This window comes from Haloarcula terrestris (assembly GCF_031624315.1).
Lineage (GTDB): Archaea > Halobacteriota > Halobacteria > Halobacteriales > Haloarculaceae > Haloarcula > Haloarcula terrestris.
In genome coordinates, this window is sequence record NZ_JAMQOM010000001.1 from 440,298 (window position 1) to 550,788 (window position 110,491).

Annotated in this window: 117 protein-coding genes and 2 tRNA genes (2 of these 119 only partly in view); 54 read left to right on the forward strand and 65 right to left on the reverse strand. The window is 65.0% G+C overall.

What is annotated here, in order from left to right; genetic code table 11:
- Nucleotides 1-656 carry the beginning of an isoleucine--tRNA ligase gene (gene ileS, locus NDI54_RS02380; protein WP_310894881.1) on the reverse strand. The gene continues 2,641 nt to the left of window position 1, outside the view, so 656 of the gene's 3,297 nt are visible here — the first part of the coding sequence; it begins with the start codon at nt 654-656; the stop codon falls past the left edge of the window.
- A gap of 87 nt (nt 657-743) precedes the next feature.
- Entirely contained in the window at nt 744-914 is a 171-nt protein-coding gene (locus NDI54_RS02385) for a DUF4177 domain-containing protein (RefSeq protein WP_008307242.1), read from the reverse strand.
- A gap of 104 nt (nt 915-1,018) precedes the next feature.
- Here NDI54_RS02385 and NDI54_RS02390 point away from each other — a divergent pair, with 104 nt between their 5' ends.
- From NDI54_RS02390 to NDI54_RS02400, 3 genes are read left to right on the forward strand one after another with little or no spacing between them, the layout of a single operon-like run.
- Nucleotides 1,019-1,642, forward strand: a complete 624-nt coding sequence (locus NDI54_RS02390; protein ID WP_310894882.1) for a uracil-DNA glycosylase — start codon at nt 1,019-1,021, stop codon at nt 1,640-1,642.
- 34 nt (nt 1,643-1,676) lie between these two features.
- Nucleotides 1,677-2,105, forward strand: coding sequence for an HIT family protein (locus NDI54_RS02395; RefSeq protein WP_310894883.1), 429 nt, complete (start codon nt 1,677-1,679; stop codon nt 2,103-2,105).
- Between the two features lie 42 nt (nt 2,106-2,147).
- Complete coding sequence (locus NDI54_RS02400) at nt 2,148-2,876, forward strand: ParA family protein (RefSeq protein ID WP_310894884.1); 729 nt, start codon at nt 2,148-2,150, stop codon at nt 2,874-2,876.
- Here the strand turns inward: NDI54_RS02400 and NDI54_RS02405 are convergent.
- Complete coding sequence (locus NDI54_RS02405; protein ID WP_310894885.1) at nt 2,873-3,247, reverse strand: universal stress protein; 375 nt, start codon at nt 3,245-3,247, stop codon at nt 2,873-2,875. The two genes, NDI54_RS02400 and NDI54_RS02405, sit on opposite strands and share 4 nt — an antisense overlap.
- Nucleotides 3,248-3,635: 388 nt before the next feature.
- Between NDI54_RS02405 and NDI54_RS02410 the strand changes: the two genes are divergently transcribed.
- Nucleotides 3,636-4,373 carry a ribonuclease H-like domain-containing protein gene (locus tag NDI54_RS02410; protein WP_310894886.1) on the forward strand — a complete coding sequence of 246 codons (738 nt, stop codon included), beginning with the start codon at nt 3,636-3,638 and terminating at the stop codon, nt 4,371-4,373.
- Between the two features lie 100 nt (nt 4,374-4,473).
- Here NDI54_RS02410 and NDI54_RS02415 read toward each other — a convergent pair whose 3' ends face one another.
- The 5 genes from NDI54_RS02415 to NDI54_RS02435 all read right to left on the reverse strand — a co-directional run bounded on the left by NDI54_RS02415 (nt 4,474) and on the right by NDI54_RS02435 (nt 7,620).
- Nucleotides 4,474-4,779: a hypothetical protein gene (locus NDI54_RS02415; RefSeq protein ID WP_310894887.1), complete on the reverse strand. Its 306-nt coding sequence runs from the start codon at nt 4,777-4,779 to the stop codon at nt 4,474-4,476.
- 149 nt (nt 4,780-4,928) lie between these two features.
- Nucleotides 4,929-5,096 carry a DUF7837 family putative zinc-binding protein gene (locus NDI54_RS02420; RefSeq protein WP_310894888.1) on the reverse strand — a complete coding sequence of 56 codons (168 nt, stop codon included), beginning with the start codon at nt 5,094-5,096 and terminating at the stop codon, nt 4,929-4,931.
- Between the two features lie 60 nt (nt 5,097-5,156).
- Nucleotides 5,157-5,444 carry a DUF3006 domain-containing protein gene (locus tag NDI54_RS02425; RefSeq protein ID WP_310894889.1) on the reverse strand — a complete coding sequence of 96 codons (288 nt, stop codon included), beginning with the start codon at nt 5,442-5,444 and terminating at the stop codon, nt 5,157-5,159.
- Nucleotides 5,444-6,892, reverse strand: coding sequence for a lamin tail domain-containing protein (locus NDI54_RS02430; protein ID WP_310894890.1), 1,449 nt, complete (start codon nt 6,890-6,892; stop codon nt 5,444-5,446). Before NDI54_RS02430 ends, NDI54_RS02425 begins: the two co-directional genes overlap by 1 nt.
- A 95-nt stretch (nt 6,893-6,987) precedes the next feature.
- Complete coding sequence (locus NDI54_RS02435) at nt 6,988-7,620, reverse strand: rhomboid family intramembrane serine protease (protein ID WP_310894891.1); 633 nt, start codon at nt 7,618-7,620, stop codon at nt 6,988-6,990.
- Nucleotides 7,621-7,711: 91 nt separating this feature from the next.
- On the opposite strand from NDI54_RS02435, the gene NDI54_RS02440 reads away from it, so the two are divergent.
- Nucleotides 7,712-8,002, forward strand: coding sequence for a hypothetical protein (locus NDI54_RS02440; protein WP_310894892.1), 291 nt, complete (start codon nt 7,712-7,714; stop codon nt 8,000-8,002).
- An 8-nt stretch (nt 8,003-8,010) separates the two neighbouring features.
- Entirely contained in the window at nt 8,011-8,457 is a 447-nt protein-coding gene (locus tag NDI54_RS02445; protein WP_310894893.1) for a GIY-YIG nuclease family protein, read from the forward strand.
- On the opposite strand, the gene leuS is transcribed toward NDI54_RS02445, so the two are convergent.
- From leuS to NDI54_RS02470, 5 genes are all read right to left on the reverse strand, one after another.
- Nucleotides 8,458-11,124 (reverse strand): leucine--tRNA ligase, encoded by a 2,667-nt coding sequence (gene leuS / locus NDI54_RS02450; RefSeq protein WP_310894894.1) that lies wholly within the window; start codon nt 11,122-11,124, stop codon nt 8,458-8,460.
- A gap of 145 nt (nt 11,125-11,269) precedes the next feature.
- Nucleotides 11,270-12,316, reverse strand: a complete 1,047-nt coding sequence (locus tag NDI54_RS02455) for an ABC transporter permease (RefSeq protein WP_310895141.1) — start codon at nt 12,314-12,316, stop codon at nt 11,270-11,272.
- 10 nt (nt 12,317-12,326) lie between these two features.
- Nucleotides 12,327-13,607 carry an ABC transporter permease gene (locus NDI54_RS02460; protein ID WP_310894895.1) on the reverse strand — a complete coding sequence of 427 codons (1,281 nt, stop codon included), beginning with the start codon at nt 13,605-13,607 and terminating at the stop codon, nt 12,327-12,329.
- On the reverse strand, nt 13,604-15,160 hold the full coding sequence (locus NDI54_RS02465; RefSeq protein WP_310894896.1) for an ABC transporter ATP-binding protein: 1,557 nt from the start codon (nt 15,158-15,160) through the stop codon (nt 13,604-13,606). Before NDI54_RS02465 ends, NDI54_RS02460 begins: the two co-directional genes overlap by 4 nt.
- Before the next feature lie 87 nt (nt 15,161-15,247).
- Complete coding sequence (locus NDI54_RS02470; protein WP_310894897.1) at nt 15,248-16,363, reverse strand: BMP family lipoprotein; 1,116 nt, start codon at nt 16,361-16,363, stop codon at nt 15,248-15,250.
- A gap of 204 nt (nt 16,364-16,567) precedes the next feature.
- Here NDI54_RS02470 and NDI54_RS02475 point away from each other — a divergent pair, with 204 nt between their 5' ends.
- The gene (locus NDI54_RS02475) at nt 16,568-17,761 is read left to right on the forward strand and encodes an inorganic phosphate transporter (protein WP_310894898.1); all 1,194 of its coding nucleotides are present in this window, start codon (nt 16,568-16,570) and stop codon (nt 17,759-17,761) included.
- Between the two features lie 4 nt (nt 17,762-17,765).
- On the opposite strand, the gene NDI54_RS02480 is transcribed toward NDI54_RS02475, so the two are convergent.
- Nucleotides 17,766-18,197, reverse strand: coding sequence for a universal stress protein (locus NDI54_RS02480; RefSeq protein ID WP_310894899.1), 432 nt, complete (start codon nt 18,195-18,197; stop codon nt 17,766-17,768).
- A gap of 171 nt (nt 18,198-18,368) precedes the next feature.
- Nucleotides 18,369-18,441 (reverse strand) — tRNA-Gln (locus NDI54_RS02485).
- A gap of 160 nt (nt 18,442-18,601) precedes the next feature.
- Here NDI54_RS02485 and NDI54_RS02490 point away from each other — a divergent pair.
- The 3 genes from NDI54_RS02490 to fer all read left to right on the forward strand — a co-directional run bounded on the left by NDI54_RS02490 (nt 18,602) and on the right by fer (nt 20,745).
- The gene (locus tag NDI54_RS02490; protein ID WP_310894900.1) at nt 18,602-19,210 is read left to right on the forward strand and encodes an IMP cyclohydrolase; all 609 of its coding nucleotides are present in this window, start codon (nt 18,602-18,604) and stop codon (nt 19,208-19,210) included.
- 82 nt (nt 19,211-19,292) lie between these two features.
- Complete coding sequence (locus NDI54_RS02495) at nt 19,293-19,991, forward strand: metallophosphoesterase family protein (protein WP_310894901.1); 699 nt, start codon at nt 19,293-19,295, stop codon at nt 19,989-19,991.
- An 85-nt stretch (nt 19,992-20,076) separates the two neighbouring features.
- Nucleotides 20,077-20,745, forward strand: a complete 669-nt coding sequence (fer, locus tag NDI54_RS02500) for a ferredoxin Fer (RefSeq protein ID WP_310894902.1) — start codon at nt 20,077-20,079, stop codon at nt 20,743-20,745.
- A gap of 9 nt (nt 20,746-20,754) precedes the next feature.
- Here the strand turns inward: fer and NDI54_RS02505 are convergent, their stop codons facing one another.
- A complete protein-coding gene (locus NDI54_RS02505; RefSeq protein ID WP_310894903.1) occupies nt 20,755-21,930 on the reverse strand; it encodes an aspartate kinase in 1,176 nt (391 codons plus the stop codon).
- Nucleotides 21,931-22,141: 211 nt separating this feature from the next.
- On the opposite strand from NDI54_RS02505, the gene NDI54_RS02510 reads away from it, so the two are divergent.
- On the forward strand, nt 22,142-22,540 hold the full coding sequence (locus NDI54_RS02510) for a GNAT family N-acetyltransferase (RefSeq protein ID WP_310894904.1): 399 nt from the start codon (nt 22,142-22,144) through the stop codon (nt 22,538-22,540).
- A gap of 6 nt (nt 22,541-22,546) precedes the next feature.
- Here NDI54_RS02510 and NDI54_RS02515 read toward each other — a convergent pair whose 3' ends face one another.
- The 4 genes from NDI54_RS02515 to NDI54_RS02530 all read right to left on the reverse strand — a co-directional run bounded on the left by NDI54_RS02515 (nt 22,547) and on the right by NDI54_RS02530 (nt 26,258).
- Nucleotides 22,547-23,521, reverse strand: a complete 975-nt coding sequence (locus NDI54_RS02515; RefSeq protein WP_310894905.1) for a YndJ family protein — start codon at nt 23,519-23,521, stop codon at nt 22,547-22,549.
- On the reverse strand, nt 23,518-24,192 hold the full coding sequence (locus NDI54_RS02520; RefSeq protein ID WP_310894906.1) for a DUF4166 domain-containing protein: 675 nt from the start codon (nt 24,190-24,192) through the stop codon (nt 23,518-23,520). The genes NDI54_RS02515 and NDI54_RS02520 overlap by 4 nt, the downstream gene beginning before the upstream one ends.
- 234 nt (nt 24,193-24,426) lie before the next feature.
- Nucleotides 24,427-25,806: a threonine synthase gene (gene thrC, locus NDI54_RS02525; RefSeq protein ID WP_406600162.1), complete on the reverse strand. Its 1,380-nt coding sequence runs from the start codon at nt 25,804-25,806 to the stop codon at nt 24,427-24,429.
- 62 nt (nt 25,807-25,868) lie between these two features.
- A complete protein-coding gene (locus NDI54_RS02530; RefSeq protein ID WP_310894908.1) occupies nt 25,869-26,258 on the reverse strand; it encodes a helix-turn-helix domain-containing protein in 390 nt (129 codons plus the stop codon).
- Nucleotides 26,259-26,703: 445 nt separating this feature from the next.
- On the opposite strand from NDI54_RS02530, the gene NDI54_RS02535 reads away from it, so the two are divergent.
- Entirely contained in the window at nt 26,704-27,681 is a 978-nt protein-coding gene (locus tag NDI54_RS02535; RefSeq protein WP_310894909.1) for a phosphoribosyltransferase family protein, read from the forward strand.
- Between the two features lie 109 nt (nt 27,682-27,790).
- On the opposite strand, the gene argF is transcribed toward NDI54_RS02535, so the two are convergent.
- The 11 genes from argF to NDI54_RS02590 all read right to left on the reverse strand — a co-directional run bounded on the left by argF (nt 27,791) and on the right by NDI54_RS02590 (nt 39,366).
- Complete coding sequence (gene argF / locus NDI54_RS02540; RefSeq protein WP_310894910.1) at nt 27,791-28,687, reverse strand: ornithine carbamoyltransferase; 897 nt, start codon at nt 28,685-28,687, stop codon at nt 27,791-27,793.
- Between the two features lies 1 nt (nt 28,688).
- The gene (locus tag NDI54_RS02545) at nt 28,689-29,750 is read right to left on the reverse strand and encodes a [LysW]-lysine hydrolase (RefSeq protein WP_310894911.1); all 1,062 of its coding nucleotides are present in this window, start codon (nt 29,748-29,750) and stop codon (nt 28,689-28,691) included.
- Nucleotides 29,747-30,874, reverse strand: coding sequence for an aspartate aminotransferase family protein (locus NDI54_RS02550; protein ID WP_310894912.1), 1,128 nt, complete (start codon nt 30,872-30,874; stop codon nt 29,747-29,749). Before NDI54_RS02550 ends, NDI54_RS02545 begins: the two co-directional genes overlap by 4 nt.
- Nucleotides 30,871-31,782 carry an acetylglutamate/acetylaminoadipate kinase gene (locus tag NDI54_RS02555; protein WP_310894913.1) on the reverse strand — a complete coding sequence of 304 codons (912 nt, stop codon included), beginning with the start codon at nt 31,780-31,782 and terminating at the stop codon, nt 30,871-30,873. The genes NDI54_RS02550 and NDI54_RS02555 overlap by 4 nt, the downstream gene beginning before the upstream one ends.
- 18 nt (nt 31,783-31,800) lie before the next feature.
- Nucleotides 31,801-32,838 (reverse strand): N-acetyl-gamma-glutamyl-phosphate reductase, encoded by a 1,038-nt coding sequence (gene argC / locus NDI54_RS02560; protein ID WP_310894914.1) that lies wholly within the window; start codon nt 32,836-32,838, stop codon nt 31,801-31,803.
- On the reverse strand, nt 32,835-33,743 hold the full coding sequence (lysX, locus tag NDI54_RS02565; protein WP_310894915.1) for a lysine biosynthesis protein LysX: 909 nt from the start codon (nt 33,741-33,743) through the stop codon (nt 32,835-32,837). The genes argC and lysX overlap by 4 nt, the downstream gene beginning before the upstream one ends.
- Before the next feature lie 84 nt (nt 33,744-33,827).
- A complete protein-coding gene (gene lysW, locus NDI54_RS02570) occupies nt 33,828-33,992 on the reverse strand; it encodes a lysine biosynthesis protein LysW (RefSeq protein ID WP_004959888.1) in 165 nt (54 codons plus the stop codon).
- Between the two features lie 165 nt (nt 33,993-34,157).
- Complete coding sequence (argH, locus tag NDI54_RS02575) at nt 34,158-35,690, reverse strand: argininosuccinate lyase (RefSeq protein ID WP_310894916.1); 1,533 nt, start codon at nt 35,688-35,690, stop codon at nt 34,158-34,160.
- Nucleotides 35,691-35,694: 4 nt separating this feature from the next.
- Nucleotides 35,695-36,954, reverse strand: a complete 1,260-nt coding sequence (locus NDI54_RS02580; protein WP_310894917.1) for an argininosuccinate synthase — start codon at nt 36,952-36,954, stop codon at nt 35,695-35,697.
- A 385-nt stretch (nt 36,955-37,339) separates the two neighbouring features.
- Nucleotides 37,340-38,137 (reverse strand): hypothetical protein, encoded by a 798-nt coding sequence (locus NDI54_RS02585; RefSeq protein ID WP_310894918.1) that lies wholly within the window; start codon nt 38,135-38,137, stop codon nt 37,340-37,342.
- 140 nt (nt 38,138-38,277) lie between these two features.
- A complete protein-coding gene (locus NDI54_RS02590; protein ID WP_310894919.1) occupies nt 38,278-39,366 on the reverse strand; it encodes a helix-turn-helix transcriptional regulator in 1,089 nt (362 codons plus the stop codon).
- Nucleotides 39,367-39,523: 157 nt separating this feature from the next.
- Between NDI54_RS02590 and NDI54_RS02595 the strand changes: the two genes are divergently transcribed.
- The 5 genes from NDI54_RS02595 to NDI54_RS02615 all read left to right on the forward strand — a co-directional run bounded on the left by NDI54_RS02595 (nt 39,524) and on the right by NDI54_RS02615 (nt 44,820).
- Nucleotides 39,524-39,712, forward strand: coding sequence for a DUF7554 family protein (locus NDI54_RS02595; protein ID WP_310894920.1), 189 nt, complete (start codon nt 39,524-39,526; stop codon nt 39,710-39,712).
- 39 nt (nt 39,713-39,751) lie between these two features.
- Complete coding sequence (locus tag NDI54_RS02600; RefSeq protein WP_310894921.1) at nt 39,752-40,261, forward strand: 2'-5' RNA ligase family protein; 510 nt, start codon at nt 39,752-39,754, stop codon at nt 40,259-40,261.
- 188 nt (nt 40,262-40,449) lie between these two features.
- Nucleotides 40,450-40,872 (forward strand): PPC domain-containing DNA-binding protein, encoded by a 423-nt coding sequence (locus NDI54_RS02605; RefSeq protein ID WP_310894922.1) that lies wholly within the window; start codon nt 40,450-40,452, stop codon nt 40,870-40,872.
- A gap of 1 nt (nt 40,873) precedes the next feature.
- Nucleotides 40,874-44,521 carry a DNA polymerase II large subunit gene (locus NDI54_RS02610; protein WP_310894923.1) on the forward strand — a complete coding sequence of 1,216 codons (3,648 nt, stop codon included), beginning with the start codon at nt 40,874-40,876 and terminating at the stop codon, nt 44,519-44,521.
- A gap of 83 nt (nt 44,522-44,604) precedes the next feature.
- On the forward strand, nt 44,605-44,820 hold the full coding sequence (locus tag NDI54_RS02615) for a hypothetical protein (protein WP_310894924.1): 216 nt from the start codon (nt 44,605-44,607) through the stop codon (nt 44,818-44,820).
- A gap of 34 nt (nt 44,821-44,854) precedes the next feature.
- Here the strand turns inward: NDI54_RS02615 and serA are convergent, their stop codons facing one another.
- The 3 genes from serA to NDI54_RS02630 all read right to left on the reverse strand — a co-directional run bounded on the left by serA (nt 44,855) and on the right by NDI54_RS02630 (nt 47,493).
- Nucleotides 44,855-46,441: a phosphoglycerate dehydrogenase gene (serA, locus tag NDI54_RS02620; protein WP_310894925.1), complete on the reverse strand. Its 1,587-nt coding sequence runs from the start codon at nt 46,439-46,441 to the stop codon at nt 44,855-44,857.
- Between the two features lie 114 nt (nt 46,442-46,555).
- Entirely contained in the window at nt 46,556-47,185 is a 630-nt protein-coding gene (locus tag NDI54_RS02625) for an amphi-Trp domain-containing protein (RefSeq protein ID WP_310894926.1), read from the reverse strand.
- A gap of 140 nt (nt 47,186-47,325) precedes the next feature.
- Entirely contained in the window at nt 47,326-47,493 is a 168-nt protein-coding gene (locus NDI54_RS02630; protein WP_310894927.1) for a DUF7556 family protein, read from the reverse strand.
- A 371-nt stretch (nt 47,494-47,864) separates the two neighbouring features.
- Between NDI54_RS02630 and NDI54_RS02635 the strand changes: the two genes are divergently transcribed.
- From NDI54_RS02635 to NDI54_RS02650, 4 genes are all read left to right on the forward strand, one after another.
- Entirely contained in the window at nt 47,865-48,710 is an 846-nt protein-coding gene (locus tag NDI54_RS02635) for a CBS domain-containing protein (RefSeq protein WP_310894928.1), read from the forward strand.
- Nucleotides 48,707-50,494, forward strand: a complete 1,788-nt coding sequence (glyS, locus tag NDI54_RS02640) for a glycine--tRNA ligase (RefSeq protein ID WP_310894929.1) — start codon at nt 48,707-48,709, stop codon at nt 50,492-50,494. Before NDI54_RS02635 ends, glyS begins: the two co-directional genes overlap by 4 nt.
- Nucleotides 50,495-51,094, forward strand: coding sequence for a dolichol kinase (locus tag NDI54_RS02645; protein WP_310894930.1), 600 nt, complete (start codon nt 50,495-50,497; stop codon nt 51,092-51,094).
- Nucleotides 51,095-51,160: 66 nt separating this feature from the next.
- Nucleotides 51,161-53,692: a DEAD/DEAH box helicase gene (locus NDI54_RS02650; RefSeq protein ID WP_310894931.1), complete on the forward strand. Its 2,532-nt coding sequence runs from the start codon at nt 51,161-51,163 to the stop codon at nt 53,690-53,692.
- Between the two features lie 6 nt (nt 53,693-53,698).
- Here NDI54_RS02650 and NDI54_RS02655 read toward each other — a convergent pair whose 3' ends face one another.
- Nucleotides 53,699-54,514: an Sjogren's syndrome/scleroderma autoantigen 1 family protein gene (locus tag NDI54_RS02655; protein WP_310894932.1), complete on the reverse strand. Its 816-nt coding sequence runs from the start codon at nt 54,512-54,514 to the stop codon at nt 53,699-53,701.
- A gap of 127 nt (nt 54,515-54,641) precedes the next feature.
- On the opposite strand from NDI54_RS02655, the gene mdh reads away from it, so the two are divergent.
- Nucleotides 54,642-55,556, forward strand: a complete 915-nt coding sequence (gene mdh, locus NDI54_RS02660; RefSeq protein ID WP_310894933.1) for a malate dehydrogenase — start codon at nt 54,642-54,644, stop codon at nt 55,554-55,556.
- A gap of 115 nt (nt 55,557-55,671) precedes the next feature.
- On the opposite strand, the gene NDI54_RS02665 is transcribed toward mdh, so the two are convergent.
- From NDI54_RS02665 to NDI54_RS02680, 4 genes are all read right to left on the reverse strand, one after another.
- Nucleotides 55,672-55,797: a hypothetical protein gene (locus NDI54_RS02665; RefSeq protein ID WP_310894934.1), complete on the reverse strand. Its 126-nt coding sequence runs from the start codon at nt 55,795-55,797 to the stop codon at nt 55,672-55,674.
- A 133-nt stretch (nt 55,798-55,930) separates the two neighbouring features.
- A complete protein-coding gene (locus tag NDI54_RS02670) occupies nt 55,931-56,617 on the reverse strand; it encodes an OapC/ArvC family zinc-ribbon domain-containing protein (protein WP_310894935.1) in 687 nt (228 codons plus the stop codon).
- A complete protein-coding gene (locus NDI54_RS02675; RefSeq protein WP_004517591.1) occupies nt 56,617-57,000 on the reverse strand; it encodes a DUF2073 domain-containing protein in 384 nt (127 codons plus the stop codon). The genes NDI54_RS02670 and NDI54_RS02675 overlap by 1 nt, the downstream gene beginning before the upstream one ends.
- 4 nt (nt 57,001-57,004) lie before the next feature.
- Nucleotides 57,005-57,646: an Era-like GTP-binding protein gene (locus tag NDI54_RS02680; RefSeq protein ID WP_004590329.1), complete on the reverse strand. Its 642-nt coding sequence runs from the start codon at nt 57,644-57,646 to the stop codon at nt 57,005-57,007.
- A 909-nt stretch (nt 57,647-58,555) separates the two neighbouring features.
- Here NDI54_RS02680 and NDI54_RS02685 point away from each other — a divergent pair.
- Nucleotides 58,556-60,127 (forward strand): Cdc6/Cdc18 family protein, encoded by a 1,572-nt coding sequence (locus tag NDI54_RS02685; protein WP_310894936.1) that lies wholly within the window; start codon nt 58,556-58,558, stop codon nt 60,125-60,127.
- Between the two features lie 86 nt (nt 60,128-60,213).
- Here the strand turns inward: NDI54_RS02685 and NDI54_RS02690 are convergent, their stop codons facing one another.
- On the reverse strand, nt 60,214-60,888 hold the full coding sequence (locus NDI54_RS02690) for a S26 family signal peptidase (protein ID WP_310895142.1): 675 nt from the start codon (nt 60,886-60,888) through the stop codon (nt 60,214-60,216).
- A 122-nt stretch (nt 60,889-61,010) separates the two neighbouring features.
- Complete coding sequence (locus tag NDI54_RS02695) at nt 61,011-61,763, reverse strand: S26 family signal peptidase (RefSeq protein WP_310894937.1); 753 nt, start codon at nt 61,761-61,763, stop codon at nt 61,011-61,013.
- A gap of 88 nt (nt 61,764-61,851) precedes the next feature.
- Here NDI54_RS02695 and NDI54_RS02700 point away from each other — a divergent pair, with 88 nt between their 5' ends.
- Nucleotides 61,852-63,420, forward strand: a complete 1,569-nt coding sequence (locus NDI54_RS02700; RefSeq protein WP_310894938.1) for a DNA-directed DNA polymerase II small subunit — start codon at nt 61,852-61,854, stop codon at nt 63,418-63,420.
- A gap of 368 nt (nt 63,421-63,788) precedes the next feature.
- Nucleotides 63,789-65,087: an O-acetylhomoserine aminocarboxypropyltransferase/cysteine synthase family protein gene (locus NDI54_RS02705; protein ID WP_310894939.1), complete on the forward strand. Its 1,299-nt coding sequence runs from the start codon at nt 63,789-63,791 to the stop codon at nt 65,085-65,087.
- Between the two features lie 286 nt (nt 65,088-65,373).
- Here NDI54_RS02705 and serB read toward each other — a convergent pair whose 3' ends face one another.
- The gene (serB, locus tag NDI54_RS02710) at nt 65,374-66,006 is read right to left on the reverse strand and encodes a phosphoserine phosphatase SerB (protein ID WP_310894940.1); all 633 of its coding nucleotides are present in this window, start codon (nt 66,004-66,006) and stop codon (nt 65,374-65,376) included.
- Nucleotides 66,007-66,225: 219 nt separating this feature from the next.
- Nucleotides 66,226-68,403, reverse strand: coding sequence for an ATP-dependent DNA helicase (locus NDI54_RS02715; protein ID WP_310894941.1), 2,178 nt, complete (start codon nt 68,401-68,403; stop codon nt 66,226-66,228).
- A gap of 76 nt (nt 68,404-68,479) precedes the next feature.
- On the opposite strand from NDI54_RS02715, the gene NDI54_RS02720 reads away from it, so the two are divergent.
- Nucleotides 68,480-69,235, forward strand: a complete 756-nt coding sequence (locus NDI54_RS02720; protein WP_310894942.1) for a hypothetical protein — start codon at nt 68,480-68,482, stop codon at nt 69,233-69,235.
- Here NDI54_RS02720 and NDI54_RS02725 read toward each other — a convergent pair.
- Complete coding sequence (locus NDI54_RS02725; RefSeq protein WP_310894943.1) at nt 69,214-70,185, reverse strand: cation diffusion facilitator family transporter; 972 nt, start codon at nt 70,183-70,185, stop codon at nt 69,214-69,216. The two genes, NDI54_RS02720 and NDI54_RS02725, sit on opposite strands and share 22 nt — an antisense overlap.
- Before the next feature lie 67 nt (nt 70,186-70,252).
- Here NDI54_RS02725 and NDI54_RS02730 point away from each other — a divergent pair, with 67 nt between their 5' ends.
- On the forward strand, nt 70,253-70,762 hold the full coding sequence (locus tag NDI54_RS02730) for a metallophosphoesterase (RefSeq protein WP_310894944.1): 510 nt from the start codon (nt 70,253-70,255) through the stop codon (nt 70,760-70,762).
- 71 nt (nt 70,763-70,833) lie between these two features.
- On the opposite strand, the gene NDI54_RS02735 is transcribed toward NDI54_RS02730, so the two are convergent.
- The gene (locus tag NDI54_RS02735; RefSeq protein ID WP_310894945.1) at nt 70,834-71,517 is read right to left on the reverse strand and encodes an ArsR/SmtB family transcription factor; all 684 of its coding nucleotides are present in this window, start codon (nt 71,515-71,517) and stop codon (nt 70,834-70,836) included.
- A gap of 159 nt (nt 71,518-71,676) precedes the next feature.
- On the opposite strand from NDI54_RS02735, the gene NDI54_RS02740 reads away from it, so the two are divergent.
- The 3 genes from NDI54_RS02740 to NDI54_RS02750 all read left to right on the forward strand — a co-directional run bounded on the left by NDI54_RS02740 (nt 71,677) and on the right by NDI54_RS02750 (nt 73,399).
- Nucleotides 71,677-71,802 (forward strand): DUF7859 family protein, encoded by a 126-nt coding sequence (locus NDI54_RS02740; protein ID WP_310894946.1) that lies wholly within the window; start codon nt 71,677-71,679, stop codon nt 71,800-71,802.
- A gap of 43 nt (nt 71,803-71,845) precedes the next feature.
- Complete coding sequence (locus tag NDI54_RS02745; protein WP_310894947.1) at nt 71,846-72,937, forward strand: aminopeptidase; 1,092 nt, start codon at nt 71,846-71,848, stop codon at nt 72,935-72,937.
- An 87-nt stretch (nt 72,938-73,024) separates the two neighbouring features.
- On the forward strand, nt 73,025-73,399 hold the full coding sequence (locus NDI54_RS02750; RefSeq protein ID WP_310894948.1) for a YccF domain-containing protein: 375 nt from the start codon (nt 73,025-73,027) through the stop codon (nt 73,397-73,399).
- 11 nt (nt 73,400-73,410) lie between these two features.
- On the opposite strand, the gene NDI54_RS02755 is transcribed toward NDI54_RS02750, so the two are convergent.
- Complete coding sequence (locus NDI54_RS02755; protein WP_310895143.1) at nt 73,411-73,926, reverse strand: DUF21 domain-containing protein; 516 nt, start codon at nt 73,924-73,926, stop codon at nt 73,411-73,413.
- Between the two features lie 104 nt (nt 73,927-74,030).
- Here NDI54_RS02755 and NDI54_RS02760 point away from each other — a divergent pair, with 104 nt between their 5' ends.
- Nucleotides 74,031-74,360 (forward strand): DUF7577 domain-containing protein, encoded by a 330-nt coding sequence (locus NDI54_RS02760; RefSeq protein ID WP_310894949.1) that lies wholly within the window; start codon nt 74,031-74,033, stop codon nt 74,358-74,360.
- Here NDI54_RS02760 and NDI54_RS02765 read toward each other — a convergent pair whose 3' ends face one another.
- Both NDI54_RS02765 and NDI54_RS02770 read right to left on the reverse strand, forming a co-directional pair.
- On the reverse strand, nt 74,361-75,200 hold the full coding sequence (locus tag NDI54_RS02765; RefSeq protein ID WP_310894950.1) for a DUF1109 domain-containing protein: 840 nt from the start codon (nt 75,198-75,200) through the stop codon (nt 74,361-74,363). It abuts the gene before it with no gap.
- Between the two features lie 109 nt (nt 75,201-75,309).
- Nucleotides 75,310-76,338: a radical SAM protein gene (locus tag NDI54_RS02770; protein WP_310894951.1), complete on the reverse strand. Its 1,029-nt coding sequence runs from the start codon at nt 76,336-76,338 to the stop codon at nt 75,310-75,312.
- 133 nt (nt 76,339-76,471) lie between these two features.
- Between NDI54_RS02770 and NDI54_RS02775 the strand changes: the two genes are divergently transcribed.
- The 5 genes from NDI54_RS02775 (at nt 76,472) to NDI54_RS02795 (ending at nt 79,949) form a co-directional block, all read left to right on the forward strand.
- A complete protein-coding gene (locus NDI54_RS02775) occupies nt 76,472-77,815 on the forward strand; it encodes an MFS transporter (protein ID WP_310894952.1) in 1,344 nt (447 codons plus the stop codon).
- Between the two features lie 37 nt (nt 77,816-77,852).
- The gene (locus tag NDI54_RS02780; RefSeq protein WP_310894953.1) at nt 77,853-78,350 is read left to right on the forward strand and encodes a phosphate-starvation-inducible PsiE family protein; all 498 of its coding nucleotides are present in this window, start codon (nt 77,853-77,855) and stop codon (nt 78,348-78,350) included.
- Nucleotides 78,351-78,396: 46 nt separating this feature from the next.
- Entirely contained in the window at nt 78,397-79,494 is a 1,098-nt protein-coding gene (locus NDI54_RS02785) for a DUF373 family protein (RefSeq protein ID WP_310894954.1), read from the forward strand.
- Nucleotides 79,494-79,790, forward strand: coding sequence for a hypothetical protein (locus tag NDI54_RS02790; protein WP_310894955.1), 297 nt, complete (start codon nt 79,494-79,496; stop codon nt 79,788-79,790). The genes NDI54_RS02785 and NDI54_RS02790 overlap by 1 nt, the downstream gene beginning before the upstream one ends.
- A 54-nt stretch (nt 79,791-79,844) precedes the next feature.
- Nucleotides 79,845-79,949 (forward strand) — tRNA-Arg (locus NDI54_RS02795).
- 645 nt (nt 79,950-80,594) lie between these two features.
- Here the strand turns inward: NDI54_RS02795 and NDI54_RS02800 are convergent.
- Both NDI54_RS02800 and NDI54_RS02805 read right to left on the reverse strand, forming a co-directional pair.
- The gene (locus tag NDI54_RS02800) at nt 80,595-80,957 is read right to left on the reverse strand and encodes a group I truncated hemoglobin (RefSeq protein ID WP_310894956.1); all 363 of its coding nucleotides are present in this window, start codon (nt 80,955-80,957) and stop codon (nt 80,595-80,597) included.
- Between the two features lie 83 nt (nt 80,958-81,040).
- Nucleotides 81,041-82,495: a M61 metallopeptidase family protein gene (locus tag NDI54_RS02805; RefSeq protein ID WP_310894957.1), complete on the reverse strand. Its 1,455-nt coding sequence runs from the start codon at nt 82,493-82,495 to the stop codon at nt 81,041-81,043.
- 146 nt (nt 82,496-82,641) lie between these two features.
- Between NDI54_RS02805 and NDI54_RS02810 the strand changes: the two genes are divergently transcribed.
- Together NDI54_RS02810 and NDI54_RS02815 are read left to right on the forward strand one after the other, a co-directional pair.
- Nucleotides 82,642-83,100, forward strand: a complete 459-nt coding sequence (locus NDI54_RS02810) for a TRAM domain-containing protein (RefSeq protein WP_310894958.1) — start codon at nt 82,642-82,644, stop codon at nt 83,098-83,100.
- Nucleotides 83,101-83,174: 74 nt separating this feature from the next.
- Nucleotides 83,175-83,957 carry an SDR family oxidoreductase gene (locus NDI54_RS02815; RefSeq protein WP_310894959.1) on the forward strand — a complete coding sequence of 261 codons (783 nt, stop codon included), beginning with the start codon at nt 83,175-83,177 and terminating at the stop codon, nt 83,955-83,957.
- A gap of 18 nt (nt 83,958-83,975) precedes the next feature.
- Here the strand turns inward: NDI54_RS02815 and NDI54_RS02820 are convergent, their stop codons facing one another.
- Both NDI54_RS02820 and NDI54_RS02825 read right to left on the reverse strand, forming a co-directional pair.
- Complete coding sequence (locus NDI54_RS02820) at nt 83,976-84,968, reverse strand: mannose-1-phosphate guanylyltransferase (protein WP_310894960.1); 993 nt, start codon at nt 84,966-84,968, stop codon at nt 83,976-83,978.
- 85 nt (nt 84,969-85,053) lie between these two features.
- Nucleotides 85,054-85,338 carry a DUF7091 family protein gene (locus NDI54_RS02825; RefSeq protein WP_310894961.1) on the reverse strand — a complete coding sequence of 95 codons (285 nt, stop codon included), beginning with the start codon at nt 85,336-85,338 and terminating at the stop codon, nt 85,054-85,056.
- A 178-nt stretch (nt 85,339-85,516) separates the two neighbouring features.
- Between NDI54_RS02825 and NDI54_RS02830 the strand changes: the two genes are divergently transcribed.
- The gene (locus NDI54_RS02830; RefSeq protein WP_310894962.1) at nt 85,517-86,461 is read left to right on the forward strand and encodes a replication factor A; all 945 of its coding nucleotides are present in this window, start codon (nt 85,517-85,519) and stop codon (nt 86,459-86,461) included.
- Complete coding sequence (locus NDI54_RS02835) at nt 86,462-87,076, forward strand: RPA family protein (protein ID WP_310894963.1); 615 nt, start codon at nt 86,462-86,464, stop codon at nt 87,074-87,076.
- A 48-nt stretch (nt 87,077-87,124) separates the two neighbouring features.
- Here the strand turns inward: NDI54_RS02835 and NDI54_RS02840 are convergent, their stop codons facing one another.
- Nucleotides 87,125-87,553 carry a VOC family protein gene (locus NDI54_RS02840; RefSeq protein WP_310894964.1) on the reverse strand — a complete coding sequence of 143 codons (429 nt, stop codon included), beginning with the start codon at nt 87,551-87,553 and terminating at the stop codon, nt 87,125-87,127.
- A 134-nt stretch (nt 87,554-87,687) separates the two neighbouring features.
- On the opposite strand from NDI54_RS02840, the gene NDI54_RS02845 reads away from it, so the two are divergent.
- From NDI54_RS02845 to dpsA (NDI54_RS02855), 3 genes are all read left to right on the forward strand, one after another.
- The gene (locus NDI54_RS02845) at nt 87,688-88,119 is read left to right on the forward strand and encodes a CopG family transcriptional regulator (protein WP_310894965.1); all 432 of its coding nucleotides are present in this window, start codon (nt 87,688-87,690) and stop codon (nt 88,117-88,119) included.
- Between the two features lie 294 nt (nt 88,120-88,413).
- Complete coding sequence (dpsA, locus tag NDI54_RS02850; RefSeq protein WP_310894966.1) at nt 88,414-88,980, forward strand: DNA starvation/stationary phase protection protein DpsA; 567 nt, start codon at nt 88,414-88,416, stop codon at nt 88,978-88,980.
- Nucleotides 88,981-88,982: 2 nt separating this feature from the next.
- Nucleotides 88,983-89,543: a DNA starvation/stationary phase protection protein DpsA gene (dpsA, locus tag NDI54_RS02855; protein WP_310894967.1), complete on the forward strand. Its 561-nt coding sequence runs from the start codon at nt 88,983-88,985 to the stop codon at nt 89,541-89,543.
- A 54-nt stretch (nt 89,544-89,597) separates the two neighbouring features.
- Here the strand turns inward: dpsA (NDI54_RS02855) and NDI54_RS02860 are convergent, their stop codons facing one another.
- Nucleotides 89,598-90,050, reverse strand: a complete 453-nt coding sequence (locus NDI54_RS02860; RefSeq protein WP_310894968.1) for a DUF5814 domain-containing protein — start codon at nt 90,048-90,050, stop codon at nt 89,598-89,600.
- Nucleotides 90,051-90,393: 343 nt separating this feature from the next.
- Here NDI54_RS02860 and NDI54_RS02865 point away from each other — a divergent pair, with 343 nt between their 5' ends.
- Nucleotides 90,394-91,242: an HNH endonuclease gene (locus NDI54_RS02865; RefSeq protein WP_310894969.1), complete on the forward strand. Its 849-nt coding sequence runs from the start codon at nt 90,394-90,396 to the stop codon at nt 91,240-91,242.
- Between the two features lie 43 nt (nt 91,243-91,285).
- Nucleotides 91,286-91,564 (forward strand): hypothetical protein, encoded by a 279-nt coding sequence (locus NDI54_RS02870; RefSeq protein ID WP_310894970.1) that lies wholly within the window; start codon nt 91,286-91,288, stop codon nt 91,562-91,564.
- Nucleotides 91,565-91,694: 130 nt separating this feature from the next.
- On the opposite strand, the gene NDI54_RS02875 is transcribed toward NDI54_RS02870, so the two are convergent.
- Nucleotides 91,695-92,900, reverse strand: coding sequence for a CBS domain-containing protein (locus tag NDI54_RS02875; protein ID WP_310894971.1), 1,206 nt, complete (start codon nt 92,898-92,900; stop codon nt 91,695-91,697).
- A 95-nt stretch (nt 92,901-92,995) separates the two neighbouring features.
- On the opposite strand from NDI54_RS02875, the gene NDI54_RS02880 reads away from it, so the two are divergent.
- Nucleotides 92,996-94,099, forward strand: coding sequence for a tRNA (guanine(26)-N(2))-dimethyltransferase (locus NDI54_RS02880; protein WP_310894972.1), 1,104 nt, complete (start codon nt 92,996-92,998; stop codon nt 94,097-94,099).
- A gap of 62 nt (nt 94,100-94,161) precedes the next feature.
- Here NDI54_RS02880 and NDI54_RS02885 read toward each other — a convergent pair whose 3' ends face one another.
- Complete coding sequence (locus NDI54_RS02885; RefSeq protein WP_310894973.1) at nt 94,162-94,578, reverse strand: hypothetical protein; 417 nt, start codon at nt 94,576-94,578, stop codon at nt 94,162-94,164.
- A 366-nt stretch (nt 94,579-94,944) separates the two neighbouring features.
- Between NDI54_RS02885 and NDI54_RS02890 the strand changes: the two genes are divergently transcribed.
- From NDI54_RS02890 to NDI54_RS02900, 3 genes are all read left to right on the forward strand, one after another.
- Nucleotides 94,945-96,381, forward strand: a complete 1,437-nt coding sequence (locus NDI54_RS02890) for an MATE family efflux transporter (protein WP_310894974.1) — start codon at nt 94,945-94,947, stop codon at nt 96,379-96,381.
- An 80-nt stretch (nt 96,382-96,461) separates the two neighbouring features.
- Entirely contained in the window at nt 96,462-97,697 is a 1,236-nt protein-coding gene (locus NDI54_RS02895; RefSeq protein ID WP_310894975.1) for a YihY/virulence factor BrkB family protein, read from the forward strand.
- On the forward strand, nt 97,694-98,587 hold the full coding sequence (locus tag NDI54_RS02900) for a phosphatase PAP2 family protein (protein ID WP_310894976.1): 894 nt from the start codon (nt 97,694-97,696) through the stop codon (nt 98,585-98,587). Before NDI54_RS02895 ends, NDI54_RS02900 begins: the two co-directional genes overlap by 4 nt.
- Nucleotides 98,588-98,599: 12 nt before the next feature.
- Here the strand turns inward: NDI54_RS02900 and glnA are convergent, their stop codons facing one another.
- Nucleotides 98,600-99,955 carry a type I glutamate--ammonia ligase gene (gene glnA / locus NDI54_RS02905; protein ID WP_310894977.1) on the reverse strand — a complete coding sequence of 452 codons (1,356 nt, stop codon included), beginning with the start codon at nt 99,953-99,955 and terminating at the stop codon, nt 98,600-98,602.
- Nucleotides 99,956-100,081: 126 nt separating this feature from the next.
- Here glnA and lrp point away from each other — a divergent pair, with 126 nt between their 5' ends.
- The 3 genes from lrp to NDI54_RS02920 all read left to right on the forward strand — a co-directional run bounded on the left by lrp (nt 100,082) and on the right by NDI54_RS02920 (nt 102,739).
- The gene (lrp, locus tag NDI54_RS02910; RefSeq protein WP_310894978.1) at nt 100,082-100,540 is read left to right on the forward strand and encodes an HTH-type transcriptional regulator Lrp; all 459 of its coding nucleotides are present in this window, start codon (nt 100,082-100,084) and stop codon (nt 100,538-100,540) included.
- A 118-nt stretch (nt 100,541-100,658) separates the two neighbouring features.
- The gene (locus NDI54_RS02915) at nt 100,659-101,255 is read left to right on the forward strand and encodes a TetR/AcrR family transcriptional regulator (protein ID WP_310894979.1); all 597 of its coding nucleotides are present in this window, start codon (nt 100,659-100,661) and stop codon (nt 101,253-101,255) included.
- Nucleotides 101,252-102,739, forward strand: coding sequence for an MATE family efflux transporter (locus tag NDI54_RS02920; protein ID WP_310894980.1), 1,488 nt, complete (start codon nt 101,252-101,254; stop codon nt 102,737-102,739). Before NDI54_RS02915 ends, NDI54_RS02920 begins: the two co-directional genes overlap by 4 nt.
- Nucleotides 102,740-102,787: 48 nt before the next feature.
- On the opposite strand, the gene NDI54_RS02925 is transcribed toward NDI54_RS02920, so the two are convergent.
- Entirely contained in the window at nt 102,788-103,342 is a 555-nt protein-coding gene (locus tag NDI54_RS02925) for a Rieske (2Fe-2S) protein (RefSeq protein WP_310894981.1), read from the reverse strand.
- A gap of 97 nt (nt 103,343-103,439) precedes the next feature.
- On the opposite strand from NDI54_RS02925, the gene NDI54_RS02930 reads away from it, so the two are divergent.
- Complete coding sequence (locus tag NDI54_RS02930) at nt 103,440-103,640, forward strand: hypothetical protein (protein WP_310894982.1); 201 nt, start codon at nt 103,440-103,442, stop codon at nt 103,638-103,640.
- A 2-nt stretch (nt 103,641-103,642) separates the two neighbouring features.
- On the opposite strand, the gene NDI54_RS02935 is transcribed toward NDI54_RS02930, so the two are convergent.
- The 3 genes from NDI54_RS02935 to NDI54_RS02945 form a co-directional block, all read right to left on the reverse strand.
- Nucleotides 103,643-104,599, reverse strand: a complete 957-nt coding sequence (locus NDI54_RS02935) for a hypothetical protein (RefSeq protein WP_310894983.1) — start codon at nt 104,597-104,599, stop codon at nt 103,643-103,645.
- 83 nt (nt 104,600-104,682) lie between these two features.
- Nucleotides 104,683-106,203 (reverse strand): hypothetical protein, encoded by a 1,521-nt coding sequence (locus NDI54_RS02940; protein ID WP_310894984.1) that lies wholly within the window; start codon nt 106,201-106,203, stop codon nt 104,683-104,685.
- Between the two features lie 139 nt (nt 106,204-106,342).
- Nucleotides 106,343-106,837, reverse strand: a complete 495-nt coding sequence (locus NDI54_RS02945; RefSeq protein WP_310894985.1) for a DUF7858 family protein — start codon at nt 106,835-106,837, stop codon at nt 106,343-106,345.
- A 170-nt stretch (nt 106,838-107,007) separates the two neighbouring features.
- On the opposite strand from NDI54_RS02945, the gene NDI54_RS02950 reads away from it, so the two are divergent.
- A complete protein-coding gene (locus tag NDI54_RS02950; RefSeq protein WP_310894986.1) occupies nt 107,008-107,868 on the forward strand; it encodes a transcription initiation factor IIB in 861 nt (286 codons plus the stop codon).
- Here the strand turns inward: NDI54_RS02950 and NDI54_RS02955 are convergent.
- The 4 genes in view from NDI54_RS02955 to NDI54_RS02970 are tightly spaced (at most 32 nt apart) and all read right to left on the reverse strand, a layout consistent with a single transcriptional unit that may run on beyond the window.
- Nucleotides 107,847-108,563 (reverse strand): MinD/ParA family ATP-binding protein, encoded by a 717-nt coding sequence (locus NDI54_RS02955; RefSeq protein WP_310894987.1) that lies wholly within the window; start codon nt 108,561-108,563, stop codon nt 107,847-107,849. The genes NDI54_RS02950 and NDI54_RS02955 overlap by 22 nt on opposite strands.
- On the reverse strand, nt 108,560-109,336 hold the full coding sequence (locus NDI54_RS02960) for a DUF7857 domain-containing protein (protein WP_310894988.1): 777 nt from the start codon (nt 109,334-109,336) through the stop codon (nt 108,560-108,562). Before NDI54_RS02960 ends, NDI54_RS02955 begins: the two co-directional genes overlap by 4 nt.
- Nucleotides 109,337-109,368: 32 nt before the next feature.
- Nucleotides 109,369-110,178 (reverse strand): DUF7856 family protein, encoded by an 810-nt coding sequence (locus NDI54_RS02965; RefSeq protein ID WP_310894989.1) that lies wholly within the window; start codon nt 110,176-110,178, stop codon nt 109,369-109,371.
- Nucleotides 110,175-110,491: the 3' portion of a DUF7855 family protein gene (locus NDI54_RS02970; protein ID WP_310894990.1), read on the reverse strand. 16 nt of this gene lie beyond the right edge of the window; 317 of the gene's 333 nt are visible here — the last part of the coding sequence; its start codon lies beyond the right edge, outside the window — the gene reads right to left on this strand; its stop codon occupies nt 110,175-110,177. The genes NDI54_RS02965 and NDI54_RS02970 overlap by 4 nt, the downstream gene beginning before the upstream one ends.

Here is a 110,491-nt window from a genome sequence, read left to right on the forward strand (position 1 = left end):
TCCCCGTGGTCGGACTCGCTAAGCGGGAACTTCACGTAAATCGACGGCTTGCCAACGTCGTGGTACTCGACCTCGTTGTTGGCGATACCGGTCTCACACCGCGGGCACTGATTGATGGAGCGCTGGCCCTGCTCGACCAGCCCTCGCTCGTGGGCCTGCTGGAACCCCCACCAGGCGGCCTCCATGTACTCGGGATTCACTGTTTTATACGGGTCGTCCCAGTCCATCCAGACGCCGAAGTCCTGGAAGTCCGTCTGGAGGCCTTCGAGTTGCTCCTCGGCGAATTGCTTGCACTCCTCGATGAAGTTCTCCTCGCCGAAGCGCTCGATGTCCTTCTTGTTCTCGAAGTCGAGTCGCTCCTCGACCTTGGTCTCGATAGGGAGGCCGTGCATGTCGTAGCCCGGCCGGTCGGTGACGTTGTACCCCTGCATCCGCAGATAGCGGATGTAACAGTCCTTCAGGGTCTTGTTCCACGTCGTCCCCATGTGGGCCGCGCCGGAGGTGTAGGGCGGTCCGTCGACGAAGAAGTAGTCCTCGCCGTCGGCCCGGTGGGCCTTCGTCTGCTCGTAGGCGTCGACATCGTCCCAGTACTCGAAGACCCCGTCCTCGACGGCGTCGGGGTCGTACTGGTCGTCGACAGCGGCGAAACGTTCCATACCCGTTCCATCCGCCGCCGGCAATAAAGGACAATCGATTGTGTGCGTGCCGTTCAGACGGTACGACCGGCAACGCCGTGGCGGCGATCAGCGCTCGCGCTGGAGAAGTAGGCCGGCGGTCTGCCCGCTGTTTTCCGTGATCGGCGCGACGACTTCCCAGCCGTCCGCGCCGAGGTCGTTCAGTTCGTCGGTTGGAACGCTGCTGCTACCGAACATCCCGGTGTCGACATCGAGCGTCTTGTATTCGTAGGAGGGCATACACGCGAGGACGTGGCCACCAGCGGCAAACGTCTTGTGGTGAGCGGCGTCTGAATCGCGCGCTGACCGCCACCGATTTGCCACCCACAGCCCTCACGTCGCATGTGCCATCGTTCCCGGACGACGGGCAGCGAAACGCCCTCGCAGATGAGTGCCGGCGCTGCCCGGAACTCGCCGAGAGCCGGACCTGCATCTCGTGGGGCAACGGCCCGCTGTCTGCCGACCTCGTGGTAATTGGCGAGGCTCCGGCCGAGGGCAACCCCGAGGCCGACCAGTGGCGGGGCGGCAACCTGACCGGGATGGCCTACACCTCGCAACGGTCCGGCCGGAAAATCCGGCAGGTACTCGCCGACGCCGGATTCGGTGACGACGACTGCTACTACACCAACGCCGTGAAGTGCCACCCGTCAGAGAACCGCGACCCGACCGACGAGGAACTGGCGAACTGCCGGCCCTACCTCGTCACGGAGGTCGAGGCGGTCGAGCCGACGGCGGTACTGACCACCGGCAAGCACGCGACGAAAACCGTGCTGGCGCTGGACGACGCCAGCCTCGACGGCTTCCTCGACAGCGTGCTCGACCCGCGGCGGAGCGAAGCGCTCGGTGTACCTGTCCTGCCACTGCTGCACCCGTCGTATCAGGAGGTCTGGCTCGCCCGGTTAGGCTACGTCTACGACGAGTACGTGGCGGCCATCGCCGAGACGGTGGCCGGCGTCGGCGACACCTAGAACCTTCTTGTGACCGCCGGACGCAGGGACGACTATGAGCGAGGACTGCATCTTCTGCCAGATCGTCGCTGGGGATATCCCCGGTCGGACCGTCTACGAGGACGAAACCGTGCTGGCGTTTCTGGACGCCAACCCCCTCTCGCCGGGCCACACGCTCGTCATCCCGAAGGCCCACCACGAGCGGCTAAACGACACGCCCGCCGACGTTGCCGGCGAGGTGCTGTCGGTACTGTACGAACTCGTCCCCGCCGTCGAGGAAGCCGTCGACGCCCCCGCCAGCACAGTGGCGTTCAACAACGGTGAGGAAGCCGGCCAGGAGGTCCCACACGTCCACGGCCACATCGTCCCGCGGTTCGAGGACGACGGCGGCCGTCCGATTCACGCGCTTGTCAACGACCGTCCCGACCTCTCCGACGACGAACTGGACGCCATCGAGGACGACATCGTGGCCGAACAGAAATAAAATTCCGTATCTTTTTATCGAAAGATAATCGAACAGCGACGCATGGGGGTTTCGACGCTCGCGTTCGTGGGATGTACCGGTGGGGCTGGAACGACACGGCTGACAGTCGAGACGGCGGCGACGCTGGCCCGGGGTGGGCGGTCCGTCGCCGTCGTCGACGCAGCCTTCGGCACACAGGGGCTGGCGACCTATATCGGGGGACAACTCGACACCGACGTGACCGCGGTGGCCGTCGGTGACGCGCCGGTCGACGACGCGCTGTTCGAGTGGGACATCGACGCCGACGGCCGGGTCGCGCTCTGTCCGGCCCACGCGCCGTTTGAGCGCCTGGCGCGGGCGAAGACAGCCGAGAGCGCACAGACGCTGGAGCGGGCCATCGAGGACGTGGCCGGACGGTTCGACCACGTCCTCCTCGATGTGCCACCGGTCGCAGCGAATCAGGCCGTCGCGGCCGTCACGGCCGCACAGCGGCGGGCACACGTAGTGCCGGCCAGCCGGCGCGGCAGCGACCTGCTCCCGAGACAGCAGGGGCGACTGCGGGACATCGGCGCGCCGGCGTCAGCCGTCATCGCAACACGTGTCCACGGTGAGAACGGCGAGTCTATCGAAGACGCCGCACACACGGTCCCGCACATCGGTCCGGACGCGCCCAGACCGCTTGCGACGGATCCCGATACCGATGTCGCGCCGACCGTCGCAACGATAGCCGAGGACCTGCTCGATGTCGATCTCGGTCTGCCCTTCGAGGACGACGGCCTGTTCTCCCGCTAGGGGAGCGGAAGGACGACGACGGGGCGGTCAACTCGTGTCAACAGTTCGCGGGCCGTCGACCCGACGCCGCTGCTGTCGTCGATCCCGCGGTGCGGGCCGATGAGGAGTTCGTTCGGGTCGTGCTCGTCGACGGCCGCCAGTATCTCTGTCACGGGGTCGCCCGCTTTCGTTTCTGTCGTAGGCATGAAGGCGGCGAGTCGAGAGCGGGCGACGTTGACGGCGTCACCGGCGTCGCGTGACGGGGCATCCGGATCGCGGACGGCGACTACGACGATATCGTCGTCACCTGCCGGGTCGAGCCGGGTCTGCAGGTAGTCAGCGGCCGCGGCGGTGACGTGAACGGAACTGGTGGCGAGTAGAAACGTCGTCATGACCTACAGTGTGGCGGCGCTCGGTTTCGTGTTTTCGCTCGATACGAAGCACCACAGCGAGGGAGCAGCTATACAAATAGCAACAGAATCGCAGGCAAAGCATACACCTAGCGGCTGACTACTCATATACGGGCCACCTTGGGAAGCCATGTCTCTATCCGAAACCCCGGACCCGGCGCGGTTCGTCTGTCCGTTCTGTGAGCGGACGTTCGACCAGCCCCAGTCGGTGTGTGATAGCTGCGACAGCACAGTTGTCGTACCCATAGAAAGTCAGTCAGCGTACGACAGCATCCTTCCGATGTGTGGACGGTAGGCCAGGACAGGACGCCCCGACCGCTTGTCACCCGCACCGACGGCCTTACATACAGCCCAGCCTGTACCCGAGAGCGTGCGCGTCGAGAACAGTTTCATCGGTACCGACGGCGTCGGGGAGAAGACCGAGCGGTCCATCTGGGAGCAGGGCGTGACCCACTGGGACGAGTTCGAACCGTCCGTCGTCGGCGGCCAGCGCGGCGACCGGATCCAGCAGTTCATCGACGAGGGACGGGACCGGGTCGCCGAGACCGACGTGACCTACTTCGATCACGCGTTTCCCAGCAGCGAGCGCTGGCGGCTGTACGAGACCTTCCGCGAGCGGGCCTGCTTTTTCGATATCGAGACTACGGGACTTGACCAGGACCGAAACCAGGTAACGACGGTTAGCCTCCATCAGGACGGGGAGACACAGACGCTCGTCGCCGGCGACGACCTGACTGCTGAGAACCTCCGGGCCGCCTTTAACGGGGCGGACCTGCTAGTGACGTTCAACGGCAAGCGCTTCGACGTGCCTTTCCTCGAATCGAACTTCGACATCGATCTCGACCGGCCGCATCTCGACCTGATGTACACCTGCAAGAAAATCGGGCTCTCCGGCGGCCTCAAGCAGGTCGAGAAAGACATCGGTATCGAGCGGGACCGGCCGGACATCTCGGGCCGGGACGCGGTGCGGCTCTGGCGGGAACACGAACAGGGCCGCGACGGTGCACTCGAAACACTGGTGTCGTACAACCGCGAGGACACAGTAAACCTCAAAACGTTGGCCGATACTGCGACAGAGCGTCTCGACGAACGTGTTTTCGTCGGCTGATACCGACCGCGACAACCATCATCACACCCCCTTTGTTTCAAGTGGAACGTGAGAGTGTGACAGTGTCACGTCGTGACCCAGCAAGGTCGGGACTGTCGAGCTATCGACTCCAAAAGGGCGTATGTCCATGCCCGAGAACGATTGAGGCGACGTGCCAGACGGCGAGTTCGACAAACAGCGCCGTGTCCTGTCCCGTTCCGACACCGTAGAGCGACGGAAGATACACCAGTGGTAGTAACACAGCCCCCCAGAACGCGAACGGTCGGATGCCAGCGAGTGTCAGGGTCCAGAGCCCGCGGCCCGCAAACGCAAGTATATCGAGATATCGGCCGGTGTTCGTCGGTCGCAGCCTGTCGGCGTCGCCCCGGTGGGGTATCTGGGGGTTATCGCCGCTCGATGACCCCACCGTCTCTCACCCTATCTGGTCTCGGTATCATTGGCTGAAACAACAGTATACCACGCCTAATCGGTGGTTACTACACATATAGGCGCCTGCTCCGGGGCATCTATGTGTATTCACACCTCCTCGGACTGTCAGATCGTTTCGGCGAGATATCACACCGGATTCACGGCGTCCGTACAGTCCGGACATTCGGCGATCATCCGCGGCCAATCACCGTCTGTGTCGTACGCGACGACGAGGTTCGCCGCGGGAATCGTCACGTCGCATACCGGACACTTCCCGAGCGGTGGATCGGTCGTCTGTATGTCACTGTCCCACATGTGCCAAGCTACGCGTTCAATCCATATTGTTACCAAGCACCTACGAAGTCGTGGACGACCTTACGTGTCGTCGTCGCCGTCCCGCGGCGGCCGCTTCGATAGCCGGTCGAACCGACGCTGGGCCTCGTTCGACCGGTCGGCGGTTTCGTCGGGTTCGTACATCACGTCCGCAAGCGCCGACTCCTCGACAGTTATCTCCAGAACCGCATCGGCTGTTTGCGCCTCGGCCGGCAGTTCGGCCGCCGCGATTTCGAGTGCGTACAGCCCGTCCTCGGCGTCCACTTCCAGCGTAGCGATGCCGTCCTCGATTCGGTCGACGACGGCGGTGTGGGTTCCATCAGGTAGCATCAGTAACTCCGTTCCAGCACGGTTTCGTTGTCGGCGTCGGTCACGGTCACTGTGTCGCCGCCGTTGTTCCATATGGGACGCCCCGACCCCCAGTAAAGGTCGGTGTCCGTGTCGGTGCCGCTGCCGGTGTGGAGGGTCACGGTATCGTCCGGTTCGAGGGTGAATCCGTCAGGGACGGTGTAGGTGTGACCGGCTGCATCGGCGACCGTCCAGCCGCCCATCGCCAGCGGCTCCGCGCCCGCGTTCCGGAACACCACGTACTCGTCGTTGAGATTGTCCCGGTCGTCGCCGGCCGCGTCGGCGCGAACCCGGTCGATAACGAGGTCGCCGCTCGTGTTCTCGGTGGGTGTTCCGCCGTCAGTCGCGACGGGCGTGTCAGTTGCGCCCGGCGTATCGGTCCGCGTGGACGAGCGGGCAAGATAGGTCGCCCGCTGGGAAACGGAGTCGGTCGCACCGGGCGTAATCGGGTCCCCGGAACGCAGCGCCAGCGGGTCGGTCGGCGCTGCCCGCTGCGTGCTGACGGTCACGGCGGTCCCGTTGCTGGTCAGGACGGTGTCGCCGTGGGTCGCCGTCCAGTAGGTCGGAATCGACCGCGCCGCGAGCCGCCCGAGCGTCTCGTTGCTCGGGTGGCCGTACTGCGAGTCGTAGGCGCTCGATACGATGACAGTCCGGGGGTCGGCGGCGTCCAGCAGCGGCCCGCTCGTACTGGACGCGCTGCCGTGGTGTCCGGCTTTCAGCACCGTCGACCCGAGCGCCGCTCCGTACGTCTCCACGAGGTACGCCTCCTGGTCATCTTCGGCATCGCCGGGGAACAGAAAGCTCGTCTCGCCGTGTTCGACCCGGAGGACGATGCTGTTCTCGTTGCGGGCCTCGTTTTCGAGGTACGGCTCCGGCGGGCCGAGAACGGTCGTCTCGACGCCCGCAAACCGTATCCGGTCGCCCTCGCGCGTCTCGTACAGTGTCACATTGTGGGCTTCGACAGCGTCGAGGTACCGCTCGTAGGTCTGCGTGCTCGCGGCGATACCGGGGTCGTACACCACGCCGACGCCGTTTTCCTCGGTCTCGTAGTGCCTGATAACGGCCGCGTTGCCGCCGATGTGGTCGGCGTCGTTGTGCGAGACGACGAAGTGGTCGATGCGGTCGATGTCCTGCCGGTCGAGGTACTGCAGGACGTACTCCCCGTCGTCGGTGAAGTCACCGGAGTCGATGAGCATCGTCTCGTTGTCAGGACTAATCAGCAGGGTCGCCACTGACTGGCCGACGTTGATGAAGTGGACCTCAAGCGTCCCGTTCGCCGCGCTCGACGACGTGTTGTCCGCCGTTGCCGTCTCGGTGACGGTCGGCGGGTCCGCGCCGCCGTCTACGCCGTTCGCCACGAACCCGCCACAGCCGGCGAGTACCAGCAGCGCCGCGACTACCAGTGTCCCAACCCAACGACTCCGTGCCATCCCCTTGTCCTACGCATCCGAGTTATTTGGTAGCACTTACCAACTACGTGCCACCGGGAGGAGCACGACAGGTATCCGGCAAGATGTATCGTCGCTCAGTAGTTCGCGGCATCAGCCGTCTGTGGCGGGTTCGTCGGCCGGAGCAGGTGGACACGGCCGGAGAGGAATCCGATCAAGAGCCCGGTGAAATGTGCGATGAGTGCGACGCCGGGGTTCGCGGTGGCGAGTGTGATCGCGGCGGCGACGATGCCGGCCAGCGCTAACTGGACGCGCGGCGCGAGTTCGAACCCGCCGATGACGGTGTCGGTCAGGCGGTTGGCGGCGAGCAGATACCCAAAGAGGGCAAACACCGCACCGCTGGCCCCGAGCACGGAGACATGGCTGACCATCCCGGGAATGAGCGGACCGAGGAGACTGGTTATCGAGACCTGCGAGACGCCGGCGAGTGCGCCGGTCGAGGCGAAGAAGGCGTGGAACCGGAACGGCGTCGTCCGACGTTCGAGAACGATGCCAGCGAGGGCTAACCCGGCGGCATTTGCGAGGAGATGCGACAGGCCAGCGTGTGCGTACACGCTGGTGACGAGCGTCCACGGGCGAGCAAGCAGCGGGGGCGAGAGGGCAAACAGGCCCCGCGGGGCGGTCACCACGCCGACGGCCTGCTGGGCGAGGAACACACCGACAATGACGGCCAGCGTGACCACAGTGGGGCTGTTACGCAGCGGCTTCATCGGTCCGGTATTGTCGCCCGCGATACAAGAAACGCTCGGCCGCCCACGTCGTTTCAGAACGCATACGTGGCGTCGTCACGTCTACTCGTGTATGTCAGAACTGAGCGAGACGCTCGCCGCGGCGTTCGCCGACGAGACCGACGAGGAAGTCGCACAGACAGCCGCCGAGAACATCGCCGCCTTCGCCGAGGAGTACGACGAGGACCTGACCAGCGACCGCGTTACCGACCTGCTCGCGGACGCGCCCTACGACGACTTCGGCCGCCGGTTCAACTGGGTCGTCGGCGAACTCGCCGCCGAGAACGAGGACTGCACCGACTCCCGGGAGTTCCGCATCGACGGGTTCGGCGACCTCGCGGCCGATCCCGACATCGGGACCTGAGCGGACACATGGCCGGTGGCACCTACACGCTGGTGCTCAAACGGGACGCCAGCGGACCGATCACGGTCGGTGCACTCGGCGAGATCGAGTTTCCGGCGGGTTGGTACGCCTACACCGGGAGTGCACTGGGTAGCGGCGGCTTCAGCCGCATCGACCGCCACCGCGCGGTCGCCGCCGGCGACAACGACACCCGCCACTGGCACATTGACTACCTGCTTGGCGACACGACGACCACCATCGAGCGGGTCGTCACGACCGAGGCCGACGTGGAATGCGCCGTCGCCCAGCGAATTGGCGGGTCGACAGCGGGGTTCGACCGCGTCGATTCCTTCGGCTGCTCGGACTGTGACTGTCGCTCGCACCTGCGATACCACGAGCGGCGGGACCGACTGCTCGACGCGGTGACTGCCGCCCACGAAGCCGCTCGGGATGAAACGGCAGCCGCGACCGAGTAGTCAGGAAATGTGGATCGCGGGCTTGTTCGGCCGCGCTTTGGCCGCGAGATCGTCGTCCGGTGATGCTCGCCGGACAACAACGCTACACTCGAACTCGTCTTCGAACAGCCACACGGCCTGCTGGAGTACGCCGAGTTCGCGCTCGCCGTCGATGATCGGTTCCAGGCCCGCCCCGCGGTCGGCAAGACGGTCGGCGAACTCGGCGGCCGCGTCGCCGTGCCCTTTGATGTCCTCGTCGGCCATGATTTCCCCGACGATGGCGTCGTCGGGATCGGACTCGCGGGCGATCTCGTAGGCACGGTACTTCCAGTCGGCGGCGACGACGAGTTCGATTTCGTTCGGGGCCTCGATGTCGACGACCTCCGTGATCTCGCGCACGTCGTCGAGCGTCCGGCGGACGACCTGTCGCTCGATGCGGTAGTCGTCCACGTCCCGGAGCGGTTCGGGCCAGCGGCTCTCGGCGACGAGTCCGTCCTCATCGAGGAGCTGCCACATCTCCTCGGCGAGGAACGGCGCAATCGGCGCGACCAGCGCGGCGAGCACTCGCAGGCCGCGGCTGTAGGCGAACTGGTAGGGCCGGTCATAGCCCGCGTAGCGCCCGAGCAGGCGGGCAAAGCGCTGGAGTTCGCTGACGACGCGATGGAAGCGGAAGCGGTCGTACTCTTCGGTGACGGCCGCGATTGTCCGGTCGATCTCCCGCTCCAAGTACGCGTCGTGGTCGGTACTCTCGGTCCGGGTCTCGGTTGTGTCGGTGTACTCGGCGACCAGCCGGTACAGCGTCTGCTGGAAGTCGTAGGCCGTCGAAACGTCCTTGACGGTCCACTCGAAGTCCTGGGAGGGGTGGGCCGCCGAGAGGACGAACAGCCGCGTCGTCTCGGCCCCGTACTCGTGGGGCGCGATGTCATTGCCCTTGGACTTGGACATCTTCTCGCCGCTGTGAAGCACCGTCCCTTGATTGATGAGCCGCTCGACCGGCTCCTCGCGGTCCAGCAGGCCGATATCCGACAGGGCGCGAGTGAAAAATCGAATGTACAGCAGGTGCAGCACCGCGTGTTCTTCGCCGCCGACGTACACGTCGACGGGGAGCCACTCGTCGGCGGTTTCCTGGTCGAAGGGAGCGCCCTCGAAGTGCGGCGAGAGGTACCTGAGGAAGTACCACGAGGAGTCGACGAAGGTGTCCATCGTATCCGTCTCCCGCACCGCGTCGGCCCCGCAGTCGGGACAGGTGGTCTGTTTCCATTCGTCGGCAGCATCGAGGGGGTTGCCCGTTGTCTGCACGTAGTCGGGCAGTTCCACCGGCAGGTCCTCCTCGGGCACGGGGACGTGGCCACAGTCGTCGCAGTGGACGATGGGGATCGGCGTCCCCCAGTAGCGCTGCCGGGAGATGAGCCAGTCCCGCAGGCGATAGGTCACCGCGGACTCGGCGGCCTCGTGCTCGCGCAGTCGCTCGCGGCCGGCGGAACTGGCGAGGCCGTCGTACTCGCCGCTGTTCGTGAGCATCCCATCGTCAGTGTAGGGCGCGTGTGGCAGGTCCGTCCCGCTGCCATCGACTGGTTCGACAGCCTGCTCGACGGGCAGGTCGTGCTCGTTGGCGAAGGCGTGGTCCTGCTCGTTGTGGGCCGGCACGCCCATGACCGCGCCCGTGCCCACGTCGTCCAGTACGTACGCGGCGACGTACACCGGTAGCTCCTCGCCGGTGTAGGGGTGGGTCGCGGTGAGGTCCGTCTCGACGCCGCTCATCCCGGCGTCGTCCGTACTCGCCACCGACTCCACGTACTCGGCGACGGCGTCGTCCTCGTCGGCCAGCGCCCGCGCGAGGTCGTGGCCCGGCGACAGCGCCAGATACGTCGCGCCGTACACCGTGTCGAGCCGTGTCGTGAATGCCTCGACAGTGTCGTGGTCGTCGTGGCCGACGGCGAACGATACTCGGGCTCCTTCCTGGCGACCGATCCAGTTGCGCTGGCTGTCCCGCACGCCGTCGGGCCACCCCGCCAGGTCATCCAGCCCACGATACAGGTCCTCGGCGTAGTCGGTGATGGCGAAGAACCACTGGTCGAGATCGCGTTGCTCGACGCCGGTCCCGCAGCGCCAGCAGACGCCGCCGCCGTGGGTGTGGCTGTGATTACTGCCCGAATCGCTCGCATCTGGCGGCGTCTCGACCTGCGCGTCGGCAAGCACCGTCTCGCAGTCCGGACACCAGTTCACCGTCGCTGCGCCGTAGTCCACCAGCCCCTCGTCGTAGAACTGGGTGAACAGCCACTGGTTCCACTGGTAATACTCGGGGTCGCAGGTCGTGATCTCCCGGGACCAGTCGTAGCCAAAGCCCATCTCCCGGAGGTCGTCTTTCATCTGGTCGATACACGTCCGGGTCCAGGACTCGGGGTCGGTGTCCCGTTCGTAGGCGGCGTTCTCCGCGGGCAGGCCGAAGGCGTCCCACCCCATCGGGTGGAGCACATCGTCACCGGCCATCCGCCGATACCGGGCGTACGCGTCGGTGATGGCGTAGTTCCGGATGTGTCCCATGTGCAACGAGCCGGAGGTGTAGGGGAACATCCCCAGCACGTAGGTCGGGTCGGCGGCGTCTGTTGGGCACTCGAAGACCCCCTCCCGCTCCCAGACCTGCTGCCAGTACTCCTGGACCCGCGCGTGGTCGTATCGACGCGACATTTATTACTTGCTCCTGTGCCTGCCGCCCTCATCAGTGTTCGGCTATGAAAGGTATCGAGTTGTAGTGAGACAGTGGTTGTTCGCATTTCCTCACGTGGAACGACTGCTGAGAAGAGATACCACTCCAGAGAAGATTGTTCCTAGCTCATTCCTCGCCGGACTCGTAATGGTCGCCAGCGGCTTCAGGCAGGCGGGTTTTGCCCACCAAGGCGAGAACGACAATGACGGCGAGGAACGGAATCGTCTGGACCAGCGAGTTCGGAATCGCCAGGATATCGCCCGACTGGAACCGGATCTGGATGGCTTCGAGCCCGGCAAACAGCGTCGTCGACAGCAAGGCACCGACGGGGTTGTAGTTGCCAAAGAGATACGCAACGATGGCAATGAATCCTTTGCCGTTGACCATCGTCGGGCCGTTCCCGGAGAACTGGCCGATGTTGATCGCCAGCGCGGCCCCGCCCATCCCCGAGAGGACGCCGGAGAGGAGGACGGCGGCGTATCGGACGCGGGACACGTCGACGCCAGCGGTGTCCAGCGCTTTCGGGTTCTCGCCGGCGGCCCGGACCCAGCGGCCGAAGGTCGTGCGGTTCAGCACGTACCACGACGCCGCCACGGCGAGGAACATGATGTAGACTGCGGGCGAGGCGTCGAACAGCGCGCCGAAGAACGGGATGTCGGCCAGCGTCGGGACCGTTATCGTGTCGAAGGTGCCGACGCTGCTGGTGTTGGGACCGCCGTAGAACACCTGTGAAGCGAAGGGAGCGAGCCCGAGCGCGATGAGCCAGACGGCCAGCCCGGCGATGATCTGGTCGGCGCGGAACTCGATGCAGACGACGGCGAACACGCCCGCGAGCAGCGTCGACGCGACGATCCCGACAAGAAAGCCCAGCCATAGCGAGCCGGTGACATCGGCACCGAAGATGGCCGCGAACGCCGAGATGATGAGCAGGCCTTCGAGCCCGATGTTGATGATGCCGCTCTTTTCGGCGAAAATGCCACCGAGCGCGGCCAGCACGATCGGGACCGAGAGCCGCAGCGTCGAGGACAGCGTCGACTTCGAGGCCAGCACCCAGAAGATCTGGCCGGGCGTCGATTCAGGCGCGAGGAGGCCGAATCCAGCAAGCGCAACGAGTGTGAGCAACGCGACAGCAGCGATGAACAGCCGGCCCGAGGCCGAGCGGAGGCGGTCCATAGCGTTGTCGTTAGTCATCGGCACCACCTCCCGCGGTCGCGGTGGCCTGTCTGTCGCCCTGTCCCGTTGCGAGCCGGCGGCCGATGATGCGGAAGAACTCCGGCATCGCGACGAACAGGATGATGAGCCCCCGGAGGACGCCCACGAGCTGTGGCGGCACGTCCGTCGCGAAGGCCACCACGTTCGAGCCGGACTTGAGGACGCCAAAGAGGAGCGCGGCGAAGACGGCCCCGATAGGGTTGTTGCCGGCGAGAATCGAGACGGTGATCCCGTCGAAGCCGTAGCTCGGGATGCCGGTCTGGAACTTCCCGAGAGTCATCATCACGAATACGGCCCCGCCGACGCCGGCGAGCGCGCCGGACAGCGTCAGCGAGGTCAGGATCGTGCGGGCGGAGTCGACGCCGCCGTACTCCGCGGCCGCGGGCTGGATACCGGCGGTCCGCAGATCGTAGCCGAAGGCGGTGTGTTCGAGCAGATAGTAGACGCCGCCAACGAACGCAAGGGCAAGCAGGAGCGCGAGCAGGGAGAAGTCGGTCCGCGGGTCGAACAGAATCGAGGGGAACTGTCCCTCGATGGGCAGCGTCCGAGTCTGTGTCGCCTGACTCGTCGGATCGGCGAAGTGGTTCCGGACGAGATACAGCGTCACCCGCACGGCGACGAAGTTGAGCATGATCGTGGTAATGACCTCGTTGGCGTCGGCGTAAGCCTTCAACGCGCCGGGGATCGCGCCGTAGAAGCCGCCCCCGACCGCGCCGGCGAGCAGCCCGACCGGAATCAGCAGGACGAGTGCGAGCGTTCCCGAGACCAGCGAACCGGCCCACAGTACCGTCAGTGCGGCCGCCAGCGCGCCGATGATAAGCTGCCCCTGGGTCCCGATATTGAAGATGCCAGCACGGAACGCCAGTGCCACCGAGAGCCCGGTAAACACCAGAATCGTCGTCTCCCGAAGCGTCGCCGCGAACTGCGCGTTCAGCGGCGACCAGCCGCCGACGAAGGGGTCGCCCAGCGCCCCGAGGAACAGCCGATTGAACACGTAGAACGGGTCGTAACACAGCGTCGTGGAGCCGACCGTCAGCACCGGGGACCGACAGGTCGCCATCAGCCCCGCGGCGGTGACGAGCACCGTCCCGACGACGATAGAAAGCAACAGCGCCGAGACGGCGATAAGAACCCGCTCGCCGACCGAAGTCTGACCTAGCCTGATGAGTCGCTGTCGGTACTGAGCCCACCGGCCGTCCGTGTCCGGTGTGGGCGGGTCGTCGCCGTCTTGTGGCGGGCCGTCGTCGCTCATTGCCGGCCCTCCCCGTCGGCTGCGATAGTCGGCACGGCCTCAGGTTGCTGGCCGGCCATCAATAGGCCGAGTTGCTCCTCGGTCACGCGCTCGGGGTCGACGATGTCGATGATCTCGCCCTCGTAGATGACGGCGAGGCGGTCCGAAAGCGACTGGACCTCATCGAGGTTCGAGGAGATGAGCAACACGGCCCGGCCCGCCTCCCGAAGGGCGTTGATCCGGTCGTGGATGAACTCCATCGACCCCACGTCGACGCCGCGGGTGGGGTGGGAGGCAACGACGAGACGCGGGTCCCGCGCGAACTCCCGGCCGACGACGAACTTCTGCTGATTACCCCCCGAAAGAGACTTCGCGTGGGCGTCGGCGTTTGGGGGCCGAACGTCGTACTCCTCGATAATCTCCTCCGCGTGGTCGCGCGTGTGGTCCCAGTCGATCCGTCCGTTCGAAGTGTAGTCGGGCGCGTGCTGACTCCCCAGCAGGCCGTTCTCGACGAGGTCGAAATCCATCACCAGCCCCCGCTCCTGGCGGTCCTCGGGGATGTAGGCCATCCCGGCCTCGATTCGCTCCCGGCGGCTGTCGGTGGTCCGGTCGGCGCCGTCGTACGTGATCGTCCCCTCGTCGGGCAACTGCAGGCCGGTGATCGCCTCGACCAGCTCCGACTGCCCGTTCCCGTCGACGCCAGCGATCCCGAGCACTTCGCCCGCCCGGACTTCGAGCGAAATGCCGTCGACCGCACGAACGCCACGGTCGTCCTCCACGACGAGGTCTTCGACATCGAGGACAGGCCGGCCCGGCTCGGCGGGCTTGCGGTCGAGGTCAAGCAGGACTTCGCGGCCGACCATCATCTCGGCCAGTTCCTCGCGGGTGATGTCGTCGGTCGGGACCGTCCCGACGTTTTTGCCCTCGCGGAGGACGGTGATCTCGTCAGCGGCCTCCATGGCCTCGCCGAGTTTGTGCGTGATGAAAATGATCGTCTTGCCCTGGTCGGTCAGCTCTTCGAGGACGCGAAAGAGGTCCTGGACTTCCTGCGGTGTGAGGACTGCCGTGGGTTCGTCCAGAATCAGCACGTCTGCGCCGCGGTAGAGGGCTTTGAGGATCTCGACGCGCTGCTGGACGCCGACGCCGACATCCTCGATACGGGCGTCGGGGTCAACGTCGAAGCCGTACCGTTCGGACAGTTCACGGACTTGCTGTCGGGACTGCTCGCGGTCGACGGTGAGTCCGAGCCACTTGCGGGGCTCGTTGCCGAGGGTGATGTTCTCGGTGACGGTCATCGGATCGACTAGCATGAAGTGCTGGTGGATCATGCCGACGCCTTCGTCGATTGCGTCGCGCGGCGAGTCGAACTGCTGGGTTTCGCCGTGGACGGTGACCGTTCCCTCGGTGGGCTGGTAGAGCCCGTAGAGGACGTTCATCAGGGTGGTCTTGCCCGCACCGTTCTCGCCGAGCAGTGCGTGGACCGTCCCTTTCTCGACCGCCAGATCAACGTCGTCGTTCGCGACGACCCCCGGGAACCGCTTTGTGATACCATCGAGGTGGACGGCCTGTTCCATACTCTGAGCGGTTACCCGCCCGGAGTTTTAACTTCACGGTTCCACAGGTCTGGCAAAAATATGCGGTCACCGCGTGTGGCTGCGGTCTCAGACGTTGCCGGGGTCGGTCGGCACGCTGATGTCGCCGTCGATGATGCTCTGGCGGACTTCGGACACCTCGTCTTTGACTTCCTGTGGGATCTCCGAGCCGAGTTGCTGGCCGTACACCGCTTCGACGCCGTTCTGTTCGAGGCCGAGCGTGTTCACAGTGCCGCCCTCGAAGTTGTCGTTGACCACGGACTCAACGGACGTGTAGACGGCGTTGTCGACGCGCTTGACCATACTCGCGAGGATAATGTCGCTGAAGTTCGCTTTCGTGACCGACTGATCGCGGTCGACGCCGATGGCGAAGCGACTCGCTTCTTGAGCCGCCCGGAACACGCCGGTCCCGGTGTTGCCCGCCGCGTGGTAGACGATATCCGCGCCGGAGTTGTACATCGAGAGGGCCGCCTCCTGGCCGCCGGAGGGGTCGTTGAAGTCCCCGACGTAGGCCGTCTGGATGTCGATATCCTCGTTTGCGTGCTTGACGCCGGCCTTGTAGCCGGCTTCGAAGCGACCGATGAGGTCGCCCTCGACGCCGCCGACGAAGCCGACGTTCGTGGAGTCGCTCTGCGTGGACCCGCCACCGGCCGAGAACTCCTGACTCGATAGCCGTGCGGCCATCAGCCCGACCAGGAACGAGCCCTGATGCTCGCCGAACACGTACGAGCCGACGTTGTCCGCGTCGACGGTGGAGTCGACGATCATGAAGTTCTGCTCCGGATACTGGCCGGCGTTCTCCGTGAGGGCGTCTGCCTGCAGGAAGCCGATACAGCAGACGAGGTCGTAGTCCGGGTTCGAGGACTGTGCGTACTGCTGTTGCAGGCTCGCGAAGTCCTGTACGTCCTCGGGCTGGGACTCGTCGTATTCGATGTTCAGTTCGTCTGCGGCCCGGATGATGCCGGTCTGGGCCTGATCGTTGAACGACCCGTCGCCGAGCCCACCCGTCGCATACACCATGCCGATACGACCGGCCGGACCGCTGTCGCCGTCGCCACCGTCACTCCCATCGCCATCGGTGGCGTCACCGTCGCCGCTGCCGCCGTCGCCACCCAGACAGCCGGCTAAACCGATTGCGGTTGCGGTACCGACACTACTGATGAACGTGCGTCTCCGTTGTGACATGTCCCACCAGCGTTGTGGATAGGCGTTAAAGACTTCGGTGTCACACACCAGCCACACCGGCGACAAAGCGTGGCAAGATGGGGGCAAAGATTCCGACACCACCGCCGCGGGCGTTTTATGTACTGAGTGTGAACGGCTGCCAATGACAGTCTGGTCGCGTTCACACAGCAGCAACTGGCAGGCTCCGGAGGCGTCTCGCACGCGGTGACCACCGTCGTCTTCTGGGCGCTGGTCGCCCTCGCGACGGTCACCGGGCTGGTGACGGCCTGGACGCTCGGTGCGAACAGCAACTCGCCGCCGTTCGCACCGGCTATCGGCGCGAACGCCATCTCGACGATGCGCGCCGCCTTCCTCATCGGTATCCTCGCCGCACTCGGCGCACTGACCCAGGGTGGGAGTATCTCCGAAACGGTCGGTGCTGGCCTCATCGACGGCGTCCAGATCACGTCGCTCGCGGCTATCGCCGGCCTCCTGACCGCGACTGGGTTCATGGCCTTTGGCATCTATTCGGGCTACCCCGTCCCCGCGGCGTTCGCAACGACGGGCGCGATGGTCGGGGTCGGCCTCTCGCTGGGCGGCCAGCCGGTCTTCGACACCTACCGCCGCATCATCGTCTTCTGGCTGCTCGTCCCCCCTGTCTCGGGTGGCCTGGCCTACCTCACCGCGACAGTGCTGCGTCGGGACGACATCCCCGAGACGGTCGGGGTCCCCCTACTGGCCGGTGTCGTCGGCGGTATCGTCGCCAACGTCCAGTTAAGTATCATCCCGTCGCCGGCCGGTACAGAACAGGGCTCGCTGGCCGGCTTCGCAGCCATGACTGCGGGCACAGACATCGCCGCCGTCGCCGCGACGCTGCTGGTCGCCGCCGGAAGCTTCTACTACATCCGCCTGCAGACCCAGGCCTCCGTCGACAAGGGTATCAAGACCTTTCTCGTCGTGCTGGGTAGCGTCGTCGCCTTCTCCAGCGGCGGGAGCCAGGTCGGTCTGGCGACCGGACCCCTGGAGAACCTCTACCGCGTCGAACTCGGCTTGCCCGGGCTGGTGTTGCTGGCGCTCGGTGCGGCGGGTATCCTCGGCGGTGCGTGGATGGGCGCACCCCGTCTGTTGCAGGCGACCTCCCGCGAGTACGCCCAACTCGGCGTCCGCCGGTCTATCGCAGCGCTGGTCCCCGGTTTCATCATCGCGCAGGCCGCCATCGCGCTGGGCATCCCTATCTCGTTCAACAACATCATCATCTCCGGAGTCATCGGCGGCGGTCTGGCTGGCGGCTCCGCCGGCGTCTCCCGCCGGAAAATCGGGGTGACCGTCGGCTTCTGGCTCATCACGCTCGTCACCAGCGTCGTCATCGGCTTCGGCGTCTACCGCGTACTGGCAGCGCTACTCGGCGGCCAGGTCTGAGACGCTACCGGACGACCGTCACCGTCACCGGTGCTTCGCTGACGACCGTCGTCGCAACGGTCCCCAGCAACCGCCGGGCGATCTCGTTTTTCGTCCCGCCGTGGCCGCCCATCACCACCTGACCCACGTCGGCCTCCTCGACGTAGTCCAGAATCGTCTCGGCCGGGTCGCCGGTCTCGACGGCGGTGTCGACCGCCCGACCGACCTCGTCGGCCTGCTGTGCGGCCCGGTCGACGAGATTACTCGCCCGCTCGTCGGCCGCCGCCCGGCGGTCCGCGTCCGCTTCGAGCAACCCGCCTTCGCTCATCCCCGTATCGAGCGGCGCGACGACGTTCAGTACCGTAATCCGGCAGTCGAACGTCTCCAGCGCGTAGGTTAGCGCCTCGTCAGCCAGCGGCGAGCCATCCAGCGGGACGAGGACGTGACCTGATACCATACCGGATTTGCGGGCCGGGGCTACAAGTATGGGCGGGGCGGCGGTCGGTTGTGTACTGGTCCATGCTGGATTTGAACCGAAGCCAGACGTGCTCGCTTCGCTGTGCGCGACTGGCAGGGCTCGAATCCAGTAATTACGATTCTCTCGCTCACGAATTGTTCGCGAGAAGAATAGTCCATCCTGGATTCGAACCAGGGTCGAAGCCCCCAGAAGGCTTCAGGATTGGCCACTACCCCAATGGACTGTGCGCAGTCTACTGTACCGGATGCCCCTTTGTAAGCGTTGCGCGATTCGGTCGGACATGAAGCGTGTCAGCAGGCCGCATAGCTACATTTCAGGGGGCGCATCCACGTCCGCGAACAGACATCGACAGCGCTTTTTCTGGTTGTCGCGCACAGTCGCGTATGTACGTCGGACGATTCGTCGTCGTCAGTCCCGAGGTCGGCGCGTACCGCGTCTCCTCGCGCTCGTTCCCCAACCGCCAGGCAGTACAGCGCGACGGCACGGTGACCGTCGAACCGACGCCGGACGCGCCGGCAACGGACAATCCTTACATCTCCTACAACGGCGTGCGCGTCACCGAGCGCGGCGCGGTCGTCGGTAACGGGTCACACGTCGACCCCATCGCCGAAAAGCTCGAACTGGGCTATCCAGCGCGGGACGCCATCGCGGAGCCGCTCCTGTCGCTCGACTTCGAGAAGGACGACTACGACACGCCCCGCGTCGCCGGGATCGTCGGCGTCGACGCGGCAGACCCGACGACAAACGCCGACGGGCCGGGCGCGGTCATCGGCACCGTCCGCCGGGACGCACTGTTGGTCGAGGAAGTTACCGAGCCGACGCTGGTGGCGACCTACGAGGAAAACAGCCCGACGGCGTTCGATCTGGCCGCGGACGACGCCAGCGGGGCGGCCCGCGAGGTGTACGACCACGAGTACGAACACGCCGTCTGTTCGGCCGGCGTCGCGGGGTCGGCGGGCGAGTTCGACGTGGCCGTGTACAACGGGGAGTGAGCGGATGGCCGCGAACGGACAGTGGACACAAATACTGAGTCAGGACCGACACTCAAGTCCCCACAGGGGGTAGACCCTAGCAATGAAACTCGGCATCATCTCTGATATCCACGGCAACCGGGTGGCGTTAGCGGCGGTGCTAGCGGATATGCCGCCCGTCGACGGGCTGGCCTCTGCCGGCGACGTGGTCGGCTACAACCCCTGGCACGCCGACTGCGTCGACGCGATGCGCGGACACCCCGAGGCGCTCCCGGACGACGTTCCCTGGCCGACCGAGGAAGTCCCGACAGTGATGGGTAACCACGACCGGGCCGTCGCAAGCGAGACGCCGTTCGCGTTCAACGGGATGGCCCAGGCCGGCGTCGAACACGCCACGGAGCAGTTGTCCGACGAGCAGATCGAGTGGCTGGCGGGACTGCCCGACGAGCGCCGGGTGTGTGACGACCGGGTGAAGCTCGTCCACGGCCACCCGGACGACCCGGACCACTACACGTTCCCCGAGGAGTTCGGGCCGGACCTGCTCGGCGACGAGGACGTGCTGGTGATGGGCCACACACACCAGCAACATCACGAGGTGTACGATGACGGTATCGTCATGAACCCCGGGAGCGTGGGCCAGCCACGGGACAGGAACCACCGGGCCGCCTACGCGGTGCTCGACCTCGACGCCCGCTCTGTCGAGGAACACCGGGTGGCCTACGACACGAGCGCAGTCATCGACGCTGTCGGGGACGCCGGCCTTCCGCGGGAGATCGGCTTCCGGTTGACACAGGGCCGCTAGCACTCGCCACGGTACACATCGCTGGCAGCCTGCAGATACTGCAGCGGGACGAGAGAATTTATGTCCGTGACCGCTACGGTGTGGTGTGGAGTCCCCATTCGATGTCCTCGGAATTCCGCCCGACGCCGACGACGGGGAGGTCGTCAACGCGTACCGCGAGCGGGTGAAGGAGGCCCACCCGGACCAGGGCGGGTCGACGGCCGAGTTCCAGGCAGTCAAAACGGCCTACGAGCGACTGCAAAACGGCTACGAGCCCGGGGACCCGCTGCCGGACGAGACGCCAGAACCCGCATCCGAGGCCGAAGCCGAGGAAGCGCCGCCGGAACCGGACGACCCGATGGTGGAATTTCTCAACTTCGAAGTGCTAGAGGACCACGGCTGGGCGCTCGGCGACGAGGACCTGTTCGAAAAAGCCGCCGAGGCGAACCTGCGGTCGACCGACTTCGGCCGCTTCTACGTCGACCCGAACGACACGCTACTGGAGGCGGCCGAAAAGAACGGCTTCGCGTGGCCCTTCGCCTGTCGGGGCGGCGCGTGTACGAACTGCGCGGTCGCGGTCGTCGAGGGCGAGATGCCGTCGCCGGCGAGTCACATTCTCCCGCCCGACCTCACGGAGAAGGGGATCCGACTGTCGTGTATCGCCGCCCCGGTTTCTGACGATGCAAAAATCGTCTACAACCTGAAACACCTCCCCGAGGTCAGCGAACTCCTCTTGCCTGCGAGCCGGTTCGAACAGGCCTCCTCAACCGATTGAGACCCGCGCTCAGAACACGTCCTGGACGATAGAGAGGGCCTGTTCGCGGTCCGCCCACGGGACGAACACGGAGACCGACGTGGCGGACGTAATCACGTCGTAGAGGTGGATGTGTGCGTCGGCCAGCGGTTCGACGACTTGGTGGGCCAGGGCCGACTGGCTGGGGTCGCCGCCGGTGACGCGGATGACGGCGATTTCGTCTTCGACGGTGACCGACGAGAGCGTCTCGTCGTCGACGATGCGGTCGTGCAGCAGTGCTTCGGCCTGCTCGGCGTCGTCCTCGTCGACGTAGAACGTCAGCGAGTCCATTCCCGAGGAGTTTGCCTCGATGTTGATCTCCTCGTCCGCGATAGCGCTGGCGAGATCTGCAAGGATGCCCGGACTGTTCCGGATGGCGCGGCCCGCGACGGTTACGCAGGCGATGGGCTGTTCCTGCAGGTCGATGAGATTCTGGAACTCGCCCTCGATAGACGTACCACCGGAGAGCAGGTCGCCGTGCTGGTAGTGGACAACGCGAACCCCGAGATCGTCGGTCTTGTACGACAGCGCCGACGGCGCGACCACCTCGGCCCCGCGGAACGACAGCGAGCGGAGTTCGTCGACGGAAATTTTGCCGACGTTCCGAGCGCCTTCGACGACACGCGGGTCGCCGGTCATGACGCCTTCAACGTCGGTGACGATGACGACCTCGTCGGCGTCCATGTAATCGCCCATCATCACGGCGCTCGTGTCGGAGCCCCCGCGGCCCAACGTCGTCACGTTGCCCTGGTGATCCTCTGCCAGGAACCCGGTGATGACCGGCACCACGTCCTTGAGTTGGCCGGCCAGCGCGTGGGCACGCTTCTGGGTCTCCTCGACATCGACCTCGCCGTACTCGTCGGTGATGATCGGCCAGTCCTCGCTCCCGGGTTCGAGGAAGACCGCCTCGATGCCGCGGGCGGCGAGTGCGCCCTTGAGCATCCGAACGGAGGTCCGTTCGCCCATCGAGACGATTTCCGCGCGGTCCGCGGAGTCTGCGTCGTAGTTGATCTCCTCGAGCAGTTCGTCGGTCGTATTCCCCATCGCCGAGGCGATGACCGCGACCTCGTGACCCTGCTGGACGGCGGCCGCAATCGAGTCTGCGGCCCGATTGATACGGTCGCCGCTGCCGAGGCTCGTCCCGCCGAACTTGGCGACTACACGCATGCTACCACCGCGTCTGTGTGTGTGTAACTCATTGGCCTCGGGTTGTCCGTCGCTCGGGATAACTGTGTTCATCTGTTTCCGCACCGCACTGGCGACGGTACCCGAGAGATTCCGTCGTGTGAAGCCCTGCTGCCGCGGAAGCGATCACAACTCGGAGTGTCCACCTGCCGCCGACACACCGTTTATTTGCGTGGGGGTCCCACACATAGGCATGGATATCCGCGACGCTGTCGAGGACGACGCCGAGCGACTGGCCGCCCTCGCCGACGGGCCGCCGGACGTGATGCGGAACCTCGTCCACGACCGCACCGTCCGCGTGGCCGAGGCAGACGACGACATTGTGGGGTTCGTGAGCTTCGACGCCGAACGTGGGACCGTCCACGTGACCCAGCTGGCCGGGTCGAGCGACGCCTGCGAGGACCTCCTCGCCGACCCGATCGAGTTCGCCCGCCGGGAACACATGTCGGTCGAGCTACTGCTGCCGGAAGACGAATCCGAGGTCCGGTCGGCTGTCGAGGCGGTTGGGTTCACCTCGACTGGAAACGGCCCGCGGTTCGACGGGCAGGAGACGACGCGGTACCGGTTGGAGCCGGAGCGAGCGGAACACTGATTGGCGTCACGGAACCGCGAGCCGCCACCCGAGCGTCGCACACAGCCCGAACCCGAAGGCGTTCAGCGAGCCGTGGAGCGTGACCATCGTCGAGATCGTCAGCCCCAGCGAGCGGCCGGTGAACGTCGAGATTCCGTAGCCGAGCGCGAGCGTCATCGAGACCGGGAGCGCCACGGCCGCGATGCCAAGCAAAGCCCCCTGCAGTCGGGAACAGGTGGGGACGACGCGACGCAGGACGACGACACCGAAGGGCGCGACAGCGACGGTGAAGAGACTCACTGCGACGACCTCCACGACCGGCGAGAAGGCGATACCGACCGCGATGAGCGCCGGCCCGACGAGGATGACGCCGACGACGGCGCGGAATCCCCGCGAGTGGGCATCGAGGTATCGGCCGGTCAGTCCCGCCGCGACCGGGAGGACAAAGCCGGCGTAGTGGAAATGGACCGCCGTCAGTCGAATGATGACAGGGTCGAACCAGAACGTCAGGTCGAGATGGGCCAGCAGGAGCGCGACCGCGCCAACCGAGACGTAGGCGAAGCCGGCGTCGATAGCCGTCTCAGGGAGCACCAGCGTCTCCCGCGTACGAATCCGAGCGAGCGCGGCGAGTCCGAGCAGACCGGTGACGGCCAGCCACGGCACAGCGAGTCCGGCAGCCAGCGGTGACAGGGACGGGAAGATTAGCGATGCCACAAGCAGAAATGCGCCGACCGGCTGGAGCCAGATAGCTGCGGTCGTGAACCGCCTTGCAGGCCCCTGAAACGCCCCAGTCACCGCCGTTCGGAGCGCGAGCGGGACCAGCACGAACGGCGCGAGGGCGAGCGCCCGTTCGATAGCGTCCAGTTCGCCGGCGGCCGTCAGCGCCAGCCAGATCACCGCTCCAAGCACTGCACTCAGGTCAGTTACGGCGATGTTCCTGATAGTCGGCTGGGCAACGCTGCCGGGTGCTGGCGTCCGGGATTCGCCGACACGGTCGCTCATCGCGGCGGGAGCGCGTCGAGTCCGCGGACGATGCGAAGATCGTCGGGCGTCCCGTCGCCATCGGTCTGTTCCTGCGTGAACGTCCCGCGGTAGCCGAGCATGTGGCCCACGAGGTCGTTCTCGACAGTCGCGGTGACGTGGTAGCGCTCGTCGGTCTCGTCGTAGCGGTCACGGACTTCTACGTCGGCGGCCAGCGGTCCCGGTAAGGGAACGTAGCGGTTGCCGAGGCGCGCCCACTGCCGGCCGCCAGCAACCACGAGCGCGCCGTCCTCGACCCGCGGGTGGAGTTCGCTGGCGATCCGGCCGTGCGTTCCCAAGAAGTCAAGCAGCCGCTCGGCCTCAGCGTCCCAGACAGTCAGCGAATCGAACAGGCGAGTGGTGTCGCCGAAGTCGAACGCGCGGCGAGTCGTCATGGCCTCGTGGCCGCCGGCCGTCGTGTAGGCCACCGTCGTCACCGAGAACGGCACGTCCGTACCGGATTCGGGAAACAGCATGTTCTGGGTCGTCATCGCGTACAGCGCCGGCAGGACCAGCGTCCCGCGGGTGATTTCCATCTCGCCGCGGCCGACACAGACCGTCCCGTCGTCGGGGCCGAGGCTGTACCGGTCCCGAACCTTCGGATGGAGGTCGGCCGCGGCCTCGCCCAGCGCCCGCTCGTAGACGCCCGTCACGAAACCACCCGAGCCGGCGGCGTTCCCAGCGCAAGCGGCGTCTCGACGGCAGTGGTCCGGTACGGCGCTCCCGTCGCACCACAGGTCCGTTCGTCCATTGGGTCGCTATTTCCGTGGCAGATAGATATTTCTGCTGGGTAGAACGCGGGGAAAATACCGAACGGAGCGCCGGCGAAGTGAATTTTCGACCAGAGACTCCAGCACAGCCGCGGATCGGTTTGCAGCCGCGCTCGTTTACTGCTTCGAGCGGAATTTCCGATACAGATACGCCAGGCCGAGACCGCCAGCGACCAGCCCCGGGACCAGCGGCGAATCGGCGGCCTTCGATGCCTGTCGCCGAACCGTCTCGGCGACTGACGACCGTTCTTCGATGAGTTCCAGCACGGCCTCGGTGCTGTTTTCGACCGGTTCCGGCGCGTTGCCGGCTTCGGCGGCCGCGTCGGGGTCTTTGAGCAGATGGCCCGTCGTCAGGCAGACGACCGATTCGTCGCTGTCGACGACGCCCTCGTTTCGGAGTTTCCGGAGGCCGGCGACGGAGGCGGCCGACGCCGGCTCGACGCCGACGCCTTCCCCGGCGATGTCGCGCTGTGCCTCAGTGATTTCCTCGTCGGAGACGGCGACGGCGGTGCCGCCCGTGGCGCGGATGCCCGGCAGCGCCTTCGGTGCGTTGACCGGATTGCCGATGCGGATGGCGGTCGCGCGGGTCTCGACATCCTCCCAGCGGCGGGTGTCCTCGTACCCCTCCTCGATGGCCTCGACCATCGGCGCGGCCCCCTCGGCCTGGACGCCGGTGAGTTTGGGGACCTGCTCTTCGGTGATTGCGCCGGCCTTGACGAGTTCGCGGAAGCACTTGTACAGCGCCGCGGTGTTGCCGGCGTTGCCAACCGGCAGGACGATGCGGTCCGGGTACTCGCCGTGGTCGGCGTAGAACTCCTCCATGATCTCCAGCCCGATGGTCTTCTGGCCCTCCAGGCGGAATGGGTTCAGCGAGTTCAGGAGGTAGGCCTCACCACGCTGTGCGAGGTCCTGTACGATGTCGAGACACTGGTCGAAGTTGCCGTCGACCTCCAGAATTCGCGCGCGGTGGAGGCTCGCCTGTGCGATCTTGCCAGCCGCGACCTTCCCGGCGGGGAGGAGCACGAGCGTCTCCATCCCGCCGCGAGCGCCGTAGGCCGCCAGCGCCGCGGAGGTGTTCCCCGTCGAGGCACAGGCCAGTCGGTCGACGCCGACCTCCTGAGCGACCCGGACGCCGACGGTCATGCCGCGGTCCTTGAACGAGCCGGTCGGGTTCATTCCCTCGTGTTTCACGCGGAGCGAATCGACGCCGATGTCGTCCTCCAGACGGGGCATCTCGTGTAACGGCGTGTCGCCCTCGGGGAGCGTGACGCCCTCCTCGAAGGGCAGGGCGGCGTTGTATCGCCAGACGCCCGAGCCCTCGAACTCGTCAAAGGTCGGGAGGTCGGCGTAACGGACCTCAAGCAGGCCGTCGCAGTCGTCGCAGGTGTAGCGAATCGCGTCAAAGGGAGCGAACGTCTCACCACACTCGATACAGGCCAGCCAGACGCCGTCGTCGGCGGCCGCCGGCACATCGTCGGTGAGTTCCAGGTCAGCCATTGTCGGAATCACGCCCCCACCGGGCAAAAGTCGGACGGTTGCCGGTCGTGACGCTGGGGCAGTTACTCGGCGGGGCTGGCGTCGAACTCGTCGATCCGGTGGTGGACCGCGGCGGCCCACTCGTCGAGGGTTTCATGCATCAGTTCACGGGCCTCCGACAGCGGTGTCGCGGTGTACTGATAGACGTGGCCGCCGCCGTCGAGCAGGCGTCGCTTTCGCGTCGCCAGCCCCTTCTCCCGGAGCGTCGACAGCGAGCGGTTGACGTTCGAGCGGTCCCGCCCGAGTTCGTCGGCGAGTTCCTCGACGGTGCTTGCAGGCCTATCGAGCAACGTCTGGTACGTCCGTACCTCGTGTTCCTGCACGCCGAAGACGCAGGCCATCACGTCCGCAAGGGCAGGTTCGTCATCGACCATCAGTTCGTGGAACTGGTCCGGTGACGGATTGACAGACATATCCATTCGTACCGTTCCGATCCGCATAAACGGGGTCGTTACCTCAACCTCACCGCGACCGGGCCGTGTCTGTACGCCCTCCGACAGTTCCGTCGGGACTCGGCTGTCCGGGAGACTTCCCTTGTAAACAGTTGCCAAACATACCGAAAAGGGTACCGTTTCAACTGGAACTACCGACTTTCAGGGCCACAACGGTAGCCATTGCAGTGGGGAAAGTTACCAAACGTATCGAAAAGGGCGCTGTTTCGGGTGGAGAACGGCCGCTATCAGAGAGTGCAGGCGGCTATGACCGGACTATTCCCCCAATGATATGTCCCTCAGAGTTACAAATCAAAAGCATTAATACTCACCCACCGATGTCACTTGAAAAAGAAGTAAGCGCATTTTTCCTCGTGGTGTTCGCCCTACGACGGAGATGCTAATACTTTCCACTCCCCAGAAACCAATGAACTACAGGAGCTTTACCCACCTCAGTGCCGATACGCAGCAGTGGATCGTTGACCTTCCAGACGACCTCGATTTAATTGTCGGGATACCGAGAAGTGGGATGTTGGTGTCGAATCTGCTATCACTGCATCTCAATCTACCGATGACCGATATTGACGGCCTCCGGGAGGGGAGGCTTCTCCAGACCGGGGAGCGATACGACGGCGAGTTCGATATCTCGGAGTTCTCGAAGATTCTCGTCGTCGACGACACCGTCTACACCGGCGGCTCGATGACTGATGCCCAGTCGACGGTCGACGGTCTGAATCTGTCGGCGGACGTGTACTACGGCGCTGTGTACGTGGATGACGGCTCCGAGCGGTTCGTCGATACGTACGCCCAGACCCTGGATTTCCCCCGGGTGTTCGAGTGGAACATGATGCACCACGACTTCCTGCGAGAATCCTGCGTCGATCTGGACGGCATCCTCTGTCGTGACCCCACGCCCGAAGAGAACGACGACGGACCGAAATACCGAGAGTTCATCACGACGGTCGACCCGATCTGTGTCCCTTCGGTGAAGATCGGGAAGATCGTCACCTGCCGGTTGGAGAAGTACCGGAGCGAGACTGCCGCCTGGCTCGACGAACACGGCATCGAGTACGACGACCTAGTGATGATGCAGTACCCGGACAAGGCCACCCGGGTCGCCGCAGGCAACCACGGCGAGTACAAGGCCGAGGTGTACAAGTCCTCGGACGCGAAGCTGTTCATCGAGAGTTCCCATTCCCAGGCTCGGACGATTGCCATGCAGACGAGCAAGCCCGTCTACAGCAAGGAGCAAAACCGCATGCTCCAGCAAGGGTATCTGAACCGCGTCGCCAGAAACGGCCGCATGTCCATCGAGGCCGTCAAATCCAACCCACTCAGATACGTCGAACAGCTCCGGTCCGACCCCGTTGATTTCGTCAAGCGGGCCTCGTCGGTGTTTCTCTAACCCACCTTTTTCAGCGTCGGGTTCGAGTCTCGCTCTCCGAGCGCGCTCGAACCACTCCTTGAAAAACGTGGGGAAAAGGCGAGTGCTCGCGTCGCTCGCACTCGATGCACTATTCCTGCTCGGACAGCCACACCAGCAGCCCCTTCTGGGCGTGTAGACGGTTCTCCGCCTGGTTCCAGACGATAGCGTTGTCCGACTCGATGGCGTCGTCGGTGACCTCCTCGCCGCGGTGGGCGGGCAGGCAGTGCATGAACGGCCGCTCTTCGAGCAGGTCCGTCGTGATCTGGAAACCCTCGAAATCTTCGAGCTTCTGGCCGCGCTGGTCCTCCTGGCCCATGCTGACCCACACGTCCGAGTACACGATATCCGCGTCAGCCACGGCGGCGTCGGGGTCGTGGGTGGTCTCGGGTGCGTTGCCGAAGGCAGCAGCGCGGTCGGCCACGTCATCGGAGATGCCGTAGCCCTCGGGCGTGGCGACGGTGAGATCCAGGCCGACCATCGCCGCGCCGATGACGAAGGACTGGCAGACATTGTTGCCGTCGCCGACCCACGCCACGGACACGTCCTCGAAGTCGCCGAACTGCTCACGGATGGTCAGCAGGTCCGCGAGCGTCTGGCAGGGGTGGGCGTCGTCGGTCAGCCCGTTGATGACCGGGACCTCGGCGTATTCCGCCAGCTCCTCGGCGTCGCTGTGGTCGAACACGCGGGCCATGATGAAATCGACGTAGCGCCCGAGCGCGCGGGCAGTGTCCTTGACCGGTTCGCCGTGGCCCAGGTGGATGTCGTCGGGGCCGAGGAATACGGCGTGACCGCCCAGTTGCGTCATCCCCGTCTCGAAGGAGACTCGGGTTCGCGTCGACGGCTTCTCGAAGATCATCCCCAGCGTCTGCTGGTCCAGCAGATCACTCGGACTCCCCTCGCCGTGGTCGGCCTTGATGGCCGCGGCGCGGTCAAGCACGGTCAGCAGTTCGTCGGTCGTGAGGTCGTCGACATCGAGTATGTCCATGTCAGTCCTCCAGCAGGCGCTCGGTCGCGGTTTCCAGCACCGCGACGGAGCGGTCGTACTCGTCGAGCGGGAGGTGCTCGTTCGGTGCGTGATCGAGGTCGGAGTCGCCGGGGCCGTAGGTCACCATCGGGCAGTCCCACGCCTTCGCGTAGACGTTCATATCGCTGGTGCCGGTCTTGCGAAGCAGCGTGGGATCGCCGCCCTCTTGCCGGATCGCGGCCCGGAACGCTCGGGCGGCGCTGGTCCGGGGGCTCTGCATCACCGGTTCGACTTTGTCATCCCAGTTGACGGTCCCGTTCTCCAGGAACCCGTCGGCGATCTCGCGGATCTCGTCGGTGCTGTACTCCGGCGGGACCCGAAGTTGCACGTCCATCGTCGCCTCGACGCTCAGCCCGTCGGTCGACGTGCCGCCCTGGAACTCGACGGGCTTGCAGGTGACGCGCTCGAAGACGGGGTGCCACTCGTCCGTGGCGAACTCGTCGTCGACCGCTGTCCACCAGTCGATGGCGTCCTGAATGGCGTTGTTCTCCGGGCGAGAGGAGTGGCCGGACTCGCTCGTTGCGACGTAGGTCCCGGCCAGCAGGCCGCGGTAACCCAGCGTGATACCCTCCCAGCCGGAGGGTTCGCCGTTGATGACGGCGTTCGGTTCGGCGTCGCGGTCCTCGACCAGATGGCGGGCTCCCTTCGAGTCGACCTCTTCGCCGACGACGCCGACGAAGGAGGCCCCGGTGCGGACGGCCGCGACAGCCATCGCACACAGTGGCCCCTTCGCGTCGACGCTGCCGCGACCCCACAGCACGTCGCCCTCGTCGGTCTCTTCGACGCGAACCGGGATATCGCCCGGCACGGTGTCGATGTGGGAGGTGAGCAGGACGCCGTCGTCTGCCGGTGCCCTGACGTTGCCGACCTCGTCGAGCCAGGCCTCGCGGCCGTGGGCCTCGAAGAACTCGACCAGCCGTTCGGCCGCGGCCGCCTCGTCACGCGAGACCGACGGCGTGCGAACGATAGCTTCGAGCAGGTCGCGGGCCTCCGTGTCGGCCGCCTGGCTCGCGGCTTCGCTCATCCCACCACCTCCGCCATCGCCTCGACGACGGCGTCGGCGTGGGACTCGTCGATGGTCAGGGGCGGCAGCAGGCGCACGACGGTGCGGCCGGCCGGCAGCGCGAGCACCTGGTGGTTCAGGGCGAGCTTCTTCAGCGCCGCGTTCGCGCCGCGGCCGACCTCGACGCCGATCATCAGGCCCTCGCCGCGGATGTCCCGCACCTCGTCGCCGATGGCGGCTTCCAGTTCCGTCAGGAGGTAATCGCCCATCGCGGCAGCGTTACCGGGCACGGAGTCCTCGACGATGGTCGAGACCGTTGCGCCGGCGGCCGCCGAGATGACCGGGCCACCGGAGAACGTCGAGGCGTGGGAGCCGTAGTCCTCGGCGATCCAGTCCCGACACAGCGTCGCGCCGATGGGGAGGCCGTTGCCCAGCCCCTTCGCCGCGGTTATCATGTCCGGCGCGACGGCGGCACGCTGTGAGTTCCACAGCGCACCGGTCCGACCCATCCCGGTCTGGACCTCGTCGAAGATGAGTGCCGCGCCGGCGTCTTCGGTGATCTCTCGGGCGGCTTCGAGATAGCCGTCCGAGGTGGGGTTGATACCACCCTCGCCCTGGACCGGTTCGACGATGAACGCGGCGGTGTCCTCGTCGACAGCTTCGTCCAGCGCCTCGCTGTCATCGTAGGGGACGAACTCCACGTCGCCGATGAGCGGTTCGTAGGGCTTCTTGTACTTGTTCTTCCACGTGGTCGCCAGCGCGCCCATCGTCCGGCCGTGGAAGCCCTGCATCGTCGCGACGATCTTGGAGTTCCCCGTCGCCGACCGGGCGAACTTCAGCGCGGCCTCGTTGGCCTCGGTCCCGGAGTTACAGAGCCAGGTCTTGTCGATGGGGTCCGGTGCAGTGTCTGCGAGCAGGTCGTACAGCGCCGTCCGCTCGGCGTTCGGGTACGACGCCTGGACGTACGTGATCTGCTCTAGCTGCTCGCTGACGGCGTCCTGAACTGCCGGATGACCGTGGCCCAGCGGGACACAGGCGTAGGACGCGCCCATGTCTAAGTACTCTGTGCCGCTGTCGTCGTAGACGTAGGCACCGTCGCCACGTTCGATCTGGATGGGTTTCTCGTTGAAGACGAATCCGCTCATTGTTCCTCCGTCGCTGTCTGGTCTGTGTCCTGTTCGAGTGCGCTCGCGTGGACGTGGGTGCCGCCGCCGTCAAGTGCCGAGAGAATCGGTGACTCGGCGTTGGCGTCGGCCACCACGACCTCGGGTGCGCCGCCGTCGAGTGCTTCCTCGGCGGCCATGATTTTCCGGCCCATGAAGCCTTCCGCGGCGGCTTCGAGGGCGTCCCAGTCGGCGACCGTCTCGACCGATTCGATGAGCGTCGACGGGTCGTCGGGGTCCACGTAGACGCCCTCCACATCGGTCAACAGCACCAACTGCGCGTCGAGTTCGCCGGCGATTGCCGCCGCCGAGCGGTCGGCATCGGTGTTGACGGGAATCACTTCGCCGTGGTCTCGCGGCTCATCGCCGCTCGACTCGTCCGAGGCGCTCCGCGCCTCGCTATCCTCGCCGGCCATCGGCGGCGCAGCGACGGGCGTGTACCCGTCGTTGAGCAGCGACTCCAGCAGGTCGCCGTTGACCTGTTTGATAGTGCCAGAGTGGTCGCCACGGCGAATCTTCTTTTTGCCGTCTTCGACGACCCGCACTGCGGACTTCCGTGGTCCGTAGAGCAGTTTGCCGTCGACGCCGTTGAGCCCGACCGCGTCGACGCCCTCGCTCTGGAGGCCGGCGACGAGCTGGGTGTTCAGGTGGCCGAAGGCCATCTCGAACACCTCCATCGTGGTCTCGTCCGTGAACCGACCGACGACACCCGACGGCGTCTCGACGTACTCCGGTTCGACGCCGAGCCGTTCGAGCGTCTCGTCGACTTTGGTGGAGCCGCCATGCACCACGACGACCCGCTCACCATCGGCCACTAACGATGCCACGTCCGCAAGCGCCCCCGCGGGGTCGACCGCGCGAGCGCCTCCGACTTTGATAACTACTGTCATAAAAACAACCTCCAGGGGTTACGGTGCGCCGACGGGGTGGAGCCCCTGGAACTCCAGGCCCGCCGTCTCTTCGATGCCGAGGGCGACGTTGGCCGCGTGGACCGCCTGGCCCGCCGACCCCTTCATCATGTTGTCGATGGCCGAGAACACGACCAGTCGCTTGTTGCCGGGGTCGAGTTCGAAGCCGACCTCGGCGCGGTTCGTCCCGGCGACTGACTTCGGTTCGGGGTAGCGGTAGACGCCACCGCCGCCGGCGACGAGTTCGACGAAGGGTTCGTCCTCGTATTCGCCGCGGTAGGCCCCCCAGAGGTCGCCCTTCGAGACGGGGCCCTCGGGGAAGACGTGACAGGTCGCGCTCGCGCCGCGGATCATGTCCACCGCGTGAACGGTAAAGGACACGTCGATGCCGAGGAACTGCTGGATCTCGGCCTCGTGGCGGTGGCCCGTGGGCGCGTACGGGCGGACGACGCCCGAGCGCTCGGGATGCGAGGAAGCCTCGCCGCCGCCGGCCCCGCCCTCGCTGGAGCCGACCTTCACGTCGACGACGACCTGCTCGTCGCCCGAAAGGATGTCGGCCTCGAACAGCGGGAGCAGGCCCAGAATGGTCGCCGTGGCGTTACAGCCGCCAGAGGCGATGAGGTCCGCACCCGCGAGGTTGTCACGGTTGAGTTCCGGCAGCGCGTACTCGCTCTGTTCGAGCAGTTCCGGGCGCGTGTGCCCGTCGTACCACTCGTCGTACTGGGCCTCGCTATCGAGCCGGAAGTCCGCCGAGAGGTCGACGACAGTGCCGGCCGCCTCCTGAAACGCGTCGATCTGTTCCATCGAGACGCCGTGGGGCGTCGCGGCGAACAGTACGTCGACCGACTCCAGGTCCTCAGGCGAGGAAAAGCGCAGGTCCGAGTGCCGGAGGTTCGGGTGAGAGTGGCCGATGGTCTTGTTCTCCTTCGAGCGGCTGGTGGCCTGGGCCAGTTCGAACTCGGGGTGGCCATCGAGGATGCGGAGCAGTTCCCCGCCGGTGAAGCCGGAGCCGCCGACGACGCTTGCCGTGTACGTCATGCTGTCACCTCGGCGTCGGCCTCCGTCGCCGCCTTCTGTTCGAGCCAGTCGACGACTTTCGCGGGCACGTCCACGTCAGTGACCTCGTTCAGCGCCTTGAACTCGACGGTGTGGTTGACCTCGTGGACCGTGTAGTCCTCGAACTCGCGCCCGTCCTGGGTGTCGCTCTCCGACACCCCGACCTCCATCAGGTCGATACCGAGCAGTCCGCCCCCGACGGCGTCGGAGGCCTTCTCGACCAGTTCCAGCGCGCGGTCGTCCAGTTCGAACTCGGCGGTCTCTGCGCCCTTCGCGGCGTTAGTGAGCCAGTGGTCCGAGGAGCGGACCATCGCCGCAATCGGCTCACCGTCGACGGCCAGCACGCGCATGTCGCGGCCGGGCTTGTCGACGAACTCCTGGACGTAGAAGATCTTGTGCTCGTAGTGGCCGAGCGTCTCCTTGTGTTCGAGGATGGCCTCAGCGGCCGAGCGGGAGTCGATCTTCGCCATGAGGCGACCCCAGGAGCCGACGACCGGCTTCAGGACGCAGGGGTAGCCGAACTTCTCGATGGATTCCAGCGCCGCGTCCTTCGTGAACGCCACGTCGGTGTTGGGCGTCGGCACGCCCGCGGCCTCCAGCGCGAGGCTGTTGTTGACCTTGTCCGCGCAGGTGTCGGCGACCTCGGGGCCGTTGACCACGGGGACGCCGTAGGCCTTCGCGAACTTCGTCGCGTACACGCTGCGGCTGGTCGCCAGACAGCGGTCGACAACGATGTCGAGGTCATCAAAGGCCTCGGGGGCCTCGTGGATGTTGAACTGCTGTTTGCGAACGTCGATCTTTTCGATCTCGTGGTCGCGCTCGCGCAGTTCCGACAGCAGGAGCTTCTCGTCCCGACGGATGCGCGAGTAGAGGAGTCCGACTTTCATACTGAGTCCTCCGTGGGTTCGCGGCTCGCGGCGTCAAACGCCACGGGTACGTACGGCGTCGAGCGCCGCGCCACCGCGAACACCTCACTCACCCCAGTCCTCTTCGAGCTCGGGTGCGCTGTCGAGCTCGACGGGGTCGGCGCCGACGACTTCCAGTTCGGCACCGCAGGTGGCACAGTCAACGATCTCTCCGACTTCGAGGTTGTCGTGCAGGGACACGTCCGCCCCGCACTCGATGCATTCTGCCATTGTAGTTCATCCTGTGATAGGGATCCACTTAAAGCCTTCGAACATATCAGAATAAATTTACTAGACAGACAGCACTCTACTGGTGTGAAAAGCCCGAATCCGCTACGTTTCTGAATCGTATATCAGAATTATGGTATAATTGTCCCACGAGGGGACGGTGGTCGGTCAGACATATCGGTCCACCTCCGTCCGGCGGCGGTCAGCCGCCTGTGAAACCGCTTGCCGGCGGTCGGCCAGCGCCTCGCTGTCCCCCGCAAGCACGCCCTCGGCTGTCGACACCTGTTCGGCGACGGCCTCGGGGGCCGGGCCACCGCGAGAGTCCCGCATGGCGACACTTTCGCTCGGATCGAGCGCGGCCCGGAGGTCCTCGCGGTCGACGTACGCCGACAGGGGCTTGCCAAGTACGTCCTCGGCGACGGCCGACAGCGCCTCGTAGTCGGGCGCGTCTTCTTCGGGACCCAACTGCGCGGCGGCCTCGGCGACGACCTCGTGGGCCGTCCGGAACGGCACGCCGGCCATCGCCAGCAGGTCGGCCACGCCGGTCGCCGTCGCAAAGCCGTCGGTGGCCGCGGCTTCCAGCGTCTCTGCGGGCCAGTCCGCGGTCGCGACTGCACCAGCGGCCACGGCCACGCTTTCGGTGACGCTGTCGATTGCGTCCCAGGCGTGACGACCGGCGCGCTGGAGGTCGCGGTTGTACGCCCGGGGCTGCCCTTTGAGGTTGGTCAGCAGGCCGTTCAGGCCGCCGACGGCGTCGCCCGTGCGCCCGCGGACCAGTTCCAGCGTGTCCGGGTTCTTCTTCTGGGGCATGATCGAGGAGGTCGAGGCGTAGTCGTCGTCGAGGTCGACGTGGCCCTTGCTCGCCATCACGACAACGTCCTCGGCCAGCCCCGACAGGTTCGTCGCCAGCGTCGCGACGGCGCTGGTCGTCTCGACGAGGAAGTCCCGTGTCGCCGAGGCGTCCATCGAGTTCTCCGCTACCGAGTCGAACCCGAGCAGTTCCGCCGTGCGCTCGCGGTCTACGTCGAAGGGCGTCCCGGCGAACGCGGCCGACCCGAGCGGGTTCTGATTGACGCGCTCGTAGGCGTCAAGGAGCCGTGCGGTGTCACGCTGGAGCGCCTGCTCGTAGGACAACACCCAGTGGGCGACCGTCGTCGGCTGGGCGGGCTGGAGATGCGTGTAGCCGGGCATCACCGTCTCGCGCTCGGCACGAGCCACCTCGATGAGTTGCTCGCGGCCACCGACGACGGTCTCGACGAGGTCGAGAATGTCCGCGCGCAGGCGGTAGCGAATGCAGGCCGCCACTTCGTCGTTGCGCGAGCGGGCGGTGTGCATCTTCCCGCCGTCCGGGCCGACGCGTTCGATGACCGCGCTCTCGATGGCTTCGTGTACGTCTTCGCCGTCGGGCAGTGCGCTGTGGCCGGCGTCTTCCACGTCCGCCAGCGCGGCCAGCACGTCGCCGGCCGTCTCGCGGGCGATGATCTCCTGTTCGGCCAGCATCACGACGTGGGCGCGGTCGACGGCCAGATCGGCCGCGAAGATGCGCTCGTCGTCGGCGAGCGAGGAGAGGAACGAGCGGGCGGGGCCGCCAGCGAAGCGCTCGCGGCGGACGACAGTCTCGTCGCCGCGGTCGGCGCTCGCGTCTGCCGCGGCATCGCCGCGGTCCGCGTCCACCGTCTCGTGGTCCTCGCCGTCGCTCATGCCGTTACTCCTCCGTGTCCTCGCTCGCGGCGTCGCCGCTGCCGTCCGTGACAGCAGCGCCCTTCTTCACGTCGTCGAGAATCCTGTTCGCGAGGCGGGACTGGAAGCCGTGGTACTTCGCGACGCCGGTGGCGTCCTGCTGGGTGATCCCACCGGAAACGTCCTCCTCGTTGAAGGAGGCCGCCGACTCGCTGTAAACGGCGTAGTCGGATTCGCGCGAAACGGCGCGACAGTGGCCGCCCTCAAGCTTGACCGTGACAGTGCCGGTAACGCGCTCGTTGGTGTCGTCGATGAACGCTTCGAGTGCGCCCGTCAGCGGCGCGTCGACGAGACCCTGGTAGGCCTTCTGGGACCACTCCTGGTCGACCTGGGCCTTGAACTGGCGCTCCTCCTGCGTGAGGACCAGCCCTTCCAGCGCTTCGTGAGCCGTCAGCAGGACGGTGGCCGCGGGGTGTTCGTAGTTCTCGCGGACCTTGAGCCCGAGCATGCGGTCCTCCATCATGTCGGTGCGGCCGATACCGTGGGCACCCGCCTGGGCGTTGAGTTGCTCGATGAGTTCGACGCCGCCCAGTTCCTCGCCGTCGACAGCGACCGGAACGCCGTCATCGAACTCGACTTCGACGAGTTCGGCCTCTTTGCCCGAGGGGTTGTCGGTCCACTTGTAGATGTCGTCGGCTGGAATCTGGGAGGGGTCTTCGAGTTCAGATCCCTCGATGGAGCGGCTCCAGAGGTTCGTGTCGATAGAGTAGCGGCCGCCGTCGCCGCCCTCGACGGGCAGGCCCTTCTCCGCGGCGTACTCGTTTTCCCACTCGCGGGTCAGCCCGAGTTCGCGCACTGGCGCGATGACATCAAGGTCGGAGTCGCGCCAGACGGCCTCGAAGCGCAGTTGGTCGTTGCCCTTGCCGGTACAGCCGTGGGCAACGGCCGAACAGCCTTCTTCCTCGGCGACCGAGAGGATGGCCTTGGCGATGACCGGGCGCGCGAGGGCGGTCCCGAGCGGGTAGCCCTGGTAGTCGGCGTTGGCCTTGACTGCCTCCATACAGAGGTCCGCGAACTCCGCTTTGGCGTCGACGACGTGCTGTTCGACGCCCAGCGCCTCGGCGGTCTCCTGGGCCTCCTCGAACTCGTAGTCGGGCTGACCGACATCGACGGTGACGCCGATGACCTCGTCGTAGCCGTACTCCTCTTTCAGCAGCGATACGCAGACTGTCGTGTCGAGCCCGCCCGAGAACGCGAGCGCGACGGTTCCGTTTCCTTCTGGCATGGGTGTGTTCTGGATTGGTTCCGTGGTGTGCCTGTCGGTTTCCGGTCAGCAGCAACCGAATGCCCGTCGAACCGACGACGACGGCGTCTGGCGACGAATCGGACCTGTCGAATGAAGAGTGGGTAGTAGTGGGCCTAGAAACGGCCCGGTCGTCGTCGTCGTGGGGAGAAACGGTCGGACCCCTCGCTGTCCGCAGCGAGCAGCGTAGCGGCGGGGGTCCGCGTCATGTACTTGCTGCTGTGTGAGTCGAGTACTAATAGTTTCCGTGTTCGAAGTGGCGTGTGTATGGTCCACAGACACAAACTTTCGGCGGTCATCGCCTCGCCTGCTGCAGTACACAGAATCGCGTGAGACTGCCTTCGAACGGTGTCTTCGCTGACTTGCGTTATCGGTTAGCGTCGGCAGTATCGGACCCGGACCCGCTGCCGCCGGTCGGCGGCTCGGTTTCTCTGCCGTCGGTAGCCGTGCTGTTGGTCGATGCAGCGTCGGTGTCGTCGGTTCGTTCACCCGCAGGGGTCCGTTCCGGCCCGGCCCCCGGGCGGTCGTCAGCCGCGGTCCGGTTCGCTGCGTCGCCGCCGCGGTTGCGCGCGTCGTCAGGTCGAGCTTGCTGACCGACGTTCGGGCCGGCGATACCCTTGGCGATAGCTGCGACCTCAGGACCGCTCAGTTCGCTCGCCCGCTGTGAGAGGGTCTTGATCGCCGTGGCGTTGATGCCCTTCTTCTCTAGAGCTTCGGCGGGGAGCCGACTGGCAGTCTCGTTCGTCTGGTTCGCCAGCCGCTGGACGTTCTGCGTCTCGGCGTGGAGCTGTGCGGCCTTCGCTCGGTACTCGCCCTCGCTCATCGACCCGTTCTCGCGGGCCTCGTTCAGCGCCTGCTTGCGCTGCTGGAGTTCCGCGAGCCGTGCCTCGGAGTCGGTTAGCTGGTCGGCGACGACGGCGGCCTTCGCGTCATCGGTGTTCGCTTGTGCGACACGGATGCCGAACGTCCGGGACTGGACCTCACCGTCCAGTTCGGCCTCCTGAACGCTGACGACGCCCGCAAGCTGTGCGCCGGGGGCCGTCGTGTGCTGGCCGGCCTGTTCGGTCGTCGTTTCAGTCTCCTGTGCCATCGTCGCGGCGGGCACTGCTGCGAGCGTACTCATTATGAGCACCACTGCCAGCAACACCGGGGTAGCTCGTCGCATCGTATACATCACTTGGCCCCCGAACACCGTATAAATAAGAGTCAGTGAAACCGGGTTAGCGCCGATTAAGCCGGATTAAAACCGCAATACAGCGGCGACTTTAAACTACAGACCCTACTGAACTGTCGACAGCTTTATTGCTATGTTTCGTTACCGCCGTCAGCCCCGTTGCTCCCGTCACCGTCGCCGCCAGTCACGTCAGTGTCCGGCAGCGTCACCACGTTCTCGCGGCCGATACGGAACGTCTCGACCTTGTCCTCGTCGCGTAGGCCGCCGATGACCTGGCTCGTCTTGGCGTCGGTCCAGTCGAGTTCGCCGGCCACCTGCTGCTGTTTGAGCCGCCCGCCGTTCGATTCGAGCAACTGGAGAACCTGCTCCTCGTTGCTCAGGAGTTCCGCCGGGGGTGCGCCGGCGTCGGCGTCCGTCCCCGTAGCGGGTGTCGCTTCGGTATCGTCCGATTCGACCATCGACGCCGGCGGCTCGGCCGGCTCACCGCCACCAATCACGCCGTAGCGCTGGAGCGCGTACACCGCAGCGGCGATAGCGACTAACGCGAGGAAACCGACGATGAGGGGGCTGTTACCCCCGTCCCCGCCAGCGGCGTCCTGTGGACTGACGACCACTCGTGGCTCGTTCTCGCCGAAATTCTGTTGCCCGCGCCAGGTGACGGAAGCGTTCCCTCGTTCGTCGGCCTGTGGCGCGACGGAGTCAGCCTGGTAGTCCGCCGGCCAGCGTACGGTCAGCGAGGTCTCGCTGTCCAGAAAGAGCCCCGAGAGCGCGTCGCCGATTTCGATGCGGTCGTCGGAGACGGCGGCGAAGTTCGTCCACCGGAACCGGTAGGTGATGACGCCGTAGGTCTGGCCGAACGTCTCCTCGTGCGCACTCACGGTGACGTTCTCGATGGCCATCTCCCGACCACTTGCGTTCTCCGCAGCCCCGGCAGTGCTTCGCATCCGGCTCCCGAAGCGGTCCGTGTACGCCGATGGGTTGGTCTGAATGTCCGCCCGCAGGTCCTCGAAGGCCTGCGTAGCGTTGTCGTCGTCCAGTCGGATTCGATAGGCGACCGTCCACGCGGCGGTCCCGTCAGGGTTCACGTCAGCGTTCATTACGACCAGGTCAGCGTCGACAGACTGCTGTTCGAGGCCGCCGAAACCGGCTCCGGTCACTGTCGGCACAAGCAGTGCTGTCGCGGCGAGTACGACGATCAGCGTTCCAGCGGTCCGGCCCATCCTACCGCGGCTATCCCCTCGGCAGGTATATCGTTTATTGCCGATTGTGTGAACTGATAGTCGGCAGCCTTACGTCCCATGCCGCCCCGGACCGGAACCTGGATCGCCAGCCCCCACGGCCACAAGGGGTTTGCCCCGCGAGGGAGTGCTATCGAGCATGGACAGAGCCAAACTCGACGTGGACACGCTGTTGAAGATCGTCCTCGTCCTCATTGTGGTCTGGTTAGTGCTCGAAATTGTCGGTGGGGTTCTCGGGCTGTTGGGTTGGCTTCTCGGACCGCTCCAGCCGATACTCGGCGTGGTACTGGTCGTCCTCATCGTCCTGTGGCTGCTCGACCGGCTGTAGGACCGCGCGCTTTTTGCCCACAGCGGGCGACCCTCCGCTGTGTACAGCATCAACGTCCCGCTCCCGTCGGCAGTCACGTCGCTGGCGGCCGACCTCGCGGCCGACCTGCCGCTCGCACAGCGGCGGGGACGGGGCGAGCACACGCTGGTCGCCAAGCGCTTGGGTGACGGCGACCACGCGGCCTACGCTCGACTGGAGGCACAGGGGCGCGAGGCGCTTCGGGGCCAACCGGCGTTCGAGGCCCGTATTTCGGGCATCGAGCAGTTCGAGACGGCCGTGACCGGCCCATCACCGGTAGTGTATCTCGCTGTCGAGAGCCCGGAGTTGGTCGACTTGCACGAGCGGCTCTGCGAGCAGTTCGACCCTGTCGATGAAATGGAGGGCGACGAGTACGTCCCGCACGTGACCGTCGCCCGCGGCGGGGACCGCGACGCGGCCGCGCGGCTAGTCGAGCGAGACATCGAGCCGATCCGGTGGACCGTCGACGAACTTTCGTTCTACGACGCCGACCGGAACCAGCCGGTCAGCCGGGTGTCACTGCCCGGGTAACGCCGGTCAGTCGACGGTCCAGACATCGTGGCGAACAGGCGGCACGCGTCCGTCCCGGTGCGATGTGCCGCACAACCGCTGGGCGCGCCGGGCCGTGGCTACGTCACAGCGGGAGTGGTCCCGGCTTCAAATATAAACGGTCGGACCGAAAGCAACGCTTTTGGAGCGGCCTGCCGTCCACTACAGACATGGATTACCGCGAAGTCGACAGTACGTCCGAGTTCGTCTGCCGGCTGGAGCACGGTGCGGACTGGCGCGAGGAGATCGAGACGTTCGCCGACAGGCGGAGCATCGACGCCGGCTTCTTCTACGGGCTCGGGGCGGTCCAGGACGCCGAACTCATGTTCTACGACCAGGATCGGACCGAGTACGACTCGCTAACCTTCGACGAGCCGCTCGAGGTCGCCGCCTGCATGGGCAACATCTCGCATCTGGACGGGGAGCGGTTCGCCCACACTCACGCCGTCCTCTCGCGGCCCGACGGCGAAGCGGTCGCCGGCCACCTGAACGCCGGCACCGTCTGGGCGGGCGAGCTGTACGTCCGCGGGTTCGACACGACACTGCAGCGGGAACACGACGAGCCGACCGACCTGGACCTCTGGAACATCTAAGATGCGGGAGGCCGACGAACAGTACTTCGAAACGCTCGAAACCCAGCTCGAAGCCGCCTTCGACGTGGCCGAACGGGCGAAACAGCGCGGCGGCGACCCGAAGCCGGAGGTCGAGATCCCGACCGCGCGCGACATGGCCGACCGGGTCGAGAACATCCTCGGCATCGACGGCGTCGCCGAGCGCGTACGCGAGCTGGAGGGCCAGATGTCCCGCGAGGAGGCCGCGCTGGAGCTGGTCGAAGACTTCGTCGAGGGGACTGTTGGCGACTACGACAGCCGCGAAGGGAAAGTCGAGGGCGCGGTCCGGACCGCCGTCGCCCTGCTGACCGAGGGCGTCGTCGCCGCCCCCATCGAGGGCATCGACCGCGTCGAGCTGCTGGAAAACGACGACGGCACGGAGTTCATCAACGTCTACTACGCCGGGCCGATCCGCTCCGCCGGCGGGACCGCACAGGCGCTGTCCGTGCTGGTCGCGGACTACGCCCGCGCGCTGCTTGGCATCGACCAGTACAAAGCCCGCGACGATGAGATCGGTCGCTATGCCGAGGAAATCGACCTCTACGACAAGGACACTGGGCTGCAGTACTCGCCCAAGGAGAAGGAGACGAAGTTCATCGCCGAGCACATGCCCATCATGCTCGACGGTGAGGCGACTGGCGACGAGGAGGTGTCCGGGTACCGGGACCTCGAACGCGTCGACTCGAACTCGCCGCGCGGCGGGATGTGTCTGGTGTTGGCCGAAGGGATCGCGCTGAAAGCGCCGAAGATCCAGCGCTACACCCGGAACTTGGACGAGGTCGACTGGCCGTGGCTGCAGGACCTCATCGACGGAACAATCGGCAAGGACGAGACCGACCAAGCCGACGGGTCGGACGACGCGGACGGCGACGACGCGAGCGACGGAGCGGATGACGACGGCGAGGCCGAGGGTGACGAGCAGGCGGGGCCGCCGCGCGTCGAGCCCGCCGACAAATACCTCCGGGACCTCATCGCCGGCCGCCCGGTGTTCTCCCATCCGTCGAAGGCCGGCGGGTTCCGACTCCGCTACGGGCGCGCGCGGAACCACGGCTTCGCGACCGCCGGCGTCCACCCGGCGACGATGCATCTGGTCGACGACTTCCTGGCGACCGGGACACAGATCAAGACCGAGCGGCCGGGGAAAGCCGCCGGCGTCGTCCCGGTCGACACCATCGAGGGGCCGACGGTGCGCCTGGCCAACGGCGACGTGCGCCGCATCGACGACGCCGAGGAGGCGCTGGAAGTCCGCAACGGCGTCGAGAAGATACTCGACCTGGGCGAGTATCTGGTCAACTACGGCGAGTTCGTCGAGAACAACCACCCGCTCGCGCCGGCCTCCTACACCGTCGAGTGGTGGGAACAGGACCTCGACGCCGCGGGCGCGGACGTGCAAGCGATGCGGGACTCGCCCCACATCGACCTCGCCGACCCGAGCGCCGAGGAAGCCATCGAGTGGGCGACTGACTACGACGCGCCGCTGCACCCGAAGTACACCTACCTCTGGCACGACGTGAGCGTCGACCAGGTGTGTGCGCTCGCTGACGCCATCGAAGACGCACAGGTCGCACAGGCCGACGGCGCGTACGCCGACCCGGCGGCGAACGGCACAGCGGGTGACGCCTACAGCGACGACGGCGCGCTCGTCCTGCCCCGCACGGACGCCGTCCAGAAGACGCTGGAACACCTGCTCGTCGAGCACACGCAGGACGAGGACACGATTACGGTCACCGACTGGGTGCCACTGGTGCGGACACTCGGCTTCTCCCGGTCGCTGGAGCGTGACTGGACGCGTTCGGACCTCTCCGAGCACGCCCGAACCTACGGCGAGAGCGAGTCAGTCGAGGCCATCGGCGTCGCCGAGGACGCTGACATCGAAGACGGGCAGAACGCCATCGAGGCGATCAACGAAATCGCGCCGTTCCAGGTCCGGGAGCGCGCCCCGACCCGCATCGGCAACCGGATGGGGCGCCCCGAGAAATCCGAGCGGCGGGACCTCTCGCCGGCCGTCCACACGCTCAGCCCCATCGGCGAGGCCGGCGGCGCACAGCGGGACGTGGCCAAGGCGACGAAACACGCCGACGAGATGAGCGACACGCCCGGCCGCGTCGAGGTGGAAATCGCCCGCCGGCGCTGTCCCGACTGCGGGACCGAGACCCACCAGGCGGGCTGTCCCGACTGCGGCGGGACCACCGAACCGGTGTACGTCTGCCCCGACTGCGAGGCCGAGGTCGAGCGCGACGAGTCCGGCCGCGCGGAGTGTTCGCGCTGTGAGACGCTCGCCTCGCCGACCCAGTACAAAGTGCTTGACTTGCAGGAAGCGTATCGGGACGCCCTACAGACCGTTGGCGAGCGCGAGACGGCCTTCGACCAGCTGAAAGCCGTCAAGGGGCTCACCTCCGAGGAGAAGGTCCCCGAGCCGATGGAGAAGGGCATCCTCCGGGCGAAACACGACGTGTCGGCGTTCAAGGACGGAACGGTCCGCTACGACATGACGGACCTGCCGGTGACGGCGGTCCGGGCCTCGGAGCTGGACGTGTCTGCCGAGCGCCTTCGCGGACTGGGCTACGTGGAGGACATCCACGGCGACCCGCTCACTCACGACGACCAGCTGGTCGAGCTGAAAGTCCAGGACATCGTCCTCTCGGACGGCGCGGCCGAGCACATGCTCCAGACCGCCCGCTTCGTCGATGACCTCCTGGAGCAGTACTACGGGCTGGAGCGGTTCTACGAGTTCGACGACCGCGAGGACCTCGTCGGCGAACTCGTGTTCGGGATGGCCCCTCACACCAGCGCGGCGACGGTCGGCCGTGTGGTCGGTTTCACATCAGCTGCCGTAGGGTATGCACATCCGTATTTTCACGCTGCTAAGCGCCGGAACTGCGACGGCGACGAAGATTGTGTCATGCTCCTGATGGACGGCCTCCTGAACTTCTCGAAGTCGTACCTCCCGAACCAGCGGGGTGGCCAGATGGACGCCCCCCTGGTGATGTCCTCGCGCATCGATCCCAGCGAGATCGACGACGAGGCCCACAACATGGACATCATGGACTCCTACCCGCGGGAGTTCTACGAGGCCACCCGCGAGATGAAAGACCCCACCGAGGTCGAGGACGTGATGAAAATCGCCGAGGAGACGCTGGGGACCGACCGCGAGTACACCGAGTTCCGCCACACCCACGACACGGCGAACATCGCCGCCGGCCCGGACCTCTCGGCGTACAAGACGCTCGGGTCGATGGAGGACAAGATGGACGCCCAGCTTGAGATCTCCCGGAAGCTCCGGGCCGTCGTCGAGAGCGACGTGGCCGAGCGCATCATCGAGTACCACTTCCTGCCGGACCTCATCGGGAACCTCCGGGCGTTCTCCCGGCAAGAGACCCGCTGTCTGGACTGTGGCGAGTCGTTCCGCCGCGCCCCCCTGACCGGCGACTGCCGGGAGTGTGGCGGTCGCGTCAACCTCACCGTCCACGAGGGGTCGGTCAACAAGTACATCGACACGGCCATCCGCGTCGCCGACGAGTTCGGCGCGCGGGACTACACGAAACAGCGGCTCAAGATCCTCGAACGGAAAATCGAGTCGGTGTTCGAGAACGACCACAACAAACAGTCAGGTATTGCGGACTTCATGTAGCGACCCGTACCTCTCAGGGCGGCAGACGGGCGCGTGACAACTGTCCGACGGGTGTTTTTGGCCGTGGCGACCCTGTCGCAGGTATGGCCTCGTCCCGCGATTCAGCGCCGTCGTCCGACTCCGGGGACCGGTCGGGACCCCCGATACCGTCGACCCGACAGACGCCCAGCACGATCTATCAGATACAGATCGCGCTGTTGCGCTCGCAGGTGGCGACGCTCGAAACCGCGCTCGAACAGGAGCGCGAGCAGCGGCAGGCCGTCATCGACCGCTACGAGCGCGTCATCGACGGCCGATAAACCGCGACTAGCTTTCGAAAAATTCCGCTGTGTGTTACTCGTCGCCGAGTTCGACGTACGTCGTCTCGATAATGCGGCTGTCCTCGTTCAGGCGCTCGATGAGATCGTTCGGAGGCTGTTCGTCGAGGTTGTAAACGGACAGGGCCTCCCCGCCGATGGTCTCGCGGCCGTTGAACATCCCGGCGATGTTGATGTTAGCCTTCCCCAACTCGGAGCCGATGAAGCCGATAGTGCCGGGTTCGTCCTTGTTGCGGACGACCAGCATGTGGCCGTGTGGGACGGCCTCGATGCGGTGGTCGTCGATGCGGACGATGCGGGGCTCCTCGCCGCCGAACTGGGTCCCGCAAACGGACACGGACTTCTCGCCGTCGGAGACGGTGACGGTGATGAGGCTCTGGTAGTCCTCGGAGGAGCGCGTCTTGGACTCGGTCACGTCGATGCCCCGATCATCGGCGATCTGGGGGGCGTTGACAGCGTTGACCTGCAGGTCCGAGGGCGCGAACACGCCTTTCAGCGCACTGGCGGTGACGTACTCCACGTCCTGCTCGGCGATGTCGCCCGCGTAGGAGACCTCGACTTCGGACATGTGGCCGTCGAACAGCTGGACGGCGATGCGGCCGGCGGTGTCGGCGAGGTCGAGGTACGGCCCGACCTGCTTGAACGTCGCCTCGTCCAGAGATGGGGCGTTCAGGGCGTTGGCGACGGGCTGACCGTTGGCCGCGGCGATGATCTGGTCGGCCGTGGAGGTGGCGACGTTCTCCTGTGCGGCCTCCGTCGACGCGCCCAGGTGGGGCGTGAGGATGATGTCCTCAACGTCGAGCAGCGGGCTGTCCTCGGGCAGGGGTTCCTCGCCGAACACGTCCAGCGCCGCGCCCTTCAGGACGCCGTCCTCGACGGCCTCGGCCAGGGCCGGTTCGTCGATGATGCCGCCGCGGGCGCAGTTGACGACGTACCCGCCTTCGAGTTCGGCGAGTTCCTCCTCGCCGATCATGTTCTCGGTCTCGGGGGTCAGCGGCGTGTGAATCGTGATGAAATCGGACTTGGCGAGACAGTCCTCGAGGTCGTCGACCAGCTCCGCGCCGAACTGGTCGGCGCGCTCCTGACTGATGTAGGGGTCGAACGTGACGATGTCCATGCCCAGGCTGCCCAGTCGCTTGGCGACCTGCTGGCCGACGCGCCCGAAGCCGACGACGCCGAGCGTCTTGTTGTTGACTTCGGTGCCGAGGAACTCGCCTTTCGCCCACTCGCCGTTTTTCAGGCGGTCGTGGGCCTGCGGGATGGAGCGTGCGGTGGCAAACGCCATCGCGACGGAGTGTTCCGCTGCGGCGCGGACGTTGCCCTCGGGGGCGTTGGCGACGATGACGCCGTGATCCGTGGCAGCGTCGATGTCGATGTTGTCGACGCCGATGCCGGCCCGGCCCACGATGATGAGGTCTGGAGCGGCCGCGAACAGTTCCTCGGTGACCTCGGTGCCCGATCGGACGATGAGCGCGTTCGCGTCAGCCACCGCATCGAGGAGCGCGTCACCCTCGACCTCGTAGGCTGTTTCGACATCGTGGCCCGCCTCACGGAGTCGTGTGAGACCGGCGTCAGCGATAGGATCCGTAACGAGTACCTTCATATCGAGTCGAACTTACCGGGGCGGCATAACGCTTGTTTTCTCCGTCCGAGCGGACCAGCGTCGGTACTTATGACTGCCTGACAGAACAGATGCAGCGTACGTGTGTCGCCGCCCCTACTCAGTGGACTCCTCGACGACAGCCGCGTTCGACGAGTTCGCCATCACACTGCGCAGCCCCTTCCAGGCGTTGTGTTTACGGGTGTACCCCTCGCCGCTGGTCGCGATGACGTTGCCATTGTGGTGGCGGAGCCGCCAGCGCCACTCCTCGCGCCTGTCGCGGAACACCTCGAACCGGGCGAGGGACTGCGACGCGTCGGCCGCGGCTGCCGCGGTTGCCGCGACTGCCGGGACAGCGGCGTCGGGGAGACTGTCGGCGTTGGTTTCCGATTCGCGGTCGCCAGCGGCCGCCGAGCGGTCGGTCGTCGTTTCCGGCGGCCGGTCGGTATCTGCCGGACCGGAAGCCGCCGTATCCGGCGCTACATCAGCGTCCGATCCCGGTTGCTCCTCGGCGGTGTCCACAGCAGCAGCGGACCACTCCAGTTCGAGTTCCAGGCTCACCTCGTCGTCGTCCGATTCGAGTTCGATTTCGAGTGAGAGCGAGTCCGGCGTATCAACAGTGATGGAGTCCCCGCCGCCGTTTAAGCGGATAGCGCCCGCGAGCACTCCGTCTGCCACGCCGTGTATCGCTGCCGCGATGTCCGCACGACTGCCTGTCAGTTCGGTTTCGTACTCGTCCTGAGACACCTGTAGACAAACGCGATACAGCGTCTTAAACTAACCCGCCGGAGAGCCTGGCTACGACGCGAGCCAGCAACGAAGACGCTCACGGCTCAGTGGGCGCTCTCCGGGAGGTGAATCAAACAAAACCTGTGGACCGAAGCGCTCTACCGCCAGGCCGGCAGCGAAGCAGCGTCCGCGAGCGGGGTTGTGAGATAGGCGTCGTCTCGGGTCACGTCGGCGACGATGAACTGGTCCGTTGGACCCTCTTCGACGGACGCCATGATGTCTCCGTCCGCGGCTATCTCAATCGGAGCGACAGTATCCGACTCCATGCATGATAATATGTAACAACCCTATAAAAGTTTAGCGAAACCCGTAGAGGGGAGTGGTTTGATCCCGAACCATCTGTCTGACAATAGTTCGTCTCCTGTCAAGATTGGTATGGTGGAAGATCTGTCTCGAAATCTAAAACCATTATATTTCAACCATCAGTCCCTGAAGCCCCGAATCTGTTCAGCTATAGAGACAGAGCGAAGATATGGCAGAAAGCAAAGTTGTTTCAGAGGCGGGACGGGCCATCGGGTTCGGGGATGGCGTCGGGACGGTCAACGACGCTGACCGGGCTTGCCGAGCGGTCCGTTCGGACTCCGAAAACGGACGGATGTTAAGGACTTAGTAGATGCGGGAAGGAAGTTCTGGCAGTATGAACGTCGCAGACGCTATGACGCCACGCTCGGAGGTCGTCACGGTCACCATTCCCGGTACCCGTGACGACGCACTGGAGTACCTCCAGGAGCAGGCCTTCTCGTCGGTTCCGGTCATCAAGGAGACCGACGACGGTGAGGAGTTCAGAGGCATTATTTCGCGCGATGCGCTCATCGAGAGTCCCGACGAGGACCAGCTTGCTCTACTTGTCGAGGAAGTCCCGACGATCAGCGGAGACACGTCTATCGAAGCCGCCGCACGGGTGATGGTCGAGGACGGCGAGCGTCGCCTGCCGATCGTCGACGGCCGTCTCGAAGGGATCATCACCGTCACTGACGTGATTCGGTCCATCGCCAACGGCGACGTGGAAGGCGACACGATCGTCGGCGAACTCGCCAACCGGGACATCAACTGCGTGTACGAAGGAACGCCGCTGACCGTCGCCGAACGCGAGCTCTCCCACGCGAACGTCCCCTACGGCGTTGTCCTCGGCGACGACGGTGACATGTCGGGGATGCTCACCGAAGTCGACATCATCGCGGTCGCCCGCGTCGTCGAGGGCGAGGACGACACCGGCGACTCCATCGCCAACCAGGACGACGACTGGGCCTGGGAAGGAATTAAAGCCGTCGGCGGGCGGTACATGCCCACCCGCAACGTCGAACTCCCGGTCGAGCCCGTCCGCGAATTCATGACCGCCGATGTCGTGACGGTGAACAAGCGCCGCACCGCCGAGGAGGCGGCACAGCTGATGATCGAGCACGACATCGAACAGATCCCGCTGCTGTCGGGTGACGAACTCACCGGCATCGTCCGGGACATCGACCTGCTGCGAGGCCTATGAGCGAGGGCGAGCGCCTCACCGAACTGGCCAAGCGTCGGGGCTTCTACTTCCCCTCCTCAAGCGCCTACGGCGGCGCGGCGGGCTTCTGGACCTACGGACCACAGGGCGCTGCGCTGAAATCGAACATTGAGGACGCCTGGCGGGACCGCTACGTCGTCAAGGAGGGTCACCAGGAGATTTCGGCACCGGACGTGATGCCGGAACCCGTCTTCGAGGCGTCGGGCCACCTCGATGGCTTCGACGACATGATCGTCGAATGCGACGAGTGTGGCGCGACCCACCGTGCCGATCACCTGGTCGAGGACAACACGGATATCGAGGAGGCCGAATCGCTCCCCAACGAGGAGGTGATGGACCTCATCGCCGAACACGGCATCGAATGTCCCTCCTGTCACACGTCCCTGGCCGACCAGCCGGTCGACAACTTCAACCTGATGTTCGAGACCAACATCGGCCCGGGGTCGTCGTCGCCGGGGTATCTCCGCCCGGAGACCGCACAGGGCATCTTCGTGGAGTTCCCGCAGCTCTCGGAGTACGCCCGGAACCAGCTTCCCTTCGGCGTCGCGCAAATCGGGAAGGCCTACCGGAACGAGATTTCCCCGCGGAAATCACTCGTCCGCGTCCGGGAGTTCACCCAGGCCGAACTCGAACACTTCATCGACCCCGAGGAAGACGAACCGCCGCTGGCCGAAGTGGCGGACGTGGTCCTCCCGCTGTACTCCGCCGCAGCACAGGAGTCCGAAGACGGCGGCGTGCAGGAACTCACGGTCCGTGAGGCCGTCGACGAGAACGTCATCGAGAGCGACTGGGTCGCCTACTACCTGGGCGTCTCCAAGGAATGGTACGAACGCATCGGCGTCGACATGGACCGCTTTCGCTACCGCCAGCATCTCGCCGGCGAGCGCGCCCACTACGCCTCCGACTGCTGGGACGCCGAGAGCGAGGTCGACGGCGACTGGATCGAGATCACGGGCTTCGCCTACCGGGGCGACTACGACCTCTCGAAACACGCCGAACACTCCGGCGAGGACTACACCGTCTTCAAGCAGTACGACGAGCCGATCACCGTCGAGCGGGCGACCGTCGACCCCGATATGAGCTTCCTCGGGCCGGAGTTTGGCGGCGACGCCGGCGCGGTCGCTGACGCGCTCGAAGCGCTTGCCGAGCGGAATCCGGACGCCTTCGACGGCGAGACAGTCACCGTCGAGGTTGACGGCGAGTCCCGCACCGTCCCCGTCGACCAGACGAACTTCAGCGTCGATGAGGTCACCGAGAACGGCGAGCACATCCGCCCACACGTCATCGAACCCTCCTTCGGCGTTGGCCGAATTATCTACACCGTCCTCGCACACGCCTACGAGACCGACGAGGTCGACGGCGAGGAGCGGACCTACCTCGACCTCCCGCCGGAGCAGGCCCCGACGACGGTCGGCGTCTTCCCGCTGATGGACAAGGACGGGATGGCCGACCTCGCGACCGACATCGCAGATGACCTCCGGGCCGCCGGCCTCTCGGTCACCTACGACGATTCCGGGGCCATCGGGCGGCGGTACCGCCGACAGGACGAGGTCGGGACGCCCTACTGCGTCACCGTGGATTACGAGAGTCTGGAGGGTAGCGAGGCGCAACGCGCCTCGGACAGCGCGAGCGGTGATGAGCCGCGAGCGGGAACGGTCACGGTACGCGAACGCGACACGACAGAACAGAAACGGCTCCCCATCGACGGGCTCGCCGAGCGCCTGGAACAGCTCGCAACCGGCGACCTGACCTTCGACGACCTGTAGATGGCCGACGAGGTATCCCGGCGGCTCGTCCACGTCACCGGCGCGACAGTGCCGCTCGCACATCTGCTCCGGCCGGACCTGATTACGTGGCGCGTTGTGCAGGTGTTCCTAGCCGTAGCGCTGGTCGTCGTGCTGATTCTCGAAGCCGTGCGGCTGACGACCGGCCTGGACTGGGTGGTGTACGACCGACTCACCCGCGAGTACGAGCAGGACAACCCCGCCGGCTACGCGCTGTACATCGTCGGGATGGCCCTTGTCGCCTTCGCCGTCGAATTTCCGGGTATGACCGAAACGGTTGCCGTCCCGGCAATGTTGATGCTCGCCATCGGCGACCCCATCAGCGGCCTGCTGGGCTCAAGCGATGCCAGCAACGTCAAGCAGGCCTGGGTGCTGCTGGTGATGTTCGGCGTCTGCACGCTGCTTGCAGCCCCGTTCGTTCCGCCCGCCGCCGCCGTGCTCGGCGGCGTCGCGGCGACGTTCGCCGACGGCGTCAAGCCCCGCATCGCGGGCTACGTCGTCGACGACAACTTCTCGATTCCGGTGCTGGGCGCGCTGGCGATGTGGGTCGGCGTCCAGTACCTGCCGGGACTCGGCCTCTGAGCCCGTCCGTTCACTTTCACCGCGGTATCTGAACCCTTAACCACCGCGGGGCCGAACGCGTGGGTAATGGCGACCACCGACGCCGGTGGCGAGTACGTCGAGCGCCCGCTAGTGACACCGAAATTCCTGGAGAACCGCCGCTACCAGACCGAACTGGCGGCGACGGCGAGTTCGGGCCACACGCTCGTCTGTCTCCCGACCGGGCTTGGCAAGACGACCGTCTCGCTGCTGGTCACCGCCGAGCGGCTCAACGCCGTCGGCGGGAAAGCGCTGATGCTGGCCCCGACAAAGCCGCTGGTCCAGCAACACGCCGAGTTCTACCGCGAAGCGCTGGAAATCGACGACGAAGATGTCGTCGTATTCACCGGCGAGGTCCGACCCGACGACCGGGCCGCGCTCTGGGAGGACGCCCGCATCGTCATCGCGACGCCGCAAGTCGTCGAGAACGACCTCGTCGGCAACCGCATCTCGCTGGCCGACGTGACCCACTGCACCTTCGACGAGTGCCACCGGGCGACCGGCGACTACGCCTACAACTACATCGCCGACCGCTACCACGCCGACGCAGAGCACCCCCTGGTGACGGGGATGAGCGCCTCGCCCGGCGACGACGAGGAGGCGATACTCGAAGTCTGTGAGAACCTCGGGCTTAGCGAGGTGGCCGTGATGACCGAGAACGACGCGGACGTGGCGGAGTTCACCCACGACACCAGCGTCGACTGGAACCGCATCGAGTTGCCTGAAGTCGTCGTTGAAATCCGGGACGCCGTCAACGAGGTCATCGAGGACCGGCTGGACCAGCTACGGGACCTCGGCGTCACGAACAAGTCCTCGGCGGACATCTCCGAGCGGGAGATCCAGCAGATTCAGGGGCAACTGCGGGACCTGATGAACAACGACCAGAGCGAGGGGTATCAGGGAATGAGCTTCCTCGCGGAGATCCGCAAGCTCCGGACCGCCGTCACGTACGTCGAGACCCAGAGCGTCGAGTCCCTGCGGCGGTACTTCGAGCGGCTCAAGGAGGCCGCCCGCTCCTCTGGCGCGTCGAAGGCCGACCAGCGCCTCGTCAGCGAGCCGAAAGTGCGGGAGGCAATGCGGAAAGCCACCGACTACGACGACCTCCACCCGAAGTTCCGCCAGACCCGGATGTTGCTCGCGGAGACGCTCGGCATCGAGAACGGCGAGCGCGTCATCGTCTTCACCGAGTCCCGCGATACGGCTGAGACGCTCGTTGACTTCCTCTCAGATCACTTCACGACCCAGAAGTTCGTCGGCCAGAGCGACACCGACGGCAGCGAAGGGATGACACAGAGCCAGCAACAGGAGACGCTGGACCGGTTCCGCAACGGCGAGTTCGAGGTGCTCGTCTCCACGTCCGTCGCCGAGGAAGGGCTGGACGTGCCGGAAGTCGATCTGGTGCTGTTCTACGAGCCGGTCCCGACCGCGATTCGAGCCATCCAGCGGAAGGGGCGGACCGGCCGCCAGGCCGAGGGCCGCGTCGTCGTCCTGCTGGCCGAGGACACCCGCGACGAGGCGTACTTCTGGAAGGCCCGCAACGACCAGAAGCGGATGAAACGCGAGCTGAACGAACTGAAAAGCGTCGCCGGCGAGCTGGAAAACCGCCTCGACCAGACCGGCCTCGACGAGTACGAGAACGATGAGGGGACCGCTTCAGGTGGAACCAGCGACACGGAAACCGCCACACAGCAGTCGGGTTCCACTGGAAACGGGAGGGGTAGCGAAGCTAACAAGTCAGTCGATGAGAACGACGACACCGACGGCCAGGCCGGGCTGGACGCCTTTGCGGACGACCCGTCCGAGGCGGCCGGTGTCGACGAAAGAGAGGCCGAAGAGGGGGGGACTGAGACACCAGATGAGGAAGCGGACGCTGGGACAGCGGCCGACGATGGAACAGTCGCCACCGCCGGCCGCGACGACGAGGACGACCCCGTCGAAATCGTCGCCGACCAGCGAGAACTCGACTCGAACATCGCCCGGGACCTCTCGACGCGGGACGGTATCGAGACCCGACTGGAAACGCTGGCCGTCGGCGACTACGTCCTCTCTGACCGCGTTGTTGTCGAGCGCAAGACCGTCGCTGACTTCATGGACACGCTGACGGGCGGGGACCGGTCGATGTTCGAGCAGGTCGGGGACGCCACGCGCAACTACGGCCGGCCCGTCGTCGTCATCGAAGGCGAAGACCTCTTCGGCGCGCGCAACGTCCACCACAAGGCGATTCAGGGGGCGCTCGCGTCGCTCGCGGTCGATTTCGGCGCGAGCGTACTGCGGACCAGCGACGAGGACGAGACCGCCGACCTGCTGGAAGTCATCGCCGAACGGGAACAAGAAGTGGCCGACCGCGAGGTAAGCGTCCACGGCGAGAAACAGTCAAAGACCCTCCCGGAGCAACAGGAGTACGTCGTCGCCTCTATCGCCGAAGTCGGCCCAGTGACTGCGCGCACGCTACTGGCGGCCTTCGGCAGCGTCGAGTCAGTGATGACCGCCGATAAAGACGACCTGCTGGAGGTGTCCGGCATCGGGGATGTAACGGCCGACCGGATCCGAGAAGTTATCGCAAGCGACTACGACCCGTAGCTCCGTTCAGAACCGCGTCGCTTCGAGGGCTTCGGCCGCTTCTCTCGCTGCCTGCAGATGCTCGCGAGCCTCGCGTGGGTTGTCCGTCGCCGCGGCGCGCTCGGCGAAGCGGTGGACGGTCTCGGCCAGTAGCCCCGACGCGGCGTCGAGATTCGCCGCAACGTCGTCGGAGCCGCGCCCGGACGCGGCAGTCTGTCGAGCGGAAACGGGGGGGTCCTGTGTCGGTGTCTCAAACTGCCGTTCGTTTGCGGACTGTCGGCCAGACCCCGGTGAATCGCCCGCTCGAGCGGTCTGTGACTCTGGCTCTGGGTGGTCGGACTGCTGGGCTGGCTGATCGCCCCCCGCTTCGGGTGGAGCGGCGGGGTCGTTCGTCGACGGCGTCGCGTCGGCCCCAGTTTCAGGTGGGGACTGCGGAGCGGACTCAGCCGGGGCGTCTGTAGCTTCCTGCCGCGCGGATTCTTCCGTCGCGTCCGGCGCACTCTCGGCCGTCTCCTCGTCGGCCTCCCCGAATTGAACGCGGGCCTCGTTACTGGGGTCGGCGACTTCGATCTGGTCGCTGTCGTCTGCCTGCTCGTCGGCGTCCGGCGAATCCGCGCCGTTTTCCTGGGCGTCACGAGCGACCGGTTTCTGACAGGTGGGACAGAACTCCTGGCCGTCGTAGCGGAAGATGGGGTCGCCACACTCGCTACAGTGGGCGTTGGTCATGGTCGCGCCCTTCAACAGGAGTTCGCTCATCTGCTCGGTCGCTGCCCGATTGTCCTCCTCTTGTTCGAATTTCTCGCGGAGTTTCTCGCGTTCGGCTTCCTTGTCGAAGTCGCTCATACGTGTCACAACGCCGCGGGGCTGAAAACAGTTTACGGGTGCGAGACGCGGATACTGCCTGAACGATAACCGACGAAATCGGGGTTTCGACACGTTTAACGTTCGCGCCCGAGGGTTTGCGAATGGTATGACAAAGGTAAGCGTAGTCGGCGCAGCCGGAACGGTCGGCGCAGCCGCAGGGTACAACATCGCGCTTCGGGACATCGCTGACGAAGTCGTCTTCGTCGATATCCCGGACAAGGAAGACGACACTGTCGGGCAGGCCGCCGACACGAACCACGGTATCGCCTACGATTCGAATACACGCGTCCGCCAGGGCGGGTACGAGGACACCGCCGGCTCCGACGTGGTCGTCATCACGGCTGGGATTCCCCGCCAACCGGGCCAGACACGGATCGACCTCGCTGGCGACAACGCACCGATCATGGAGGACATCCAGTCCTCGCTGGACGAGCACAACGACGACTACATCTCGCTGACGACCTCGAACCCCGTCGACCTGCTCAACCGCCACCTCTACGAGGCCGGCGACCGCTCCCGCGAGCAGGTCATCGGCTTCGGCGGCCGCCTGGACTCCGCGCGGTTCCGCTACGTGCTGAGCGAGGAGTTCGACGCCCCGGTCCAGAACGTCGAAGGGACGATCCTCGGGGAGCACGGCGACGCGCAGGTCCCCGTGTTCTCGAAGGTCCGCGTCGACGGCACGGACCCCGAGTTCAGCGACGACGAGAAGGAGCAACTGCTGGGCGACCTGCAGGAATCGGCGATGGATGTCATCGAGCGCAAGGGTGCGACCGAGTGGGGGCCGGCCCGCGGCGTCGCGCACATGGTCGAAGCTATCCTCCGCGACACGGGCGAGGTGCTGCCGGCATCGGTCAAGCTCGACGGCGAGTTCGGGCACGAGGACACCGCCTTCGGCGTCCCGGTCCGTCTCGGGAGCAACGGCGTCGAGGAGATTGTCGAGTGGGACCTCGACGACTACGAGCAGGACCTGATGGCCGAGGCCGCCGAGAAGCTCTCGGACCAGTACGACAAGATTTCGTAACGGTCGCGACCGTCGAATATCGGGACGGAAACTCGCCCCGGCTGTTTTTTGCCCGCTAACAGTGTGAGCGGTGTCGCTGTAACTGCGAATCGCGTTCGCTGACGAACCCTGACCGTTATGCGGGGTCGTCCTGGTCGTCGAGCAAGTCGCTGTCGCGCCCGTCGTCGTCGATATCAGCACCGAGGAGTGACGCCCACTCTTCGAGGTGTGACTCCGATGTCGGGGGTTCTCGGTGGCTCATGGCGTTATGCGAAGCATCCACGGCATATTATATAATGGTTGTGCCGGCGTTGATACACAATGCTGTATGCAGCGGTTCTACGGGGTAATCAGGGACCGACGACGCAGTGAAAACGGCGAGAGGATTGTGTCGATCACTCCGACCGAATGGTTTCCGGAACCTGGATCGAGTAGTGACCGTCTTCCTGCAGGGCGATGATGTACTCCTCGCGGTCGTACAGCTCCATCAGATTCAGTTCGTACTGCCCGGGTTCCAGCACTTTGATCGACTCGAACTGGTCGTTGAGTTCCGCCCGCAGTTCTTCGAGGTCGGGACGGTCCTCGCGGTCAGGTTCCTCGGGTGGATCGGGGTCCGCACCGACAGGCCGAAACTGGTGTTCTGATTCGGACGCCGACGGCACGTCGGACGGGAGTTCGTCGGGTTCGACGATGTCGCCGCGGGCACTGGCCTGCGCTGAATCCTCAGTCGCCGACGTGCGGTCGGGTTCGGTCGACGGCGAGTCGGGGGTGTGGGATGGGTCACTCGACTGCGGATCAGCCGACCGGTCGGCGTCGGGGCGGGACCGACCGACGGGGCGGTCCCCGTCGGTATCAGAGCCACTGACGAAGTCACGCACCGACGCCGCAGTCTTGCCCACGGTCCGGGCGACGGAGCTGTCGGGCCCCGGTGGTTCCGGTGGCTCCGCGTCCGGCGTCTCGGAGATGTCTGCTCCCTCGGGCTGGTATTGGAACTTGTTTCCGCCACAGTCGGGACAGCCCGAGAGCATCTCCTTCGACCCGTCGTCGAAGCCACGGCCACAGTCCGTACACTGGTGGGGCATTATTTCCGGGAGACGAGCGCGCTGATGAGCGTTTCGTCCTTGTGGAGCGTCTCAATCTGGTTGGCCGGCCCGATGACCGTCAGTTTCTGCGTGGACTGTTTGCCCATCAGGCGGTCGAGGATGCTGGCGTCGGCGGCCTCGGACTTGGGGTAGGTCTCGATTTCGATGCCGTTGAACTCGTCCGGGCTGATTTCGGTCATCGTCACCTCGATGAGGCGGGACTCCTCGTCCGGGGAGAGCCCTTCCTCGAGGATGACGATGTTGCCGTCGCGGACGCCGTCGAGAATCATCCGGATCTTCTCCATCGAGGCCAGCCCCGCCATGCGTTCGCCGCTGATGAGGTCGATCTGGACGCCGTCGTCTGGGTCTTTGACTTCTGCCATTATATCACCCGAAATACTCCGCGATTTTGTCGTAGACTTCGTCCATGTTATCTCCCTCAAGCGCCGAGAGCGGAATGGTCTCGTGCTGGGGGTAGGCGTTTCGGATGCGCTGGACGGAGGACTCCTCCAGGTCGATCTTGTTTGCCAGAATCAACACCGGGAGGTCCTGGCTCTCGATGATGCCGATGAGCATGGTGTTGACCTGCGTGAACGGATCCGTCGCGGAGTCCAGCACGTAGATGACGCCGTCGACATCCTCCCGGAGCCAGTGCATCGCTTCGGCGACGCCCTCCGTGGCCTCGCGGGAGCGACGGACGGCGTCGTCTTTCTCCATGTCGTGTTCGAGGAACTCGGTGTAATCGACCTTCGTCGTCACGCCCGGCGTGTCAACGATGTCGATTGTCACTTTCTTCCCGTCGCGTTCGATCTCGACGTTCTCCTTGCGGCGCGCCCGACGAGTCTCGTGTGGCACGTGACTCTCCGGACCGACGGCGTCGCCGGTCCAGTCCCGTGCGATCCGATTCGCCAGCGTCGTCTTGCCGGCGTTTGGCGGACCGTAGATACCGATACGCTTCGGATCCTCTTCGGAGAACAGCGTCGATGCCGCGCGTGAGATGCTATCTTTGAGGTTTGTTAACAATCCCATCCTATCCTCCCGCCGCCCGGAGTCGTCCGGTATGGCGGCTCTGCCCGTAAAAGATAGGCGAATTCACTTAAGCCTACGTCAGACATTAGTATTATTGTTTACACGATGGAGACACATGCATCGAGACAGGAATAGGGCTTGTTGGTTCCGTGAGATGGGAGCGGTTCGGGTGGAACCCGTCCTGTCCGATCAACTGACTTCGGGGACCACTGATCTGGTCTAGCCCCCCACCCCTTCGTTTCAAGTGGAACGTCACACACCCCTGGGGAGGGGTGGGAGAATTACCGGTCGAATCCGGAGCGGAGCCGTTACTCAGATCAGTCCGGCCTGCGATTACACCGGTGAGAGACGCCTAGACACTAGAATACCGACTACAACTCCCTACTAGATATTTGTTTTATCTAGTGCGGCTTTGGTTTATGAGTTAGTGTATTAAATCTTTCCTCTCACTAGAAGACAGCATCTGAACCCCCTCCCCCCACCCCCGGGCCTGTTTCCCGTTCCACCGGAAACGAAGGGGTGGGGGGGTTGCCCCGGTACGGTGGATCTTTCCCGTCCCCTCTCGTACTCACACCGTGTAGCCACTCTAGAACCTGCACCGTGGCCTCCGCTCTCTATCCACATTCTTGTCTCGTGGACACGCACGTGTTGTCCCCGTGGACTGAAACTATAGGACTCAGTGCGGTAACGAGAGTCCATATGCAACAACCAATCAATACAGTTACATATATCTTTCATGGGTGGTGGACCGAAATATTTAATATCGATTCACGGTACGGTTCATGTGGTTCAACTGGACGCACCGGAGAGCGTCGATGCTCACTAACAACGGCACTAACGCACTCCTCGCTCTCTCTGTTCCGGTATGTCCGACTCGCTCCACACGAAACGAAGGGGACCCTCTCGACTATGACTGACGAAAGCGACAACTCGCCCCCGGAATCCGACCCGTCGACGACAGAGACATCGAACGCAACGGACGGGTCCGACGGGCAGCTTGATGTCGGAACGGACGCGGGAACTGCATCCGGGTCGTCTGACCTTGACGATGTCATCCTCGATAATCTCGATACCGGCTCGGACAACCCGTCCGACGAGGCGTCCCGCGGCCTGTTCGATGACCTCCTCGAAGGAGAGCCGATCTTCGAGAACAAGGAGGTGCTTCGCCCCTCGTATACGCCGCACAAACTCCCCCACCGTGAGGAGCAGATCAACAATATGGCGACGATTCTCGTCACTGCCTTGCGCGGTGACACGCCGTCGAACATCCTCATCTACGGGAAAACTGGAACGGGGAAAACCGCGTCCGCCAAGTTCGTCAGCGAGGAACTCGAAACGACCTCACAGAAGTACGAGGTCCCTTGCGAGGTCGAGTATATCAACTGCGAGGTGACCGACACCCAGTACCGCGTGCTGGCCCAGCTCGCGAACAAGTTCATCGACAAGAACGTCAATCTCATCGACGACCGTATCAATGAACTCGAAGACGTTCTGTCGCGCGCACGCGAGAACATTGCACTTGAAGAGACGGCCTTCGATTCCATCGAGGATATCGAAACCGAAATCGAATCGCTGGAAGCGGACAAGGCGGAGTTCGAGGAAGTCCCGATGACGGGCTGGCCGACGGACCGGGTTTACAGTTCCTTCTTCGACGCTGTCGACTACCACGAGCGCGTGGTCGTCATCATGCTCGACGAGATCGACAAGCTCGTCGAGAAAAGCGGCGACGACACCCTGTATAACCTCTCCCGGATGAACTCCGAACTGGAGAACTCCCGCGTTTCGATCATGGGTATCTCGAACGACCTGAAGTTCACCGACTTTCTGGACCCCCGTGTCAAGTCAAGTCTCGGCGAGGAGGAGATCGTCTTCCCGCCGTACGACGCGAACCAACTCCGGGACATCCTCCAGGCCCGCTCGGACGTGGCGTTCAAAGGCGATGCGCTCACCGAAGATGTCATCCCGCTGTGTGCGGCTTTCGCCGCACAGGAACACGGGGATGCCCGCCGGGCGCTGGACCTCCTCCGAACGGCCGGCGAACTCGCCGAGCGGGACCAGACGGACAACGTCCTCGAAGACCACGTCCGACAGGCCCAGGAGAAGATCGAACTCGACCGCGTCGTCGAGGTGGTCCGGACCCTTCCCACGCAGTCGAAGATCGTCCTCTTCGCCATCATCCTCTTAGAGAAGAACGGCGTCCACAACATCAACACCGGCGAGGTGTTCAACATCTACAAGAACCTCTGTGAGGAGATCGACGCCGACATTCTGACCCAGCGCCGCGTCACCGACCTCATCTCGGAACTGGACATGCTCGGTATCGTCAACGCCGTCGTCGTCTCGAAGGGCCGCTACGGGCGCACGAAAGAGATCTCCCTGTCGGTTCCGACCGAGGAGACCGAGGCGGTGCTCCTGTCGGATTCGAGACTCGGCGATATCGACGATGTCCAGCCGTTCGTCCAGGCCCGGTTCGACAACTGACCCGTGGGTTCTCTCTGGTCGAACTTCGCTCGATAGGCCACGCTGTTCCAAGTGAAACAGTCCCCTCTCCCAGTTCGTAGTAGAACCTAGCCAGCTATCGTCGTGTTCGTGGCTCTTGTCCTCGTTTCGTTTGTCACCGATGCTGTCTCGTTCATCACTGTCGGTCCCGTCTTGTTCGTCGCCGGTGCCGTCGCTCCGGCCCGGTTCCACTGGAGCCGAACCTGGCCCAGCAGCGGAACGCGTAGCTCGGCGGTCCCGACGACCCAGCCGGGCTTGACCGGGTCGCTGATGGGGCTGGCACCGACCTGATCGTAGCGACCGTTGTTGTCGCCCTTGGTGATGAAGCCGGCTTGGTCGGCCGGACAGGACGCGAGCTGCTCGCAGTTGTTCGCGCTCCCGATGTAGTTCTCGTTTGCCCGGTTGTACCAGTTCTCGTCCGCTTCGACCCACAGCATCGCACGGTGGATAATCGGTGTCTGTCGGCTGTTTCCGTCCGGTTTGTACACGATGACATCGCCCGGCTGCTGGAATTTCCGGTAGCTGTCGCCATCGGCTGCCGTGACGACGCCGTGGTGGTCACCCGGTCCCGAGAACCGGTCTTCTTCCATCACGAACACCAGGTCCCCTTCCTTGATGTGGGGGTCCATGCTGGGGCTTTCGATAGCGACGAGCGGGGGCCAGACGCCGCTGATGGCGAACAGCAACATCCCGACGAGCAGGACGGAACCGGCGCTGCTAACGATATCGGTCACGTACACAATGCCTCCCGGTTTCTCGTCCTCGTCCGACGACCGACGGTCTGGCCCGGCCATTCGTATCACGAATACTCGGAGGCGACCAATCAACTTTCTGTTGTCAGACCGAACGCTGTGTCCCGGTTGGGTCAGGCTGCCGACGGTGTTGTCGGTTCGAACGCTGGCATCGACACCGACACTGGCCCGACCGGCTCGGACGGTATCCAATCTGAGGCCGATACTGCCCATATCGGGGATGGCTGCACCCGAACGTAGCCGAGGCGCGGGACCCTGAAGACGCCGGTTCCGACGACCCACTGTGGACGGACGACGGTACTCGTCCCGCTCACCTGATCGTACTTGCCGTTAGAAACCTCGTTGTCGCCCTTTGTGATGAATCCGGCATGTGGTGCCGGGCAGTTCCGAAGCTCGTCGCAACTGTCCGCGCCGCCGACGTACGCCCGGTTCGCTCGGTCGTACCAGTTCTCGCCGGCATCGACCCACAGCATCGCGCGGTGGATGACCGGCGTTCGCTCCTCGTTGCCGTTCGGTTCGAAAACGATGACATCCCCGTGTTGCTGGAACGTCCGATATCCCGTCTCGGTGCCGGCGGCCGCCGTCACGATGCCGTGGCGAGCGTCCTGCCCCGGGAATCGCTCCGCGTCCATGAGAAACACCATGTCGCCGGTGTCGATGTGTGGCTCCATGCTCCCGCTTTCGATAGCGACGAGCGGGGGCCACACCCCGCTGACGGCAAACAGGAACGCGCCGACCAGTATGACCGCTCCGACGCTTGTTCCCATCTCGCGGAGGTACAGGCCGAGGCGAGACCTGCGATCCGCCCCAACAAACGCGTCTGTCCCCTCTGGAGGCGTCTTGTCGGTCGATTCGTCCCGGCCCATCCTATCTCGGATTGCCGGCAGCGGCGTATCAATCTTGTGACGGCTGTCGGTCCGCTATCCTTTTGCCCACAGACACGGAGTGTGGAACGTGCCTCTGGAGACGCCGGCACGCATCGTCAGCGAACTCGCCAGTCGCGGCTACAACGCGGAGCGCGAGGCGGTGACTCGAATCGCCGACACGGCCGATCCGGCGACGACGCTTGAACGCGCACTCGAAACCCTCCCCGACGAGGCGCTGAAACTGACGACGGACCACGTCGATTCTGTGATCGAAGCTACAGAAACCACCGATAGCTCGCCGACCTCAGAACCGAGCCATGGGGACGAAACCGCCGGCGCTCCGAACGACCCACACCCCTCCGTTTCAACTGGAGCAAATGCCGATACGTCGACGAACCCGGGTGCGGCAGCTCCACCCGAAACGGGGGGGTCACGTGACGTGGACACATCCCTCCGGGCCATCGAAGTCGCGAACGACATGACCGGCCAGTCCACCGGGACCGGCGAGTACTCGGACTTCGTCTCGGTGTTCCGGGACCGATACGAGAAACTGGCGAGCAAACTGCGCGGCCGAGTGAACCACCGGCCGACTGACGCCATCGAGAACATGGGCGGCGGGAGCGACGCGGCGCTGATCGGGATGGTCTCGGACATCCGCTCGACCGCCAGCGGCCACTGGCTGGTCGAACTCGAAGACACGAACGGGACCTTCCCCTGTCTCGTGATGAAAGACCGCCCCATCGCCGATCTGGTCCAGCAGTTGCTCATGGACGAGGTCATCGCCGTCGAGGGGACGCTGGCCGACGACGCCGGCATCCTGTTCGTGGACTCGCTGTACTTCCCGGACGTACCCCGAACGCACAGCCCCTCGACCGCCGACCGGCACGTCCAGGCGGCGCTCATCTCCGACGTTCACGTCGGCAGTCAGGAGTTCATGGAGGACGCCTGGCATCGCTTCACCGACTGGCTCCACACGCCAGAGGCCGAGAACGTCGAATACCTGCTCATCGCCGGTGACATGGTCGAGGGCGTCGGTATCTACCCCGAACAGGACGAGGAACTGGACATCATCGACATCTACGACCAGTACCGCGCGTTCTCGGAGTACCTCAAAGAAGTGCCGGGCGACATGGAGATCCGGATGATCCCGGGCAACCACGACGCCGTTCGGCTGGCCGAACCCCAGCCGGGCTTCGACGAGGAACTCAGGGACATCATGACCGCCCACGACGCACAGGTCCACTCCAACCCCGCGCTCGTGACGGTCGAAGGGGTGACAGTGCTGATGTACCACGGCGTTTCGCTGGACGAGGTCATCGCCGAACTCCCCGACGAGGAGGCCAGCTACGAGGAGCCTCACAAGGCGATGTACCAGCTCCTGAAGAAGCGCCACGTCGCGCCCCAGTACGGCGGCCACACCCGCCTGGCTCCCGAGGACCGCGACTATCTGGTCATGGAGGAGGTCCCCGACGTGTTCCACACCGGCCACGTCCACAAGCTCGGCTGGGGCGAGTACCACAACGTCGTTGCGCTGAACTCCGGGTGTTGGCAGGCCCAGACCGAGTTCCAGAAAAGCGTCAACATCGATCCGGACGCCGGCTTTGCGCCGATTCTGGATCTGGATACGCTGGAGATGACGGTCCGGAAGTTCTCCTAAACCACCTTTTTCCGCCTCGGGTGCGCTCCGCGCACCGCTCGGCGCAAAAACGTGGGCGAAAAAGGCGCGAATCGCGCCGCGATTCGCGTGAAACCGCTCGCCGTTGGCGAGCGGTATGCTTGTTAGCTCGTCCGCAGTGGTAGGCCTGCCCTTCCCCGGGTCGCTTCGGGTGCGACGACTGTCGCACCACTCGCTCCCGGCCCGAACACACGTCTACATGTTCCTCCAGAATCACGATAGCGGCTCTGTACGGCCTTTCAGCCCCGAATCCGTTTGGAAACGGCCCGAAGAATCACCGGTATCTCGTAGCAGTGGCGGGCCTCACCGGTGGGGTCGGCATTAAGCCCCATCCGGTACAAGTGGGGTGTATGAGTGACGACCCAGACCGTGGATTCGAAACCGACGCCCTGCACGTCGGACAAGAAGAGCCGGACGCCGAGACCCGCTCGCGCGCACCGCCGCTGTACCAGACCACCTCCTACGTCTTCGAGGATGCGGAGGACGCGGCCCAGCAGTTCGCGCTGGAGAAGCCGGGCCACATCTACTCGCGGCTGATGAACCCGACCGTCGGCATGCTACAGGAACGACTCGCGGCGCTGGAGGGCGGCGTCGGCGCAGTCGCCACGGCCTCGGGCATGGCGTCGCTGAACCTCGCGACGTTCCTGCTCGCGGATGTCGGGGACAACGTCGTCACGGCGTCGTCGCTGTACGGCGGGACCTACACCTACTACACCCACACCGCACCGCGCAACGGCGTCGAAACCCGCTTTGTCGACACGCTCGACTACGACGCCTACGCCGACGCTATCGACGAAAACACCGCCTACGTCCACTGTGAGACAATCGGTAACCCGGCGCTGGTGACGCCCGACTTCGAGCGCCTGGCCGAGATCGCTCACGACCACGGCGTCCCCTTCTTCGTCGACAACACCTTCGCGACGCCGTACCTCTGTAACCCAATCGAGCACGGGGCCGACCTCGTCTGGAACTCCACGACCAAGTGGATCCACGGCCACGGCACCACTGTCGGCGGGATTCTCGTCGACGGCGGCTCGTTCCCGTGGGAGGAACACCCCGACAAATATCCCGAGATCGCCGGCGACAACCCCGCGTACCACGGCGTCAACTTCCGGGAGCGGTTCGACGACGCGGCCTTCACCTACGCCGCTATCGCTCGCGGCCTCCGGGACCTGGGCTGTCAGCAATCGCCCTTCGACGCCTGGCAGACGATGCAGGGCCTGGAGACGCTGCCCGCTCGGATGGACCGCCACTGCGACAACGCCATGGGCGTCGCGGAGTTCCTCGCCGACCACCCCGAGGTCTCGTGGGTCACCTACCCCGGCCTCGAAGACCACGAGACCCACGACACCGCCAGCGAGTACCTCGACGGCGGCTACGGCGGCATGATAACGTTCGGTCTCGATGCGGGCTACGACGCCGCCCGAACGACCGTCGAATCGACGGAAATCGCCTCCCTGCTGGCGAACGTCGGCGACGCGAAGACGCTCATCATCCATCCGGCCTCGACCACCCATCAACAGCTCACTGACGAGGAAAAGGCCGCTGCCGGCGTCACCGACGATATGGTCCGTCTCTCCGTCGGGACTGAATCTGTCGAGGACATCAAGGCCGACCTCGATCAGGCTATCAGCCACGCAACTAATTAGCAAAGACACAGGCTTTTACCGATTATCTGTGGACGGACGTACCAAATTAGCGCAATAATTCACCTGTTCACTAGGTTTATTACGACAGCGGTTGATGTATTCAATGAACCGTCGCCGGTAGCGAGCACGCGTCGGTTCACGCTCAACCATACTCTGTCATTGGTCCGACAACGAATGCTCGCATCCGTGGGGAGCGTGCTTCTCCCTGCTTTCGATTTTACCCGCCAGCGTAGCGAGGCCGACCGAAATAGCGTCGAAAAGACAGGCGTCACAAAGAGAGACCGCGCTACAGGATTTGTTCGGCTTCCAGCAGGTCGTACAGTTCGTCCATCGTCTCGACCGTTGTGTCACACGACGGTTCGACGGCCGGTTTCGGATCGAAGCCGATAGCGAGGTTTGCGACTTCGAGCATCGGGAGGTCGTTGGCCCCGTCGCCGACGGCAACAGTGGTCTCCCGGTCCTCACCGGTGACGGCGGTCACGACTTCCATCGCGTCGTCTTTCGTCCCGGAGATGAGCGGGCCGCGGACCTCGCCGGTGAGCTTTCCGTCCTCCACGAGCAGTCGATTGGCGACGATGGCGTCGACCTCGACCCCCTCCGCTTCGAGTGCAGCCTCGACGCCGCGCTCGAACCCGCCCGTGAGGATAGCGACGTAGACGCCGGCGTCCCGTAGCGCCTCGATGACCCGCGCCGCGCCGGGGCGCAGGGCGACCTCGCCGAAGGCCGCCTGGGCCTTCTCGTCGGGAAGGTCTTCGAGCAGCGCACACCGCTGACGGAGGCTCTCGGCGTACTCGATCTCGTCGTTCATCGCGCGCTCGGTGATGTCGGCCATGTCTTCGGCCGTCCCGTTCTGGTTCCCGAGCAGGACCGTCATCTCCGAGTCGGAGAGCGTCCCGTCGAAGTCGAAGGCGACTAGCATTGCCCGCCAGTTTCGCGTGGAGGGTTTCAAAACATCCGGTTTCCCGTCGGTCGCCGTTACAAGTAGGTTCCAGCCACTCAGGGCTTCGGTGGCGGCCCGTCGTAGGCGTCGGCATCCACTTTTTTGTGCGTCGGGTTGCCTCGCTCGCAAGGCTCACTTCGCCAACCGCTTGCACAAAAACATGGGAAAAGAGGGTTCTCGCTTCGCTCGAACCCGTACTCAGGGCTTCGGCGGCGGTCCATCGTAGGCGTCCATGTCCTGATAGAAGTTCAGCAGCGAGAACTTGAGCTTCTCGGGACCGATATCGACCATCTCGCGGCGTTCCTCTGGCGGGAAGGTCCCGCGGACGGCGTAGTCGTGCATCTCCATCTCGGCGGCTTCGGTGTAGCGCTTGTCAAGCAGGATGCGCGCGCCGAAATCGTCCGGCGAGCGGACCACGCGACCGAGCGCCTGTCTCGTTTTCCGGACCGTCGGAATTTCGACGGCGTAGCGCCAGCCGGCGTCGTCTTCGTCCTCGCCGAAGGCCACGTCGTAGGCGTCCTGCACGGCGTCCATGCGGTCGTCGAGGTGCGGGTAGGGGACCCCGACGACCACGACGGTTCGGGCGTCGTCGCCGTCGTAGCTCACGCCTTCGCCCAGCGTCCCCCACAGCGAGGTGTAGAGGACGCCGTCGTCGCCGTCGGTAAAGGCCTCCCGGAGGTCACGGGCCTGCGTGCCCGGCTCGTCCAGGTATCGTGTCGCGCTCACGGCAGTCATGTCGTGGTAGCGCTCGGCCTCACTGTAGGAGGGACAGAACACGAGCGTGTTCCCGGGCGTGAAGCGCACGATGTCCTCAAGCGTTCGGGCGATGCGCTGCTGGGTCTGTGGGTCGTCGCGCTCGCTCGAAAACAGCGCGGGGCCGTCGACGGCGTAGGTCCGCCGGCGCTCCTCGGGGAACTGTGCGCCGTAGGCCATCGTCACCGGGTCCTCGACCCCGACCACGTTCTCGGTCACGTCGAACGGTCGGAGCGTGGCGCTCATCAACACCGCGGCGTGCAGATCCTCGAACAGGTCGCGGGTGACCTCCTCGGGGATGCAGGTGTACAGTTCCGCGCGGCCGTACACCTCGTCCGTCGATTCGTCGCGGCGGACGCTGACCACGGGGTACTGGCCGGTGTCGTCGGATTCGTCGAGCCAGTCGGCGATGAAGCCGGCGGCTTGGAGGGTCTGGCACTCCTTTCTGGTGTCGAGTTCCCCCTTTTTGAATGCCTCCTGATAACGCGCGTCAAGGTCCCGGCCGAGTTCCAGTGCGCGGTCCAGTTCCTCGTGGAAGCCGGGGCCGGTGTATCCCTGCAGGAAGGCAAGCGTTAGGTCGTCTTTCCGGTCGTCGTTGGCGATGGTGATGTCGTCCCAGTGCTCGTCGACGGCCGCGCGTGCGCCGAACTCGAAGGCGTCCTCGTAGGCCTCGACGAGTGCGTCCCGGAACGTCTCGATGACGTTGGCCGCGGCGTCGGTCCGGGCGTCCTCCTCGCCGTCGAGTTCCTCCAGGGCCTGATCGAGCGTGTTCTCGGTGAGCGTGCGCCGGGCGTGGTCGCGGGCGGCCGACTCGACGTTGTGGGCCTCGTCGAAGACGGCGATGATGTCCTCGGGGTCGCGGCCGATCCAGTTGAAGAACTGCTCGCGGATGGTCGGGTCGAGCAGGTGGTGGTAGTTACAGACGACGAGGTCGACGCCGTCCATCCCCTCTTTCAGCAGTTCGTAGCCACACAGTCCCTGCTGGTGGGCGTACTCGTACACGTCGTCGGGCGTCCGCACGTCGTCGAACAGCCAGGCGTAGAACTCGCTGGTGTCGACGGTGAGGTTCCGGTAGTAGTGGTCGCAGGTCGATCGCTCGGTTTCGATATCTTCGCGCTCGTCCTGCAGATCACGGAGTTCCTCGACGACGGCGTTGCGGGCCTCCATCGCCTCGCTGCTGCCCGCCTGGCCGTCCGAGAGGAGTTCCCCCTCGCGCTGTTCGAGTTCCGCGATATCGCTCTCGACTTCGACCAGATCTCGGGTCGTGTCCCGCAGCGCCTGGCATTCCTCGTAGTCCACGTCGATGTGACACATCGACCCTTTCCCTCGGAAGACGACCGCTCGCAGGCGCTCCTGGTCAGTGATCGCTCTGGCGTCCTCGACGAACTGGCGCATCTGCTGGTGGACGTTCGTCGTGATGACGACGGTCTTGCCCGTCTCGCGGGCGTGTTCCAGTGCGGGGACCAGCGACGCGAGCGTCTTGCCGGTCCCGCAGGCTCCTTCGAACAGCACGTCCTGGCCCTCGTCGAGGGCGTCGTAGATGGTGCCCATCGCCTCCCGCTGATGGTCGTACGGCTCCTCGAAGGGGAAAAACCGCATGTAGCCGTCGTCGGTCGTCGCCACAGGCCTGGTTTGGCCGTTCACCGGCAAAAGGGTTCGCCCCCACAGCTACTTGCGGCACGCGCCCTTGCTGAAACACATGTGGCGCGTCACGCTCACCGTCGCTATCGCGCTTCTCGCGGGGTGTACCGGCTTTCTTCCGGCCGGTCCGACGGTGGACGACGGCGACCCGGTGACGCCGGCCCCGGTTCCCACCAGCTCGCCGGACGCGACGGTGACAGTCCCGACCAGCGACGGGGCGGTTGACGTTGACCGGCTGCTCGACCGCCACGAACGGGCGCTGGCGACTCGGAGCTTCCACCGCCGTATCGTCCGGGACGGGCCACACAACACGCTGGACGTGTGGGTCGACCGCGACGCCGATGTTCGCCGGGTGCGACAGCAGTTCGGGCCGCTGACCGACGACACCGTCGTTTCGAACGGGACGGCGTATCACAACGTTCGTGACGACCCCAACACGCCCTACACAACGACGAATATCACGGGGAACGCGTCGCTTACGGACTCTCCGTCGGGACGGGCCGTCCTCGAACTGCTGCTTGCGAACCGAACGTACAGACAGGTCGGTACGTTCACCTGGAACGGCCGCCCGGTGGCGGTGCTGGCCCCCACTGCCACTTCCGACACCACGCCGGCCGCTGCCAACGAATCTGTCGTCGTCACGTCGCGCCTGTATGTCGACCGGCAGGGAATCGTCAGGTACGTCGAACACGACGAGAAGCGCCCCCAGGCCCAGGACCTCAGCCTGGAGATGACCGTCTCGACCGACGTAGAGCGCGTGCCGATCCCGTGGTGGCTCGCGGAGAACGACCCCTACAGTTCCGGCTCGACGTAGACCTTCCTGATGTCGCCGTTAGTGTCCTGCATCGCCGCTTCGAGGGCCGTTATTTCGTCGTCCAGCGACTCCGTGTCGAGCGCCGGGTCGAACTGCAGGTCCGCGAAGACGAGGACCTCGTTCGGGCCGAAATACACCGTCCGGAACCCGATGATCTCGGTCACGTACTCGTTTTGCATGACGACATCACGGAGTCGCTGCTCCTCGTCCGCCGGCAGGCTCTCGCCCAGCAGCAGGCGCTTGTTCTCCCACGCCAGCGCCAGGGCAAACCCCATCAGCATAATCCCGATGAGCAGCGCGGAGATCCGGTCGAAGAACGGATTCCCGGTCTGCTGTTCGAGGAACAGGCCGACCAGCGCGATAACGATACCCGCGAGCGCGATGGTGTCCTCGGTCAGTGCGGTCAGCGTTGTCACGTCGCTGGTCTTGCGGAACGCCTCGCGGTAGCCCGACCAGTTGTTCCGGTCGATCTGGCGTTTCATCTCGGCTCGGGCCTTGTATAGTGCCCATGTCTCGAAGACGAACGCGCCGAGGAGGACGGTGTAGTTGACCCATAGCGGGTCCATCCACGTCGGCGGCTGGAAGGAGATGAATAGGAACTCAACCGCTTCACCGGCCTGTCCACCGCCGCCGTGGCCGCCCGAAGTCAACTGACTGTACCCGTGTTTCGCGCTCTCCCACCCGGCGATACCGAACAGGAACACGGAGACGAGAAAACTGTAGAAGAACTGCGCCTTGCCGTAGCCAAAGGGATGCTGGCGGTCACGCTTGCGCTCGCTGAACCGAATCCCGATGAGCAGAAACACCTGATTGCCGGTGTCAGAGATGCTGTGGTACGTCTCCGACAACATCGCTGCACTCCCGGTGAGAAGAAAGCCGAAGAACTTCAGAATCGCAATCGCGCCGTTGGCGACCAGTGCGGCCATGACGACTGATTTGCTCCCTGCCATTATTTTTTCCGTCACGACCGTGACGCAAAATGCTTCTGGATTTATACCTGGCCTCGCTACTGGCGGTATGCTCACTGCCATCTCCGACACCCACGGGACTGACGACCATCGACTGACGGGGCGGACGCTCGACGCCGTCCACGAGGCTGACCACGTTCTCCACGCGGGCGATTTCATGACTGAAGGGGTCCTCGATGCTATCGACGCCGAATGTGCGAAGCTGACCGGCGTCGTCGGGAACAACGACAGGCCGGCGGTCCAGGACCGGCTCCCCGACGTTGCGACCGTCTCCTGGGAGGGTCTCACCATCGTCATCGTTCACGGCCACGAGCACACCGAAACCGCGCTCGGTATGTTGGCCCGACAGGAGAACGCCGACATCGTCGTCGTCGGCCACTCACACAACCCCACGCTGACCGACTTCGGTGGCTGGACGCTGGTCAATCCCGGCAGTTACGCTGACCCGCGGCGCTATCAGCCGGCACATGCGGAACTCGATGTCGTGGCCGGCGACGTTCGCGTTCGTCTTCGCTCCCCTGACGGGACGCCGATTTCGACGACTACCGTCGAACGGTAAGGCGGTCTCGCAGGACACCGCTAATTGAAACGTTATCTTCATCGTCCCGGCAGAAAACCAGTCGTAATCGGTTACTCACGCATGTACCACAGCGCCGCCATCCCGGCGATGACGAACGCCCCGCCGGCGAAAAAGGCCAGCCCCGGCGGAATCGCAGCGGCGGCAGCCTCAGCACCGCCCTGTGCAGCGGTGTCGAGCGCGCCGGCAGTGGCCTCGAAGCCCCCGTCGGTAACGGTCGCGTTCTCGGCGTAGAGACTCGGATTCCGGGGGTCGGTGTCCGCACTCCCGGAGGACACCGTCGGCCCGCCAAACAGCGTTCCCAGCCCGCTCCCGAACACCTGCTGGACGAGCAGGCTGGCGAAGCCGATGATAGCGAGGCCGCCGACGAGGTTCGCCAGCGCGGCCCGTAGCCCCGATGTTTCCTGTTCGTCACCGGCACAGATGACAAGCGGCTGGTTGGCCGGCGCGAACACGTCCATCTCGCGGCCCTTCTCGGAGTAGGCTGTATCGACCACCTCGACGGCACCGGCGTTTTTGAGTTTCTTCAGATGGTACTGCGCGTTTTGGAGCGACGTATCCACCCGGTCGGCGAGTTCCGACGGTGGCGCTGGCTCCTTGTTCAGTTCTGACAGTAAGTTGCGCGCTGTCTCTGCCGAGAGTGCCGACAGCACGTCGTCCGCATCATCACTGTCGACACCGATGACTCGGGGTTCGGCGTCCGGGGTCGCCGGGTCCCGAGAAGGCAGCAACGACATGGTAGTTCGTATGTTCTATGGGATTATGAGTCTTTGCCAAGGCACAGTACTCGTTGTAGCTATCGCTCAAACCCGTATTTTACCCACCGAAATCGCCAGCGAGACGCCCGATGCTGCGGCTCCCGAAAGGATTTTCTTGCCGGCTGGTCAATCATCGCTATGGCCGACCCGCTCACCTACGCACTCCTCGCTGCCGTCCTCCTGTTTTTCTTTTTCATGTACCTAATGCTCCGCCGGACCTTCCAGGGGTTCAAAGAGGGGTTCCAGCAGAGCAAGAAGAAGTAGCCGGGAAGGCAACGGTTAGGGGCCGCCGGCAGCCCCTATCTGTATGGACCCACGGATCCGCGAACACGCAGAGGTCATCGTCGACCACTCCATCGACCTGAGCGAAGGCGACAACCTCGTCATCGACGCCCATCCACAGGCCGAGAATCTCGTCACCGCGCTGCACGAGTTCGCCGCCGACCGCGGTGCGAATCCCCTCGTCGTGCAGGAGCGTCTGGGCGAACGCTTCCGTCGTGCCTACCTCCGCAACCGCGACGAGTTCGAGACGCCGAGTCACATCCAGGCGCTGTACGAGGAGATGGACGCGTATATCGCGATCAAGGGCAGCGACAACGTCACCGAAACCAGCGACGTTGACCCCGAAACGACGGCCGCCTACCAGCAGTCCCAGCAGCCGCTCCTGAACGAACGGCTCTCGAAGACCTGGTGTCTCACGCAGTACCCTGCGCCCGCGAACGCCCAGCTCGCCCAGACCTCGACGGAGGGCTATGAGAACTTCGTCTGGGACGCCGTCCTCAAGGACTGGGACGCCGTCCGCGAGCACCAGGCACAGATGGTCGAGATTCTGGACCCCGCCGACGAGGTCCGCATCGTCTCCGGGGAGACGACGGACGTGACGATGTCTATCGCCGGCAACGAGACGCTCAACGACTACGGCGAGAAGAACCTCCCCGGCGGCGAGGTGTTCACCGCACCGGTCCCCGACAGCGTCGAAGGCGAGGTGCTGTTCGACAAGCCGCTGTACCACCAGGGCCGTGAGGTCACCGACGTGTTCCTCCGGTTCGAGGGCGGCGAGGTCGTCGAGCACAGCGCCGGCAAGAACGAGGATCTTCTGAGCGAAGTCCTATCGACCGACGACGGCGCGAACCGACTGGGCGAGCTCGGCATCGGCATGAACCGCGATATCGACCAGTTCTCCTACAATATGCTGTTCGACGAGAAGATGGGTGATACCGTTCACATGGCGGTAGGGCGAGCCTACGAGGAGACTGTCGGCGAGAATAACGAGCAAAACGAGTCTGCGGTCCACGTCGACATGATCGTCGACATGAGCGAGGACTCCTTCATCGAGGTTGACGGCGAGGTCGTCCAGCGTGACGGGACGTTCGTCTTCGAAGACGGCTTCGAATCGTAGGCAGGACGACCCGCTGTATGGCCGACCGGAGTTATGACCTCACGGATTGGACAGGAAACTTATGCCGGTCGGCGGAGTAGTACCAGTATGAGCGACCAACGGTCCCTACTCGTCCGTGCGCTGTGGTTCCTGCTCGTCGGCTGGTGGGTGACCGGTATCTGGCTCTCGGCGGCGTGGCTGCTGAACGTCACCATCATTGGCATCCCGCTGGGCATCAAGATGATAAACAAGGTGCCGCTGGTCCTGACGCTCAAGCGCCGCGACCGACTCGTCGAGGAGCGCAACGGTGGCTCGCAGTACTCGCTGCTCGTCCGCGCAGTCTGGTTCGTCTTCGTCGGCTGGTGGGCCAGCGGCGTCTGGACTGGCGTCGCCTACGCGCTGTCCGTGACAATCGTCGGCCTTCCGCTGGCGATCTGGATGTACAACAAGCTCCCGTTCGTCGTCTCGCTGTACCAGTACTGACGGTCGGTGTGTCAGTCCATGTACGGTTTCTCGATGTCGCTCTTGACCGTGATGAGCGCATTCATCCGCCGGGTGATCGCGTCGAACAGCGTAATGAGCGGCGAGAGCACGCGCTCGACGAACCGCACGGGCGAGGCGATGGTCAGTGCCCACTGCTGGGCGTTGCCCAGGCCGAACGCCTTCGGCACGATTTCGCCGAAAATCAGGATGAGGAAGCTGGTAATCACTGTCGTCGCGACGACTGCTGGTCCCGGTTGGAGATAGCTCGCGACGAGGACAGTCATGATGCTCGATATTGCGATGTTGACGATGTTGTTCCCGACCAGTAGCGTCACCAGCAGCCGGTGGGGGTCGTCGTGGAGTTCCTTCAGGACCCCGGCCCGCCGGTCGTCCGTCGTTGCCTGTTGCTCGATCCAGTCCCGCGGGAGCGAGAACACTGCTGTCTCCGAACTCGAAAAGAACGCGCTCAGTCCGAGGAGTAACGCGACAGCGAGTCCGCCACCGACCGCCACAATATGGCCGCTCATGGACTCCGTTCGGCCAGCCGTCCAAAGAACCCGTCGGCGGAACACGCTCTGGGCGGGGGCGCTCGCGCCGAAGGATACTCGTTCATCCAGTCCCATGTGAATGTATGGCAATCGGCCAGCTAGAACTGGCATTTCGCGTGGTCGTGGCCCTCTTTGCCATACTCGCCCCGACGCTCCTGTTCCTGGGACTGTGGCGGGGCCTCGACGCGATGCGGGACGACGAACTCATCGAGCGAGCACGACAGCGAGCCGAGGCGACCGACCAGTCGCCGACTGGGGCCGACTGGCCGATCGACCCACTCCCCGACAGCGGCCAGTCACCGCTGACAGCGGACGATTCGACGGCGGTCGTGACCTGTGAGGCGTGTGGAACGCCGAATATGCAGGACGCGACGTACTGCCAGGAGTGTCTCAGCGAACTCGGGGACGCGTAGCTAATCGAGTCGCTCGTCCTCGCCGACCTGAATCGCTATCGTCGGTTCGGCCCGCTCGGCGTTGCAGTTGATTCCACGCTCGACGGCGAAGGTCCGCGGTCCCGTCCGGTTCACGTCCAGCTGGAACTCGCCGGTGACGGCGCGGGATATCGTGGTCGAGCCACCGATGGTATCCTCGTCCCACCTGCTATCGACATCTACGTACACTTCCTCTCGGGTCCCGTCTGTCGGTCCGACCAGACAGCCCGAAACCGACGGGAGTTCGAGCGCTCGCAGGAACGGCGACGGGTTCGCTGCCGTGACCGTCCCAATTTCGCGGTTGACGTACGCGTACTCATTCCCTGTCCGCTCCGCGTCCGACAACGTCACTGTGACCGATTCGTCCGTCTGCACGTCGTAGGTCACGCTGCCGCTGAGCGCGTCGGCGCCCACGAGCACGCCGCTCACGATGAGGAGGCCGCCGAACGCGACCGCTGCCGTTCGCCGCGACGGCGTCGGAATCCCTTCCCGAAGCCCATAGCCGAGTCCGACGAACAGCGCCGCGGACGCGGCGAGCAACAGAAACGTCCCCGTTTCGCCCGGCGAATACCGGACGACGACGTAGCCGACGAACACGACGTAGCTCACGCCGCTGAGGGCGAAGGCCACGACATCAAGCACGTCTCGTTCGAGGACCAGCCCCGCGACAAAAAACGCGATAAAGCCCAGCAACAGCAGCGCCGCTTTCACCGTAATCGAGAGGTCGAACACTACATCACGGACGAAATACAGGAGCGCCGCCGCGGCGAACAGGACACCGAGTGCGTACAGGAGTTTGCCGCTGTCGATAGCAAAGCGCATGGAGGGTATCGGTGCTTCACTCGACTGATAGATAAAGCTCCGGCCGGACAGCACAGGCTCGAAGCTAGCGAATCTTCCGTCACTACGCGTGACAAACGATACTCAGGTACTAATCGTCAGCCGTCGCCCGGCTAGCGTCAGTACCGTTGGACAGCGGCGTCCGCTCAACGACCGTCCCGTCGTAGGTCGGGTATTGCTCGACGATTTCGCCCTTTTCGAGGTCGCCTTCCTCGACCATCTCCTCCAGCAGCCACCAGGCCAGTTCGACGTGCTCGGATTTGACGGTGTAGTACTCCTCGGGAACACCGAGGGCTTCGAGGCGAGCCTCCGAGGTCCATGCCTTCCCGTAGACGAGCGTCCCGTCCTCGGTCACGTCGTCGAACTCCCGGCGGATGTTGCGGGCCATCCGTTTGAGCCGCGAGCGGTGCTGGGCGGCGTCCTTGAACACGCTCGTACAGAAGTACACCTTCTCGTGGTCGCCCATCGTTTCGAGGATGTCGTGTGACCCCTCGACGGCGCTCATGTGGTCTTCCTTCAGTTCGAAGCCCTCCTCCTGCATCCGGCGGTAGTTCCCGTCGGACATCTCGAACTCGTTGATATTACAGAAGTCGGCCGCGCCCTCGTCGAGGAATTCGAGGAACTCCTCCTCGGCGCGGATGCCGGGAATCTCGAAGGCAGGGGTCAGCCCTTCCTCGCGGGCGATGTAGAGGATGTCCTCCCACTCGGTCCCGTGGAGGTCGCCCCACTGTTCCAGGGGCGGGTGGAAGCGGATCTCGTCGAGGCCGGCCTCCGAGAGGCGGCGCATGTTTTCGCGGCCACCGGGGATACCGGTGTAGAGGTGCGTGTGGTGGTCCTCGCCGAACTCGTCTTTCAGCAGTTCCAGGTAGTGACAGGTCCGGTCGAGGGTTTCCTGGGGTTCGCCACCCGTGATGGAGGTGCCCAGCGCGCTCATGCGCTTGGCTTCCTCGATAACGTCCGCCTCGTCCTCGACGGGACGTTCGTTGGCGTACATCTGGGTGACGTTCTTGCGGTTTTCCCCGAGGGGACAGTAGAAGCAGTCTCGCTGGTCACAGTAGCCGTAGACGAACAGCACCATCTTGCCGCCTTTGGCGCACTGTTCGCAGCCCTCGGAAATCATTGTCTCTAGCCACTCCGCCCAGCGGGAAAAAGCGTGCGCATCGGCGCTGCCGTGGGATGGGACGGCATGGGTCGTCTCATTGACTCTCCGGGTCTCCCCGCCTCTTATCCCGCTCCCCGACGCAGACCGTGGTATGACTGACACCGGGACCGCTATCACCGGGTCCCGCCGCCGTCGCGGCCTCGCAGTCGTCTTCTTCGTCGTCTTTCTGGACCTGCTGGGGTTCGGTATCATCATCCCCATTCTCCCGTACTACACGCGGACATTCCCGGGCGGGACGGAGTTCGTCATCGGCCTGCTGGCAGCCTCCTACTCCGCGATGCAGTTCGTCTTCGCGCCCCTGCTGGGCTCGCTGTCGGATCGCGTCGGCCGTCGCCCGGTGCTGGTGGTGTCGCTATGTGGGTCCGTCGTCGCGTGGACGGTGTTCGGCCTCGCTGATGCGCTGTGGCTCCTCTTTCTGTCCCGACTGCTGGCCGGCGCGATGGGCGGGAACCTCTCGACGGCCCAGGCCTACGTCGCCGACGTGACGCCGCCGGAGCGCCGGGCCGCCGCACTCGGGTTCATCGGAGCCGCGTTTGGCCTCGGTTTCATCTTCGGCCCCGGCATCGGTGCGGTGTTGAGCTTCGACGCCACGGTCGCCGCCGTCGACGGGCTCTTGCCGGCGGCCGTCCCGATAACCCGGTTCTCGCTTCCGAGCTTCGCCGCCGCGGCCGCGAGCCTGGGCGGCGTGCTCGTCGCACTCCTCTTTCTCCCGGAGTCCAGAGGTGCGTCCATGTCCACGGACACGACGGAACGCACGTCTGCAATCACCCAGCTCCGGACGGCGGTGGCGACGCCCGGTCTCCGCCCGCTGCTCGGGGCCTTCTTCCTCGTCTCCTTCGCCTTCTCCGGCGTGCAGGTGATGTTCGTCCCCTACGTCGCTGACATCTACGGGTACACGGCCGCCCAGAGCGCACTGCTGTTGACCTACATCGGCGTCGTCGCGGTCATCACCCAGGGCGTTCTCGTCGGCCGGCTCTCGGCCCGCTACAGCCCGGTCCGGCTCTCGCTGTTTGGGACCGGGCTGCTCGTCGTCGGTGTCGGTGCAATCCCGATTTCACGGCCCATCGGATCGGTGCTTCCCGACCTGACCGATCTCGTCCCGTTTCTCACGGCCGACCTGCTCGGCCTGCTGCTCGTGTTGACGCTGCTCCCGCTGGGCAACGGCGTCCTCTCGGTGACGCTGACGGCGCTGGTCTCCCAGCGGGCCAGTGCGGCCGTGCAGGGCAGCGCCTTCGGGATCACGCAGGGCGCTGGCAGTCTCGCCCGGACCGTCGGCCCGCCGGTCATGGGCGGACTGTACTTCGCTGTCGGCTACTGGTCGCCCTTTGTCGTCGGCAGCGTCCTGTTGCTCCCGGTCCTGTGGCTCGTCGCCAGGCTGGGGACGACACCGGACACCTACGAGCCGCGGCCGGCGGACCCGGGCCACGCCAGATAGGGACCGGTTTGAATGGGCTGGCGTTCGTTTCGTGTGTATGGACGACGAGGAGTCCGACCCGGTCGGTGGCCCGCTGCCGGCGGCGGAGACGTTCGACGACAGGGTGCTCGGATACAGCGAGACGGCGATCCGGTACGTCGAAGTCGTCGCGGCGCTGGTGCTGGTCCTCCTCTTCGCTATCGGCGTGTTCGACCTCGGCCTGCAGATTTTCCAGAGCGCGCTCCGGGGCGACATCACCGACCCGCTGGTCGTCGTCGGCTTCATCGACACCGCCCTGCTCCTGTTTATCATCGTCGAGGTGTACCAGACCGTCGTCGCGTACACGCAGGAGAGTGAAACGCGGCGCATCGTCCGCCTGGTCATCTACACAGGCGTCATCGCGATGGTCCGAAAGGCTATCATCTTCCGAACCGGCGAGTACGCCTCCGAGCAGGCCGCGCTCATCGCGGCGTCGGCGTACACGCTTATCATTCTCGGACTCGCCGCACTGTTGCTCGTCGAACGGCGCACCCGCGGGATGTCCGAATCGGGGTAGCCGGGTCCCCGAAAGAAGTTAAACACCGACGGCGTAGCGCCGCTAGATGCTGCTGGTGCTGTGTATCGACCTCGACGACGACCTCGGCCGCAAAACCGGCATCGACACGCCAGTTATTGGACGCGATGCCGTCGTGGACGCAGCGGTGGCGCTGGCCTCGAACGACCCGGAAGACTCCGACGTGAACGTCCTGTTCGAAGGGGTCCACATCTACGACGACATCACCGACGAACCGGTCGAAGTCGCCGCCGTCACCGGTGTCGACGGGAGCGACGTGGCCGCCAACCGGGCCGTCGGCGAGGAGGTCGACACCGTGCTGGCGTCACTGGCTGCCAGCGAGGACGTGCGGGCGCTCATCGTCACCGACGGCGCACAGGACGAATCCGTCGTCCCCGTTATCCGCTCGCGGGTCCAGATCGACGGCGTCCGCCGCGTCGTCGTCCGCCAGGCCCAGAATCTGGAATCGATGTACTACACTATCAAGCAGGTACTCGACGATCCGGAGACCCGCGGGACGATTCTGGTCCCGCTGGGCATCCTCCTGTTGATCTATCCGCTGACAATCGCCATCGAAGCGCTGGGGTATCCCGGCTCCGCGCTGGGCGTCATCTCCGGTCTGCTTGGGCTCTATATCCTCGCGCGCGGGCTCGGTGCCGAGAAGATACTGGACGAGGCGGTCGAACGGGCGACCTCGGGGCTGTACGCCGGCCGTGTGACTATCATCACATACGTCGTCGCGGCCGCACTGCTCGTCATCGGCGGCGTCAGCGGCGTTCAGGAACTCGAACGGCAGACGGACCCCGACGCACTCGAAGTCATCGCGTCGCTGGTCTCCGGCGCGATCCAGTGGTTCGCCGCCGCCGGCATCACCTCCAGCCTCGGCCGCGTGACCGACGAGTACCTCGACGGGACCTTCCGCTGGCGGTACCTGAACGCCCCCTTCTACGTCCTGTCAATCGCCGCCGTGTTACATGCCGTCAGTGCCTTCTTCCTCGGGGTACAGGACCTGGAGTACCTCGCAGTGATGCTCACCGGCGGGACCCTGCTAGGCTTAGTCAGCACGCTGGCCTTCGCCGTCGCGGAGGCCCGCTTCGACCATCCCGAACAGCACAATCAAGGCCCCGGCGGTCCCTCATCCGAGTGATGTACGTCTCCCGTGCCGTCGAGAGCCTGCGCGACGATCCTATCGAGGGCGAACCTGTCGAACTCGTGCTCGAAACGGCCGACGGCGCTGATCCCGAGAGCGTCGCCGCGGCGGCGGCGACAGCCGGTGCGACCGTCGAGCGCCGCCTCCAGTTCGACGACCTGCTGGTCTCGACCACGCAAGACGAGATCGACGCGCTCTGTGACCTGGACGGACTGGCGGCGATTCAGACCGGCGACGTAAACGCCATCACGACTGTCGATGACGTGGAAGAGGATCTCGATATCGGCGACTGATTTACGACTGCGTTCCGCATTTCTTTTGTCACCACCGGAAGTACACGACTGCGAGGGCACGTAGCTCAGTCCGGATAGAGCGTCGGACTTCTATCTCCGCTGGCTGTGCCATCGGGGGAAGCCATCCGACGGTCGTGGGTTCGAATCCCACCGTGCCCGTGAAGCCGCCGAGTGAACACGAGGCGTGCTGAACCGCAGCACGCAGGGGATTCGAATCACGCCAGATCGAACAGCGTGAGGTCTGGCCTCGGGTGAGAAGCCCACCGTGCCCGTTCCACCGCTGAACGCCGACCGGCTGTGTTGCAACGATACATGTTGGCATCAACGCTGGCCTCGAACGGCGGCGATCACTGATATGCCTTCCAGATTCGGTCTTTGTGGCAGTTGGGTTTCCGTCCCGTCGCTCCTATAGTAACAATTGAAACGATTTACACACTGATCGCAGTGCTACCGTGCGATCAGTTGTGCATTGATTTTCAATGGCTACTATAGCTCATGTCCAACTAGCCGATCTCATAACGGTGAAGAGATACGAACTGACACTACCAAGCTGTCTTGCGCGAACTGTCAGAGGCACGGCAATCTAACTCGGGGGGATGGTAGCGTCTCCGTACTCCTCACACAGGTAATAGCGGTCCGGAAAACATGAAACGCCGCTATTTTCACACCCAGATATCGTTTTGAAAAAGTGGGTGACACGTGTCCACCGGCGCGCTCGGAAACGCCTCACCGCTCGCGTAAGCCGGTCTCCTGACACGACACTCCGGGAACACACAGCCGACCAGGTAGACTCGCCACCGGACGCTACGCTTCGACGATATCGTCTTCCATCGCGGCGACATCACTGAGAATCGCGTCGATGTCGTCGTCGGGAACGTCGTTCTCCCGGAGGGCGGCTTCGAGGTGGGTCGCGACGTTGCCGAACGCTTCCTCGGTGATACCCATGCCCTCGTGGGCGGTGTGCATGTCGTCGCCGTCGTAGTCGACCGGCCCGCCGGCGACGGCGCTGATAAACTGGACCTGGTGGCTGTAGAGGTCCTGCATATCGCTGTCCTCGAAGTACGGTTCGAGAACTGGGTCGTCGAGTACGCGGTCGTAGAAATCAGAGACCACCGCTTCGACCGCGTCACGACCGCCGATTCTTTCAAAGATGGACTGAGATGCCATTGTCGGATGGCAAGCGAGCGGTCGACATGACAGTTGTGAAAGAACATATTCGGCCCCGAACACCGGGGCCAGCGGACCAGCAGTTAGCGTCGCTGCTGGCGACGAACCGACAGTACTGCCACCATTCCGAGTGTCCCGAGCACGGTCCACTCCCCGTGGCGGTCGGTGACGGGACGGGCGGCATTGCTGCTATGCGGTTTCTTGGCGTCGGTTTCGGCACCCGGTGTCGTTGTCGCGCCATCGATTAGCGGCGCGGCGTTCGTCTCGCGAGCGGTCGTGTCCGCCGAACCGCTTCCTCGCGGCACCGGCTCTGTGAGCGTGTCTACCGGGACCGACGGTGCGGTGCCAGTGACAGCGGCCCGAACGAACCCGTTGAGGTCGGCCCCAGCGACAGCCGACACTGTCTCGGCGAACAGCGCGAGCGTGAGTGGCTCCTCCTGCCGGAACAGCCGTGCGAGGACGGTCTCGAACGTTCGGTTGCCGTTAGTCGCCTGCCGGAGACGGGCGTCGATGGCCGCGACGACACGCGTTCCCTTGTGGTACTGCGCGCCCGGGCTGTCCCAGTCATCTGGCCGTGTCAGGTCCGCAGTTTCGTGGCGTTCGGTCGTAATCCGGTTCCGGAACTGCTGTTCGCTGATTCCGCCCGCGCTGTAAGTGAGGGCTGCGGTGTAGTAGTCCGCGCTGCCTTCCCCGAGCCAGTCCATCTCCGGTGTTGTCTCGACGGTCTGTCGGGTGTGGCGGTATTCGTGGACCCAGACGTTGACCGGGGATTGGACGGGTTCGCCGGCGTTGACGATAACGTCCGATTCGCCGTTCAATGGGGTGTACCCACCCGATGCGAGCCGGTTCGGCGCGACGAACACGCGGATGTGATCGTGGTCAGTTCCGGCAGTCGAAGTCTGCTTCGCGTGGCTGATCGAGTCAAGCACGGCGGTACGGTTGGGTCGCAGGTCCGCACTCGCCGGGACGACCATCGTGATGCGGTCGCCGTCGACCGCTCTGGTCGCCGTTTCGTGGGGGCCGATGTAGGCGGCCGTGGTCCCGGCGACACCATCCTGACCGGGTGCGAGCGCGAGCGACTCGTTCCACGTGGGCCGTGGCCCGACGTGCCAGCGCCAGCGGGCACGCAGCGACACTTCCTGCCTGGCAAGCAGTGTCCAGTCGTCGGTGTCGGCGGTCCGCTGGCCGAACGTCGTTTCGAGCCCAATCGGCACAGTGTAGGTCAGCCGTACCGTCTCGGTGTCGCCGGTGGTACGCCAGCGGTCGCCATCGGATCGGAGCCCGCTGGCCCGCAGTACCGTCGCCTCCGCCGGTGCCCGGACAGACAGTCCGCTGACGTGCCGCGGCAGATCAATCGCTGCGGTCACCCGCACCTGTCCGGTCCGGTTCGGCTCCCGCTCGAGCGTATAGCGGGTATCGATCGAGCTGTCGCCGTCGCCTCCGAACTGTCCTGGTGGACCCGATTCGATACCGAGTGCGACCGGAGACGTACAGACGAGAAGTGCGCAAACCAACCCTGCAACTATCTGCGTTCTCATATCTCTGAATGCTTCTCGAGTGCTACGCGACAACCAGCGAGTGCTCCTCAAGTGCATACCGGTGAAAATCTCAAACGTAATAACAGGCTGTGCGGCGCGGAGGTGGGGTCGCAAGCGTTTTGCCAGCGGCCACGCTACTCCCTGATATGCCCGACTGTCCGCTTGCAGACGACTGTCCCAAATTCACCGAACGAATCCAGGGAATGGGCTGTACCCACTACGGCGACCGGGGCGGTGCCGAGTGGTGTAACCACTACAATCAGCCGATCTCGGAGCTCAAGAGCCAGCCGGTCAAGATGGGCGAGGAGGTCACCGTCGACGTTGAGGACATCCACGAGAGCGGTGCCGGTGTCGGGCGGACCGAGGACGGCTTCATCATCATGGTCGACGGCGTGCTCCCGCCGGCACGGTCGCTGGTCAAGGTGACGAACGTCCACTCGAACCACGCTCGCGCCGAGGAGATCGAGCGACTGGAGATGGACGAAGAGCTCTCGGAAGCGGAAGCCGACGGGAGCGACGCTGACGCCGACGAGACCGAGAACGACGACGCGGACGACGATGACGGCCGGCGTCTCGGAAGCCGGGACAACTTCTGGGGCAGTTAGGTCGTCCGCGGTCACGGTACCTGGGACAGTCCGCGAGCGGGACTTCTTTGAGATAGTCGGTTCTTGTAGCGGATATGGACCTCGAACTCGATGGCAACGCAGCGCTGTGTACCGCCGCAACGAGCGGGCTCGGACTCGCAAGCGCCGAAACGCTCGCTGCTGAAGGAGCCAATGTGGCGGTCTGTGGTCGGACCCCGGAACACGTCGACGAGGCACGGGACCGGCTCGAATCAGTCGGTGACGGCGACGTACTGGCCGTCGAGGCCGACATCACCGACCCCGACCAGATCGAGGCGCTCGTTGCGGAGACCGTCGACACTTTCGGCAGCCTCGACCACGTCGTCACCAGCGCCGGCGGCCCGGCCCCCGGGCCGTTCATGGAGACAACTGAACGGGACTGGTACAGCGCCTACGACCTGCTGGTGATGAGCGCCGTCTGGACCACCCGGACCGCCTATCCGTATCTCCGGGACTCCGACGCCGGTACTATCGTCAACATCACCTCCCGATCCGTCAGGGAGGTCATCGACGACCTAGTGCTCTCGAACGCCGTCCGCCGGGCCGTCATCGGCCTGATGAAGACCCAGGCCCGCGAGTTCGCGCCGGAGGTACGCGTCAACGCAGTCCTCCCCGGCGCTCACGAGACACCACGTATCGAGGAACTCGTCGAGGCGGCCGTCGAACGGGGCGAGTACGACTCCTACGAGGAGGGCATCGAGTCGTGGTCCGACGCGCCGCTACAGCGCGTCGGCCAGCCCGAGGAACTCGGTGACGTGGTGGCGTTCCTCTCGTCGGCCCGCTCCTCGTACGTCACCGGCACGGCGCTCCCGATTGACGGCGGGTCGATGCGGAGCTGATTCAGCCGCTGTCTCGACTTAGAACTGCCCGTCGTCCCGCAGTTCTGCAACCACTTCACGGACGCGCTGGGCTTCGTCTTTCGGGACGACAAGCGTGCGGTTGTCGAAGGACGCTATCACGAGGTCGTCGACGCCGACGGCGCTGACGTGGCCGTCGCTCGCCAATACGTTCCCGTCGGCGTCGATAGTGATCGCCTCGCCCAGCATCGCGTTCCCGTCCTGGCTGTCAAGCACTCGTTCGAAGGCGTCCCACGAGCCCAGGTCGTCCCAGTCGAGTGCTGCTGGGACGACGAAGGCGTTTTCGGCTTCTTCGAGTACGGCGTAGTCGATGCTCACCGGGTCAACGGCGTCGAACGCCGCTTCGGGGTCCTCGTCCAGTTGTTTGAGCATGGGCGCAAGCGGCGACGACGCCGCGACGGACAGGAGGGCCGTCGGCGTCCAGGCGAACAGTCCGGCGTTCCAGTAGAACCCGTCCTTGACGTACCGTTCTGCGGTCTCACGATCGGGTTTCTCGTGGAACGTCCCGACCGACGCGAACCCGTTCTCGGACGCCCCGGGCTTGATGTAGCCGTAGCCGGTCGCTGGCCGGTCCGGCTCTATGCCGACGGTGACCAGCCCCCCTGTTTCCACTGCGACTCGCGCGGCCCTGCGAGCGACATCGTGAAACGGCCCGGCAATCCGGTGGTCGCTCGGCAGACACAGCAAAACGCAGTCACCGACCTGCTCGCGGATACGGTGGGCCGCATACGCCAGCGCCGGCCCGGTGTCTTTGGGTTCTGGTTCGGTCAGCACCGCGGCGCTCGGGGCGCGCTCCCGCACCCCGTCAGCGAACGATTCCCGGGTCAACACGTAGGTCTCGTCCGCGAACCCCACCCGGTCGACTGTGTCGGCGAGTAGGGACTGGTCACCGCCGAAGGAGAGAAACTGCTTGGGCCGGTCGCTCCGGCTTGCCGGATACAGCCGTGTGCCGGTTCCGCCGGCCAGCACGAGCGCGACAAGTGGTCTATCCATACCCCGGCTTCACCCGGCCGGTGCTAAAATGTTGTACTCACAGACAGTCTCTCGAAATAAGACCGTATCCGCCGCCGTTGGCCGCTTACCACGTCTCTATCGTGCCGTCCCTGATGTCCTCGACACAGCCCTGGCAGTCCGGGTTCTCGGCATCGTAACACACCGGCCGGCGCTGCTCGTCCATCGACACCGCGCGGTACTCGGCGTGGCGACGACAGACGATACGAGCCCGGCCCTCCTCGTCCCTGGGCAGGCCGGCCTCCGCCGACCGCTTGCCGTTCTGATAGGCCTTCTTCGCGTCCGAGAGCTGCTGCTCGGCCGACCGCAAGGTGTCCCGAATGAACCGCGCGAGTCGCTCGTCGTCGGCCATACCGACCGTTGTGCCCGGCGACAAATCAATCTTCTCGCGTGGCTCCCACACCGTGACTACCGGACCGCAACACCCTCACTCGGTTTCACTTTCACTCCGCTGGGCGAGTGTTTATAACCGAAGGCGACCAACTGTCGACTGTCTCCCAACGAAAACCAGGCGGAGACAGTGAAAACCAATGACTGAGTCAGATTTGCGTACCCACGCGACAGAGATACACGAGCAGTTTTCCGACCAGCTACAGATCGAGGTCGACGACGTTGTCGAGCGGCTCGACACGCTGGTCAACGACTATCAGGTCCCCATCAGCGAGGCCCGTCGGAGCGTCGTCAACACGTACCTCGACGAGGCCGGCATGGACCGCGACCAGCTAGGCGGCGGCGACGGCGGCGGCAACGAGCAAGTGAACGTCGCCGACGTTGACGCCCCCGAAGAGTGGGTCGACGTTCGAGCGACGGTCGTCGAACTCTGGGAGCCACGCGCCGACGCCGTGGCCCAGGTCGGCCTGCTGGGCGACGAGACGGGCACGATCAAGTTCACGAAGTGGTCGAAGTCAGACCTCCCGTCGCTGGAGGAAGGGAAGTCCTACGCCCTGCGAAACGTCGTTACCGACGAGTACCAGGGGCGCTTCTCCGTGAAGCTCAACCGGACGACGACCATCGAGGAACTGGACGAGGCAATCGAGGTCGGCGACGACAGCGTCGAGGCCGACGGCGCGCTGGTCGACATCCAGTCGGGCTCCGGGCTCATCAAGCGCTGTCCCGAAGACGACTGCACGCGCGTCCTCCAGAACGGCCGCTGTAGCGAACACGGTGAGGTCGAAGGCGAGTTCGACCTCCGAATCAAGGGCGTCCTCGACGACGGCGAGGAAGTCACCGAGGTTATTTTCGACGAGGAAGCCACCGAGGAACTGACCGGCATTTCCCTGGAGGAGGGCAAAGAGATGGCGATGGACGCGCTCGATACGACCGTCGTCGCCGACGAGATGCGACAGAAGATCCTCGGGCGGTACTACCGCGTCCGCGGACCGACCTTCGGCCGCTACTTGCTTGCCGACGAGCAGGAGCGACTGACCGGGGCCGTGGATGCAGACGAGATTCTCATCAAAGCGAGGTCGATCTAAATGGCGAGCACACCTACCCGCGAGGTCGCACGGCGCGTCTTCGCACGCGAGTTCAACGACGCGAGCTACACGTTCAAGGAATCCGACGACGACCGTGCGCCGGTGTACGTCCTCCTGCCGACCGGCCAGCGCGCCAACCGCGTGTTCCTGGTCGGCACCCTCACCGAAACTGAGGATGTCGGCGAGGATAGCGAGTACTGGCAGGGACGGGTCGTCGACCCCAACGGCGACACGTTCTTCATGTACGCCGGGCAGTACCAGCCCGATGCGGCGTCGATGCTGCGCGAGCTGGAGCCGCCGGCCTACGTCGCCGTCGTCGGCAAGCCACGAACCTACGAGACCGACGAGGGCGAGGTGAACGTCTCGGTCCGCCCCGAGTCCATCTCGGAGGTCGACGAGGCCACGCGGGACCGCTGGGTCGTCGAGACGGCCGAGCGAACCCTCGATAGGGTCAAGCGGTACAAGGAAGCCGACATGGAGGATCCGGCCACCGACGAGTACATCGCGATGGCCGACGAGGAGTACGAGCAACTCTCCATCGAGAACTACCGGCAGTCAGTCGTCGGCGCACTGGAGAGTCTGCAGGACGAACAGGCCGAAGCCAGCGCGGACTGAGACGGACCGCGCCTCGGCCCGCTTTTTCGGGAAGCAGTTTTGCCGGCGCTACGGCTCTAGTAGCTCAATCAGGTTCCCTTCGGGGTCGACGACGAACATGATTGTCGTCCCGCTCTCGGTCGTTTGCGGGCCGCTGAGGGTTTCGACCTCATCGGGGAGTCGGTCGGCGACGGCGTCGAGGTCGTCGACTTCCAGTCCGGGGTGGGTCGACCCCGGCCGATTGAGGTCCGGGTCAGGCATCGCTTCGCCTTCTGGCTCGTAGGTCGCCAGTTCCAGACGCGTCCCGCCGGCGTCGAGGTGGACCAGTTCGGCGCTGGCTCCCTCAATGTCGACGGCGGTTCCGAACGCTTCGTCACCGACTGCGAAGCGTGTCAGGACTTCGAGTCCCAACACGTCGCGGTAGAACTCGATGGCCCGGTCCAGGTCGCTGACGATGATTCCGAAGTGATGCGCGGTCGCGTCGATGTCTGTCGTCATCTCTGTCCGGAAGCGGGGTCGGCCCGCTGTTAAATCACCGCGGTTCGACCACCGTCGATACGGCTGGCGGACCGCCGGACGCGGTAGCGTCTGACAAACGATTAAATACGATGCTGATAGAATAACACACAACTATGGGTAACAAAAACAAGACTATCTCCTTTCGCGTCAGCGAGGATAAATTCGAAACCCTCCGTGAGATCGCCGAGGAGCGCGACATCTCGCTGTCCGCGGTCTTCCGGGACTACGTCGACACGCTTGTTTCCCACGATGGCCAGGTGAAGGTCGCGCCGGAACACGAGTTCGAGGACGACGCGACCGAGACCAGCACCGAGAGCTTCCCGCCGAAAGTCGAGGTTCCGAAGAGCTTCGTCCGCGAACACGAACGGCTTGAACTCGAAGCCGAGCACCTCCGCGAACAACTGGAAGAGCACAAGCGCTACGTCACCAAACTCCGCCAGCAACTCGACGAGATGGACCAGGACGAGGTCATCCACCTCGAAGACCTGGACCAGGGCGAAGAGGAAGACGCCTCATACCGGATCGGCAGTTTCGACGACCGCTGATCGCATCACGCTGTTTCACTTGCTCGGATGGTGTCTCCCAGCGATCAATAAATAGCGTAGTTGATATTTATCTACTCGGCCGAAATTTCTCATCAACCGGGAACTTGTCGCTGTGATATCGGTAGAAGAGGCCTGAAGGGCCACATTATATCACAGGCTGTTTATTGTGGACATATCACATAACTTTCGGCCTGCCTAAAAATTATCGGCTATCTGATAATATTTATGTGAGCGGATAATCAAGGTCAACTGTGAATCGTATTCGTCCCACAGGAGCACGGCCGAGGTGAGCAGATGACGGAGAACCAACTTGGGTTGGTCCGCGAACCCGAGACCGGCGTCCGTCGCCAGGAGTGGGAGACGCTCGACGAAAACGACCTTCGTATCGATAGCGCTGTCGCCGAGGAGATCGTGGACGCACTCTCCACCGACCACGCCAGTTCGTTCAACCTCTTCTACCTCTTGCGAAAGCACTACTGGACGGCCGAAGGGGCCGAGTTCCACGATGTCGCCGAGTTCCTCAGAGACGCCTACAAGCGCGCTCGTGACATCAACGACGACCTTGCGGTCCGAATCGTCGAACTCGGGGGCATCCCGCCGAATACGCCGCCGACGATTCAGGAACACGCCGAGGTCCACCTGGAAGCCGAGAACATCTATGACCTCCGCGCCTCGCTTTCGGGTGACCTCGATGGCTACGCGACACTGGTCGCAAGCATGCGCGAACACGTGGCCCTTGCCGAGGAGATGGGTGATTCGGGCACGGCAGAGCGACTGCGTGACCATCTCACGACGCTCGAAGTCGACGCTCACAGGGTCGAACAGTTCCTCGAAGACGACACGCTCGTGGGGAGTGACTAACCATGGCGAGCACCCCTCACCTCCGTGACCCCGGCACAGAGCATCGCCGACAGGAGTGGGACACCGTCCGAGCGAACGAAATCCGAATGGAGCCTGCCGTTGCAGAACAGCTAGTGACTGCCCTGAACGCCGAACTATCGGGGCTGTATCTCCTGTTCAATCAAGTCCGGAAACACTACTGGACCATCGACGGCGCCGAGTGGCACGACGTTACGACGTTCCTCGAATCGGCGGCGGACCGCCTCACTGAGATGACCGACGACATCGCACTCCGCGTCCACGCACTCGGTGGCGTGCCGGTCTGTGGTCCGATGGGCATCCGACAACACGCCCCGATGCACATCGAGACGCCCCACCGCTTCGACGCTCGGTCCTCGCTCGAACGGGACCTCGACGGGTACGCGACGCTCGCGGTACAGATGCGCGACCACGTTGACGTAGCTGAGCAATTCCAAGACAAAACCACGAGCGAACTGCTGTGTGTTCATCTCAAGACGCTAGAAGGGGACGCACACACGCTGCAGCGGTTCCTTGCGGACGATACCCTGGTCCGGAACGACTGACGCCATTGCTGTCTTCCGGGTGCTTACTGACCGGACCGCTTGGAGATGTGGTCGCTACACCAGCCGATTCCGCAGCCGCTGCACGTCCTCAGCCACGTCGTCGCGCCCGTCGACATCCGCGAGCGTTTCGACGGCCTCCAGCGTCCTGACGGAGTTATCGAGGAAGGAGAGCACGTCGCCCGGATAGGCGTACAGCATGTAGTCGTCGCTCATCACATCGACGACGGCGTCCGGCCCCATCCCCTGCTCGCGTAGTTCCAGTAGATAGCTGATGAACTTCCGCTCGGCACAGCCACAGTGGGGATTGGCCTGACAGTCACAGTCCAGGAAGTCCTCGGCGAAATCCAACACCCGCTCCCTGGAGGCCTCGTCGAGTTTCGCCAACCCCTCGCCCTGAAAGAGGATGTCCAGCGTCGCGCCCTTGAACGCCCCCTTGGGGAAACTCGTCTCCAGCTGGGAGGCGAGTTGCTGGTGGTTCTTGACGTATATTTTGTCCGTGATAGCCACGCGTACCCAACTCTACGCTGTGGTGCTGTAAAAGCGTCTCGAAGCGGGGTCTGTCTAATTTCGAGTCGGTGTGTCGCCGCTGTCACGCGCTCTCACGACTCACTGGTTCCCAGATTCGTAACGTATTTCTGTTCCAGCGGAATATCTATGAATGCTTCAACGAGCGTGTCCGGGCTGGGGTAGTGGCATCCTTTAGCCTTGTGGTGGCTAAGAGGCGGGTTCAATTCCCGCGCCCGGACTTAGACCTTCTACCGCCTGATTTCGACATTTTTGGCCCATCGGAGTCTTCACTTCCACACCCGTCTCCGCTGATTTATAATGTATCAGAAGATAGTACTTTCTGATGACAAACCACGACTGCCCCTCCTGTGGTCGCACGTTTGACTCAAAACGGGGGCTTGGCGTTCACCACAGCAGTGTCCACGGTGAACGCCTGCCAAACCGGAAATGTGACCACTGTTCGGACCAGTTCCACTCCGAATACGAGAAACGCTACTGTTCTGGCGAATGCCGCGACGCCGCAGTATCGTTTTCAGGGGCTGACAACCCGAACTACACCGATGCGAAGGAGGAGACGACCTGTGACAACTGCGGTGCGACCTTCGAGTACTACCCCTCGGAGAAGGAGGGGTGTTTCTGCTCTGAGTGCGTGAAAGACGCCGAGTGGCGACATACACGACAGATATCCGGTCCGGACAACCCAAACTGGAATGGTGGAAAACTCAGGTTCGACTGTTCTGTCTGTGAGACCGCTGTTGAACGATATCCAAGCGACGTGACCGGCGAAGTAATCCTCTGCAGCCGCAACTGCCACGCTGAATGGCTGTCCGAGGCGTTTACCGGCGACGGCCACCCGAACTGGCGTGGTGGTGGCGTCGGCGAGTACGGGCCGGGATGGCGAACTGTGCGCGAGCAGGCACTGGAGCGGGACGGCCACGCTTGTGTGCTGTGTGGCACAGATGCCGACGAGCTGGGTCGGAACCCGGACGTGCATCACATCGTCCCGGTCCGACTGTTCGCCGCGATGCCGGCCCTGACGGTTCGGGACGCACACACGCTGGACAACGTCGTCTCGCTGTGTCCGGGCTGTCATCGTCGGGCGGAGTTCGGTCGTGTCTCGCCGGCGGAACTGCGCTGGCGGGCCGGAATCCGTCAATTCGATGTGCCCGCTGCTGATGCCACGAGAGCGTAACCGGACCGGAATCTACACAATCGGTCCCGCCGCCAGTACGCGTATGTCACCGACCGTTGACGAACTGCGAAACGAGATTCGGCAGGCTGTGGGGCGGTACGAACGCCCGGTTTCGACTGCCTTCACCAAGGAAGCCCTGGCGGCGATTTGCGAGGCCGTGGGGTACGACATCGACACGGACCGGCTGCCGTCGAAGCCACAGATGCGAGCGGGGATCCTTTGGAAAATCGGCGAGCAAGACGACGACGATCCGGCGGAGACGGAGTCACCGTTTCGGAAGGGCGAACTTGAAGCGATTGCCGCGGCGCTGGATGACGGGTAACGGGGCTCCGGAGGTTACTGGCTACGTGTGATCGTCTTGCCGACTGTCTGAGATCCGTGCGTCGATCACTCCTGTGCGCACGGGTGGGTTTCTGACGGGGGACCGATGTCGTCCTGGTGGAGTGTGACCGCTACCGCTCGATCTTGGATTCCGGGCGGACGGTCCCGGTCTCCGTCTCGCCGATGACGGCGAAATCGCCGCTGGACTTGATGATCGAAAGCGCCGTCATGATATCTGTTCGGGTGAGCAGCCCCTCGAAGGCGCCGTCCTCGTCAGTGACGAGCAGTCGGCCGACGGAGTTCTGCTGGAGCGAGGTCAGTGCGTCCATCACGTCGGTGTCCGGGCTGATCGTGATTATCTCGGTGGTCATCACGTCGCCGACGGTGTAGGCCTCGCGCTCGACCTCTCTGACGGCACGGGCGTCTTCGAGCGTGACGAGGCCGACGACCTCGCCGTCGCGCTTGACCGGGTAGCCGGTGTGGCGTTCCTCGAACATCGTCCGGATGAGTTCCCGGACAGACATGTCCTCGGGGACTGTCGTCACGTGGTCCGCCGGCGTCATCACGTCCGCGACGGTGACGCCCTCGAACGCGGCCCGCATCGAGGTCTGGCGGGACTCGCCCGCCGCGCCGATGTAGATGAAGAAGGCGAGGCCGGCGAGGAAGATGTTCCCGAGGACGAAGATGCCAAAGAGGCCGAGGAAGACGGCAAATATCTTCCCGACCTCCGCGGCAATCGTCGTCGCTCGGGCGTAGGTCCGTTTGCGGGCGAGCAGCGCGCGCAGGACGCGGCCGCCGTCCATCGGGAAGCCCGGGAGCATATTGAACGCCGCCAGCGCGAGGTTCATCAGTGCGAGATAGCCGAGGATGAACCGGACCGATTCGATTGGCGTCGCCGCGCCGCTGGGGAGAAGCTGGAACGCGACGAAACAGACCCCGCCGACGGCGACGCTGACGATCGGGCCGGCGATGGCGATAACCAGTTCTTGCTTCCAGTCTTCGGGCATCTCGCTGAGCTGGGCGATGCCGCCGAACAGCCAGAGCGTGATGGAGTCGATGGGGAAGCCATAGCGGATCGCCACGAGAGAGTGGCCGAGTTCGTGGAGAACGACGCCGGTGAACAGGCCGACGGCCGCACCGATGCCGAGCACCCACACGAGCGCGCCGTCGGTGAGAACGGCTGCATCCAGGCCGGCGTTCAGGGTGCTGTTCAACAGCTCCGTCGTCTGTTCTATCTGTGACCCGATAATCCAGGCGAACAGCGGCAACACGAGGAGAAACGTTAGGTCCAACTGGATTGGGATCCCGAACGCGCTCCCGATGCGAAACCGGCGCATACTTGTCGGTAGTTGGGGCACGGTCTTAAGCCTCCTTGGCCAGACTCGACACGCAGGTTCGAACGACTTAACGGCGCCCGCACGGACCGGAGAGTATGCGCGTCAGTGAGGGCCGAGTGACGGTCACGGTGCCGGAACAGCCCGACGCGGGGAAGGGCGCGGACGTGTTCTTCAACCCCGTTCAGGAGCTGAACCGCGATATCACCGTGGCGGCGCTACGGGCCTACCGAGAGCGAACCCCCCGCGTGTCGACGTATCTGGACGCCACCGCCGCAAGCGGCATTCGGGGCGTCCGCGCGGCGGCCAACGACTGGGAGACGACACTGTGTGACATCGACGACGACGCGACGGCACTGTGCGAGCAGAACCTCGAACGCAACGACCTCGCCGCTTCAGTTCGGCGGTCGGACGCGAACGTGCTCATGCACTCCGAGGCATTCGACGTGGTTGACGTGGACCCCTTCGGGACGCCGATCCCCTTCGCCGACGCGGCCATTCAGGGAACCAAACACCTCCTCTGTGTGACGGCCACCGACACCGCGCCGCTGTGTGGGGCACACTTCGAGAGCGGCGTCCGCTCGTACGGTGCGGTCCCGCGAAACACCGAGTTCCACGCCGAGATGGGGATGCGCGTCCTCCTGTCGGCGATGGTCCGAACCGCCGCCCGCTACGACATCGCCGCTCGCCCGATTCTCAGCCACGCGACCAAGCACTACGCCCGGACCTATCTGGAGTTCGACCACGGCGCGAAAGTCGCCAACGACTGTATCGACGAACTGGGCTACGTCCACCACTGCCAGCACTGCCTCTGGCGCGATCACGACTTCGGCCTCATCGCCGACGCGCCCGAGGCGTGTCCGGTCTGTGAGAAGCACCTCCAGACGGCCGGCCCCATCTGGCTGGGTCGGACCTGCGACCCGGCGTTCGCCGACGCCGTGTCTGAACAGGTGACCGAGGAGATGGGCACTGCCGACGAGGCGACCGAGTTGCTGGCAACACTCAAAGCGGAGATCGACACGCCGACCCACTACGACCAGCACCGCCTCTGCAAGCGCTGGGGTCGCGGCGCCGAGGCCATGGACGAGTTCATCGAGAAGCTCCACGACGCCGGCTACGAGGCCTCCCGAACGCATTACGGCGGCACGACGTTCAAGACGGACGCCGACGTGGTCGAAATCCGTGAGGCGACGGCGGAGTAACGAATCGAGAATCGAGGGCTGTGCCAAAGACTGCGACAAGAGTGTACGGGTCGAACTGATTCCTACCGACCGTTCGCCCGCCCGGCACTCTCGCGCACCGCGGCAACCAGGTCGTAGCCCAGCAGATACACCGGGCGCAGGAAGTAGTTCGCCATCCCTGCGAGGCCGAGCAGTCCGCCGATGGCCTGCAGTTCGCCAGGTGTGGCCGACAGACGAACGACCAGCGGCAGGGCCGTAATGAGCGGCGCGAGCCACAGTGACCGGACGATACCGTCCACGTCGACACCGGCGACGGGACCGAACCAGTCCTCGTTCGGACGAGCAGCGTACAGGACAGCCGCCAGTACCAGCAGTCCCACGACAATCGGCAGGGACGCGCCAGTGCCGGCGACGCCGAGGCCGATAGCCAGCGCGGCCGCGACGAGCAGCAGGGCCGTCACCCGCATCGTCCCGTGCCGGATGGCCGCTTCCGTCTCCATATCCGGTCGTTGCGGCGATGCTGTATAAACCCTGTGAGGGCGGCTAGCTGTTCGAGTCTGTGGCGGTAGAGTCGGCATTGTTTCACTGACGACAGCCGCAAAGAGCCAGAAAGCCCCGAGGCACTGGGCTCCTGCGACTCGCTGCGCTTCTCGGTCGTTGCACTCCCTCCGGTGCTTGCGTCGTCTCGAACGCCCAGCGCCTCGCCCCTTTCAGTCCCACCTGTGACCGGTTTGTCAGTGCTGTCTCTGTGGGACTGAAACGAGCATGTCGATATTTCTGGACCGGTCACGTCTCCTGAAACAACCACACCCGCTGCCCACATTCTAAACCCCTTTTTGCCTCGGCCGCCAAACGGTGTCGAAACCGTGCCCTCCACGTACAACCCGGTCCGTGGCGTCCTGCTGTTCATCGGCGGTCTGCTCGCACGGTTTGACCTCGTCGAGCGCGAGCGGGTCCGCCGCGCGACGGACCTGTCCTGGCCCCGGATCGTCACCGGGCTCGCCCGGATGTCGAAGTCGACGGTCGACGTGGCGATGGTCGGGCTGGCGCTCGGGCCGACCGCTATCGCCGGCGTCGGCTTCGCCGCGCCGTTCTGGGAACTGGTGTTCGCGCTGGGTGGCGGCGTCGCCGGAGGGACAATCGGGATGGTGTCCCAGCGCTACGGAGCCGACGCCGACGAGGAACTGGCGGTCACTGTCACGACCAGTGCCGTCGTCGTGCTTGGGCTGACGCTCCCGCTCATGGCGGCGTACTGGGTCCTGCCGACGCTGCTCGTCGACCTCGTCGGGACGGGGTCCGAGGCCGTCGGCTACGGGACACAATACCTGCGCGTCGTCGCCCTCGGTGTCCCCTTCGCGGCGCTGAACCTCATCGGTAGCCGGACGCTCGTCGGGGCCGACGACGCCTGGTCGCCGATGCTGTTGCGGGCCGGCGGCGCGGTCGTCAACATCGCGCTGAACGCCGTCCTCATCTTCGGGTTCCGTCTCGGTGTCGTCGGGGCGGCGCTTGGCACGGTCGTCGCGAACGTGCTGGTCACGGCCGGATTCGCCGTTGGGTTAGCCCGCGGTGGCTTACCGATAATCGGTGCATTCCCGGTCCGGGTGCCGGTGTCGCGGCCGCTCCTCGACCGCGGACTGGGGTGGGATCTCGCGGAGACCGGGGCACCGCTTGTTGGGGCCAATCTCGCGCGGACCGGGGCGCAGTTCCCCCGGCTGTTCATCGTCGGCCTGTTCGGACCGGGCGTCGTGTCGGCCTACGTCGTGGCCCTTCGGGTCCGGGCGCTGCTTGACACGCCGAACTGGGGGCTGAGCCTCGCGTCCAGCAGCCTCGTCGGGCAGGCCTTGGGCGAGGGCGACGAGGCCGAAGCGACGGTCTGGGCGCAAACGGTCCTCCGGTTGAGCATCGGCGTGTACATCGTGGTCGCGGCGACGCTGCTCCCGTTCTCGCGGGGCATCGCCCGCCTGTTCGTCTCGGATCCGACAGTGCTCCCGCTGGTGACTGTGTTCGTCGCCGTTGCGTGTGCCAGCGTTGTGTTCCGGGGCGTCGACGGCGGCTCAGTCGGCCCGCTCCGGGCCAGCGGCGACACGCGCTGGCCGTTTTACTCCCAGCTGGCGGGGATGTACCTGTTCGCCCTCCCGCTGGCGGCGCTGGGCTACGTCACGCCGCTCGACGAGTTTGCGCTGTACGCCTCGCTGGTTGTCGAAACGGCCGTTCCCGCAGCGGTGACCTACTACCGATTCCGCTCGGGGACGTGGCGGGTCGTCAGCCGGGACTACCGGCCCGAGGCGGCGCTGGACGACTGAGGCGGTGTGGCCACTCTTACACGACCGGCTGCCGTCAGTCAGTCGACAGTATATTTGTGGCTCCACTCTGACGTGCTCGCGTGGACCGCACACGCGCCGTCTCCGTCGCCAGAACTGTCGTCCGCACCGTCCAGGAGGAGGAAGTCTCCTTTCTCGCCGCCGGCATCGCCTACTACATGTTCGTCTCACTGCTGCCGCTGTTATTGCTGACGCTGGTCGTCGGCACGCTGGTCGGCGGGGCGGCCTTCGCCGACAGCATCGTGGCGGCCGCGGGGGACGTACTCTCGCCGACGGCCTCGACGCTACTTGAGGACGCGCTGACCAGCGGGGCCGGCCGCGGCGGCGCGACTGTCCTCGGCGTCGGTGTCACACTGTGGAGTGCGCTCAAGGTGTTTCGCGGACTGGATACGGCCTTCAGTCGCGTCTATGGGACAGACGGCCCCGACTCGATTATCGGGGAACTCGTCGACGGACTGGCTGCGCTGGGCGGCATCGGCGTCGCGCTGGTCGGACTGGGCGTCATCGGCGCGTTCGGAACGATTCTCGGCGTCCAGGTCGCTCTCGGCGGGCTTGCACTCATTCCCGTACTAGCTGTTGCCTTCCTCCCGCTGTACTACCTGTTTCCCGACCAGGAGATGACGATACGGAGCGCCATCCCCGGCGCGGTGTTTGCCGGCGTCGGGTGGACGTTGCTCGGCACTGGATTCAACGTGTACGCCTCACAGGCCGACAGCTATCAGGTGTACGGCGTCATAGGCGCGGTCCTCCTGCTCGTGACGTGGTTTTACTTCGCCGGACAGGTGCTGCTCGTGGGCGCGGCGGTCAACGCGGCGCTCTCGGACCGGCAACTACAACAGGTATCGCACCGACGGTCCGGCAAAGCGATGAGTGAGGACGCTGACGAGACCGACACACCGCCGCCAACCGGGGCCGATACGACCGGCAGAGACGCCGACGAACTGACCGACGAGGAACTCAGGGAGCTCCGCGAGGAGTTCGAGTCGTTCCGCGAGGACATCGAGGGTCGGACGCTCCACCGCGACGAGGTGCGGTCGGACCTCAAGCAGTACGTCCGCCGCCGGATGCGCCGCGGCCACGCCCGGCAGTGGGGTCCCTACGTCGTCTTGCTGTACGGCACGATCATGACCCTCGGCGCGTTCTACTATCTGAAGGGCATGTGGGCCGTCCTGGCGATGCTGGTCATCTGGCTTTCGACGCTCGGCCTCTACACCGTGATGATCGCCGTCGGCGTGACGCTTACCGCCACCGGCCTTCCCGGACGGCTTGTTGACCGCGTGCGCGACTGGCGACAGTGATCCGGGCTGTCGGCGTGGCAGAGGTGCTGTCAGCGCTGCCCGGCGCAGTCGTCGTACTGTTCGCGTTACTGACCCAGCTGGGGGACTTCTGGTTCACCTTCTCGGCGTGTGCGCTGCTGTACTGGCTGGGATCGCGGACGCCGACACTCGGCCGAGGCCTCACGCGGGACCGGGCGGCGATGCTTGTCGCACTGCTGGCCGGCGCGGTGGCCATCGCCGTCTCGGTGAAGGCGGTGTTTGCGCTGCCGCGCCCGCCGGGTGCGGGGACGGCCACCCACGCCGACCTGCTACCGGTGGCGCTCCGGGGCATCTACGAGTCGATGGCGACCGGCGAGGGGTACGGCTTCCCCAGCGGCCACGCCACTGTCGCGGTGCTCGTCTGGGGCGGGTTCGCGTGGGCGCTCCGGGTCGGCACACGCCGGGCGCGAACTGCCGTCGCCGGGACGGTCATCGGTCTCATCGGCCTCTCACGACTGGTGCTGGGCGTGCACTATCTCGCCGACGTGTTGGCTGGGTTTGCCATCGCGGGCGGGTTCCTCTGGCTCGCCGTCCGTGTGCTCAAAACGCCCGAGCGGGTGTTCGGACTCGCCGCCGTCGTCGCGGGGCTGGCGCTGGTCACTGCCGGCCTCTCTCGCGACACCGGGGCCGCGCTGGGGCTGACTGTCGCCGGAGGCGTCGTCTGGGCGCTGGTCGGTGACGAAATACCTGAGCCGACCCGCCGCGGCGTCGTGTTCACGGTGCTTCTGGGCGTCGCCACGGTCGGCGTTCTCCTCGGCGGGACGCTTGGCCTCGACCCGACGCCGGTCGTCGTCACGCTTGCCGCGGGGCTCGGGACGGGACTGTTGCTGACGCTGCCGCTGGCCGGTGAGCGCCTCGCGAAAAAATACTGAGATCGGGGCCGCTTAGAACTTCTCGAGGTAGCGGTCGAGTTCCCAGTCGGACACGTCGACCAGGTAGTCCTTGTGTTCCTGGCGCTTGGCCTCGACGAAGTTCTCGAGGACGTGCTCGCCGAGCGCGTCGCTGATGACCTCGTCGTTTTCGAGTTCGTCGACGGCTTCGCCGAGGTTCTCCGGCAGCGTGGTGATGCCGTACTCCTCGCGTTTCGCCTCGTCGAACTCGTAGATGTTCTCGCGGACCGGGTCCTCACACTCGAGATCGCGCTCGACACCGTCGAGCCCGGCGTGGATGAGCGCTGCGAAGGCGAGATACGGGTTACACGACGGGTCGGGGAAGCGAGCCTCGATACGGCTTGCGGCCGGCGTCCGGGCGGCCGGCTTGCGGATGAGCGCCGAGCGGTTGCGGTCGGACCAGGCGACGTAGACGGGTGCCTCGTAGCCCGGGACCAGGCGCTTGTAGGAGTTCACGGTCGGGTTGGTGACCGCGGTGATGGCCGGTGCGTGTTCGAGGATCCCGGCGGTGAAGCTCTTGGCGGTCTCCGAGAGGTTGAACTCGTCGTCGTCGTCGTGGAACGCGTTCTCGCCGTCTTCAGTGAACAGCGAGATGTGCGTGTGCATGCCGGAGCCGTTGATGCGCGGAATCGGTTTGGGCATGAACGTCGCGTGCAGGTCGTGTTCGGCCGCGATGGCGCGGACGACCGAGCGGAAGGTCGCGACGTTGTCGGCCGTGGTCAGGGCATCGTCGTAGGTGAAGTTGATCTCGTGCTGGCCCTGTGCGACCTCGTGGTGGGAGGCTTCGATGTCGAAGCCCATGTCTTCGAGGCCGTAGATGATGTCACGGCGCACGTCGGAGGCGAGGTCCTTCGGCGCGAGGTCGAAGTAGCCGCCGGCGTCGTTGGTCTTGGTCGTCGCACGGCCGTCTTCGTCTTCCTCGAACAGGAAGAACTCGGGCTCGGGTGCAGCGTTGACCTGATAGCCCATGTCTTCGGCGCGCTGGATGGCGCGCTTGAGGACGCCACGCGGGTCGCCGGAGAACGGCTTGCCGGTCGAGGTGTCGATGACATCACAGATGAGTCGAGCGCTGGAGCCGCCTTCGACGTTCTCTCTCCACGGGAGCACGGAGAACGTCGAGGGGTCCGGGTCCAGTCGCATGTCGGACTCCTGAATGCGGACGAAGCCGTTGATCGAGGAGCCGTCGAAGTAAATCCCCTCTGTGAACGCTTTCTCCGCCTGGTCAGCCGTGATCGAGACGTTCTTGATTGTGCCGAGGATATCGGTAAACTGGAGCCGCAGGAAGTCGACGTTCTTCTCTTCGATCTCGTCGAGTACCTCCTGTGCCTCCTCTGAGAGTTCGCTTGTCATCTTTGGACACCAGATAGGAAAGGGGCTACTACTAAAACCCTGCTGATTTGCGCAAAGGTTTCGGCGCTTTCGCTTACATTTGGACATTCGTAAAATTCTAAACCCTGGGGGTCGTTCTGGGATGTAATGACGTACGAAAATCTCGACCGTGAGCTAGTGAATGCCCTGCTGGGGGATGGCCGCGCCAGCCTCCGAAGCCTGGGTGAAGACCTCGACGTATCGGTAACGACCGTCTCGAATCACCTCTCCGACCTCGAAGACGAGGGGATTATCAACGGCTACACGCCGAAAGTCGACTACGACAAGCTCGGCTACGACGTGACGGCCATCATACAGCTCAAGGTGGAGGGGTCCTCACTCCCGGAGGTCACGGACGACCTCAAAGAGCACAAGCAGATGATCTCGGTGTACGAGGTCACCGGCGACTACGACATCATCGCGGTCGGGAAGTTCACTGACACCGACGGCATGAACGCCCAGATCAAGGAACTGCTCACCGACCCGGAGATCAAGGAGTCGAACACGTCCGTCGTGCTCAACGCCGCCAGCGAACACGAGCAGTTCGACCTCGACCTGAAGGAGTAGCGACCGCCCTTTTGCAGTCGCTCCAACCAGCCCCGGACCGGCAGGTCCAGGAGTGCGTTCGGGCGGCGGGAGACAGTACCGACGGGTATTTGACTGACCAGTCAGTTAGTCGCACGTAATGAACGACGGCGACACGGCCGACGATATCATGGATGCGACCTACCGTGCGCTGTGTACGCATGGGTATGCCGATCTGACGATGCAGGACATCGCCGACGAGGCCGAGAAGAGCAAGGCCGCCCTCCACTACCACTACGACAGCAAGCACGACCTCCTCTGTGCGTTCCTCGAATACCTCTATGACGGGTTCGTCGACCGGATCGAAGACCCCGACGGTGAGGACCCACACGAGCGCCTGCTGTCGCTCGTCGATTCGGTGCTGGACAAGCCGGATGACGGAAGCGAGGAGTTCGGGACTGCGATCCTCGAAATCCGCGCCCACGCGCCCTACGAGCAGGGCTTTCGGGAGCGGCTCACGAAGTTCGACGACTACCTCGTCGACGAGCTCGAAGCGATCCTCGAAGACGGAATCGCCGACGGGACGTTCGAATCCGACCTCGACTCTGAGGACACTGCCCGGTTCATCGTCACCGTCCTGACCGGGGCCGCGACCGAGCGCGTCACGACCGGCCGCCCGGTCGAGTGTACCCGGCAAACGCTCCGGGAGTACGTCGAAACGCACCTCCTGAACGGACAGCGGGAGGTCGAAGCGTGAGCGTCCGGAAGCGGCTGGGTCGTCTCGGCGCGCGACTCGGCAACCTGTTCAAAGGGCAGGAAGAACTGGAACTGACAAGCGGCGACATCGGCAAGCCCCTGCTGTTTCTGTCCTTTCCCATCGTCATCACGAACCTGCTGCAGGTGGCGTACAACTTAGCCGATACGTTCTGGCTGGGCCAGTACTCCACGACGGCGCTTGCGGCCATCTCGTTTGCCTTCCCGATGATCTTCCTGCTCATCTCGCTGGGCATGGGGCTGTCAGTGGCCGGCAGCGTGCTGGTCGCCCAGCACACCGGTGCAGAGGAACACCGCGAGGCCGAGTACGCCGCCTCCCAGACCGTGACGTTCGCGCTGCTCGGGTCCGTGCTGCTGGGCGCGACCGGCTACTTCTTCGTCGAGGACTTCCTGTCGTTACTGGGTGCATCCAGCGAGGTACTACCGGGCGCGACGGGGTACCTGCAGGTCGTCTCGCTCGGCCTGACGGCGATGTTCGGCTTCTTCGTGTTCATCTCGCTGATGCGGGGGGCCGGCGACACCATCACGCCGATGCTGGTGATGTTCGGGACCGTCGTCCTCAACATCGTCATCGACCCGTTCCTCATCTTCGGCTGGGGGCCGTTCCCCGAGATGGGCGTCGTCGGCGCGGCCGTCGCGACCATCTTCTCCCGGGGCGTGGCCTTAGTCGTCGGTATCGGCATTCTGCTCTCGGGCACGCGTGGCATCCGGATCCGCCTCAGCGACATGGGGCCTGACTTAGAGTACCTCCGGAAACTGCTCAAACTGGGCGTCCCGGCGTCCGTCGAAGGGACCGGCCGGGCGCTGTCGGTCAACGCCATGCTGTTCATCGTCGGGACGTTCTCGGTGACGGTGGTCGCGGCCTTCGGCGTCGGCATCCGCGTGTTCTCGCTGGTGTTCATGCCCGCCATCGCGATGGACCGTGGCGTCGAGACGATGACCGGTCAGAACCTCGGAGCCGAGCGCCCCGACCGCGCCGCGAAGGCAAACCACTTCGCCGCGAAGGTGTCGTTTGCCCTTCTCACCGTTCTCGGCGCGGTCACGATTTTCGCCGCGCCGACCGTCGTCAGCGTGTTCAGCGACGACCCCGAAGTCGTCCGCATCGGGGCTGATTTCCTCCAGTGGGTCGCCCCCACCTTCGGCTTCATCGGCATCGTCCGGGCCTACTCCGGCGGATTCCGCGGGGCCGGCAAGACGCTCACATCGGCGGCGCTGGCCGTGACCATGCTGGGATTCATCCGCCTGCCAGTTGCCTGGGTCGCCTCCCGACCGGTCGCGGTCCCGGCGTGGCTCGGCCCGCAGGTCGTCGACCTCTTCGCGTACTCGCTGGCCGAGCAGGGTATCTGGCTGGCCTTCGGCGTCTCGAACGTTCTCGCGGCCGGCCTCGCGGTTGGCTGGTTCCTCCGAGGAACCTGGCGCGATGCCGACCCGCGGACCGGCAGCGACCCGGCCGTCGCTGACGACTGATTGTGCAGACCCTTCGAAAACGAGTCCTCGTTCAGCGATTGCAGGCGCTCAGCGTCGTTCGGCCCGCTCGAAGCGCTCGTCGGTGAGGTAGACTTCGCCGTCTCGAACCGAGACTTCGATGCCGTCGAGGGCGTCGCCGGCGCAGGGGCCATGCGTGCAGACGCCGTCGTCGGGTTCGAACTGCGCGCCGTGTTTGTGACAGACCAGTTGGTCGCCCCGCACGATTGCACCCCGGCCCGGGTCGAGCGGGACCTCGGGCTGGTGGGGGCAAGAGTTCCGCCAGGCGACGACGGCGTCACCCGAGCGGTGCAGGATGCAGTTGACGCCGCGACGGCCGTCACGCGCCTCGAATACGAGCGTGCTGTCGGCCGGGACCGAGTCGAGTTCGACGATGCGGCGCGGGTCGTCACCGTCGGTCGACTGTTCGTCGTCGCCGTCTGTTGGCTGGTCGTCGGTGCCGTCAGCGGTCCGGTCGTCGTCAGTCCCGGAGAAACTGAACCGAACAGTCGCGTCGCCGGCCTCAATCTCGCCGTCGTCATCGTGGATCCGGACCGATTCCGACTCGTCGTCGGTGTCGACGGTCACGTCCACGGGGTCACTCATAGCAACTGGTCGTCCGTTGACACACATAGCGATGTCGACTTCGTTCGCGGTATGCCGGTTGCAAAACGGAATTATGTCAGCCCTTCGCAATTTCTCTATGGACCGAGACGACGTATCCGTCGAAGTGGAGGTCGAGGTAGAGGTAGACACAGCGGAACTGGAAGCCGAGGTCGAAGACATGGCAGAGTTCGAAGCGGAACTGGAAGGCAAGGGCGTCGAAATCGAACTCGAAGCCGAAGTCGAGTTCGCCGAGCACGAGGACGAGGACGACGAAGACGAGGGTGACGAGGAAGCGTAGCCCTAGTCTCCGCTAGCGTCGCTGATATACAGCCCGTACCGGTACAGCGAGGCGTCGTACCACAGGAGTTGTCCGTTGACCCCCGAATCGACAGACCCGAGATCGAGACGCTCCAGAAGGGTCTCGAACGACGGCGAAAGCGGCGTCGTTTCCACGTAGCGGCCGCGGCCGATTGCGCGGTCGAGCGTCGACTGTACGTCCGCCGAAACCGACTCCTGCGTGAGATCGGCGTCGATTCGGGTGTCAAACACCACTTCACGGAACTGCTCGCGCGAGGCCGCCACTTCGAGCGCCAGCGTGGTGTAGGCCGTCTCGGAGATCCGTCGCGTCGCCGTCTCGATGCGGTAGTTCCAGGGGCCACCGGATTGCATCGTGACGACCCGGCCGTCGAGGTCACCGGCTGAGAGGGGGCTCTCACGCTCGGCAGGCCGCCGAAGCACGTATGCACCGTTTCGGAGCAGGTCGTCGCTATCGCTTTCACCCCCGGTCTGGGCATGGCTATGGAGGATTTTCACTACGCGCGCGCTCGGCCGGTCCAGCGAATCGACGGGGACGGCGTCGTCGGGAACGGTCGCGTCGTCGGCCAGTGGTTCCGCGCGGACGAGCGTCCGATCGATGTCGTCGCTGCCAGTGACGATGACTGCCGTCTGGAAGTATCGACCGTCGTGTTCGACGTACTCGTCTTCGGTAACCGGCTGGTAACCGTAGGTCGTATGGCGTCCGTCAGGGAGGATATTCGCCAGGGTCTCGCGGGCGGGGGCACCGAACAGCGGGTCGTCATCCGGACTGTACAGCGCGTACTCAACGGGCGATGTTTCGACTGCGTCGACAGTGAGCGTGTACTCGTGTTCCGTGCCGTCCGCGCCGAACACGTCCGGTGCGGTACAGCCTGCGAGGCCGCCGAGTGCTATCGAACCAACGGTCCGGAGGAGTCGGCGGCGGGCGATAGAGGGGACCATATGTGCGCTGTAGAGACCGCCCGACGAAAGTCCTGTGGCGACTCAGGAGCGCAGTCGGTCGTCCACGCCGGGACAGCCGGCGATCACTCGAACCAGTCGACGAAGCTGCCATCGAGTAGCGTCTCTTCCTGGTGGCGGATGTAGGTGGCCTGCATCCCCCAGATGGCTTCGGCAAGCGGGACGTTCTCCTCGACACGGCGGCGGACGTAGTCGTGTTTCCAGCGCGCGGGCGTGAGCCGTCGGTCGACGCGTTCGCGCAGCGGCCGAATGTAGCTATGGGCCTCCTCCGCTGAGAGACCGCGCTGTTCGAGGCCCTCACGTGCGTGTTCGAGCAGTTCGCCGTAGATCTCCTCGGTGCTGGTCGTGGTCGCCCCGTCGGCAGTGATCCACTCGATCCTCGCCCGGAGCCCGTTCCGCGCCGCGGTGTAGAAGTTCTTCTTTGCCGTCTCCCAGTCCAGCGACCGAATGGGGTGTTCGAGCCGCGGCAGACTCTCCATCAGGCCGGCGAAGACAGCCGCGAAGCCGATGGCGTCGTTGACGGTCGGCTGTGCGGCCAGCGGGCGGAACTCGATACGGGCGTTGGCCGCTGACCGTGTCGGCCCCTCGAACACCGGCCTGACCCACCGCCAGTACGACCCGTGCTTGTGTCGGAAGTGGACGAAGTCGTCGTCGAAGCGGGTTCCCGACTGCAGTTCGACCGGCACAATTGTGTCGTCCGCGACGATGTCGTCGATAGCGTCCTCGACGGAGTCGAAATCCGGTGGGAAACAGACTTTCGGTGGTGTCGGGTCACCGTCGGGCGGATTGAGTACCGACTCGAAGACCCCGATACGGTTCTCCATGTTCGCGCCGGCGACAATCTCCGGATCGGGTGCGTCGTCGTACAGGTCCGGTGGAAAAAACGGGGAGTTGACGCCAAGCGCCAGTAGCGGCGCAGCGATACGGAGCGCGTAGCTGAAGTACTCCGGCATGTCCGGGGCGTGGGGGATCTGATAGTGGGGCTGAATCGAGGTGATGAGCGACTCCGGCATCACCGTCTCTGCCTCAAGGGAGACGTGTGGTGCATCGAGCTCGAACGCGGAGGGGTAGTCCGTGTTCGCCATCGTGTGATAGCGAACGGAGTCGGACATGTTCGTCCCAATGCGGACGCCGCTCTGCTCGACGCAGTCACAGAGGTACTCTCGGGCCGTCTCGCCCGCGGGTGGGACGGTCCACATCCCGTCGGAGACGAGGCGGATGCCCTCGCTGCGCACCCGCTGCTGGGCCGGCCGCAGCGACGCCTTCAGTTCGTTGCGCTGAGCCGCCAGCCCGTGGGTGTTCAGCGGCTGCGGACTCGTCTGCATCTCCGCGTTGTGCAGGCCGAGTTCCTTCTCGAACCCGATGAGTTCGAGCAACTGACGGGGGACCCGCTGGAGCGCGTCGGTCCGGTCGTCGACGGCATACAGCTCCAGTTCCATCCCCACGATTGCTTCCGTGTTGTCGAAGGCACCGTCACGGACTGCGGACTTGAGCGCTTCGGCCTCCTCGCGGGCCCTGTCGTTGAACGCCTCGCTGTCCACTGTGAGTGCCTCGGCCACCCGGTCTGCCAGTTCCGAAGCCGACATATCACCGGGTTTGCAGTCACGGGTGTTAAGCGTGCCCCAGAGCGGACACGGTCAGCGGGCGACCCGAGTCCCAAACACTCATAGTAGCTCGCCGATGTCGCTCACTCCCGACATCGCCGAGAAAGCAATTCATACACGCTCACAGTAGCTCGCCGATGTCGCTCATCGTCTCCCCTAACGGGTCCCGGTCCTCGGTCGTAAGCGCCCCTTCCACCGCATCGCGGGCCGCAGGCACCGGCTCGTGAGTCTCGATGTACGCAGCCAGGGCAAACTCCTGTTCAGTGACACCGGCCAGCGCGATTGCGTCGCTCCGTGAGAGCGCTCCGGCAAGCCAATCGGCGATGATCTCACGGCCCTGCGGACCGACCGGCGACACTTGCTCCCCCACCAGATGGAGCGTCTTGGCGGCGGTCACGGGCGCAACACCGGCGGCACGGCCCGCGTCGCCGACACTCTTGCCGGCCGCGTAGGCCTCGACGACGGTCGCCGCCGTCGCCGTCGAACACGGCAGCTCGTCGGCGACCGGAGCCAACCGCTCCGAGAGCGGCGCGTCCGTCTCGTCGACAGCAGCGACGCCGCGGTCACGCTGGTGCGTCGTGACCTCGACGCCGGAAGCAATATCTGACAGCGCCATTAAAATTTGTTTTTCATCAGTGGAATTTAATGGTGTCGGTATCTCGACAGCCCCTGCCTTTCATTCCGATAACTACCTACCGGTTACCGGTAGGCGGTTTCACCGGAAACCGCCCGAAAACCCGTTGCTGCATCGGGTTTTTAACCCTCCATCCAGGCGTAGATGGAAACATGAGCACGACGGTGACGCAATGTCCGGAGTGTAACGGATCGGTCAAACAGCAGGGCGTCGAATCGGTCTGTGGCAGCTGTGGATTGGTCGTCGGCGAGGACGCCATCGACCCCGGACCGGAGTGGCGGTCCTTCGACGACGAGGACACCAACCGGGCACGTACGGGCGCGCCGCTGACGCGGTCGCGCCACGACCGCGGCCTTTCGACGAAGATCGGCCGGTCGACGCGGTTGAAAGGGCGCAAACGCCGGCAGTTCGCCCGGCTCCGCCGCGAGCACAACCGCGCACAGATCAGCTCGAAACGTGAGCGCAACAAGGTGTACGCCTTCACCGAAATCCGGCGCATCATTGGGTCGATGGCCCTCTCGGACGCGATCCGGGATCGGGCCTGCGTGCTGTTCGAGTCCGCACAGAGCGAGGACCTGCTGCAGGGACGGACGCTGGAGGGGTTCGCGGCCGCGGCCGTCTACGCCACCTGCCGGACCGAGGGCGTCGCCCGGACCGTCGACGAACTCTGTACCGTCGCCAAGGCGACCCGAGCGGAGCTTCGTGCGGCCTATGACGCCCTGAACAGAGAACTCGGGCTGCCGACCGGCCCGATAGACCCGCGCGAGTACGTGCCCCGGTTTGCGACGACGCTGGACCTGCCGACGGCGGTCCGCCAGCGCGCGGAGCGGCTCGTCGACGAGGCACAGGACCGCGGCCTCGTCAGCGGCCGCAATCCAGCCGGCGTCGCAGCGGCGTGTCTCTACACTGCGGCCCAAGAGGAGGATGTCGCGCTGACGCAGGCCGAGGCGGCGGAGACGGCGGACGTGACGCCGGTCACGTTGCGTGGGACCTACACCGAGCTACAGGAATAAACCGCGTCGGCAAGCGTTTCGAGCGATTGTCTCGCTGGCGCGTCCGGCGCTGTTTCTCGAAGCGGCTGTCCATGGGTCTGTGCCGTCGCCAGCGGCTCGCTCTCGGGAACCGCGACGGCCGGCGCACCGAACCGGTCCGCGACGGCCCTGGTCGCGGGGTTCGGACCGGTCCGGTTGAGGACGACCCGGCAGAGTCCGGCGTCGAGTTCACGGGCCAGCGCCCGGACCCGAAGCGCATCCGCAAGTGCTGCGCTCTCCGGCGTCGTCACGAGGAGCGCGGCGTCGGCGGCTGCGAGGGGCAGGCCGACATCGGCGTGCAGACCGGCCGGTGAGTCCACGACGACCCAGCGGTAGGTCCGCTCCAGCGCGGCGAATACGTCCGTGAGGGCCTGCAGATCGGCGCTTCGAGCGCCGGCCAGCGTCCGGCCGCAGGGAACGACGGTCACGGGGCCATCATCGCGGATCGCTTCGTGCGGGTCGGCGCGGTCGGCAAGCACGTCGTGCAGGTCGGGCCCGCGACTGGACGGCAGGTCCGCCATCCCGAGGTCGCCGTCAACGACGACGCTCCCCGGGTTCGTGTTCGGGAGCGAGAGACTGCTGTCAGGCCGTTCGAGCGCGTCGAGTTCCGCCGCGAGGTTGTACGCGATGGTCGATTTGCCGACGCCGCCCTTGCCGCCGGTGACCGCCAGAATCATGCGAGACGGGACAGCGTCTCGGTCGGCACCGTGGCGGCCGCCCGTCGGTCCGCGAGCCGTTCGGCCCGGCGGGCCAGTGCCCGGAGCATCTGCTCGTCCGTCTCTGCGCGTGTGGCGACTGTCCGGACGCCCGACAGACCGCCCGCCGCGCGAACCGCAGCCGTCGCCGCCGACAGGGAGTCCGCCCCGTCCAGCCGCTCGGCACGGTCGATGCGCCGAGCAACGGTATCGAGCCACTGTAAGACCGTATCGGGAAGTTGCTGTTTCGACTGTCGAGCGGAAGCAGCCCCTGACCCGGCTGGCGGCTGGCCGGCCGCTGGCCGCGGGTCTTCCCTCCTGTTGTCCCATTCGACTGCGGGTATGTCCGGCTGACGACCCGCGGGAGCAGTCGCCTGCGCCGGCTGGCCCACAGGCACTGCGTCCGCAGGCGGCGACGGGTCACCGAGTTCCCGGACCACAGCGTCCTCGGAGTCGAGTCGCTGGTCGGCTGGGGCCTCTTCAGGGGCGGGCTCGGCCCCGATCAGCGCCGCCGGCTGGTCGGCCGGGGGAGCCGGCGTCGCATACCCGAGTGCGTGTGTTCCTGGGCCAACGACGCCGTCGAAGCCGTCCTCGGTCCAGCCGGCTTCGGGAACACCCTGCTGTCTCGGTGGCCAGACGGGGCCGTCGAGGCAGTTCTGGACGGTGATCCGAGTCGGTTCGGCCATGTCGCCGACGGTCGCCGTGACGAGCGTCACGCCGTCGACTCGCTCGGCGCGACAGTCGAAGGTAACCATAGGGACGGTGGCCCGCCCTTCCGATTTAAAACTCAGCAGCGGATGATAGGCGCATCCAGGCAGTCCGACGCAGCCGTCGGTGAACTGAACCGGTCCGTTTCGAGGACGACTGGTGCCGGTGTTCGGGCAAGCCGGAGGACGGCCAGCGCGGCCGTTACCGGGTCGGCGTCAAACGGATCGCTGGGCACTCGTCCCGGAACGGTTTCGATGGCCCGAGCGAACGCATCGGAGAGGCGGTCGACGAGGGTCGCCCGCGCGCGCCGCCGGCGGTTGGCCAACTCGTCGGAAAGCTGTCGCCGCTCCTCTAGCGTGTCGCGGTAGGCACGGGCCCGCTCGCGCCGGAGTTCGCGGGTCTCCCTGGCCGCGGCCCGACGCGTCTCCCGCTCACTCAGTTCCGTCGCTGTGTCCCGGAGGTCGGCCTGTACGGCCCCATCGTCCGCACCGACCGCCTGCCGAGCGGTGAGGCGGCCGCGGTGGGTGGCGACCGCTTCCTGCAGGCCGTCGATAGTCGCGTCCGACACCGGATCGACCGGCTCGGGGAGGTCTGGTGACGAACAATCGAGGGAAGCCAGTCGCTCCCGGCAGTCGGCGATGGTGTCGTCCTGGGGCGTCTCGTGCCCCAGTGACCGAGCGGCGGCCGCGAGCGCGGTCCGCGTTCGCAGTCCCATCGACGGGTGGACGTGGCCGGCGTAGGCGTACACGGACGGCGGCTCCGGACAGGAAACGATCGGGAGGGTTCGTTGCCCACGGATACTCGCGGCGATAGCGCTGCCGTCGACTGTGCGTGTCCGGAGATCGACGACAGCACCCGCGTACGTGGTTTCAGTGACGCGGAGCTTCACAGATCGACGCCTCGGAGTTGGTCCGGGTCCGGGAGGTCACGCCCCGACGCGAACCGCTCGTAGGGCGTCGCCGGTTCCTCCCGTCCCTCGTAGCGTTCGGCCGCTTCGCGGACGTGTTCCGGGACATCCGTCGGCTCGAACGGCTCGACGTGTTCGATCTGCACATCTAGCCCGTGTTTCTCATGGAGTCGGAGCGCCTGGAAGGCCCCGAACTCGGTTCCGGAGAACAGCGCCGCTCTCCCGAACTGTCGAACGACACAGTCGTGGGCACGACAGATGTTCCGCAGGTCCGTGCGTGCCGCCCGGGAGTAGG

Excerpts from the sequence above, each read along its gene's own strand:
- NDI54_RS02400 (WP_310894884.1), top strand. The coding sequence starts at position 2,148 with ATGGGGGTTTCGACGCTCGCGTTCGTGGGATGTACCGGTGGGGCTGGA.
- thrC (WP_406600162.1), bottom strand. The coding sequence starts at position 25,806 with ATGGCTGACCTGGAACTCACCGACGATGTGCCGGCGGCCGCCGACGAC.
- NDI54_RS02840 (WP_310894964.1), bottom strand. The coding sequence starts at position 87,553 with ATGACGACAGACATCGACGCGACCGCGCATCACTTCGGAATCATCGTC.
- NDI54_RS02685 (WP_310894936.1), top strand. The coding sequence starts at position 58,556 with ATGACTGACGAAAGCGACAACTCGCCCCCGGAATCCGACCCGTCGACG.
- NDI54_RS02820 (WP_310894960.1), bottom strand. The coding sequence starts at position 84,968 with ATGGATAGACCACTTGTCGCGCTCGTGCTGGCCGGCGGAACCGGCACA.
- NDI54_RS02880 (WP_310894972.1), top strand. The coding sequence starts at position 92,996 with ATGCGCGTCAGTGAGGGCCGAGTGACGGTCACGGTGCCGGAACAGCCC.
- NDI54_RS02680 (WP_004590329.1), bottom strand. The coding sequence starts at position 57,646 with ATGGGATTGTTAACAAACCTCAAAGATAGCATCTCACGCGCGGCATCG.
- NDI54_RS02585 (WP_310894918.1), bottom strand. The coding sequence starts at position 38,137 with ATGCGACGAGCTACCCCGGTGTTGCTGGCAGTGGTGCTCATAATGAGT.
- NDI54_RS02875 (WP_310894971.1), bottom strand. The coding sequence starts at position 92,900 with ATGCGCCGGTTTCGCATCGGGAGCGCGTTCGGGATCCCAATCCAGTTG.
- NDI54_RS02945 (WP_310894985.1), bottom strand. The coding sequence starts at position 106,837 with ATGGCGCTGTCAGATATTGCTTCCGGCGTCGAGGTCACGACGCACCAG.
- NDI54_RS02670 (WP_310894935.1), bottom strand. The coding sequence starts at position 56,617 with ATGCCCCACCAGTGTACGGACTGTGGCCGTGGCTTCGACGACGGGTCG.
- NDI54_RS02765 (WP_310894950.1), bottom strand. The coding sequence starts at position 75,200 with ATGCGCTTTGCTATCGACAGCGGCAAACTCCTGTACGCACTCGGTGTC.
- NDI54_RS02725 (WP_310894943.1), bottom strand. The coding sequence starts at position 70,185 with ATGGCAGGGAGCAAATCAGTCGTCATGGCCGCACTGGTCGCCAACGGC.
- argC (WP_310894914.1), bottom strand. The coding sequence starts at position 32,838 with ATGACGTACACGGCAAGCGTCGTCGGCGGCTCCGGCTTCACCGGCGGG.
- NDI54_RS02440 (WP_310894892.1), top strand. The coding sequence starts at position 7,712 with ATGTCAGAACTGAGCGAGACGCTCGCCGCGGCGTTCGCCGACGAGACC.
- NDI54_RS02610 (WP_310894923.1), top strand. The coding sequence starts at position 40,874 with ATGCGGGAGGCCGACGAACAGTACTTCGAAACGCTCGAAACCCAGCTC.
- NDI54_RS02425 (WP_310894889.1), bottom strand. The coding sequence starts at position 5,444 with ATGCTACCTGATGGAACCCACACCGCCGTCGTCGACCGAATCGAGGAC.
- NDI54_RS02845 (WP_310894965.1), top strand. The coding sequence starts at position 87,688 with ATGGGTAACAAAAACAAGACTATCTCCTTTCGCGTCAGCGAGGATAAA.
- NDI54_RS02555 (WP_310894913.1), bottom strand. The coding sequence starts at position 31,782 with ATGACAGTAGTTATCAAAGTCGGAGGCGCTCGCGCGGTCGACCCCGCG.
- NDI54_RS02635 (WP_310894928.1), top strand. The coding sequence starts at position 47,865 with ATGAACGTCGCAGACGCTATGACGCCACGCTCGGAGGTCGTCACGGTC.
- lysW (WP_004959888.1), bottom strand. The coding sequence starts at position 33,992 with ATGGCAGAATGCATCGAGTGCGGGGCGGACGTGTCCCTGCACGACAAC.
- NDI54_RS02800 (WP_310894956.1), bottom strand. The coding sequence starts at position 80,957 with ATGGCATCTCAGTCCATCTTTGAAAGAATCGGCGGTCGTGACGCGGTC.
- NDI54_RS02480 (WP_310894899.1), bottom strand. The coding sequence starts at position 18,197 with ATGGTATCAGGTCACGTCCTCGTCCCGCTGGATGGCTCGCCGCTGGCT.
- NDI54_RS02385 (WP_008307242.1), bottom strand. The coding sequence starts at position 914 with ATGCCCTCCTACGAATACAAGACGCTCGATGTCGACACCGGGATGTTC.
- NDI54_RS02515 (WP_310894905.1), bottom strand. The coding sequence starts at position 23,521 with ATGAGCGACCGTGTCGGCGAATCCCGGACGCCAGCACCCGGCAGCGTT.
- lysX (WP_310894915.1), bottom strand. The coding sequence starts at position 33,743 with ATGAAAGTCGGACTCCTCTACTCGCGCATCCGTCGGGACGAGAAGCTC.
- NDI54_RS02835 (WP_310894963.1), top strand. The coding sequence starts at position 86,462 with ATGGCGAGCACACCTACCCGCGAGGTCGCACGGCGCGTCTTCGCACGC.
- NDI54_RS02455 (WP_310895141.1), bottom strand. The coding sequence starts at position 12,316 with ATGGACCGCCTCCGCTCGGCCTCGGGCCGGCTGTTCATCGCTGCTGTC.
- glnA (WP_310894977.1), bottom strand. The coding sequence starts at position 99,955 with ATGACAAGCGAACTCTCAGAGGAGGCACAGGAGGTACTCGACGAGATC.
- NDI54_RS02470 (WP_310894897.1), bottom strand. The coding sequence starts at position 16,363 with ATGTCACAACGGAGACGCACGTTCATCAGTAGTGTCGGTACCGCAACC.
- NDI54_RS02735 (WP_310894945.1), bottom strand. The coding sequence starts at position 71,517 with ATGTCGTTGCTGCCTTCTCGGGACCCGGCGACCCCGGACGCCGAACCC.
- NDI54_RS02755 (WP_310895143.1), bottom strand. The coding sequence starts at position 73,926 with ATGAGCGGCCATATTGTGGCGGTCGGTGGCGGACTCGCTGTCGCGTTA.
- NDI54_RS02785 (WP_310894954.1), top strand. The coding sequence starts at position 78,397 with ATGCTGCTGGTGCTGTGTATCGACCTCGACGACGACCTCGGCCGCAAA.
- NDI54_RS02550 (WP_310894912.1), bottom strand. The coding sequence starts at position 30,874 with ATGAGCGGATTCGTCTTCAACGAGAAACCCATCCAGATCGAACGTGGC.
- NDI54_RS02930 (WP_310894982.1), top strand. The coding sequence starts at position 103,440 with ATGGACCGAGACGACGTATCCGTCGAAGTGGAGGTCGAGGTAGAGGTA.
- NDI54_RS02790 (WP_310894955.1), top strand. The coding sequence starts at position 79,494 with ATGTACGTCTCCCGTGCCGTCGAGAGCCTGCGCGACGATCCTATCGAG.
- NDI54_RS02535 (WP_310894909.1), top strand. The coding sequence starts at position 26,704 with ATGAACTACAGGAGCTTTACCCACCTCAGTGCCGATACGCAGCAGTGG.
- NDI54_RS02695 (WP_310894937.1), bottom strand. The coding sequence starts at position 61,763 with ATGGGCCGGGACGAATCGACCGACAAGACGCCTCCAGAGGGGACAGAC.
- NDI54_RS02430 (WP_310894890.1), bottom strand. The coding sequence starts at position 6,892 with ATGGCACGGAGTCGTTGGGTTGGGACACTGGTAGTCGCGGCGCTGCTG.
- NDI54_RS02750 (WP_310894948.1), top strand. The coding sequence starts at position 73,025 with ATGAGCGACCAACGGTCCCTACTCGTCCGTGCGCTGTGGTTCCTGCTC.
- NDI54_RS02720 (WP_310894942.1), top strand. The coding sequence starts at position 68,480 with ATGTGGCGCGTCACGCTCACCGTCGCTATCGCGCTTCTCGCGGGGTGT.
- NDI54_RS02775 (WP_310894952.1), top strand. The coding sequence starts at position 76,472 with ATGACTGACACCGGGACCGCTATCACCGGGTCCCGCCGCCGTCGCGGC.
- NDI54_RS02810 (WP_310894958.1), top strand. The coding sequence starts at position 82,642 with ATGCCCGACTGTCCGCTTGCAGACGACTGTCCCAAATTCACCGAACGA.
- NDI54_RS02495 (WP_310894901.1), top strand. The coding sequence starts at position 19,293 with ATGAAACTCGGCATCATCTCTGATATCCACGGCAACCGGGTGGCGTTA.
- serA (WP_310894925.1), bottom strand. The coding sequence starts at position 46,441 with ATGAAGGTACTCGTTACGGATCCTATCGCTGACGCCGGTCTCACACGA.
- NDI54_RS02510 (WP_310894904.1), top strand. The coding sequence starts at position 22,142 with ATGGATATCCGCGACGCTGTCGAGGACGACGCCGAGCGACTGGCCGCC.
- NDI54_RS02580 (WP_310894917.1), bottom strand. The coding sequence starts at position 36,954 with ATGCCAGAAGGAAACGGAACCGTCGCGCTCGCGTTCTCGGGCGGGCTC.
- NDI54_RS02530 (WP_310894908.1), bottom strand. The coding sequence starts at position 26,258 with ATGTCTGTCAATCCGTCACCGGACCAGTTCCACGAACTGATGGTCGAT.
- NDI54_RS02630 (WP_310894927.1), bottom strand. The coding sequence starts at position 47,493 with ATGGAGTCGGATACTGTCGCTCCGATTGAGATAGCCGCGGACGGAGAC.
- NDI54_RS02940 (WP_310894984.1), bottom strand. The coding sequence starts at position 106,203 with ATGTCGGCTTCGGAACTGGCAGACCGGGTGGCCGAGGCACTCACAGTG.
- NDI54_RS02650 (WP_310894931.1), top strand. The coding sequence starts at position 51,161 with ATGGCGACCACCGACGCCGGTGGCGAGTACGTCGAGCGCCCGCTAGTG.
- leuS (WP_310894894.1), bottom strand. The coding sequence starts at position 11,124 with ATGTCGCGTCGATACGACCACGCGCGGGTCCAGGAGTACTGGCAGCAG.
- NDI54_RS02815 (WP_310894959.1), top strand. The coding sequence starts at position 83,175 with ATGGACCTCGAACTCGATGGCAACGCAGCGCTGTGTACCGCCGCAACG.
- NDI54_RS02705 (WP_310894939.1), top strand. The coding sequence starts at position 63,789 with ATGAGTGACGACCCAGACCGTGGATTCGAAACCGACGCCCTGCACGTC.
- NDI54_RS02605 (WP_310894922.1), top strand. The coding sequence starts at position 40,450 with ATGGATTACCGCGAAGTCGACAGTACGTCCGAGTTCGTCTGCCGGCTG.
- NDI54_RS02760 (WP_310894949.1), top strand. The coding sequence starts at position 74,031 with ATGGCAATCGGCCAGCTAGAACTGGCATTTCGCGTGGTCGTGGCCCTC.
- NDI54_RS02655 (WP_310894932.1), bottom strand. The coding sequence starts at position 54,514 with ATGAGCGACTTCGACAAGGAAGCCGAACGCGAGAAACTCCGCGAGAAA.
- NDI54_RS02865 (WP_310894969.1), top strand. The coding sequence starts at position 90,394 with ATGACAAACCACGACTGCCCCTCCTGTGGTCGCACGTTTGACTCAAAA.
- NDI54_RS02950 (WP_310894986.1), top strand. The coding sequence starts at position 107,008 with ATGAGCACGACGGTGACGCAATGTCCGGAGTGTAACGGATCGGTCAAA.
- NDI54_RS02955 (WP_310894987.1), bottom strand. The coding sequence starts at position 108,563 with ATGATTCTGGCGGTCACCGGCGGCAAGGGCGGCGTCGGCAAATCGACC.
- NDI54_RS02780 (WP_310894953.1), top strand. The coding sequence starts at position 77,853 with ATGGACGACGAGGAGTCCGACCCGGTCGGTGGCCCGCTGCCGGCGGCG.
- NDI54_RS02805 (WP_310894957.1), bottom strand. The coding sequence starts at position 82,495 with ATGAGAACGCAGATAGTTGCAGGGTTGGTTTGCGCACTTCTCGTCTGT.
- serB (WP_310894940.1), bottom strand. The coding sequence starts at position 66,006 with ATGCTAGTCGCCTTCGACTTCGACGGGACGCTCTCCGACTCGGAGATG.
- NDI54_RS02740 (WP_310894946.1), top strand. The coding sequence starts at position 71,677 with ATGGCCGACCCGCTCACCTACGCACTCCTCGCTGCCGTCCTCCTGTTT.
- NDI54_RS02460 (WP_310894895.1), bottom strand. The coding sequence starts at position 13,607 with ATGAGCGACGACGGCCCGCCACAAGACGGCGACGACCCGCCCACACCG.
- NDI54_RS02395 (WP_310894883.1), top strand. The coding sequence starts at position 1,677 with ATGAGCGAGGACTGCATCTTCTGCCAGATCGTCGCTGGGGATATCCCC.
- dpsA (WP_310894966.1), top strand. The coding sequence starts at position 88,414 with ATGACGGAGAACCAACTTGGGTTGGTCCGCGAACCCGAGACCGGCGTC.
- NDI54_RS02420 (WP_310894888.1), bottom strand. The coding sequence starts at position 5,096 with ATGTGGGACAGTGACATACAGACGACCGATCCACCGCTCGGGAAGTGT.
- NDI54_RS02745 (WP_310894947.1), top strand. The coding sequence starts at position 71,846 with ATGGACCCACGGATCCGCGAACACGCAGAGGTCATCGTCGACCACTCC.
- NDI54_RS02465 (WP_310894896.1), bottom strand. The coding sequence starts at position 15,160 with ATGGAACAGGCCGTCCACCTCGATGGTATCACAAAGCGGTTCCCGGGG.
- NDI54_RS02770 (WP_310894951.1), bottom strand. The coding sequence starts at position 76,338 with ATGATTTCCGAGGGCTGCGAACAGTGCGCCAAAGGCGGCAAGATGGTG.
- NDI54_RS02960 (WP_310894988.1), bottom strand. The coding sequence starts at position 109,336 with ATGGTTACCTTCGACTGTCGCGCCGAGCGAGTCGACGGCGTGACGCTC.
- NDI54_RS02615 (WP_310894924.1), top strand. The coding sequence starts at position 44,605 with ATGGCCTCGTCCCGCGATTCAGCGCCGTCGTCCGACTCCGGGGACCGG.
- NDI54_RS02645 (WP_310894930.1), top strand. The coding sequence starts at position 50,495 with ATGGCCGACGAGGTATCCCGGCGGCTCGTCCACGTCACCGGCGCGACA.
- NDI54_RS02870 (WP_310894970.1), top strand. The coding sequence starts at position 91,286 with ATGTCACCGACCGTTGACGAACTGCGAAACGAGATTCGGCAGGCTGTG.
- NDI54_RS02445 (WP_310894893.1), top strand. The coding sequence starts at position 8,011 with ATGGCCGGTGGCACCTACACGCTGGTGCTCAAACGGGACGCCAGCGGA.
- argH (WP_310894916.1), bottom strand. The coding sequence starts at position 35,690 with ATGAGCGACGGCGAGGACCACGAGACGGTGGACGCGGACCGCGGCGAT.
- NDI54_RS02885 (WP_310894973.1), bottom strand. The coding sequence starts at position 94,578 with ATGGAGACGGAAGCGGCCATCCGGCACGGGACGATGCGGGTGACGGCC.
- NDI54_RS02505 (WP_310894903.1), bottom strand. The coding sequence starts at position 21,930 with ATGCGTGTAGTCGCCAAGTTCGGCGGGACGAGCCTCGGCAGCGGCGAC.
- NDI54_RS02435 (WP_310894891.1), bottom strand. The coding sequence starts at position 7,620 with ATGAAGCCGCTGCGTAACAGCCCCACTGTGGTCACGCTGGCCGTCATT.
- NDI54_RS02675 (WP_004517591.1), bottom strand. The coding sequence starts at position 57,000 with ATGGCAGAAGTCAAAGACCCAGACGACGGCGTCCAGATCGACCTCATC.
- NDI54_RS02935 (WP_310894983.1), bottom strand. The coding sequence starts at position 104,599 with ATGGTCCCCTCTATCGCCCGCCGCCGACTCCTCCGGACCGTTGGTTCG.
- NDI54_RS02595 (WP_310894920.1), top strand. The coding sequence starts at position 39,524 with ATGGACAGAGCCAAACTCGACGTGGACACGCTGTTGAAGATCGTCCTC.
- NDI54_RS02665 (WP_310894934.1), bottom strand. The coding sequence starts at position 55,797 with ATGAGCCACCGAGAACCCCCGACATCGGAGTCACACCTCGAAGAGTGG.
- lrp (WP_310894978.1), top strand. The coding sequence starts at position 100,082 with ATGACGTACGAAAATCTCGACCGTGAGCTAGTGAATGCCCTGCTGGGG.
- NDI54_RS02590 (WP_310894919.1), bottom strand. The coding sequence starts at position 39,366 with ATGGGCCGGACCGCTGGAACGCTGATCGTCGTACTCGCCGCGACAGCA.
- NDI54_RS02405 (WP_310894885.1), bottom strand. The coding sequence starts at position 3,247 with ATGACGACGTTTCTACTCGCCACCAGTTCCGTTCACGTCACCGCCGCG.
- NDI54_RS02730 (WP_310894944.1), top strand. The coding sequence starts at position 70,253 with ATGCTCACTGCCATCTCCGACACCCACGGGACTGACGACCATCGACTG.
- NDI54_RS02825 (WP_310894961.1), bottom strand. The coding sequence starts at position 85,338 with ATGGCCGACGACGAGCGACTCGCGCGGTTCATTCGGGACACCTTGCGG.
- dpsA (WP_310894967.1), top strand. The coding sequence starts at position 88,983 with ATGGCGAGCACCCCTCACCTCCGTGACCCCGGCACAGAGCATCGCCGA.
- NDI54_RS02490 (WP_310894900.1), top strand. The coding sequence starts at position 18,602 with ATGTACGTCGGACGATTCGTCGTCGTCAGTCCCGAGGTCGGCGCGTAC.
- argF (WP_310894910.1), bottom strand. The coding sequence starts at position 28,687 with ATGGACATACTCGATGTCGACGACCTCACGACCGACGAACTGCTGACC.
- NDI54_RS02915 (WP_310894979.1), top strand. The coding sequence starts at position 100,659 with ATGAACGACGGCGACACGGCCGACGATATCATGGATGCGACCTACCGT.
- mdh (WP_310894933.1), top strand. The coding sequence starts at position 54,642 with ATGACAAAGGTAAGCGTAGTCGGCGCAGCCGGAACGGTCGGCGCAGCC.
- NDI54_RS02830 (WP_310894962.1), top strand. The coding sequence starts at position 85,517 with ATGACTGAGTCAGATTTGCGTACCCACGCGACAGAGATACACGAGCAG.
- NDI54_RS02925 (WP_310894981.1), bottom strand. The coding sequence starts at position 103,342 with ATGAGTGACCCCGTGGACGTGACCGTCGACACCGACGACGAGTCGGAA.
- NDI54_RS02545 (WP_310894911.1), bottom strand. The coding sequence starts at position 29,750 with ATGAGCGAAGCCGCGAGCCAGGCGGCCGACACGGAGGCCCGCGACCTG.
- glyS (WP_310894929.1), top strand. The coding sequence starts at position 48,707 with ATGAGCGAGGGCGAGCGCCTCACCGAACTGGCCAAGCGTCGGGGCTTC.